This window comes from Mycolicibacterium arenosum (genome assembly GCF_024320865.1).
In the GTDB taxonomy this organism is placed as follows: Bacteria; Actinomycetota; Actinomycetes; order Mycobacteriales; family Mycobacteriaceae; genus Mycobacterium; species Mycobacterium arenosum.
The window spans coordinates 115,344-230,686 of sequence record NZ_JANDBD010000007.1 but is presented as its reverse complement, the minus strand read 5'-3'; the positions used below and the strand labels follow the sequence as shown (position 1 = coordinate 230,686).

The window sequence follows — 115,343 nt, the reverse complement described above, 5'->3', positions numbered from 1 at the left end:
GGCGTAGTACACCTGGGCGATCGCGCAGATCCGCGCGCCTTCGACCGCGGAGTCCAGGCGCACCTCGATGGGTGCTCCCACCGTCGGGTACATCGTGACGACGCCGTCGACCGCGGCCCAGTTGGCGGCACCGGAGTAGATCATCGCGAAGATCAGGATCCGCCGGAACCGTTCGGGCTGAGCGAGATTGATGCGCATGTTCTCGCCGCCGGTGTTCGAGCCCGAGCGGTCGTCGCCGTCGAGCAGGATGAACGGCGGCGAGTTCTCCGACCCGTAGCGGTTGCCGAGGGCCTGGATGACGCTCTTACTTCCGTCGGACAGCTCGTAGAGGCATCCGAGATCCAGGTCGACGCCCTGGGCGTTCGCACTCCAGTTCAGATTGACGCGCATCACGCCCTGCTGCGCACCGTCTTTGGACAGGCTGATCCGCGGGGCGTCCTTGGTCAGGCTGATCTTCGAGAGGTTCACCGGCGGGGCCTGCGGCGGGGTCGACGCGCTCGGCCTCTTCGTGTAGTCGATGGCCATGGGTGAACCGCCTTCCGAACTAACTGACAGGAGTTGACTTCTCGACTTCAGCGTCGGCCTCTGGTGCCAATCGCTTGTTGCGCACGAGGCTGGAGATGAACGCGGCGGCGATCAGCACGACGCCGATCAGGCCGGTGATGATCTCGTTGACGTGCCACTTGAGCGAGACCAGCAGGATCACCGCGAGCGCGCCGATGGCCCAGTGCGCGCCGTGCTCCAGGTACACGTAGTCGTCCAGAGTTCCCTTGCGTACCAGGAAGATCGTGATCGACCGGACGAACATCGCACCGATGAAGCCGAGACCCAGGGCGATGATGATCGGGTCGGACGTGATCGCGAACGCCCCGATGACGCCGTCGAACGAGAACGACGCGTCGAGCACCTCGAGGTAGAGGAACAGGAAGAACCCGGCCTTGCCGGTGACGACCGCCAGCTGTGACGGGCCGCCGCCACTGGACGCCGCCGCCTCGTCGATGTCGTCCTCGTCGACTTCGAACATCGACCCCAGACCGTCCACCGCGATGTAGGTGACGATGCCCAGCAGGCCCGCCAGCAGCACGGTGGAGCGGTTCGCCTCGTCGGTCAGGAACTCGGCCGCCACGATCAGCGAGATACTGGCGACGACCACGGCGAGCTGATCGAGCTTGCCCGCCCTGCCGAGGGGCCGCTCCAGCCAGGACAGCCAGGTGATCTCACGTTGCGAGAAGATGAAGTTGAGGAACAGCATCATCAGGAACATGCCGCCGAACGAGGCGATCTGCGGGTGCGCGGCGGTCAGCGCCGTCTCGTAACTCGGTGAGCCGTCGGGGAAGAACTCGCCGCCGTCGGCCGGCGGGTTGAGCGCGACGTCGAGCGCCTTGACCGGGTTCAGCCCGGCGGTGATCCACACGACCGCCAGTGGGAACACCAAGCGCATGCCGAAGACGGCGATCAGGATGCCGATCGTCAGGAACATCTTCTGCCAGAACTCGCTCATCCTTCGCAACACCGTCGCGTTGATGACGGCGTTGTCGAAGGACAGCGAGACCTCGAAGATGCCCAGGATCGCGCAGAGGATCAGCGCCTCGACGCCTCCATAGAGGTACGCCACTACCAGCGAAATCACGGTGACGACGATTGAGATACCGAAAATGCGTACGACCACGCTGGTAGGACCGTTCCCCTCGGAGTTCAGACGAAGTGTGCAAATCGCCCGGGCATTACCCGGGTAAGACTAAACGTTCACTCCGTAATCGCGCGCGATGCCCGCGAGCCCCGAGGCGTAGCCCTGGCCGATGGCACGGAACTTCCACTCGTCGCCGGCCCGGTACAGCTCGCCGAACACCATCGCGGTCTCGGTGGAGGCGTCCTCGGACAGGTCGTAGCGGGCCAGCTCGGAACCGTTGGCCTGGTCGACGACCCGGATGTAGGCGTTCTGCACCTGGCCGAAGGACTGGCCGCGCGAGTCGGCTTCGTGGATCGACACCGGGAAGAAGATGTTGGTGATGGTGGGCGGGGTCCCGGCCAGGTCGACCTTGATGACCTCGTCGTCGCCCTCGCCCTCGCCGGTCTTGTTGTCACCGGTGTGCTCGATCGAGCCCTCCGGCGAGCGCAGGTTGTTGAAGAACACGAAGTGGCTGTCGGACAGCACCTTCTTGGTCTCGCCGGTGGCCAGCGCGCTGGCGTCGAGGTCGAAGTCGGTGCCGGTGGTTGTCCGGATGTCCCAACCCAGGCCGACGAGAACCGCGGTGAGGTTCGGGGCCTGCTTCGTCAACGAAACGTTTCCACCCTTGCTCAGACTGACACCCATTCGATCGCCCTTTCCGAAGCTCGTGAAGTTGATTCCGAGGGGCTTTGCTGTGAATCCCCCGGCTTGATCAACCGTAGTCGATTCGCCCGCGTTGTCGAGGAAAGTTCTCGCGAGGCAGCCGACGACGCGCGGCTAGGATTGCCGAGTGGCCAGCAGGTGGCTGAGGTGGTCTCGCCGCCCGTCCGACGAAGCACAGGACGCGGCCGCGTTGAGCCAGCTCACCAGTACGTTCCTCGACATGGACCGGCGGCAGAGCATCGCCGAGTCCGCGGTGGACGCTGCGGCGGCCTTTTCGCCGAGGGCGGATCTGCAGCGGGAGTGGGACGCGGTCCAGAACGCCTGCTACGAAGCGTCCGCGGTGTACCTCGGTGTCGCCGGCCGGTCGTCGTCGGACCCGGAGGGCGGACCCCCGGCCACGGGTGCGGAGATCGCGCACGCGGCCGCCATGCTGGAGAGCGCTCGGGCCGGGTTGGACGCGTTCTACGACCGCCACCGCTCTGTGCTGGACTCGGCGACGAACAAAGTGCTTGCGCTGACGTCGGACGTCGATGCGGCGATCCGGTCCGCCCACGACGCGCGTCAGAGGCAGTCCGCCGCCGAGCCGCAGCTGCAGGACTACCCGTCGGTGCGGCACGCACGCGACCAGCTGGATGCGGCGACGGCGCGTCTCCAGGACGCGCGTGACCGAACCGACCTGGCGGCGACGAGGAAGGCCGTCGAGCAGCTGCGCCTCACGTCGGCCGCGCTGCTCCGGGTGCTCGATGAGGCCCCGCAGCGCGGGGAACAGGCTCGCCGCACCGTCGCGTCGGTCGGAACCCGGCTCGACGCGGTACGCACCAGAGCCGCGGGCGTACCGCCGCTCATCTCGTCGCTGCTGAGGGAGTTCAACGCCAAGAGCTCCGCCGACCTGGTCGACACCGAGAAGGTGAGTCGCGGCCACATCGAACGCGCCGAGGCGCTGTACCGGCAGGCAGTCGCCGCGCGCGACGCGCATCGCCCCGAGGACGCACTCGACTTCGCCAAGCAGGCGCGCACGGAGCTCGCGGCGGCCGAGCGGCACGTCGACGACGTCGCCGACCGGTTGGCTGAACTGCGGGCCATCCGCGCCGAGCCGGAGCAGCGGGCCCGCGACGTCCGATTCCGGTTGCGCGACGCTCAACGGTTGGCGGTCGACCGCGGTGTGGTGCCGGAATGGGGCAGCGTGCTTGACGCTCAGGCGGCCAGGATCGATCGTATCGTCGACGACATCGGCGGCACCCACCCCGACTACTGGGCGTATCAGCGCTCATTGGGTGAGGTCTCCGAGTTCATCGCGAACGTAGTCAGTCGCATTCGACAGGGGGCCGCTCGATGACTGCTGCAACGCCGCAGACCAGCACGAAGTCGATCAAACACTTCCGGCATCTCGCGCCGGACGAGGTGGATCGGCTCTTCCACCTCGAGCCCGAACAGTTGACCGAGCACTCCGATCCGCGGCTGCTCGCGCTGTCGCTGGGCGCGACGCTGTACGTGCCCGCCGATCGCGTCGACCTGGCCGCCGCCGTTGCGCGGCGTATCTCGGAGGGCGTCTGCGCGATCGTGCTCGACCTCGAGGACGCCATCGGCGATCACGCCGCGAGCGCCGCGCTGGAGAACGCGGTCGACGCCCTCGACACCCTGGCACGCACGGGCGCCGCTCGGGAGAGCCAGCTGTTCGTACGCGTGCGGACACTGGACTGCCTCGGCCGCATCTGCGAGGGCCTGACGTCCGGTGCGGAAGCCCTGTCCGGCTTCGTCTTCCCCAAGTTCACCGCACGCGTCGGCGAGACCTACCTGCGCGCCGTCGCCGAGGCGGGTGACCGCCTGGGCCGGCGGCTGTACTGCATGCCGGTTCTCGAAACGGGCGAGGTGATCCACCGGCCGGGACGCGACGTCGAACTCACTGCGCTGCAACAGCTTCTGGACCGCTACCGCAGCATCGTGCTGGCCGTGCGCGTCGGCGCCACCGACCTGTGCGGCACGTACGGAATCCGGCGCGACCGCGACCTGACCATCTACGACGTCGGCGTGGTCGCCAGTGCCATCGGCGACATCGTCAACTACCTCGGACGTGCCGACGGCAGCGGTCACGTCATCACCGGTCCGGTGTGGGAGTACTTCGCCGATCACGAGCGGCTGTTCCGATCACAGCTGCGCACAACGCCGTTCGAGGAGCAGGACGCCGTGCGCTTCCGCGAGCACCTGGTCAGCCGCGACCTCGACGGCCTGCTGCGGGAGCTCATCCTCGACCGGGCCAACGGGCTGTCCGGCAAGACCGTCATCCACCCCACGCACATCGCCGCCGTGCACGCGCTGGCCGTCGTCACCCTCGAGGAGTACCGCGACGCCACCGACGTGCTGGCGGAGACGGCGGGCGGGGTCCGCGCCTCGGAGTTCCGCAACAAGATGAACGAGGCCCGCCCGCACCGGGTGTGGGCGGAGAACGTCGTCCGGCGCGCACGGGTCTTCGGCGTCGCCGCGGAGGGCGTCACCTTCGTCGACCTCCTCACGGCGTTGGCGGCCCGGTGACCGCCGTCCGGAATGCCTGGGCCACCCAGGTTTTCGGCTTCGAGATCATCGACGTCGGAGGTTCGGAACCGGCCACCGACCTGGTGCTGCCGGGGCTGCGACGGAACCCGCGGCGAGCGCATCTGCTGGTGTCGACCGTGCTCGGCAAGCACATCGCCGTCCCACCCGCAGCCGTGGTCGACGCCGGACACCGGTTGGCCGCCTGCACGCGAGAGGTGCTGTCCGACACGGCCGCCGACGTCGACGTGCTCGGCATGGCGGAGACCGCGACGAGCCTGGGGCACTGCGTCGCCGACGGTCTCGACGCCGCCACGTACATACACACGACCCGCCGCGACGCCACCCCCGACCGCGTGTACGCGGCGTTCCAGGAGGGGCACTCCCACGCGACCGACCACACGGTGCAGCCGTCGGGCGCCGACGTCTTCGACGGTGCTCGCCCCCTCGTCATCGTCGACGACGAGATCTCCACCGGCACTACGGCACTCGCGGCCATCGCGGCGCTGCACGACGTGCTCCCGCGACCGCACTACGTGGTGTCCTCGCTGGTCGACCTGCGCACCGACGCCCATCGCGACCGGGTTCGCGATGCGGCCGCCGAACTCGGGGTGCCCATCGACTTCGTCAGCCTCGGCACCGGCCGCGTCGTGCTCCCCGAGGGCATGACCGCGGCGGTCAACGAGCTCGCGGCGCCGGCGCTCAATCCCACCGGCGCACGGCGCGGGCGCCACCGCCGGATCGCGGCGGACTGGCCGGCCACCGTGCCCGAGGGCGGCAGGCACGGCTTCCTGCGCACCGATCGCGCGCCGTTCGACGCGGCCGTCGACGAGCTCGCCGTCCGAGTCGGCGACGCGCTGACGCCGGGTCAACCCGTCCTGGTGATCGGCCACGAGGAGCTGATGTATCTGCCGCTGCGGCTTGCCGATTCGCTCACCGGACGCGGGTTCGACACGCGGTTCCAGACCAGCACCCGTTCGCCGGCGTACGTCCACGACGCCCCCGGCTACCCGCTGCGCACCGGCTTCACGTTCCACCCCTGCGAGCGCGGTGAGGACGGGTCGCGCTACATGTACAACGGCTGGCCCGGCGCGCAGGCGGTGCTCGTCGTGGACGCGGTGGCGGCCACCGACCGGGTCGAGGCCGACGGCGGAATCGTCGACGCGCTGACCGCGGCGGGCTACGACGTCCTGGTCGTCGTGGTCGGCGGCCCGGATGCCGACGCGCTGGCGCGGTCACGATGACTCCACTTGTCGGTCCGGACTTCGGCTCGTACGCCCCCGACGAGGTGCGGTGGTTGCTCACCGACCTGTCGGATGTGCCGTTGGAGGCGCCGACCGAGGAACGTGAGCGGGCGATCCAGCACGGGCGGGCGCATTACGCGGAGTCGCTGCCCATCGAGTACCAGCCGGACGCCACCTATCGGGCGCTGTTCGCGGAGGTGCTCGCGCAGACGTCGGCCCGGTTGGCGACGGCCGTCGGTGTGGTCACGGAACTCGTTCTCGCCGAACGGGGTAGCGACGTCGTGCTGGTGTCACTGGCCCGTGCCGGCACGCCGATCGGCATCCTGATGCGCCGGTGGGCGATGCACCGTCACGGTCTGACACTGCCGCACTACGCGGTGTCCATCGTGCGCGACAGGGGCATCGACTTCGCCGCGCTGGACTACCTGGCCGCGCACCACGATCCCGCGCAGGTGGTCTTCGTGGACGGCTGGACCGGAAAGGGCGCCATCACCAAGGAGTTGAGCGAGGCCCTCGTCGAGTACGAGAAGGCGTCGGGCGTCCGCTTCAACCCGGACCTTGCCGTGCTGGCCGACCCCGGATCGTGTGTCCGCACCTTCGGCACCCGCGACGACTTCCTGATCGCCTCCGCCTGCCTCAACTCGACGGTGTCGGGACTGGTGTCGCGCACCGTGCTGAACGCCCGTCTCATCGCCCCCGGTCAGTTCCACGGCGCGAAGTTCTACCGGGAGCTGGCCGACGACGACCAGTCCGCGACCTTCCTGGACGCCGTCACCCAGCAGTTCGACGCCGTCGCCGACGCGGTGCAGACCGAACTGGCGGCGTTGGCGGCGGCGGACCGGACGCCGACCTGGGCCGGGTGGGAGACCGTCGAGCGGATCCGGCAGGAGTACGGGATCGGCACCGCGAACTTCGTCAAGCCGGGCATCGGCGAGACGACGCGGGTGCTGTTGCGCCGGGTACCGTGGTTGATCGTGTTGCGCGACATGGACTCCGACGATCATCGGCACATCCGGATGCTCGCCGAGTCCCGTGGCGTGCAGGTGGTCGAGGACCCGTCGCTGGCGTACGCGTGCGTCGGGCTCATCAAGGACGTGACGGAATGAGAGCGACGACCGCGCTGCTTGCCAGCGACCTGGATCGCACGCTGATCTACTCGCGGCGGTTCGTCACCGACCCCGCGACCGCGGTGTGCGTGGAGATCTACCGGGGCGAGCCCATCTCGTTCATGACGCCCGGTGCGGTCGAGCGGCTGACCGCGCTCGCCGCCACGCATCACGTCATCCCCGCGACCACCCGCACCGTCGAGCAGTTCACCAGGATCACGCTGCCGGGGGCGCCGTTTCGGTACGCCGTGACGAGCAACGGCGGAACCATCCTCTGCGACGGGGTGGCCGATCGGGCGTGGACCGCGGCGGTGTTCCAGCGGATCAACGACACCAGCACGCCGCTGACGGACGTCGTCGCCGCGCTGCGGGCACGGGTGAGCGACGCGTGGGTGAGGAACTTCCGCATCGCCGAGGACCTGTTCTGCTATCTGGTCGTCGACGAGGAGCTGTTGCCCGCGGACTTCCTCGAGGCGTGGCGGGAGTGGTGCGCGCCGCGGGGCTGGATCGTGTCGCGTCAGGGCCGCAAGATCTACTCCGTGCCGATCTCGCTGTGCAAGTCGCACGCGGTGGCCGAGGTGCGGCGCCGGCTCGTCGACGCCGGCGCGCTCGACGCGTCGGCACCGCTGCTGGCCGCCGGCGACGGTGCGCTCGACGCCGAACTCCTCGAATCCGCCGACGCCGCCATGCGGCCGTCGCACGGCGAGCTGCACGCCCAGGGCTGGACCATCCCGACGCTGACCGTGACGGACACGGCGGGAGCGGCCGCCGCGAAGGCGATCTTGGACTGGTTCGCGCACTCGGTCGCGGAGAAGCCGGCCCGCGAGCAACGAGCACTGCAATAAGGTTGGGCCACAGACACGTCGAGAAGGGGTTTTCCGTTGACCGATCAACTGGCCAAGGGTCAGAACGCGGCGCTCACGTCGGCGGACGTGGTCATCTCGGTCCAGCTGTCGGCACCGGCGGATTTGTCGGCGCTGCTGGTGACCGACACCGGGAAGGTGCGGTCCGACGCGGACTTCGTCTTCTTCAACCAGCCGACCGGGCCGGGGGTTCGCCTGCAACCGGGTGCCGGCGGCCAGCCCGCCAGCGTCGCGGTGTCGCTGAGCGCCGTGCCCGCCGACATCGCCAAGGTGCGCGCCGTCATCACCCTCGAGAACGCGAGCAGCAACTTCGGCGCGTCGGCTCCGCCGGTGGCCAGCATCGCCGACGGCACGGGACGACCGCTCTACGAGTACCGCATCGACGGCCTGTCCTCGGAATCCGTGGTGATCGCGCTCGAGCTGTACCGCCGGGCCGACGCGTGGAAAGTCCGCGCCGTCGGGCAGGGGTACGCGGGTGGGTTCGCGGATCTGGTGAAGGACCACGGGGTGTCGGTCGACGACGCTCCCGCGCCGCCACCGCCGCCGGTCACGCCGCCGTCGGCGTACCCGCCACCCGCCACGCCTCCTCCGCCGCCACCACCCCCACCGCCGCCCCCGCCACCGACGCCTGCCGCGCCGCCACCGCCTCCTCCACCTCCACCACCGCCGCCCTCACAGCCCGGCGAGGTCAGCCTGGTGAAGGGTCGGACCGTCAGCCTCGCCAAAGGGCAGCAGGTATCGCTCAAGAAGGACGGCGGCGTCGCGCTGACGTCCGTGCGGATGGGCCTCGGCTGGGATCCGATCAAGAAGGGCGGCATGTTCGGCAACCGCACGCCCGACATCGACCTGGACGCGTCGGCGATCCTGTTCGCCGACCACCAGGTCGTCGACGTCGCCTACTACGGGCAGCTGGTGTCGAAGGACGGCTCGGTGCGCCACATGGGGGACAACCTCACCGGTGAGGGCGAGGGTGACGACGAGGTCATCGTCGTCGACCTGAATCGGATCCCGGCACACGTCACGCAGGTGATGTTCATCGTCACCTCGTACAGCGGCCACACGTTCGACATGCTGAGCAACGCCTTCTGCCGGCTGGTCGACGCCACCACCAACTCCGAGCTGGCCCGCTACACGTTGACCGGCCCGAAGATGAAGACCACCGCGATGGTGATGGCCAAGTTCTTCCGCGCCGGATCCGACTGGAAGCTGCAGGCGATCGGCGACGGTTTCCAGGCGAAGCATCCGGGCGAGGCGGCCCCGCAGCTCAGCCGCTGGGTCTGACGGGGTCTCGCCATGGGGGCACTGGTCGCGGGGCAGAACGTCGAGTGGGGTTCGCGGTCGGTCGAGTTCCGTGCGCCCGCAGGCGTCGACGGCGTCGCCGCGCTGGCGGTGAACGAGCAGGGCCGGGCCGACGCCCCGGAACGCCTGATCGTCACGGGGCGTCCCATTGGGGGCGGAATAGCCCTGCGGGACAACGTGATCCACGTTGACCTCGATGTCGTCGACGACGCGGTGCAGCGGGTGCTGTGCATCGCCTACACCGGTGGCCCGCGGCCCGGTGCGTTCGACTGCGCGATCGGTGACGTCACCTTCGCGGTGTCCGACCCGTTCCCGGCGACGGTCTGCTTCGAGGTGTACCGCCGCGGCCCGACGTGGAAGCTGCGCGCAGTGGGCCAGGGGTACGCCGGCGGACTGCCCGAACTGCTGGCGGCACACGGGCTCACGGGTAGCGCGATACCCACCGCCGCAGCGCCACCCGCCGTCGAACCCGACCAGCCACCGCAACCGTCGCCCGGTCCGACCGTCGAACCGCTGCAACGGATCTGGATGATCTACGAGGACGCGGCGCGGATCAGCGCGGCGTTCCTGTCGGCACGCGAGTACGCGACGTCACGGCTCGACGACGAGCTGTCGGCGGCCATCGCGGATCCCGCGACCAGGAACACCCCCGCGGCGACGGCGGCGTCGAACTCCGCGCACCAGCGGCACGACGAGCTGATCGCGCGGGCCAGAGCCGACTACGACAGGGATTCGACGTATCTGGTCAACGAACTGCGCGAGGTCGACGACACCCTGCCGCCGTCGATGGCGAGCTGGAAGTCCCCCGCGTGGCGCCGTCGCCCGGAAGCCGGTGACGCCGTGCGCATCGGCTCGCTGTCGAACGCCGAGCTCGGCCCGCTGAGCATCCCGTTCTGCGTGCCTGCCCCGCTGCGCCGGCCGATGTGGATCGAGACCGTCGAGTCCAGCGCCGCCGTTCCGGTGCTGACGGCCCTGGTGCTGCGCCTGCTGGCAGCGTCACCGCATCCGGCGCCGACGCTCGACGTGATCGACCTGGCGGGCGGGCTGCACGCGCTGAGCCACCCACTGGCCCACCGGATGGTCCGACCCGTCGTCAGCGACTCCGCCGACATCGCGCCACGGCTCAAAGAGCTCGTCGACGCCGCGGACCTGGCGGAGATGCGACTGGGCGTGGACGGTCAGCGGTCACCGGCGTCGGTGGTGGTGTTCGCCGACTTCGGATTCGGGCTGCCGCCCGAGGCGCTCGGCGACGTGATCGCCCTCGCGGCCAAGTCGGGTCTCGGTTCGTCACTGCTCATCGTGGGCGAGAACAACTGGGACGGAACCGATTCACGGATGCGCGAGCTGTCCGAGTACAGCCAGCACATCGTGATCACCGACGGCGTGATGCTGGACCCGTGGACGCGCAACCCCTGGACGTTCGTGCCGGACACCGCCCCCGAACCGGGCCGAACGGTGAGCGACCTGCTGGCGGGGATGTCGGCGCTGCAGCCGTTCGAGTGACGGTCAGCCGATGTTGACGCCGTAGTCGCGGGCGATCCCCGCGAGACCCGACGCGTAGCCCTGCCCGATGGCGCGGAACTTCCACTCGCCGTCGCGGCGGTACAGCTCACCGAACACCATCGCGGTCTCGGTGGACGCGTCCTCGGCGAGGTCGTAGCGGGCCAGTTCGCTGCCGGTGTTCTTGTCGACGACCCGGATGTAGGCGTTCTGGACCTGGCCGAACGTCTGGCGCCTGACGTCGGCGTCGTGGATCGACACCGGGAACACGATGCTCGCGATGTTCGGGGGCACGGCGACGAGGTCGACGTCGATGTACTCGTCGTCACCGTCGCCCTCGCCGGTCAGGTTGTCCGGCCCGCACTCGATCGATCCGTCCGGCGACCTCGGGTTGTTGTAGAAGATGAAGTGGCTGTCGGAGAGCACCTTCTTGTTCTCCCCGCAGGCGAGCGCGCTGGCGTCGAGGTCGTAATCGGCCCCGGTGGTACTGCGAACGTCCCACCCCAGGCCGACCATCACGGCGGTGAGGTTCGGCGCCGCCTTGGACAGCGAGACGTTTCCGCCCTTTTGGAGAGTGACGCTCATTGACAGCCCTTTCCCAGTGTCGCGTGGTGAGCCCGCTTGATCGCACCGGCCGGTCTCCAGCTCATCGGGCTCGACGCTTCCACCGTAGCGCGCACCGAATCCCGCCGTCGGTCGGACGGATGAAATCGTTTGCTACTACGGCGCACAACGTCGGTGGGTGATGCCAGGATGGGTGACGTCGTGGTAGACCGTCGACGCGGAGGGGGCAGCGTGGGTTCACCGTTGCATGCGCTCCGGTGGCTGGCGTGCCTCGCGTTCGCGTGCGCGGCGTGCTCGAGTGCGGCGCCGTCGGCCGAGCGGTTCTTCGTCACCGCGACGCCGCCCAGCGCGCAGCCGGTGACCACCGCGCCGAGCCCGCCGACCATCGCCCCGTCCGGTGAGATCGGGCAGTTGCTCACCCGCATCCCGGTCGTTCCGGCGCTGCCGAACGTCTCCGGCTACGACCGCAGTTGCAGTCCCGGCAGGGGATGCGTGTTCGGGCCGGCGTGGAAGGACGTCGAGCGCACCGGATGCGACACCCGCAACCGGGTGCTGGCCGACCAGCTGCGGCGGGTGGAGTTCAAGCCCGGCACGGGGGACTGCAAGGTGGTCTCGGGCCTGCTGGACGATCCGTACAGCGGGACGACGATCCCCTTCACCTCCGCGGACCCGCGGGCCGTCGAGATCGACCACGTGTTCGCGCTGGGGCGGGCGTGGGACGCCGGGGCGGCGGCCTGGCCGGTGGACAAACGCGTCCTGTTCGCCAACGACACCGAGAACCTGCTGGCGGTGTCGGGCGACCTCAACCAGTCCAAGTCGGACTCGGGCCCCGGCACCTGGCTTCCCCCGAACGCGTCGTTCGCGTGCCCGTTCGTCATGAGGTACCTGCGGGTTGCGGCCAAGTGGCAGTTGAGGATCAGTGCCGACGACCGCGCTGTGGCGATGTCCACCTGTGCCTAGTCGACGGCCTTCGCATCCTCGTGGCTACCGGTCAGCGAACCGGCGTGCGCCTTGGCGGTCGGGTCGCGCCGGGTCTTGATCAGGCTCGCCACGGTCACGATGGCGAGGATGACCACGATGACGACCAGGCTCAGGTAGGTGTTGACCTCGGGGATCCGCGGGTCGATGTCGACGTGGCCCCAGTGCAGCACCAGCTTCACGCCGATGAACGCCAGGATGATCGACAGGCCCGTCGACAGGTACACCAGCCGGTCCAGCAGACCCTTGACCAGGAAGAACAGTGCCCGCAGGCCCAGCAGCGCGAAGGCGTTGGCGGTGAACACGATGAACGGCTCCTCGGTGACGCCGAACACCGCCGGAATCGAGTCGAGCGCGAACAGCAGGTCGACGCAGCCGATGGCGATGAGGACCGCCAGCAGCGGCGTCACCATTCGGCGTCCGTTCTTGCGGGTGAACAGCTTGCCGCCGTCGTAGTCGTCGCTGACGGGCAGGAAGCGACGGGTCGCCTTGATCACGAAGTTGTTCTCGACGTCGGGGTCCTCGTCGCGGTGTCGGAACAGCTGAACAGCGGTGTAAATCAACAGGATTCCGAACAGCAGGAACATGAACGAGAACATCGAGAGCAGGGTGGCGCCGACGACGATGAAGATCCCCCGCATGATCAGCGCCAGGATGATGCCGAAGGTGAGCACCTTGTGCTGGTGTTCCTCGGGCACCGCGAAGGTGCCCATGATGATCACGAAGACGAAGAGGTTGTCGACCGACAGGCTCTTCTCGACGATGTAGCCGGCGAAGTACTGGGTTCCGTAGTCGCCGCCGTAGGCCATGGTGAACCAGACCCCGAAGCCGATCGCGACCAGGATGTAGAACACCGACCACGCGCTCGCTTCGCGGAATCCGACGCGGTGGGGGCGAAGCGCCGCCAGAGTGAGGTCGATGGCCAGGAGCGCGATGATCAAGCCGATCGTCACTACCCACGTCGTCGTGCTCAATTCGAGCATGCTGCAGTCGTCCTCGTTCTCGTCGGTTCGTCGATGATTCTCCAGACCGGGGCATCGCCGCAACGCTGCGCCCCTGGTGACAACGGTACGGTCCGGTCGGGAGACGTCCTGAGTGTTCTCTCAGCTGCGCGCGGTGAGACGCTATGGCGATGAGCCCCCTGACCCTCGGCGTGCTGGCCCGCACCCGCAAGGAGAACGAGCAGCGCCTGCCCATACACCCGCTTCACCTCGACCGGCTCGACCGGGGCGTGGCGAAGCGCGTGTTCCTCGAGACGGGGTACGGCTCCGACTTCGGGGTCTCGGACGAGGATTTGGCGCGCCACGTCGGCGGCGTGAGGTCCCGCGCGGACCTCATCGCCGAGTGCGACGTCATCCTGCTGCTGAAGCCGGATCCGGCCGACCTCGCCGAGCTGCGCGACGGCCAGGTGCTGTGGGGCTGGCCGCACTGTGTGCAGGATCGGGAGCTGACGCAGCAGGCGATCGATCGCAAGCTGACGCTGCTCGCCTTCGAGGCGATGAACCTGTGGCGCAGCGACGGCTCGTTCAAACTGCACGTCTTCCACAAGAACAACGAGCTCGCCGGCTACGCCTCGGTGCAGCACGCGCTGCAGCTGATCGGGTCGACGGGCATGTACGGCCGTCGGCTGCGCGCGGTGGTGCTCGGCTTCGGTTCGACCGGCCGCGGTGCGGTGACGGGCCTGAACGCGCTCGGTGTCAACGAGATTCAGATCCTCACCAATCGGCCGGTGAACGAGGTGTCGTCCCCGATCCACTCCGCGGAGATGCTGCAGTTCGACGGCGAGGCCGGGATGGTGCAGACCGACGACGGCACCGTGCCGCTGGCCGGGTTCCTGGCCGAGGCAGATGTCGTCGTCAACTGCGTGCTGCAGGATCCGAACGCGCCCCTGGTGTTTCTGAACGACGACGACCTCGCGGCGTTCCGGCCGGGCAGCCTCATCGTCGACGTATCGTGCGACGAGGGAATGGGTTTCAGCTGGGCGCGCCCGACCACGTTCACCGACCCGACGTTCACGGTCGGCGACAACATCACCTACTACGCGGTCGATCACAGCCCGTCGTACCTGTGGAACGCGGCGACGTGGGAGATCAGCGAGGCGCTGCTGCCGTACCTGAGTGACGCGCTGGACGGGCCCGACGCGTGGGAGAAGGACCCGACCCTCAAGCGCGCCATCGAGATTCAGGACGGACGCATTCTGAACCCCGATATCCTGGCGTTCCAGAACCGTTCTCCCGAGTATCCGCACGCATCCTCCTGAGGGACCAGTGGGGACCGGGCCGCAATGCGCGACCCGGTCCCGCAGGGTGAGCTTTAGGTCAGCTTGTCCTTGATGTTCTCGCCGACCTTCTTGACGCCCGAGACGCCCTGATCCTTCTGGCCCTCGGCCTTCAGCTCGTCGTTGTTGGTGACGTCACCGACGACCTCCTTGACCTTGCCGACGGCGTCCTCGGCGGCGTTCTTGGCCTTGTCGACGATTCCCATGGTGATTCCTCCTTGTGTGGGTATCGGCAGCCGGTCGGCTGTCGACGGGTGGGGCGGCGGCGTCGAACCGCCGCGGGATCAGGACTTCAGAGCTGAGAAGCTGGCCTTGGCGACCCTCGCCGCACGGCGGGTGCGGTCGCGGCGCTGCGCCGCCGAGCGGATGCGGAGTCCGACGTACACGGCGACACCGGCGACCGCGACGACGGCGAACACCGCGGGGGCCGGGGTCTTGTCGGCGACGGCGGTCTTCACCTGTTCGGTCTTCTCGGTCACGGTGTCGACGGCCTGGCGCGCCGTGTCCTTCACGTCCTCGGCGACGTCTTCGGCTTTGTCCGCGACGGCGTCCTTGACCTCATCGGCCTTCTCGGCCGCGGTGTCCACGGCCTGCTTCACCTGGGCCTTGGCCTGCTGGCCCGCGCCGTCGGCCTTGAGGTCGTCGTTGTCGGTCAGGTCGCCGGCGGCTTCCTTCGCCCGGCCGGCCAGTTCCTCGGCCTTGTTGGTCAACTCGCTCATGTCACTCTCCTCCTCGGCCGCCTCAGCGCGGCGCTTCGTGCTTCTGTGGAGGTGGACGGCGCGACGACGCGAAACCGAACGTCGAATGGACGTGATCTACGCGACGTTTCGACGACGAAACGCCGGCCCCGAAGGACCGGCGTTTCGGTGTCGATGTCGGGTCAGCTCACTGCGCGGTCGCCTTGTCGATCGCCGCGAACTCGGCGTCGGTGAGCTCGATGCCCGCTGCCGCGACGTTCGGTTCGAGGTGGTCGACGCGCGAGGTGCCGGGGATGGGCACGATCACCGGTGAGCGCTTGAGCAGCCAGGCCAACGCCAGCTGCGACGGGCTGGCGCCGTGGTCGGACGCCAACGAGCCGAGTGGGCCGTCGGTCTCCGCCAGCGGTCCGGCCGCCAGCGGGAACCACGGGATGAACGCGATGCCCTGCTCCTCGGTTTCCTCGAGCAGCGGCTCCGCGGTGCGGGTGGTCAGGTTGTAGAGGTTCTGCACGGACACGATGTGCGCGACCTTCTGTGCGGCCCTCAACTGGTCGGCGTCGATCTCGGACAGTCCGATGTGCCGGATCTTGCCCTCCTCCTTGAGCTTCGCGAGCTCGCCGACCTGGTCCTCCAGCGGGAAGTTCGGGTCGATGCGGTGCAGCTGGTGCAGGTCGATGGTGTCGACGCCCAGCCGACGCAGGCTCATCTCGACCTCCTGGCGCAAGTACGCGGGATTGCCCAGCGGGACCCAGACGTCCGGTCCGGTGCGCAGCAGCCCCGCCTTGGTCGCGATCACCAGGTCGTCGGCGTACGGGTGCAGGGCTTCGCGGATGAGATCCTCGGCGACGTACGGGCCGTAGGAGTCGGCGGTGTCGATGAAGTTGACGCCGAGTTCGACGGCGCGACGCAGCACCCGGATCGACTCGTCGTGATCGTCGGGCGGTCCCCAGACGCCCTTGCCCGTCAGCCGCATCGAGCCGAAGCCCAGCCGATTCACGGTCAGATCGCCGATGGTGATCGTGCCGGCAGCGGCGGCGGTCGTCGAATCCGTCATGGTGCTCCTCGAAGGTGTCGCGTGATGTGCACTTCGAGCCTGTCACGGCGGGACGACGCGTGGGGACCGGGCCGCGAGGCGCGCGGCCCGGTCCCGGTCAACGCGGCCTAGTAGTAGTGCCGGCGGCCGCCGACTGCCCGGCCGGTGCGTCCGACGAGCGCCAGCACGATGCCGACGATCAGCAGGATCACCCCGACGACGACGAGCAGGTGCGCGAAGGCGAAGGTGGGTACGAGGGCGGGCAGGATGAGCCCGAGGACGATGAGCACGATTCCGAGAATGATCACGGGGGTTCCCCTTTGGTCAGTGGTCGAGCGGCGCCCGACTCTGGTGTCAATCGTTGACCCTTTGGGGTGGTCCGACTACACCCCTAGGGCGGTAATCTCTACCCGTGCCCACGTCGCCGAGTAAGCCGATCACCGTGGCGCTCGTCGACGACTACGACGTGGTGCTGATCGGCGTGGCGAACATGTTCGACAAGTACCGCGACCGGGTGATCGTCGCGGAGATCGACTCGACGATGGGTGTGCAGGACCCCGTCGACATCGTGCTGTACGACTCGTTCGCGCAGCCGGAGTCCGACCACGAGGAGATCGGCCACCTGGTCGCCAACCCCGCCGCGCGTCGAGTCGTGGTGTACACGTGGAACTTCCATCCCGAGCTCATCGAGAGTGCGAAGGCGCACGGCGCGCACGGTTACCTGTCGAAGACGCTGCCGGCTAGTGAGTTGGTCGCCGCTCTCGAGGCGGTGCACGCCGGCGAGGTGGTGTTCAGCGATCCGCCGAGCGGCACGCGCTCGCCCGTCGGGCAGGACTGGCCGGGCCGCGGGGAGGGCCTCAGCGACCGCGAGTCGGAGATCCTGGCGCTGATCACCCAGGGCAAGAGCAACGCCGACGTGGCCCGGCTGACCTACCTCAGCCCCAACACGGTTAAGTCGTACATCCGCAGCGCCTACCGCAAGATCGGCGTCAGCAGTCGCACTCAGGCCGTGCTGTGGGGCGTCGAGCACGGGTTCACGCCGGACCACCATCGGATCGAGCACTGGAAGGGCGGGCCCTAGCGCGACGCCAGGCCGACCACGCTCCGGTGCACCACAGCGCCCAGACGACCAGCACCGGCTGGAACAGCAGCCGGATCCCGCGGGCGGTGTCGGTGTCGAGGCCGAAAGCATCGGTGTGCGTGATGAACTGGGAGATGTTGCCGGGGAAGACGGCGACGAAGAACGCGGCCAGCACCCACCCGACCGCGACGCGGCGCCGGGTCCACAGCAGCAGTGCCGCCCCCAGGGCCAGCTCCACCACCCCCGAGGCGATGACGACGAAGTCGGCGTTGAGCGGCAGCCACGGCGGCACCTGGGCGTAGAAGGTGGTGCGCGAGAAGAAGTGCGCGGCGCCGGCGAAGAGCATGAACGCGGCGAGGATGACGCGGGCGACGGTGGCGATCATCCGAGTCGCTCCGCCAGCGCCGTTCCGAGCCGATGCCCCGACAGGTACGCCGACTCGACCCGCGGCGCGCCGGACGGACACCAGGTGTCCCCGCACGCACCGAGCGGCCGGCCCTGGTGCGTAACCAGGCCGAACTCGGAATCCCCGTGCGTGTTCACGGGTTTGGCGAAGGTCCAGCGGTGGACGTGGGTCCACTCCGGTTCGGCGTCGACGCCCAGCACGCGGCCGACGGCGGCCAGCACGGGTGCGATCGCACCGTCCGGCGCGTCGAGGTGGGCGCGGGCCAGGTCGGCGGTGGTGTGGGCGACCAGCACGGCGGCGCCGTCCCCGCGGCGCGAGCCGTCGTCGGCGATCAGCGTCAGGTCGGGGTCGTCGTTGACGAACGCGGCGTCGGCGACCGGCCAGCGGCGCTGCGACCAGCCCGCGGCGACGGCGATCACCGGTTCGTACTCGACCCAGTCGAACGCGTCGGGAGCCAGCCGCGCCGCCTGGGGATCGGGCATCGCGAGCACGACGGCGTCGTGGTCCAGTTCGGCGAGCGCGCCGATCTCGTTCTGGGAGCGGACGTCGGTCGGCAGCGAGCCGGTGACGAGGCTGCGCAGGCCGTCGGGAGCGGCGTAGCGGATCGGTCCCGTCGAGCGGCTGTGGCCGTCGGGGGAGTAGACGTCGAGCGTGTCGGTCCACTCCCGCACCGCGCCGAGCTCGTTCCAGTGCTTCACCGCCGCAACGAAATCGGGCTCCTTGGCGGTGAAGTACGCCGCACCGATGTCGACCCGGCGGTCGTGCACCCGCGGGGAGGCCAGCCGTCCGCCGGGGGCGCGCCCGCGGTCGATCAGTTCCACCTCGACCCCGCGGTCGAGCAGGGCGCGCGCGCAAGTGACTCCCGAGATCCCGGCTCCGACGATGGCGACTCTCACGAGTCCACGTTAGAGGTACGGCCGTGGGTTCGTCGAGGCGTCTACCAGCAGTGATGCAATATCGCATGTTATAGTGCACTTATGCCTAAGACCGTGCAAATTCGCGACATCGACGACGATGTATATGCGGGCCTGCTGAGGCGGGCCGGCGAGGAGGGGATTACCGTTCCCGAGCTGCTGCGCCGCGAAGCGACGCGAATCGCCGCGCGGCCATCCATCGCAGAATGGTTGCGCCGTACTGACCGCCGTCCGTCGAGGATCGCTACGACCGATGTACTGGCGAATCTCGACGAGTGGCGTGGTGAGTGGCCCGATGCTGGTCGTTGACGCGTCGTGCTTGTTCGAGGTTGTAGCGGACACCCCTCGGTCCGCTGAGATCGCGGCGCGACTAGCTGTTGAGCCGGATCAGGCTGCCCCTGAAGTCGTCGATGTCGAGGTGCTCGGCGTGATTCGCGCGCAGTACATGCGCGGCGCTCTCGACGGAACGGCAGCTGGACAGGCGGTGGCCGACCTACGCGACTGGCCCGGTGAGCGGCACTCCCATCGGTGGATGCTGGAGCGGGTGTGGCAGTTGCGGGACTCGGTCCGTGGGTGGGACGCGTTTTACGTGACGCTGGCCGAGGCACTCGACGCCACGTTGGTGACGTTAGATGGCAGGCTAGCGCGTGCGCACGGGCCGAAGTGCCGTATCGAAGTGCTTGGTAGTCAGGGCTAGTCGCACAGTGACGGTGCGGGGCGCTAACCTCGCACCCGGCATGAAAGGGAGGTTCATGTGGCCGCGCTTCCGATAAAGCACAACCTGGGTTTCGGCAATGGCAAGATCCTTGAGTTTCCGGACGGTACCGCCGCGTATGTGAAGTCGATGGAGTTTACCCAAGCATTCCGCGTGCACATCTCGGACGTCACCGGCTTCTCAGTGACGAAGGAAGGCAAGATGCTGGAGCGCCGACTCCACATTCTCGGCAACGGGTCGACGCTGGCCTTCGTCGATGTCGCCCATGGCACCTCGGAACTCATCGAGAACTGGTTTCGGGCACACAAGCTGTTCCACGGCAACGTCGTTCGGTCCGCGCCAACCCCGACGGGTCCGCCCGCGACAGCCAGCCCCGGGTCGCCGTTGATCGCCGACGAACTGCGTAAGCTTGCGGAACTCCGAAACGAGGGCATCCTGTCGGACGCGGAGTTCCAGTCCCAGAAGGCCAAGTTGTTGGCACGTTAGCGCCCGGCCCCTACCCGCCGAGCAGCTTGTCGCACGTGATCGGCAGGTCGCGCACCCGCACCCCGGTCGCGTGGAACACGGCGTTGGCGATGGCCGCCGCCGAGCCGACGATGCCGATCTCACCGGCGCCGCGCGAGCCCATCGGGTTCGCGTGCTCGTCGAAATCGTCGAGGGCGACCGCCTCCATGTCGGGGATGTCGGCGTGGCAGCTGATGTGGTAGCTCGCGAAGTCCTGCGTGACGATGTGGCCGAACCGGTGATCGCGCACGCTTTCCTCGTGCAGCGCCATCGACAGGCCCATCGTCATGCCGCCGAGCAGTTGCGAGCGCAGCGTCGCCGGGTTGATGACCGTGCCGACGGAGAAGACGCCGAGCATCCGGGACACCCGGACCTCACCGGTGAACCGGTTGACGCGGGCCTCGGCGAAGTGCGCGCCGAACGAGTACATGCCGAAGTTCTCGGCGTCGGAGTTCTCGGGCTGCTCGGCGGTGGTCGACGCGCCGGGTATGGGGCTGTCGCTGTGCTCGTCGCGGAACGCCTGTGCCGCAGCGTGAATGGTGGCACCCCAGGAGCTGATGCCCGACGAGCCGCCCTCCACCGACGCCGACGGCAGATCGGTGTCGCCGATCTGCAGGTCGATCTCGTCGGCGGGGCAGTCCAGCGCGTCCGCGGCGATCTGCGTCAGCGTGGTCCACGTACCCGTGCCGATGTCGACGGCGCCGATCTGCACGACGTAGCGGGCGTCGGCGGTGTACTCGATGCGGACGGAGTTGCCCGACATCGTCATCGCCGGGTAGACCGCGGAGGCGACGCCGGTGCCGACGAGCCACTCGCCGTCGGTGCGGCCGCGCGGCTCGGGGTCGCGATCGGCCCACCCGAAGCGCTCCGCCCCGGTACGCAGGCACTCGACGAGCCGACGGTTGGACCAGGGGTTGCCGGTCGCGGGTTCGACGGCTGGCTCGTTGCGGACGCGCAGCTCGATCGGGTCCAGGCCGCACGCGACCGCCAACTCGTCCATCGCGCTCTCGAGTGCGAACATGCCGGGGCACTCGCCGGGGGCGCGCATCCAGAACGGCACGGCCACATCGAGTGTCGCCAACCGGTGGCTGGTTTCGCGGGTCTCGCTCGCGTACATCATCCGCGCCGACACGGCGGTCTGCTCGGCGTACTCCTTGACGCTGGCGGTCTGCTCGACGACGGCGTGGCTGAGCGCGGTGAGCCTGCCGTCGCGGTCCGCGCCGAGGCGCAGGTGCTGGATGGTGGGCGTGCGGTAGCCGACGATCGCGAACATCTGCTGGCGGGTCAGCGCCAACTTGACGGGCCGACCGGCGACGCGCTGGGCGGCCATCACGGCGAGCACGTTGTGCGAGTGCGGCGCACCCTTGGACCCGAAGCCGCCGCCGACGTTCTTCGCGATGACGCGGATCCGCTCCTCGTCGATGCCGAACAGCGTGGCGATCTGCTGGCGCACGACGTGGACGCCCTGGGTGGAGTCGTAGAGCGTCAGCCGCGGGCCGTCGTGATCCCAGATCGCGATGGTGGCGTGGGGTTCCATCGGGCTGTTGTGCTCGTGCGGTGTCGTGTAGGTCTCGTCGACGAGCACCGCGGCGTTCTCCAGCGCGGCCTCGACGTCGCCGTCCGAGGTGTCGGTGTCGTAGTCCGGGTTGACGGTCTCGGGCCTGTAGAGGCCGGGGTGATCGGCGCGGATCTCGGTGTCGTGCCCGGACTCGTCGTACTCGACGACGACGAGACCGGCTGCCTGGCGGGCGATTTCAGCGCTGTCGGCGATGACGCCGCCGATCAGCTGGCCGCGGTAGTGCACCAGTTCGTCCTGCAGGACGGTGAGGTCGCCGTCGGAGGTGTCGGCCAGCGTGGGGGCGTCGAACGGGGTGATGACCGAGTGCACGCCGTCGAGCGCCTCGGCCGCCGAGGTGTCCATCGTGGACACCCAGCCGCGTGCGACGGTGGCCTGCAGCGGGTGCAGGTAGAGCGCGTCGCCGATCGGGTACTCGAACGCGTACCACGCCGTCCCCCTGACCTTGGCCGGGCCGTCGAGACGGGTGAGCGGTGTGCCGACGGCGGTCATCGGGTGGTGCCTTCCTCGAGTGACGTCAGGGTGGCGACGATCGCGCGGCGGGTCAGGTCGACCTTGAACTCGTTGCCGGGCAACGGTTCCGCGATCTCCATCTCGACGTCGGCGGCGCGCCGGAAGACGTCGCCGGTGGCCCACTCGCCGACGAGGACGGACTCGGCGCGGTAGGCGCGCCAGGGTTTGTGCGCGACCCCGCCGAGCGCGATGCGGGCCGACGTGATGCGGCCGCCGTCGGTGGCGAGCTCGGCGGCGACCGAGGTCAGCGCGAACGCGTAGGAGGCGCGGTCGCGGACCTTGCGGTAGGTGGACCGGGCGCCCTCGGGTGCGGGCGGGATCTCGACGGCGGTGATCAGGGCGCCGCGGGGGAGGTTGGTGTCGCGGTCCGGCTCGTCGTCGGGCAGCCGGTGCACGTCGGTGAGCGGTAGGCGGTGCTCCCCGTCGGCGTCCACGTAGATCACGACGGCGTCCAGCGCGGCCATCGCGACGGCCATGTCGGAGGGGTGCACGGCGACACAGTGTCGGGAGGCCCCGAAGATGGCGTGGTAGCGGGTGTAGCCGCCGATCGCCGAGCAGCCGGAGCCGGGCGTGCGCTTGTTGCACGGCGTGGTGACGTCCTGGAAGTAGACGCAGCGGGTGCGCTGCAGCAGGTTGCCCGCGGTGGTGGCGAGGTTGCGCAGCTGGCCGGAGGCGCCCGACAGCAGCGCGCGGGCCAGGACGGGGAAGCGGCTGCGGACGATCGGGTCCGCGGCGAGGTCGCTGTTGCGGACGTCGGCGCCGATGCGCAGGGTGCCGTCGTGGAGCAGCGTCAGCTCGGTGAGGGGCAGCAGATGGCCGACGTCGACCAGGAGCGAGGGTTCGGCGACGCCGAGCTTCATGTGGTCGACGAGGTTGGTGCCGCCGGCGAGGTAGGCCGCGTCGGGGCGGTCGGCGAGCGTGGCGACGGCGTCCTGCACCGAGGTGGCGCGGTGGTAGTCGAAGGGGATCATCGGGCGGCCTCGTTGATCGCGGCCAGGATGTTGGGGTAGGCGGCGCAGCGACAGAGGTTGCCGCTCATGCGTTCTCGGATCTCGGCGTCGGTGAGGTCGATGTCGCCCTCGAGGTCGTCGGTGACGTGGCTCGGGGCGCCCCGCTTGTGTTCGTCGAGCATGCCGACGGCCGAGCAGATCTGGCCGGGAGTGCAGTAGCCGCACTGGAATCCGTCGTGCGCGAGGAACGCCTCGGCGACCGGGTGCAGGTTGTCCGACTCGCCCATCCCGGCGGCGGTCTGGATGTCGGCGCCGTCGTGCGCGACGGCGAACGCGAGGCAGGTGGTGGCCCGGCGGCCGTCGAGCAGCACCGTGCAGGAGCCGCACTGGCCGTGGTCGCAGCCCTTCTTCGGCGCGGTGACGCCGAGGTGCTCGCGCAGCAGGTCGAGCAGCGTGACGCGGTTGTCGATACATCGCTGGTGCTCGATGCCGTCGACGCGCACGGTGATGTCGGTGAAGCGGGCTGACTCCATGGTCGGGCGGTACCCGCCGGTGGGGTGGCGAAACGCGGGCCGGGTTCAGCGCCGCCGGAACGGGTAGGGCGGTGTCATGCAACCCGATGGGCTGGAGGAGGCGTTCGACGTACTGGTGGTGGGTGGCGGCAACGCGGGGCTGAGCGTCGCGGCCCGGCTGCTGCGGCGAGGCGTGTCGCGGGTGGCGGTCATCGAACCGCTGGCGGTGCACACCTACCGGCCGCTGCTGTCGTACGTCGGCGCTGGGCAGGTGGCGCAGAGCAGCGCGGAGCGCACGCAGGAGTCGGTTACCCCGCGCGGCTGCATCTGGCTGCAGGACGCGGCGGTCTCGGTGCACACCGACACGAGGACGGTGCAGGGTCGGTCGGGTCGCGCGTACCGGTACAACGCGCTGGTGCTCGCGACGGGACTGGTACCCGACGAGGAGGCCCTGCCGGGGATCGACGAGGCGATCAACTCACCGGCGGTGGCGAGCAACTACCTCGATCACGCGGAGAAGACGTGGGAGCTGGTGCGGTCGCTGTCGGACGGCGGGCGTGCGGTGTTCACGGTGCCGCGGCCGCCGGTGAGTTGCACGGGTACGACGTACAAGCCGCTGTTCCTGGCGGCCGCGCACTGGTGGACCCGGATGGTCGACGTCGACATCACGCTCGTCGTGGACCGGCCGAGCCTGCTCGGCGTGCCCGAGATCGACGACCGACTGCAGGAGCACCTCGACGGGATCGGAGTCCACGTGCTGTACGACGCGACGGTGACGGCCGTGAAGCCGGACGGTGTCGAGGTGTTGCGCGACAACGCATCTCAGACGGTGCCGTTCGACTTCCTGCATCTGGTGCCGCCGTTCCGCGGGCCGCGCTGGCTCGAGGAGTGCGGGCTGACGGCAGCGGACTCGCCCGGTCTGGTCGACGTCGACTCGCGCACGTTCCGCCACCGCAGGTACCGCGACGTGTGGGCGGTCGGGGACGCCGCGACCGTCGACACCGACCCGTCCGGCGGTGCGCTGCGCAAGCAGACCGCGATCCTGGTGGACAACATGGAGGCAGCCCGCGACGGTGGCCCGATGACGGAGTACGACGGCTACACCGTGGCGCCGATCGCGACCGACGCGCACCGCCTGATGTTCGGCGAGTTCGATCGGTCGGGCGTGACGGGGTCACTACCGCTCGGGATCGATCCGCTGACACCGCGGCGGGCGGCGTGGGCGTTCGACCGCTACGCGCTGCCGCAGATGTACTGGAACCTGATCCTGAAGGGTCTGATCTGAGGCGCTCAGTCCACCGAGACCAAGCCCTCTTTCACCAGCCAGTCCCTCGCGACCAGCGCCGGATCCTCGCCGTCGTTGTCGACCCTGGCGTTGAGTGCGAGCATCACGTCGTTGGTGATCTTCGGATTGAGCTGGCCGAAGATCTCGGTGAGTTCGGGGTGGGCGTCGAGCAGTTCGGTGGCCACGACCTCGGTGAGGTTGTAGAGCGGGAAGAACTGCCTGTCGTCCTCCAGCACGCGGAGGTCGAGCGCCGGGATGCGGCCGTCGGTGGTGAAGACCTCACCGAAGTTGCACTCGCCGTCCGCTGTTGCGGTGTAGATGACGCCGGTGTCGAGGTTGGTCACCTGGCCGAGCTGAGGGCGCGAGAGGCCGTACGTCTTCAGCATCGGTTCGAAACCGTCGTTGCGGCTGGCGAATTCGCTCTCGACGCAGAACGTCAACTCGGACCGGTCCAGCCTGGCCAGATCGGAGAGCTTGGTGACGCCGAGGCGTTCGCCCTCGGACTCGCGGATCGCGAAGGCGTAGGTGTTGTTCATCGGCGACGGCTCGAGCCAGGTCAGGCCGTTGGCACGGTCCTGCTCGTCGACCGCCTTCCACTGACCGATGGGGTCCTTGATCGGATCCTCGTGACCCATGTAGTTGATCCACCCGGTGCCGGTGTACTCGGGTGAGACGTTGGCGGTGCCCGACAGCATGGCCTGCCGGACGCCGAAACTGCCGGGCGTGTTGCTCATGTTGGTGACGTCGGCGCCGGCCACCTCGAGGATGATCGACAGCATGTTCCCGAGGATCAACTGCTCGGTGAAGTCCTTGGCGGCCACGGTGATCGGCACGCCGGCGAGCGAGTCGTAGCGCTCGATGGACCCGGGCTGCGCCTTGAGCACGGTGCCGCTGGCCGGCTCCAGACCGCAACTCGACACGACCAGCGCGGTGACGAGGGCGATGACGGCGGTGCGCATCACATCCCCTTCGGCGAGGCGAGCATCTCGACGACACGCGCCAGCCAGTCGATGAACAGCGCGAGTGCGGCGACCAGCACGGCGCCGACGACGAGCGTGACGGTCTGCTGCAGCTTGATGCCGGTGGTGATCAGCTGACCCAGGCCGCCCGCGCCGGTGAAGGACGCCAGCGCGGCGGTACCCACGATCAGCACCAGGGCGGTGCGGACGCCCGCGATGATCACGGGCAGAGCCAGGGGTAGCTCCACCTTGAGAAGTGTTGCCCTGCTGGACATTCCCATCCCGCGGCCGGCTTCCACCAGCCGGGCGTCGACGCCGTCGAGACCGGTGACGGTGTTCGCGACGATCGGCAGCGCGCCGTACACGGTCAGGGCGACGATGGCGCCGACCTGGCCGATGCCGAAGAGCACCGCGCCGAGGGCGATCAAGCCGATCGCGGGCGCCGCTTGACCGAATCCGGCGACCGTGATGATCGGTTTCGAGAAGCGTCGCATGGGTCCCCGCGTCAGGGCGATACCGAGCGGAATGCCGACGGCGCACGTCAACACGGTGGCCGCGAGGCTCACGACCATGTGCTGACGCAGCAGGTCCAGCAGGCTCTGCACGCCGAGTGATCGCTGCTCGGACTCGGAGACGTCGGCGATCTGCACGTACGCCAGGCAGGCCGCCACCGCCGCCACACACGCCAACGGCTGGAGGACCCAGCGCGCGAGACTCATTCGGCGGGAACGGCCGTCGAAGCTCGCGTCGGCGACGACCGGGTCGATGACGACGGCCGTCACGGTGCGGGCTCCGCGGCGGGCGTTGTCGAGCGGATGCCGGACATGGCGTCCATGATGGTCTCTACCCGGACCACGCCCTGGTAGGTGTTGCGCCTGCCGGTGACCACCACGACGCCGTGTGACGACGTCAGCATCTCGTCGAGCGCGTCGTTGAGCGTCGATGCGAGGTTCACGCACTCGAGTTCCTCGTCGCGCGTGACGTCGTCGAGCGAGTGCGGGTCGGCGAGTTCGTCCAGGGAGAGCCAGCGCTGCGGCCGCTCCTGCGCGTCCAGGACGATCACGTGCTCGCGATTGATGGCGCGTGCGGCCCGAACGGCGGCCGCGGGATCGTCGCCGACGTGCGCGACGGCCGCCTCGTGCAGGTCGACGTCGCGAACCCGGTTGAGGCTGAGCTGTTTCAGGGCGGCCCCGGCGCCGACGAAGTCCCTGACGAAGTCGTCGGCCGGGTTGTTCAGGATCTGCTCGGGGGTGTCGTACTGGACGATCTCGGACCCGACCTGCAGGATCGCGATCCGATCGCCGAGCTTGACGGCCTCGTCGAAGTCGTGGGTGACGAACACGATGGTCTTGCGGAGTTCCTCCTGCAGGCGCAGCAGCTCGTCCTGCAGGCGCTGCCGGGTGATGGGGTCGACGGCGCCGAACGGCTCGTCCATGAGAAGCACGGGCGGGTCGGCGGCGAGCGCGCGGGCGACGCCGACGCGCTGCTGTTGGCCGCCGGAGAGCTCGCGCGGATAGCGGTCGCGGTACTGCGCGGGGTCGAGACTCACCAGGTCCAGCAGTTCGTCGACACGGGCGGCGATGCGGTCCTTGTCCCACTTGAGCAGTTTCGGCACGATCGCGATGTTGTCGCCGACGGTGTAGTGCGGGAACAGGCCCGCACCCTGGATGACGTAGCCGATGTGGCGGCGCAGTTCGTCCGGGTTCCTGCGTGTGACGTCGTCGTCGCCGATGAGGATGCGCCCGCTGGTCGGCTCGATCAGCCGGTTGATCATCTTCATCGTGGTGGTCTTGCCGCAGCCCGATGGGCCGACCAGCATGACGATCTCGCCCGCGGGAATCTCCATCGTGATGTTGTCGACGGCGGGCTTCGACGAGTTGCCGTATCTCTTGGTGACACCGTCGAGCAGGATGCGCGCCCCGCCGGTTCTCCGCTCGGGCTGGTCGGCGCCGGCCGAGTCGATGGTGGCCGATTCAGACACGGATCCCCCTAGGGGTGGTGAGGCGGGTGACGACGTTCAACACGGTGTCGAGGACGACGGCGAGGATGAGGATGCCGATGGTGGCGGCGAGGATCGAGTTCGTCGCGTTGGCGCCGCCCATCCGGGAGATGCCGGAGAAGATGTAGCCGCCGAGGCCGGGACCCAGCGCATAGGCGGCGATGGCCGCGATGCCCATCAGCATCTGCGCGGACACCCGGACACCGGTCATGATCACCGGCCAGGCCAGCGGCAGTTCGAGCCGCCACAGCGTGGTGAGCCGGCTCATGCCCATACCGCGCGCCGACTCGACGAGCGTCTTGTCGACGCCGCGAAGCCCGACCACGACGTTGCGCAGGATCGGGAACACGCCGAAGAAAGCGAGCATGATCACCGACGGCAGCACACCGAGGCCGACGACGCCGACGAGCACTCCGAGCAGTGCGTAGGAGGGGATCGTCAAGCCGACGGCGGCTACCGTGTTGCCGAGCGCCGAGCCCCAGTTGGAGCGGTAGATGAGCACGCCGACCAGCAGGGCGAGCACCGTGGACACAGCAAGGGTCTGCACAACCAGACTCATGTGCTGGTAGGCGAGGAACGACAGGACAGACCAGCGGTCCACGACGAACTCTGTGAAATTCATGGCGGGTCTGCGTTACCCATTTTGACGCGCGGCAAACACCGGACCCGGTTCGTCGGTATCCCGCCTTCGGGATTTGCTAGCCGGTCATCGGGGCGGATGCGGTGCGGCTGACGGCGTACTGAGCTGCCTCACCGGTCATCCCGTTGAAGCCGTACGAGATGTGCGCGAAGCCGGGCTGACCGTTGGGGGTGCCGTCGCAGATGGCGTCGCCCTGCGCGCAGAGCTTGAGGGTCTTGGCGGCGTAGTTCGGTCCGATGGTCAGCTGAGGCGCGTCGTAGCTCGCCAGGAACTCGGGTGACGGGGTGCCGAACAGCGTGACCGCCGCGACCTTGTCGGCGACGCTCGCGGGGAGTGGCGCGGGCGCCGCGGACGCGGGCACCCCGAGCGGAGCCTCGTTGGCGGTGACGTAGCCGGCGACGATCGCGCCCTGCGAGTAGCCGCCGAGCACGATCTTGGTGTCCGGGCAGTTGGTCGCGGTGGCCTGCACGTGTGCCCCGGCGTCCCGGACGCCGTCGATGACCGTTTGGGCGAACGCGTCGCGGTTGTTGAAGTCGTCGCTGGCGGCGTAGTTCACCGGGTAGACGTTGAGGGTCTTCGCGCCCAGCTGTGCGCGCAGAGCGTCGGCGTAGGACTGGCCGATGCCGCCGACGCCGGGGGCCTCGCCGGTGCCGCGGGCGAAGACGAGTTCCGCGTCGGGGCAGGGTGCGGCTACTGCGGGGGCGGCGGTGGTGACGCTGAGGATCGCTCCGGCGGAGACGACGGCTGCGCCCAGGAGTCGTGGCAGGTGAGTCATGCAAGCGTGGTACCCGAGGGGTGGTGTGGCAAACCACGGGCGTGCGTCGGCCCAGCAGCCGGACGGTTGCCGAGGTCCGTATTCACGGACCGGGGCGATTTCGAATTCGCATCACTTACTCGTTTGCGCGTGAATTCTGATCGCTGTCGATACTGTCCTGTGAATGCCGCGTCGTTCACACCGAGGATTGCGCATGGTGTCGGCCCTCGTGTTGGCTTTCCTGACCGCCGGGACTTTCACCCCGCAAACTGCACTCGCTGAGCCCGCTGAAAGCGGCGTGCCTGCCGAGTCGCCCATCCTCGGGTTGCGGGATCTGGGGGCGAATTCGACCATCGCCTTTTACGGAGCGCAGGGTACCGAGACGTTGACGATTCCGGTTCCGCAGGGTCTGGTGCCCGCCGAACTGACTGCCATCGTGGAGATTCCGATCAACCTGCAGGCGGGGATGCTGACCGCGACGCAGGGCGAGCGGACTATTTCGCGGGTGCCACTACCCCTGGGCGATCGGGTGCCCGTGGTGATTCCCCTGGATGGCGTTTCCGTTGTCGACAATGCGGTGACACTGATCCTCCGCAGCTATCTCGTTCCGTTGGAGGGTTATTGCCTTGACCCCACGAATCCGCTACGGCTCACCGATTCCGCTATTCGATACGACGGAGCGGAAATACCGCCGGCGACTGTGGCGGATTTCCTTCCGCCGATACTTCGCAAGCTGACCATCTTCATTCCGGCGCAACCGCTGTACGTCGAATCCGAAGCCGCAGGCCGACTGGCGACGGCGGTGGTGGCGCGCTACGGCAAGCAGAACACCGAGATCGTGGTGTCGCCGCTGGCCGATGGGCAAGCCGGCCCAGCTGAGCCGTCGGCACCCATGGAACGACAGATCGTCATCCGCGAGGGTCCCGAGGTCGCGGTGGCACTGCGCGCCGCCGACGGCGTCCCCTCGCTACTGATCAGCGGGCCGCCCGATCAGCTGATCAACCAGGCGCGGCTGCTGTCCAGCGACGTGTCCCGGTTGGCCGTGAGTTCACGAGCCGTGGTCGGTCCGCTGAAGACCGTGCCTCAGCTACCCGCTGATATGACGACCATCCGGCAACTCGGCCAACCCGGCGTGAACGCCACGGCGCTGAATCCGCAGGTATCGATCGGACTGGATCAGACCCGGTTGGGCCGATCCGTGCAGAACGTGCGGGTGCATCTGCGCGGTACCTACACCCCGCTGCCGACCACCATCGGCGGCAGTGTGGTGGTCGCGATCAACGGCGAGACGATCGACCAGTGGCCCGTCGACAGCGCGGGCGTGATCGATCGCTGGGTGGACATTCCGGATGGGCTGATGCAGCGGTACACCAACCTCGGGGTGGCGATCAACATCTCCGGAAACACCGGAAGGTGCGGTGAGTTTCAGCCGATCACGCTGACGATCGACGGGGACAGCCCGGTACAGACCAGCCGTGCCGACCCGCCCCTGACGGCGGGCTTCCAATCGATGCCCCAGGCGCTGATGCCCCGCATCGAGGTCGGCCTCGGCGAGGACGCGTTCGCCGACACCCGACGTGCGGTGTCGATTCTCGTGGGCCTGCAGCGGATGAGTGCGCTGCCGATCGACATCGCGGTCATGCCGCTGCAGCAGGCCATCGACTCACCCAACCCCGCCCTGCTCATCTCGTCCGGTGGCTGGTCGGATCAGCGGATCGAGTTACCGGTCAGTGCAGACGATTCCGGAGAGCTCACGGTTGCGGACGCCGACGGCGGCACCGACGCGACCACCCTGACGCTGGATCCGGAGCAGCGATTCGGCTCCCTTCAGACGGTGTTCGACGGCCGCCGAACGTTGTTGATCGCGACCTCGAACGGAGCGCCCGAGCAATTGGATGCGTTGTTGGGTTGGTTGGACGCGGACCCGGTGCGCTGGACCCGGTTGACCGGAACCGCGGTTCTTGCGCCGACCGGGCGCGATCCGGTGACCTTCGGTGCGGTCGTTCCCCAGCAGTCCGACACGCCCGGCGCGGGCGGTGATGGCCTGCCCTACTGGTGGTTCGGCGCAGGCATCGTCGCATTGGTTGCTGCCGGGGCCGGGCTGATCTGGCGGCGGACGAGGCGGAAAGGCGCCGAGCGGTCGACATGACGGCATCCACCGACGTCGGGTCTCGCCGGGCCGGGCAGAAGCTGGCTGACTGGTATCACGGCCTGCATCCGGGCTATCGCCTACCGCTGCGCTGGGGCCTCATCGGGACGATGACGGTGATCGCCTTCTTCGACAGCATCGCCAGTCTGGTGCAGACCACTCGCAGTGGCGGACTGGGCGGCTTCGTGTGGACCGTCCTGGTGGTCGGGACGTTGGTGGCGATTGGCGTGTCCCGTTGGCACCGAACCGAATTGCCCATTCACGATCGCCAGACCGACGTGATCGTCGGGACGATGGCCCTGGTGCTCGCGTTGTTGATCAACGGGGTTCTGTTGGGGCGCTACGCGCTGTACTTCCATCTGCTGCGGCTCGATCTGGTGGCGATGTGGCTCTACGCGTTGAGTGCGAGCATCGTGCTGTTCGGGCTGCGACCCGTCATGCGCTTCGCGTGGGTATGGGGCATGGTGCTGCTGCTGACGTTCCCGCTGCCCTACTACCTCACGGTCGTCGCCCTGGGGGGCGGGAAAGTGGCGGCGGGTGCGGCGACGCTGCTCGTCTCGGGGGTGGGCACGGGGATTGCGCTGGGCCGAACGTTTCGGCGGGGATTGATCGGGTCCCTGGTGTCGTGGGCCTTCGGCGGTCTGATCCTGCTGGTGATGGCGCTCCTCTTCGACGATGCGCCGCTGCTGGCCTTTCAGCTGATTCCGGCGGTGAGCACGATGTGCGTGGTGGGCGGCGGGTTCTTTCTGTACGCGCGTCGCGGAGCACCCAAGCGCATTCTGGACCGCAAGGTGGAGCCGCTCGCCGCTCGCCAGGTGTGGGCGGGCGTGCCGGTCGTGGTCGCGGTCGGGATCGCGCTCGCGTTCGTGCGCCTCCCGCCGACGGTCAGCGTCGTCCCCGTCATCCCCCTGGCCCCCGGTGCTCTGCGTCAGGGCCAGCCGGTGGCGGTGCCCCCCGGCTGGCACCTCACCTCGATGCGCACCTACGACTGGGTGCATCGCATCTACGGCAGCGGTGCCGACCTGATCCGCCAGCAGGTCACGGCCGACGACGTCAACCCGGATTGGGACACGCTGGGGCGGCCACGGACCGTGATGATCGACAGCGTGACGAGTGAGCGGCCGTTCTCGTTCAACGTCTTTCCTGCCAGGGTCCTCTACGACGTGGCCGGAGCCCGGCTCAGCGCACCGCGCTTAGTCGACCTCGGTTCGGGCGTCGAAGGCCAGTTGGTCTCGGTGGTCGACGACACCCTTCTGGTCACGTGGAATGCGCTGCAGATCACCTGGGGTGACAGCGAAATCGCTCAGCGTGTGCTCCTGTTGGCGGTCGACAACCACGACCCGGAGGCCCCGTTTCCCGAGCCCTCCGGTGGTGTGGTGCCGACCTTGGGCACGTTGATCACGATCCTGCTCCGCGGCAACGCCGCCGACACGGACCGCGCGCCGGCGTTTAAGGACGCCGGGATGCTCACCCAGCTGGGTCGCGAAATCGTTACGGCGCAGCGCATTCCGGTGGGCGGCGCCCGGTGAGCGCCGGGGTCGACCGGCCGGCGCCCGACACCTGTTCCGAGGCGGACCGCGAACTGGCGCTGTACCGGGCCATCAACGGCCTACGCGAGGACGATCCGCTGAACTCCGCGTCGACCCCGCTGGTGGGCTGGCAGCGGCCCGTCCTGTGGGCGCTGCTGCTCATCCTCGTGGGCTGCGTGATCGCGGCGCCGATGGCGACCGCCGTGGCGTTGATCGGCATCTGCACCCTCGGTTACGTGGTGACCATGCTCGATCGGGTGATGATCTTCCGCCAGGGTCTCGCGTCCAGGGCGATCGTGATCAGCGACGAGGAAGCACTGGCGATCCGTGACGAGGACCTGCCCCGCTACACCATCCTGGTGCCCGCCTACAACGAGCCGGAAGTGGTCGGCGACCTGATCGGTGCGATGGCCCGGCTGAGGTATCCGCCGGAGAAGTTACAGGTCCTGCTGTTGCTGGAGGCCGACGACGACGTGACCATCGCGGCCGCGCGTGCCAGCGGCGAATCCGACATCATCACGATCGTCCTCGTGCCGCCCGCCGAGCCGCGAACCAAGCCGAAGGCCTGCAACTACGGTCTCCACTTCACCACGGGCGACATCGTCACGATCTACGATGCCGAGGACCTACCCGAGCCGCTGCAGTTGCGCCGCGTGGTGGCCACCTTCGCGCAGTTGCCCGACGACGTCGTATGCGTGCAGGCCAAGCTGAAATACCACAACGGGCACCAGAACCTGCTGACCGGCTGGTTCACCGCCGAGTACGGTCTGTGGTTCGGCTACCTGCTGCCGGGCATGATGCGCACGACGGCCCCAATCCCGTTGGGCGGCACGTCCAACCACCTCTTGAGGTCCGTGCTGGACGAAATCGGCGCCTGGGATCCGTTCAACGTCACCGAGGACGCCGACCTCGGTCTGCGCATCGCCGCCTCGGGCTATCGCACAGCGGTCGTCGACTCCGAGACCCTCGAGGAAGCCAACAGCGACCCGATCAACTGGATCCGACAGCGCTCGCGCTGGTACAAGGGATACCTGCAGACCTGGTTGGTGCACATTCGGCGACCTCGACAACTGTTGCGCACCATCGGTCTTCGCAGCTTCGTCAGGTTCAACCTGGTGCTGGCGGGAACGCCGATCATCGCGGTGCTCAACCTCGTGTTCTGGTTCATCACCATGACCTGGTTCCTCGGGCAGCCGGCGCTCGTCGGCGCCGTGTTTCCGCCGTACATCTACTTTCCCGCACTGGTCGCGCTGATCCTCGGCAACGGCGCCACCCTCTACATGAACCTGATCGCACTACGCGAGGACGATCGGTCCGACCTGTTGGTGGCGGGCCTGACGGTGCCGCTGTTCTGGGTGATGATGAGTGTGGCCGCGGCCAAGGGCTGCTACCAGCTGGTCCGCAGTCCGTCATACTGGGAGAAGACCTTTCACGGCTTGTCACAGCGGCCCGTGCTCGAGGACGAGCCGGCTGCCCCGTGACCGAGAAGCTCCGGGTGTCCGACCGCCGATTGAAGTTCGCCGTCTTCCTGGTGGCGCTGGCGGTGTACCTGGCGGTCGGATACTGGCTGCAGGTACGTCACGGATTCATCCTCGGGGATGCGCTGTCCAGGGTGTCGGCAGCGCAGAGCGCACTGTTCAGCCGCGATCCGCACCTGGCCGCCATCGGGTTCATCTTCACCCCGCTGACCGCGATGGTGCAGATCCCCGCGGTCCTGCTGAGCCCGCTGTGGCCGGAGATGACCGAACGGGCCTTCTCGGGAACCATCATGTCCGCCGTGTTCATGGCGGGCGGCGTGGTCCAGATCCTCGGCATGGGTACCGATCGTGGGTTGCCCCGCGGCTACGTCCTCGCCATCACGGCGCTGTTCGCCTTCAATCCGATGATCGTCTTCTACGGTTCCAACGGCATGAGTGAGGCACCGTTCATCTTCTTCATGTCGTGGGCGGTGCGGCGCCTCATCATGTGGATGGTGGACGACGACGTCCATCATCTGGTCGCCGCGGGCGGCATCGCGATGGGGTTGGCCTACCTGACCCGGTACGACGCGGTGGCGTGCGTGGCCGCCGCGGGACTGCTGGTGGGAGCAACCACCTATCTGCGGGCCAAGCCGGAACCGCGATTCCGGCGCGCCTTGCTGGACACTCTCCTGGTGAGTGGGCCCGGCTTCGCCGCGTTCGTGGGCTGGGCGGCAGCCAGCTGGTTGATCACCGGAGAAGCGTTCGCGCAGTTCACCTCTCAGTACGGCAACGCCGCGATCCTCGCCCAGTCCGGTCAGCCGACGGAGACCTTCACCGCGGGTATGACGTTCGCGCTGGTCTGCATCACCTTCCTGGCGCCGACCCTGGCCCCGCTTGCACTGTGCTGCGGAATCCGGCGGTACGGTCGCCCGAACTGGTCGGTGCTGCTAGTGCCGCTGTTCGTCTACGGCGCGGCGCTGGCCTTCCAGACGTTCAGCTACGCCACCGGATCGACGTTCCCGTTCCTGCGGTTCTACATCGTGGCCATCCCGCTGTCGGCGTGCCTGGCGATGTTGGCGGTCCCGGACGGCGTGTTGATCCCTGCTACGCGGCGCGGCAGATACGCTCCGCCACAGCCCGATCCAGGGCAGGAGCCCCGCCGCCGGTCCGTGGTCTATCCGCTGGTTGCCGCCCTTTTCGCCGTGGCGGTACCGGTCACCGCATGGGCGATGGGGCAGCCGAGGTACGCCCCGCAGGAATACGCCCTCGGTGCCGTGCTGGCGCCGGATCCGGATGACGTCAGCGTCCGCAAGGCGACCGAACACAGCATCGCCGCGTCCTTCGGCACCGAACGCCAGATCGCGAGGTATCTGGAGGGACTCAACCTGCCGGAGAGCTCGGTGATCACCGACACCGTCTACGGATTCGCGGTCACCGCCGCGTCGAGTCAACCCGAGACGTTCGTGGTGCCCTCGGATTCGGACTTCGTCGCCCTGCTCAACGACCCGGAGAACAACGGCGTCGAATACCTGCTGGCCGTTCCGCCGACCGGCCGAGGCATCTCCGACGCGCTCAACGTGCGGTATCCGACGCTCTACGAGACCGGTGCCGACATCGCCACGCTGGAGTTGGAGATCCCCAATGACGGCGACAGCCAGCCGACCTGGCGGCTCTACCGGGTGAACGAACCCATGGCGCCACGTTAGCGACGAGCTTGGGATGCGTTGAGCGCTGGGATACGCGCTACGGGACAACGTGTTTGCAGGTGGTCGTAATTCGCATCTCAGCCGTCATTAGTGACCTGATCAACGCGGGCGGTGAGCAGTTCGCGCAGCTCTTCGGCGTAGGCGAGGTGCTTGGTGAGCGTCTTCGGAGGGCACGGTATTCCGTTCGCTTGCGAAGGACTGAGGCAGTCGCGTCGTCGCGAAGCGGGCGGGCGCGAGTTCCCAGGGAGTTCCCAGGGTGGCACCCCGATAAAGCGGCTATACGGAACCAATGTCTGAACGACGTCGATCGAGCGTGCGCGCATGACCGCAACGATCACCGGACCGCCGCAACCCCCGGCTCCGCCGGCTGAGGTCGAGGTGGCGGCGCCGAAGCGGAACCTCATCTTCTCGGCCGTGCTGCTCGGGATGCTGCTGGCCGCGCTGGACCAGACGATCGTGGCGACGGCGCTGCCGACGGTGGTGGCCGATCTGGGTGGCGCCGGGCACCAGGCGTGGGTGGTGACGAGCTACCTGCTGGCGTCGACGGTGGCGACGGCGATCGTCGGCAAGTTGGGCGACCTGTTCGGCCGCAAGCCGGTGTTCATCGTGGCGGTGCTGTTCTTCATGGGCGGCTCGGTGCTGTGCGGGCTAGCGGGATCGCTACCGATGCTGGTCGCCGCGCGGGCGCTGCAGGGCATCGGTGGCGGCGCGATCATGGTGACCGCGACCGCCGTCATCGGCGAGGTGATCCCGCTGCGCGAACGGGGCAAGTACCAGGGCGCGCTCGGCGCAGTCTTCGGGGTGACGACGGTGATCGGCCCACTGCTCGGCGGATTCTTCACCGACCACTTGAGTTGGCGCTGGGCGTTCTGGATCAACGTGCCGATCGCCGTCGTGGTGATCATCGTCGCGATCGTCGCGATCCCGAACCTGGGCAGAACGGCGCGTCCGGTCATCGACTACGCGGGCATCGTGCTGGTCGGCTTGGGCGCCTCGGGGCTGACGCTGGCAACCAGCTGGGGCGGCACCACCTACGCGTGGGGCTCCGCGATGATCATCGGGTTGTTCCTCGGTTCCATTGCCGCGCTGTGCGCGTTCGTGGCGGTGGAACTGCGCACGCCGGAACCGATCTTGCCGATGCGGTTGTTCAAGCAGCCGGTGTTCGCCGTCAGTTGCGCGCTGTCGTTCGTCGTCGGTTTCGCAATGCTCGGTGCGCTGACGTTCCTGCCGACGTTCATGCAGTTCGTCGACGGGGTCTCGGCGACCGAGTCCGGGCTGCACACGCTACCGATGGTGGCCGGGCTGTTGACGATGTCGATGAGCAGCGGCGTGATCGTCGGTCGGACGGGCAAGTACAAGATCTTCCCCGTCGTCGGAACCGCCACCATGGCAGTGGGTTTCGTGCTGCTGTCGACGATGGGTCCGGATACGTCGACGCTGCTGCAGTCGCTATACCTGGTGGTGCTGGGCGCCGGAATCGGCATGTGCATGCAGGTGCTGGTGCTGATCGTGCAGAACACCGTCGACTTCGCCGACCTGGGCGTCGCGACGTCGGGTGTGACGTTCTTCCGAACCATCGGAAGTTCTTTCGGTGCAGCAGTTTTCGGCTCGCTGTTCGGCAACTTCCTGAAGGAGCCGCTGGCCTCCGCGGTGGTGTCGAGTGGCGCGCCGCCCGAGGCGGCGCAGTCACCGGATGCGCTGCACGCGTTGGCGCCGGAGGTGGCGGCCCCGATCGCCGCGGCGTACGCCGACGCGTTGGATCAGGTGTTCCTGTACGCAGCGCCGGTGGCGATCGTCGGCTTCGTGTTGGCGCTGATGCTCAAGCAGGTCCCGCTGCGCAGCAACGACGTGAGCATCGCCGCCGACCTCGGGGAGGGGTTCGCGATGCCGACGACCTCGTCACCGGATCAGTTGCTGGAGAACGCGGTTGGCCGACTGATCAAGCAGGGCTCCGGCATGCAGTTGCGCACGCTCGCCGAGCGGCCGGACAGCAAGCTGGACATCAGCCGGTTGTGGGCGCTGTTGCAGGTGTACCGGTTCGGGCAGGCCAACGGTGAGGCCCGATTGGCTGACGTCGCCGAACACGTGCGGGTGCCGAGCGAGATCCTGGAACCGCCATTCGACCGTCTGTGTGCCACGGGCTACGCGCTGCGGCGCGGCGACGTGTTCTGGCTTACGCCGGCGGGCGCGCATCAGATCGATCTGTTCCGCACGGAGACGGTGGAGTGGCTGACGCGGCGGCTGGTGCAGACGTCGGGGATGGAGGCCCCACCGGATCGCGGTGCGGTACACGAGGCGTTGGAGCGGATCTCGCAGAACGTTCTGGTGCAACGGGATTGGAGCGAGGACGCGACGAAGGCGATGCGGTTGCGTCCGCCGCGACGGGCGGTGGTGTCAGCGCCGGCGGCGCCGATTCCGCCACGCCGGCCCCCGGCGCCGCCGCGGGGTGGTCAGCCCCCGCGAGCGCGGGGTGGTGAGCCGCCGACGACACGGCTGCGGCCGCCGGGTCCGCCAGTGGGTCCGCCGGTGGGTCCGCCGCCGCGAGGGCCGAGGCCGCCGCAGAGGTGAGGGCGCCCGTCAGTCGGTAGAGACCCGCTTCTGGAACGCGGCACGGGTCGCGGCAGCCGTCGACGTGTAATAGTCCGGTGGCTCGATGAATCCCCACTCGTCGAACGTCACGCCGTCGTTGATCGCACGTCGGTAGCCGAAGCAGACGAGATAGAGCGTCCGGATGTACATCACGTCGGCGAGCCGGTCGAGTTCTTCGTCGGTCGGCTCGATGTGCCGACGGTAGGCGGACACCGCGGCGTCGATGCACTGCTCGTCGGGGCGACGGGGGCTCCACGCGCCGGTACCCCAGATCAAATAGGCGAAGTCGGCGAGGCGCGGTCCGCGACCGGCCGCCTTCCAGTTGATCGCGACGGGACCCTCTGCGCTCAGCACCGCGTGCTCGGGGGCGTGGAGGAGATTTCCGTGCAGTAGCGCTTCCGGGAGGCCGGCTCCGTCGTCGGCGGAGCGGACTTGGCCTCTGAGCCGCTCGAATTGTTGTCGCTCCGCCGCAGGCACTTTCGTGTCGACGGCGTCGAGTAACGCCAGCGCGGCCAGCAGGTCCTGCCGCGGTGCGCCTTCGTGGCGTGGGTCCTCGCCGCTCGCTCCGCCGGGTCGACTGACGGAATGGTCGGCCGGCAGCGCATGGAGGCGACCGAGCAGGTCGCCCATCATGGCGAACTTCGCGGCGCCGTCCGGAAGTGGCCCGCCGTCGACGAATCGGGTGACGAGCACCGCGCTTCCGTCGAGATCCGAGACGTCGGCCGCCAGGCGCTCGGCGGGATACCCGTGCCGTTCCAGAAACCGCAGGATCGCGGCGTCACCCTCGACGCGGGTGCGGGGTCGCGCGGGAGGGAACGCCCGAGCGATCCACGGGCTGCCGTCATTTCGGTCGATCCGGAAGACGTAGGTCTTGTGCACACTGAGCTTCGTCGCGGTGGTTGCGTCGATGCCGAAGCGATCGCGGAGGTGGACAAGCAGCCGATCGCCTTCGGGCTGGTGCTCCATCCGAGAACCCATCCCCTCGAGCTCACCCAGCGATGCGGTGTAGCGCTGACCGGTCTCCTCGGCGTGGCGGCGGACGACCTTCTTGAAGTTCGCGTCCTTGGTCATGGACAAGCCTCCTCACAACACCCTCGTCCTCCAGCGACGCGGTGTCTGAAGACGGCCTGCGGCAGTCACGACCGAGGGGGCGGATCCCCTTCGCCACTGGAACTCCGGCTGGAGCGGAGGTTCCGAGGCTCGGCGACCGGTCGGCGCCGTAGCCCATCCTCCCGAGAGGGACGACGCGTCGTCAAGATGCGGTCGCGTCAGAGTCCCCGTCCGACGAGCCAACCGTCGATGTGCTCGGCGACGTCCCGCCAACCGGGCTCCAACATCACGTCGTGGCCCATCGGAAACATGACGGCCTCGGTCCCGTACGCGGCGGCCGTCACGTGGACCTCGTCGGTGGAGAAGCAGCCGTCGTACTCAGCACCGACGACCAGCAGCGACGCCTTTATCAGTGCGGGCTTCGGCAGGTTGAGTCCTAGCGAGTCGACGCTGATGCGTGCGCTCTCCTCGCAGAGTCGGCTGGCGTACCGCACTACGTCCGCCTCGGGGGTGGTCGGCGAGAAGAAGAAGGTGCGCACGGTATCGAGCGAGTCGAAGTACTGCAGAGACTTTCCCGTCGTCAACGCCCGGACGGCCCGCCCCGCACGCCGTTGGAACATCCGTGGGATGAATCGGCGCGCTCCGTGGGGAGGCATCGACGCGACCAGGATGCCTGCGGGGGCGTCGTGCGACTCCAGGTACGTCTGGACGATGAATCCGCCCATCGAATGCCCGATGACCACCGGTCGGGTGGGCAGGCCCGAGGCGATGGACTCCACGTCGTCGACGTAGTCGTTGATCGAGGCGAAGCGCACCGCCTTCGCGTCGGGGGTGGATCCGTGGCCGCGAAGGCTGAGGGCTACGGCGCGATATCCCCTGTCCGCGAAGAAGTCCAGGAAGTGCTCGTCCCAGCACCAGGCGCCGTGCCACGCGCCGTGGATGAACAGCAGTGGCGTGGGATGGGCGTCGCTTGCCGCCCCCTTGTCGATGACTTCGAGCATGCGATCCCCCGATCACGGTCTTCTGGTCGAGCGTCGCACAGTTCACTAAGCTGCACAATCGTGCGGACGACGCGGCTCGACACCGCTCGGATCCACGAGGCGCGCGGGCTCATCGACCCCCTCTTCCTCGACACCCCGCTCTACCCCTGCGAGGCAATGGATCTCGGCTGCAGTGTGAGCATCAAACTCGAAACGGCGAACCCGGTGCGCAGTTTCAAGGGGCGCGGCACCGAGGTGGTGGTGAGCCGACTCGATGGCGGCGCCGCCGTGTGCGCCAGCGCCGGCAATCTGGGCCAGGCGCTCGCGTGGTCCGGTACTGCAATGCTGTTCTCTCATCATCTTGCAGCACGTCGTCCATCCGAAAGCCAGGGCGATCTGGAGTTCTGGTGGTCGATGCAGCGAGGTCAACTGTTAGTGCAAGAGATCAGGGCACGGTCGGACCACCGAGTGGCAGCCAGTTCGCTGATGAGAATTGCGGCTTTTCGGATTGCGACAAAATCCTAACACCGGACCATAGGGTGTCGATCATGGGGGATTCAGTCAACGATCTTCACGAAGAGTGGGTCAATCGCGTAGTCGAGCAGCACGGACCAGTAATTCGCGCGCGTTATAACCCAGCCAATCAGCAGCGCATGAGACCGAACGTAGGAGCTTGGCTGCGTTGGAACCCAGGCGATGGCGATGTCCGGTGGGCACTCGACCACTATCGCGAGGGAGTAAATCGCAACGACCTTAAGGGGCTTTCCAGTGATCTAGGCACAAACTCAACGCGACGTCGCGCCTTTGTGGTCACCCTGCTGTGGGGCGTCGGCCCGACAAACCGCTACTACGGTCGCCACGCCGAGGCCCTTGCCCATGGCGATCTAGACGCGATGTTGAAAAAGTCCGCGATCGCAGCCCAGCGCGGTGACCTAGCAGGCGGGTGGTCGGCGATTTACGGTCTGCCAGGCCTGGGTTTTCGATTTTTCACGAAGTGGCTTTGGGTCGCAGGCATGAACGCTGAACTCGCGACGCCACCGCTTGTCTTCGACCAACGAGTCATAGATTCACTTCGCAGGACGCGGTGGCCATTCCAGCTGGGTGAGATGAATTTTAAACAGCGATGGCTGAACTACTGCGCAGACGCGGCCGCAGTTGGCAATGAATTGGGCGTCACCGGGGAGTGGGTAGAGCACTGGCTATTCAATCGCGCGCCGATTGCTTGACCTCATCGCCCTACCCGGCCTATCCCCCAACCACTCACCGCCCGAACGTAAGCCGATCAATCACGTCAACGTCCCACCCGGTCTTCAGCCTAGGCCCCGACGTCGCGTGCACATGCCCGTCGGACCCGGTTCGCGGCACGTCGACGACCCGTGCTCGATCGGCTCCACCCGCACCGCCTGCTCGAAGAATGTGGTCCGCCGAACGTCAACGTCGTCTGAAGATCCACCGCCTGAATGACTTTGTGCCCGTCGTGATCAGCTCCACCTTCAAGCCCGCGTCAGCGGCAACCGAGAACAACCGCGTCGCCGGTGTCGGCCCACGCACGAACGGCACGTCGAACCACACCGCGCTGAACGGTTCGAAGTTCAGCACGTGCGCCAACAGCTCCGACTGCCACAGCGCTACCCGCGGGAAGGATTGACAGCGAACTGAACTCGTCGCGCAGACGCCGACCGCAGCGCGTACAGCAGCGACGCGTCCCGCCCCGGTGCAACCCCACGTATGCAACTTCACTGCGCTGTAATCACTCTCGACGAACCCGGCCAACGCGTCGCGGTACGCGGTCTCGTCATCCAGTAGCGGCGCCGAGGCGGCGTGCCCTGGCAACGACGACGGACACGACCCGCCCAACAACTCTCGCAATGGAACCCGGGACCACGGCCCTCAGCGCTGCCCGGTGTGCGGGCAGGGTGACCTCGGCGCGGACTGGGCGGTGGCGGCGCGCGCGGCATTGGAGCAGGACCAGCTGGCGGTGCAGGCGCTGACCGCGGCCCGCGCGGCGACGGCCCAGGCGAGAAGTGCTGTCATGACCGTGGTTCGTGAGGTCGAGGCGCCGCCGCTCACCGACGAGGATCTGACAACGCTGCCCGCGGCGCGGGCGGCGTTCGAGGCGTTCACGAAACTGCCCGCTGACGGGCACCGGGCGCTGGCAGATCATGTGGAGGAGACGCTGCCGGTGCTGCGCGCCGCGTACGAATCACTTCGCGAGGAGGCCACGACGCTGATTCAGCAGCGTGAGGATGTCTGGGCGCCGGTAGCCCTGCCGGTGGCGGAGTGGATCACGCGGACGGAGGGTGCGCTGGCGGCCGAGCCGAAGTGAGTGGTGGCGAGCGAGGCGCTGAAGTGGTTGCATGACAACGCAAGCGAGTTGCGGAACGAGCGCATCGCGCCGCTGGCGGATCGAGCGCGGAAGATCTGGTCGACGCTGCGGCAGGAGAGCAACGTCGATCTGGGGGCCATCCGGCTGATGGGCCAGAAGACGACGCGGCGGGTGGTGCTCGAGGCCGATGTGGACGGCACCGACACCGAGGCGCTGGGGGTGATGAGTCAGGGTGAGCTGCAGGCGCTCGCGCTGGCGATCTTCATCCCGCGGGCGACGGCGGAGCAGAGCCCGTTCCGTTTCCTCGTGCTCGACGATCCGATCCAGGCGATGGACCCCAGCAAGATCGACGGCTTCCTCGACGTGCTGACGACGATCGCGCAGCACCGGCAGGTTATCGTGTTAACCCACGACGACCGGCTGCCCGCAGCGATTCGGAGATCGCGTGCGCCGGCGCGGATCGTCGAGGTGGCGCGGGGCGCGAACTCCGTTGTGACGGTGACGGAGTCGAGTAGGCCGGCCAAGCGGCTGCTCGACGATGCCTTCGCTATCGGCGCGGACGAGGCGGTACCGGCGGCGGTGAAACGCGCCCGCTGTGCCGATGCTGTGCCGGATGGCGTTAGAGGCGACGGCGTGGGAGGTGTTCAGCGCCAGGCGCTGACGAACGGGGATGCGCCGCACGACGTCGACGCGGAGTGGGAGAAGGCGACGACTACGCGGACGCGCCTCGGCCTGGCGGTGGATCGCGCGGATCCCGACGCCCTGGGGAAGTGGCTGGCGGGAGGGGCGCGTGCTCACGCGCTGAAGGTTGCGGCCAAGGGCGGTCATTCCGACATCACGGACTTCAAGGCAGCGGTGAACTCGACACGGCTAGCAGTCGGCGACCTCGCGAAGCTGGCCTCGTGACTGAGCGGCGTGAACTGCTCGACTACGCGAGCAAGGTGTTAGACGGCGACTACGGGTTGGGCGTGCGCGCGACGCGGACGGCAGCGCTGTTAGCGCGCCGGGCATTCGAGGACTGGCTGGACGAGAAGTGCGCGGACTGGTCCACGGATGTGAATTCCGATCGGCCGCCTGCGACGACCTCCAAGCTCGTCGCGCTGGGCGCTCTCCACGGTGAGGAGTTGGGGGAGCGGGCGAAAGTGGTGTGGCATGGGCTGAGTCGCGCGGTGCATCTCCATGCGTACGAGTTGGCGCCGTCGGTGGCGGAGGTGCGACTACTCGTGTCGCGGGTTGAACAGTTGGCGGGCTGAGCCGCAGACACTTCCCAAAGCAGGGCTGAACCGTCCTATTCGACTTGCGCAACAGGGCACCCGATGGATGGGTGTAGCCGTATCGCCGGACGATTCTCGAGGTGATTCACTCACCGCGCGGATGGAGTTTGCAGCAGGCGCAGGAGATGTACTTTCTGGCGGCGCGGGAGTCGCAGGTGGAGGTCGCGATTCCCGACGGTGCTCGATCGGTCGCTGGCGCCTGAGAGTAAGCATGTCGCGATGACCGACCTGAACTCGCAACGGTTCCATTTGCGTGGGGAAGTCGTGGGACGAGACGGACGTGGGCTGACGAGACGATTGTGCACCTGGAGAGTCACTTCCCGGTGTTAAGGCCGGACCGAGCATCGACAGGTGTTGGGCAGACATGGCGAGACCGAGAAATTGGCGGATGGGTGTGCGGTGGCAGGGCGAAAAGTCCTCGTATCGGACGCCTTTCAATGTGGCCGGTGTGGGAACGGGCGAGGGCGAGTCGCGGACTCGGAACCTCGCCTGTGCGGTGTCGGCACGCATCCGGATGTTGAGGGTGCGAACGGGCGGAATACTGCGCCGGAAGTGTGGCAGAAGGCGCGAGGTATCCGATTAGGGGTCGGGCAGGCGGTTACGTGGGGTCACGATGTCATCTGCTGCGGGAGGGTGTCAGATAGTTTGTGTGAGGCGCGGTCGCTGACAGCAGGCCTTGTTTCTGTCTTGGAACGCAACGGCCTCAGGACTTCCATCAGGTGGTTACGAACACGATCGGAGACTCGCGAAGCGAGTGGAACTCGCGATTGGACGCACTGGCGCCCGACCTTGGCGTCCCGTCGAGCAACCGGGTCGGCGTAGCAGGACCCGACTGCCGCTAGCCTGAACTAGGGGAGCGACGTTTCGGTTGCCCCGGCAGGATCAATGCATTCGAACGAAAGGACTCTAGGCATGCGCGAGTACCTGTTGGCAAACCTTTCCGACGAGGAGAGGGCGTATGCTGCCTCCCTTCGGGAGGGTCAGACTGTTACACAGGACCAGTTCACTCGCCAGGTGTTCAGTAATCTCAAAGACCCCCTCCTATCTGCTTCGGACCTTGCCGAACTCTGGGGACCCGGTGCAAGCGAACAGGGCTTCGTTGATGCGCTTGTGACTTTGGTAGACGAAGGCGTATTGGATACGTCGAATAAGACGCAACGACCCTTTGATGAGCAGGGGGTCAAATTATTTAGGCGCGCGTCTGGCGAATTCGAATATCTAATTCTGAACGCCATCGAATCGCAATCACCCGACGGTGTTAGTCGCTACCAGTTCTCGATAGAAGGTCGGTTAATTCGCCATTTTGCGCGAATTGATAGGCTTGACGCTCTTGCGGGCTCCGGTAACCAACGGGCGGAGATAAAAGCGCACGTTTTGCGAATAAGGGATTCTGTTCTGAGTGGTTCGCATATTCCAAACTCAGTGCTACTCGTGCTGGCAAGCTCTGCGACACAATTCGTTGACCCAGGAGATGAGATTCCGCCAGATCTCCCCGCTTCCTTCGTTGTGGTTCGAGCCCTTGAAGACTTTCAAGAGGTAGCCCTCGGTCAGGGCGACCTGGTGCAACGCGCGAGGGTAGTCGAACTTCGCATCCCTTGGCGCGGAGCTTCGTTCGATGAGGAAAAGAGCATTCTGCTGGTAGACGGTCAACAACGAACTGCAGCAGTCAGTTTGATATCACCGGATGAGATTCCGTTTATTGACATCGGGGTGTCTGCACTAGTAAGTACCGAAGAAGAGGCCAAACGTGTATTTCAAGTTGCAAATGAGACCGTCAAGATATCGACCGACTTCTCAAAGGCCCTCCTCGCTTCGATGTCTGATGCTCCTGGCTATTTGAAAGATGAGCAAGTTACTGCGGAAATCGTGCGGCGACTCTCTTTGGAAGATAAGGAGTCGCCGTTATATCAGTTGGTAAAATATCCAAACACAAAAGTGGATTCGCCAATAATTGCGTATAACAGTATGTTTGGTGTAGCGAAAATATTCAGATCGTCGTTGCCGGAAGACATAGCTAATGATCCTGCACAGCTAACTCCCGTAATTGCGCGGGCATTCGTGACCGTAAGAGATGTGTGGCCTACTGCATGGGGCAAGAAACCCAAGGACTCTCGGCTCATGCACGGCGCGGGATTGCGTGCCATAACTCAAGTCGTGATCGATAAACTGCAAAACTACTTGTCAGACGGGTACGAACTGTCCGGTGATGAGGTTTGGTCGAAATTAGAGATCAGTCTTCGTCGACTGGCCGAGAAAGTAATTTGGGCACAGGAAGAGTTCACCCAGGGTACCTCGACCCAGAAGACTATCTATATCGACGAGATCTCCAAGCGTCAAAATACAAGCCAAGATATCTCAGCTTTAACAGCGTTCTTGACAAGGACGAGCGTCGATCTTGATATGAAGGCTGCTCGTAAAAAATGACCGACGCAGATGATGGCGTCCAAGCAATGGAGTCCGTGGCGGCTGAAATTGGAATGTCGGCGTTAGACGCCGTGTCGGAAAAATTGGATGAGTTGCGAGCAAGAAATTTCTTGCGCTTGTTTCCGAGTGGCATACTTTCCTTGCGGCAACGGCGTGACTACCTAGAACTTGTGTTAGGCAGGGAACCGACCGACTCAGAACTAGAGGGGACGCTCCGTTCTTACCGGGAACTGAAGTTGGATGAGGCGGAACGCTTAGAACTCGAGGATCGTCAAAACTCGCGATGCGCTCTGTGCGGGGCACTGTTGACAACTCTGACCAATCCGCACGTCGACCATGTTGTCCCGATCGCCCTCGGAGGTTCGGATACCATGTCGAATCTGCAACTCCTTTGCCAGGCGTGCAATCTAGGGAAGGGTAAACTGCCAAGCTGGCACCTCGGCGTTCCATATTTCGAACACAGGCTTACTCCAAAGTTGAGATATTGCGTGCTCGCGCGAGCGAAGGGCAGATGTTACGCCCGCCTCTGCGATTCGACTGCTCGCTACGGCGAATTGGTCGTGATGCAATCAATACCAAGCCGGTTCGGCGGAGGTTGGCAGTTCGACAATCTGATCGCTGTGTGCTTGGCGCACGCTCAGGAATTGCAGGCTCTTCGCGAGCCGAAGTCCTTTGGGGTCGTACGCCAACGTCACATGATTGTTCGTCGATGATCAACTGTATAGCGTGACGTGTAGCCCAATCTTATTTAAGAGCGACGCATGTTAGTAGGTTAGTCAAAAGCTTGATGTCGTTAGGCGTATTTTGAAGCGTGTTCCAACGACGGTGATCATCTGGCGCCAGCTCCCACGTGCCACTTGTCCATGAAGTAACTTCGCATAGCGCAGATAACCGACGATCAATCCCAATATCTGGCAAGGTATCTGTACTATAGCCTTCGGTAATCGCGTCCATGACGTAGCCCAAGGACTGGATCCCTACGCCGTGTGTCAACCGCGATTTCCTTGGAATGAGTTTCCACTCGATCGGCCAAGTGGCCTCGACGAGGTTCCAAAAGATCTTCAGGTGCAACACCATTTCTTCGATGTCGCCTGACCCGTCCTCTGGGTCCCGGTACTGGTACAGCGCACCGTCGTACAGGCTGTTCTCGATCATCTTGAGGACACTGTTGTCCTTAATGTACCCGTCCGGCGAAGTTGGCGTGGCTATTGCTCCGCGGAACGGACTGTCCGTGTCCAAGTTCAGTCTTACCATCACCTGGGCCGGCAGTTGGCGCCGCGCGTACTTTGGTGGCAGGTGCCCTGTGGCATCGGGCAGCAGTTCGTGGATGAGCCCTTTGGGCAGGGGTTTGGTGTTGTTCACCAGGATGAACTGTGAGCGCTGCTCCTCAGACCCGGATGCGATGAAAGCGACTGCTGCAACTGGGAATTCGGCGACATCGGCATCCCGAATCGCGGCCGTACGCTGCTGGCCGTCTACCAGAAGCGCTGGCTTTTCGGACTCGGGAAGCGACTCGTCCACGGGGATCACGAGCTCGCCCATTACCGAGTAGTCAACGGGACTCTTTCGCCGCGCTGGCACAAAGCGCACGCGCGGATCGAACGCCAAGACGACGGCGTTCGGCAGCATCGCCTCGGGCGACTCGATGTATCGCCGGATAGCCCGAATGTGGCTCATGACCTCTGGGCGCTGATAGCCATCGAGACTGCCCTCGTCGGTTCGCTTTACACGCGAAACGGCTGTGAAGTCGAGCAGACGCTTCCCGTCGACCGCGAAGCAATAAATGCGTCGCTCGCCCTGCCGCACCTCGAGAGCGGGAACCTTGATCTCGTATCTATCAGCCACTGACTGTCCTTTCGAGAACCGGAATCGTCGCCGGCTTGAGCTTCTTCATCTTCTTCGCCAGTACCGACAAGTTGTGGAAGCCTCGCCGCTTGTTGCGTTCGCTCGCACGAAAAATGACCATCTCCACACCGTGCTTCTCACAGAGTCCGCACTCGCACTTGCGCCAAGGGGCGGCCCGCAATGTCTCGAGATATAGATCGCGGTATGACCTCTTCACACCGACGACATCTTCGTAAGCGATCACTGCGTTCAAGGTTTCGTCGAGGGTGCACTCTCCGCGATCGAACGAGCGGAGCGCCTGAAGGCTGTCACGCTCCGCGAGCACTGCTTCACGTTGAGACACTTTCCCCGACAGAATCGCTCGTTTGAGCGACACGTTGCCATCGACCTGGGGCACTTTGATCGCCGCGTAGTGCTTCTCTAACGTGTGATAGTTATCGCGGTCGTCCATGAACGACTGACGGAAGGCCGATGTGCTGTCGAAGCTTGCAACGCCGAGTGTTTCGAACTCGGCCATCGCCTCGATGCGAGTGATTCCTAAGAGGTGTAAGCGGGTCTCGGGGTGGCGAACTCGGTCAATCGCGAACAGGCAGGCCAGGATGTCGGTTGTCTTCAACGAGACCATGCCGCCGAGTGCGATGTGGTCGTAGCCCATGTCTTGCAACTGGCGCACGCTGTCGGCGTAGCTTGCCGGATCCCAACCCTGCGCAGCTCCGTAGGGGACGAGATTGGTGCCCCGATCGTCCGCCGCGGCTTTGAACTTCTCTGCGTAGGTCAGCGATATCGACCGACGCTCCTTCCACTCATCCGGCGCCTCACTGAGGTCCCTTCGGAATCCCAAGATGATGTGGTCGACGCTCACGCCCGCGTCGAAACCACACTGCTCGTAGAAGTCGAGGACTTCATGGACGGTGTAGGGAGGTTCGGGTTCGTTGACGTAGTTGAACGCACCGCAGTCACCCAGTGTGGCAACACCGTCCGGAAGCCGAAGGAATCCACGAACCCCCAGTCGGTACATCCGTTGTCGTTGGGGCATCGAGTACTTGCCAACCCCTTTGATCGATCCGTCGACAATCGCCTTAGACACCAGCACGCCGTTGTAAGCCTGGGCAGTAAGCACTTCGTGGGCGTAACGGTCGTCGCGCTGGCGGACACGCAGTGGTGAGTGCTCGTCGTGGATGAAGTCGTACGTCGGACTGACTTGATCTTGGCTGTCCGGAAAGTAGAACCTCACTTGCGCTCCTTGCGAGCGCCGACGTAGACGCGTGCGAGGTAGTTCGAGATCGCGGCGATGTGCTTCGGGACATTCTGGACTTCATCCCACGGCAAGCCAAGTTCCTCCCACACGCCACTCGTCCAGCAGCAGTGGTCGGCGATGAGCATGATCTCTTGTCTCGCAGCTTTTTCCGCACCTGCATCGGAGAGGTCCACGTGCACCATGACGCGGTCCATCAGGCGACTCATGGCACGAATGCCTACACCACCCATGAGACGGGATTCGGTCGCGGGTCGACCCCATGCATCGGGGAAGGTTGCTCGGACGGCCTTCCAGTAGACGAGCAGTATGCGTCTAATTCCGTCAGTGTCAGTAGATCCGGTGGCGATGTTGCGGAAGGGGAACAAGACGCCCGACGGCGACTCGAGCGACTCCTTGATCGCTTCCACAAGACTGTTGTCCGTTACGACCGCAACGCGTCGTTCATCTGGGTCGGTGGATGCCCTCTTGATCAGTCCGAAGAAGGGGGACTCGGGGTCGCGGTTCAGCACGTCGACGAGAGCCGACGGCATTTTGCGCTGTGACAGCCGCGGCGACGGCGCCGATACAACCTCCGGCAGTAGTTCTGTGACGAGGTTGCTTGGAAGCGGAGCGACGGTGTTCACGCGGAGGAACTGGTCGCGTTGAAGTTCCAATGACGATGCGACGAAGCCGGCCACCGGAACCGCAAGTTTGGAGTTACTTGTCCGTGCTAACGCGAGACTCCGCTGCTGACCATCGACGATCCACGCCGGGCGCGGGTCGGAATCGTTGGTGGGAAGCGGGATCTCGAGAGTGCCGGCTGTGGCGAGGCCGTCGGTGGTCGCCGGTCCGCGACTGGACCGGAATCGCACTGTGTCGGGAAGCGCAAGGATGAGACCATTCGGGAACACCACCTCGCCCGAGTTGAGGTAGTCCAGGATCTGCTTGACATGGTTCCTGCGTTCTCCGCGTTGGTAGCCGATCAACTTGCCCGCTTCGTCTCGCGAAATCCGCGCGACGTCCGCGACGAGACCGACCTCGTCTGCTGCAAGCGCGAAGAGATACAACGGAGTGTGGCTGTTCTGCTCGATTCGCAGTGCTCGCCGTTCGAGCATCGGTTCGTGTGGGTCGGTCACTCGACGCTAGCCAATCCTCGGAACAGGCCACCGAATCTCTTTTGCTCGCAAGCCATTCCGCGATCTCTGACCATGCGAAGTGCACGCGTAGCCGAGAGATTCGGATCGTCGCGCAGTAGGCCTCCAATCAACTCGATGAGTTCATCGTCGGTCAATGGAGCGCGCTGATACTGCTCTGATCGGCGAACGCGTCGAGCCCATCTCATCCACCGGCGTTCATCCTGTTCCGAGCACAGCGCTGTGCCAGTCCGACTCGCCATCCACTTGCGCGCCATCCGCAGGCTGAGGCTCGATACCGTACCGCCCAGGGCGTGGCGAAGATCGCGGTCGGCGCGCAACCGCGGCAGACCCTCGATCGACCGCCATCCACCAACTAGGAGGTAGTCGCCTCCGCGTTGCGACAGTTCAACGAGGTCGGTGTCCATGGCCCGTGCGTAACTCTCGGACATGACGAGGAGTATCGGCCCGTCACCCACTTGCGAAAGGGACGTCGTGTTCGGCATCCCACTGAGTCGACTCCACCACTCCGAGGTGCGCTTGACGTCGTCGGAGACGGAGTCTGCATGGCCACTCGAGAACGTCGCCGCATACGACGGGGCGCGTTCTGCCACATCTTTGAGTCCGAGGCCCGCTGATGCGACGAGCATCCGAACGTTCGCACCGCTAGACCGGGCATCTTGTGCGAGTCCTTTGGCCTGAAGCCACGCCTCGCCCTGATAGAGGTCCAGCAAGTCGACGCTCGCGGTGGCCCTCTCAACCCGCGAACGCCACGCACCGAAGCGCTGATCTGCGTCTCCGGGTGGCAGTGACCGAACTCGCAGGTCGGAACCGGGTACCACCGATTTCCTGTCAGTGCAGTTCACTACGATCGTGAGTTTCTGCATGGCACCTCCCTCCGACTCGCCCAAAACTACACTCTAAATGTGTCGGCTCGCCGGTGTAGTTTTGGCTACTATAACCGCACAGCCCGACAAATCAGTGGAGGTTTCTATGGGAACGCCAGCCGTAGTTTTGCTCAGTGGAGGTCTGGACTCCACGACCGTTCTGGCGATCGCGAAGGACCGGGGGTTCGACCCGTACGCACTCTCCTTTCGGTACGGTCAACGGCACGTCGTCGAACTCGAAGCTGCCCGGCGTGTGGCCGACACGCAGGGCGTGAAACGCCACGTGGTCGCCGACATCGACTTGAGAGTCTTCGGAGGTTCGTCGCTCACTGCCGACATCGACGTACCTAAGCACGACAGCGCGGCCGAGCTAACGGACCACGACATCCCCAGCACCTATGTGCCAGCTCGCAATACGATCTTTCTGTCGTTTGCGCTCGCCTATGCTGAAACCGTTGGCGCACAGGACATCTTCATCGGTGTGAACGCCCTCGACTACTCGGGCTACCCCGACTGCCGGCCAGAGTACATCGCCGCGTTCGAGACGATGGCCAACTTGGCGACGAAGGCCGGGGTGGGAGGCTCAAGCCTGAAGATCCACACGCCGCTGATCGAGATGACCAAGGCGCAGATCGTGCGAGCCGGGACCGCTCTCGGAGTGGACTACGGTTTGACTTCGTCCTGCTACGACCCGAGCGCCTCCGGTGAACCGTGTGGACGCTGCGACTCCTGCCTACTCCGCCTGAAGGGCTTTGAAGAAGCAGGCCTCAACGACCCCCTTGCCTATCAGGCGGCCTAATGCCCTACAACGTCAAGGAGATCTTCTACACCTTGCAAGGCGAGGGTTTCCACACTGGTCGCCCTGCAGTTTTCTGCAGATTCACCAGTTGCAACCTGTGGACCGGACGAGAACGTGATCGGGCGCGGGCGATCTGCAAGTTCTGTGACACCGACTTCGTCGGCACGGACGGTGTCGGCGGAGGCCGGTTCACCAACGCACGGGACCTCGCGGCCGCGGTGGCGAGAACCTGGCCCGAAGCGGGGCACGCGGACCGCATGGTTGTCTGCACGGGTGGCGAGCCCTTGTTGCAACTCGATGCGGAACTGGTCAACGCCCTCCACGCTGAAGGTTTCTACGTAGCCATCGAGACCAACGGCACGCAGACGGCACCGCCGGGGCTCGACTGGATCTGTGTCAGTCCGAAGATCGGCGCGCCACTGGCGCTTACGTCAGGTGACGAATTGAAGTTGGTGTATCCGCAGGAAGGTGGTGACCCCGCTCAATTTGAAGACCTCGACTTCGGGTCCTTCCGTCTGTCGCCGATGGACGGCCCCGCCCTGCGCGAGAACACGGCCGCCGCCGTCGAGTACTGCTTGAAGCGTCCGAAGTGGCGCCTGAACCTGCAAACCCACAAGTTCCTAGGAATCCCATGACCGACACTATGGAAATCTTCTACGAGTTCAAATTCGAAGCGGCGCATCGTCTTCCGAACGTCCCGAGCGATCATAAGTGTTCGCGCCTGCATGGGCACTCGTACCAGGTGCAGGTCCACGTCAAGGGCCCGATAGGCGAGCAGTCGGGGTGGGTGGTCGACTTCGGGAACATCAAGGGTGCGTGCAAGCCGGTGATCGATCGGCTCGATCACTACTACCTCAACGAGATCGATGGCCTGGAGAATCCGACGAGCGAGCGTCTCGCGGCGTGGATCTGGAATGAGCTCGCGTCGTCGTTGCCGATGATGTCGGCGGTGCAAGTCCGAGAAACTTGCACCTCGGGGTGCGTGTATCGAGGTCCGAGCGCAGAATGACAAACGGCCTGCCTGACGTACAGAGCGCGCCCGACATACGCGATATCCCGATCGACGAGGTTGGAGTATGCGGCCTGCGCTACCCCGTGACGTTCGATGACGGAGTCATCGAGCAGTCGGGCATCGCCGAAGTCGAGATGACCGTCGGACTGCCGGCGGATCGCCGGGGCACCCATATGAGTCGAATGGTCCAAGCCGTTGAGGTGCACTTTGGCACAGTCAATCCGTACGAACTTCATACGGCCTTCAAGGCCGTAGCACTTCTTCTTGACACCACTGATCTGCGGATTTCAATGGCGATGCCGGTGGCTACGCGAGTCGATTCACCGGCCACTCAGAACTCGGGGTACCAGGTCCACGATCTCGCGTTGCGCGGTCGTTTGATCAACGACGAGTTCTACCTGACGAGCGCCGTGACCACCGATGTCACCACGCTGTGCCCGTGCAGCAAAGCGATCAGCGACTATGGCGCGCACAACCAGCGCAGCAGGGTGTCGCTATCTACCCACGGCTCGAACGATTCGCCGTATCCGGTTCCGGTGGTCGATCTTGTCCGCCTCATCCGCGCCGCGTCGTCGTGCCCCGTGTACCCGGTGGTGAAGCGTCCAGATGAACGCGCAATCACCATGGCCGCGTACGACAATCCGAAGTTCGTCGAAGATCTGATCCGTGACTTGACGATTAGCTGCCGTGAGCTTCGAGTGCCCCATGACATCGTGGCGCGCAATATTGAGAGCATTCACAGTCACGACGCGGTCGCGAGATTGTGCTGGAGTACGGTCGACTAGGCGTCCGGCGTACCGCGGCCGAGCGATTGCCAGAATGTAGCCACGCATTGTCCGACTCTGCCGTTAGTGTGGGGTACATGGGGAGATACATCGGGGCGCCTCTCAACGTCGGGTCCGTCGAACGAACCCGTCGATCGGAGGGGGCGTCGGTCGGTGTCGTCTAAGGTAGTGAGGCCGACCTCGTACTACGCCGGTAGGTGGTTGCGGGCCAAACCGTTTCTCGAACTCGGGTTCGGCTTCTGCAAGGGTGACCGAAGTGGCAAACTTGTGCTGTCCTACGTTGACGTGCCGAACGTTGTCGAACAAGAAATACTGGTCACGCGCGACGAGATTGTCGATAGACCGATGCCAAAGGGCACCCGCGTGTGGGTTCCGGCGAAACCGTATGGGTGGCATGCCGGAGTAATCGATCGCCATCTGAGCGGAAATCGATATCGTGTCGCACTGGTCGGTAGGGGGGCGCCAGTTCAGCTTTCGGAGAGCCAGTTCAAAGTCCGGTGGGAGCGTGCACTCGAGAATCCGGCCGTCGCAGTTGGCCACGGTTTGGTCGAAGCTCCGACCTACTACGACGCCCGTTCCGCTTTGCTTGACGAACTCAACCAACAGAGGCGTGTGTCCCGAGGGCTAACTGCAGCGATCTCGGCGCCGATCGAACTATTCCAGCATCAGATCGATACTGCGGTAAGGATCTTGGGAGATCCGGTGATGAGGTATCTGCTGGCGGACGAGGTTGGTCTCGGAAAGACAATCGAGGCCGGAATCGTCATCCGGCAATTGCTGATTGATGATCCAGCGGCCAACATCCTGGTGCTTTGCCCGGAGAGCCTTCAGGGACAGTGGACGTCTGAACTTCGTAACCGCTTGCACCTCGGTCAGTCGTTGAAAGATCGCGCCCTTCGGGTGGAGTCGCATTCGCGCTTAAATGGGTGTGCTGCGGAATTCACTGATGGACTACATCATTTCGACTTGATCGTGGTCGATGAGGCCCACAACCTCCTCGAGTACATCGCACCAGGTTCAGAGACGGAGCATCAACTTGGACAGGTCGATGGTCTCCTGGCGTTGTCAGCGACACCCATGCGCGGCGCGCTCGACACCTACCGTCGTCTGCTGGCTCTTGTCGACCCTGTCGCATTCCGCGACTCGACCCTAGAAGACTTTCAAACGCGCGTCGATGAGCGTGAGCGAAGCGCGGTCGACGTTCAGGTGCTCTCATCTCGCCGGGCGAGCATCAGACAGAAGACTGATGTGTTGAGAAGCATCGAGGCGGACTTCTCAAGCGACAGGACTGTTTCTGCGTTGGTTGCGTCCTGCCGCGCTTCCGACGATCCGCTTGCAACTGCTTGGACGGATCTCGCTAACTATGTGCGCGAGATATACCGACTCAGTCGTCGCATGATTCGTCATCGCCGCTCTGGCCAACTCACAGAGACCTACTCTGTTGCCGGGCGTGCGCCGTACTACATTGACATCGCTGATCCCGCGCGTGTCGCGATCGATGATTTCCTTGAGACCTATCGGCACCGGCTAGCGCATCGACGCGACGCCGCAGCGGACTATGCGAGCGCTGTTTTGCACGCAATTGCTGGACCCACCGCCATGATGGACTATCTCGCACACCCGTCGTCGGACGACGATCGTGTCATGTTTGAGATGGCTTCTGCACGTGTGGAAATGGCGGGCACGCTGCATCGACTACAAGCCGCCGCCGATTTAGTCGCTGACAGGGTTGCGAAACGCCACCGGGTAGTGGTGGCGTCAACGTTCCCGCCGGTCCTCGAGCAGTTCGAATCGATCATCAGCGGGATGGTCGAGAAGCACACAGTCCACCGTCATCTGTACTCAATGACTGCCGAGCAACGAGATCGCGAAGTCGAACTGTTTGTCGGCGCATATCGAGGGAGCATCCTTGTCTCAGATTCGTCGGTCGACGAGGGTCGGAACCTCCAAGCTGCCGAAGTGCTGGTCAATCTCGATCTACCGCTCGACATAAACCAATTGGAACAGCGAATCGGGCGACTTGACCGCTATGCGGTCAGGCCTGAACGCGCCGAGGTTGTGGTGTTCACGGAATCGGCCAGTGACTGGGTGAGTGCTCACATCGGCCTGCTGCGCGACGGTATCGGTGTCTTCGACGCATCCGTGTCGACGGTTCAGCGACTGCTTGCTGCAATCCTCGGTGATATTGAGGCCAACCTTGTCAAAAGAGGTGTGGAAGCACTCAAGCTTGATGTATCTGAGCTACGCGAGCGTGTAGAAGCCGAACAGGATGACATCGACCTCCTCGAGGAATTGGAGTCGGTCGAGTCGGCCACGGTGTTTACCGACGAAGCGTTAGACGATCTGCTCGACTACGAATCGAAGACCGACGAACTTCGGACTTCAGTTCGTCGCCTGACAATCGGTGTGGGTGCACTAGCGCTGAAACCAGATGAGGATCATCTCGGAATCGTCCGGTTCGGTAACGCGCGGGGAATCGGCCTCCCTGATGATGAGGCCAACGCGTTAGAAGTGTTACTCACGCCGAAGGCGTTCGATCGGGCCGTAACTCTTGAAAACGCGGGTGTGGCGCCGTTCCGTGTGGGTGATCCGCTGGTCGAGTGGCTTCACCAACACTTGGTGATTGATGAACGTGGTAGGGCGTCGGCAATCGCGCGCCCTAAACGTATTACAGCGCCGGCACTTTGGCTGCACTGTGAGTTTCTGATCGAGTTTGACGCGCAACAGGATGGTCTCCTTGACGGGCCGCAGGCACGGCGGTTGGCGCGTCGTGGCGAAGCACACCTGCAACCGATTCGGCTGGATACCTGGACCGATCCGTCGGGGCCTGCCCCTAGCGACCTGGTTATTGAGGACCTCGACCGAACGTTTGACAAAGATCGAGATGCAATCCTCCGGGGAGGAAGTTGGGGGCTGATTCTCGAGGAGATGCCGGCGTGGGCAACCCTCTGCGAACGGAGCGCCGCCACAGCTTGGGCAGAGGTCAGGACTTCTCAGTCCGTTGCGTCATCGCTGGAGACTGCCTTGGTGAGCGCTGAACGGGACAGCGCGCGGCGGATTGCGATCCTAGAAGCTCGAGCGCTGCGACTGCGAACCGAGCAGGAGCGAGATTCGGCCGAGCAAGAATTAGGCCTGGAGCGGGCTGCTGCTCTCGCGCTGAGTGCCGGCATCCGCGAACCGAAGATTCGCATGGTGGCGTGTGGGGCATGCGTACTCTGCCCTGAGGAGTACTTCGCATGAACGAAGAGCAAGAAGAGGCACAAGTACTTTCACTTCTTGGCACCGGGAGCACCGAGTTTTTGTTCTCAGACGACTTGCATCGCCGACTGTCAAGCGCATTCGCAGGTCGGGCCGCTAGTGATGTGGACAAAGGAGTGCTTGTACGCCAACTGCTTCGGCGATGGTCTCTTCGCGACGGGCGCGATGTGCCGATTGAAGTGGACGGTGTGATCTCGCATGCCCTGCGCAGGGTTTCCGACCGCGTCGGACTGCGAGAACGCTCTGACGGGATGTGGATAGCCGACTCTTGGCGTCCAGACTGGTTGGCGCTCGACGGAGTTCCAGATATAGCGGCCCTTGCGGGGACCTCTGATGGAGAGCGGTTTCACTCGGCACCATTGTCCGCGGACCCCTTCTTCGTCAGCAGCACAGGTTTTGACACCTACCGAACCCCAGGACAGCGCGCCGCTTGCCGCGCAGTGATGTCGGCGCCGGAGGCCTCCACTTTAATCGCGATGCTGCCCACCGGGTCTGGCAAGACGGAGATTGCGCTATGCCTTGCCGATAAGTCCAAGCGAGGCCTCACCGCAATCGTGGTTCCGACAGTTGCTCTCGCCTACGATTTCGAACGACGCTTTCGCGAGCACTTCGTACGACGAAATCCGAAGCTCAATCCGGCCAAACTCCCCATCGCATGGACTGCCGGTACCAGTGATGCGGTGCGAGACGAGTTGAAGTTGGCGATCAGTAACGGGCAGCAACCACTTCTCGTCACGTCGCCAGAGTCGATGACGCGTGCTCTACGTCAGACGCTTCTCGATGCTGCGTCAATCGGGCGTTTGAAGGGGTTTGTTATCGATGAAGCACATTTGGTCACTCAGTGGGGTCGAAGTTTCCGGCCGGAGTTCAGGACGTTAGCCGACTTTCGGCGCGAACTTCTCAATGCCGCCGAGACAAGTGGGCATCCCCGGCCTGTCACGCTGCTTCTGAGCGCCACGCTAGGCGAAGCCGAAATAAGCGATCTCGTAACCTACTTCGGAAAGCCCGGTCCCTGCAGTCCGATCGTCGCCAATGCGTTACGCAGCGAACCTGAAATCTGGGTCGCACATGCGCTTGACACTACTGAGCGCGATGCGCGGGTGCGCGACACGATCGATCACTGCGCGCGTCCTGCGATCCTCTATGTCACTAGCCCAACGAAAGCCGAAGAGTGGCTTAACGATCTTCGAGGTTCGGGTTACTCCAGGATCGCGATGGTAACCGGGAATAGCACAGCAACCGAGCGTGCCGAGGTGCTTGAGGGTATTCGGGCCTCGTCCGACGAAGGAGCGTCGATTGATCTTGTTGTCGCAACGTCTGCCTTCGGACTCGGAATTGACTACCAGCACATCAGAACCGTAGTCCACTCATGTCTTCCAGAGACTGTCGATCGTTGGTATCAGGAGATGGGGCGTGGAGGACGTGACGGAGACGTCTGTGGGGCATTTCTCGTGACCGCAGCAGGTGACGAAAAGGAAGCCGCCAGCCTGGGCGTCACGGTCCTGACTCCCGAGGTGGCCGAAAAGCGGTGGCGAGATCTTTGGGGACACCGCACCACAGTGAACGAGCGAATCTTCATAGACCTTGAAGGTTCCCGAGGTGTGGGACGAGGCGATTACAACCGCCGGTGGAACGCGCAATTGATTCAGGGCTTGGTCGAGCTAGGCGAGTTGAAGAGGGATCAGTTCGTTGTAGACGACCTCCGCGAGCTTCTACGCGACGATGCGGTCGAGATGTCCGACTGGACGTCGATCATCCGGCATGGTGCTGGGCTTGGTATGGATATCTTCTGGAACGACGTGTGGGCGCCCTGGCAGCAGGAGGAGACGAAACGTTCCCGCAACTCGCTGAATCGCATGCGTGCCGTTTCATGCATGGACCTGGGCGCGTGTACTGGAATCGCCGAAGCCTATGCGCCAACTTCGGAGTTGTTGGACCAGTGGGGTACTCGACTCGAGCACATGGAGCCTGTCGGACGCTGTGGCCGGTGCCCCGATTGCCGTCGATTGCGAATACCCATGAACGAGGATCCCGCTCCAGATCCTGCCCAGGTGTGGGCTGTCGCGGCTCAGGAGGACTTAGACTTGGAAGCGTTTGTCACTGCTGCACGAGGCGAGAACGGCCTTGCGATACTGACTTACCGTCAAGAGAACGAGCGACTCGTCCTGAGGATCGCCGAAGGCTTGGTTCGACTCGGGGTGCGGCACTTGGGCGGCCTCATCAATGCATGCCCGAAGGCTCCGCCGGGCGAGGTTCTCTTCACTGACACATTGCCGCTCACCCCCAACAGCGTGACCCCGCTGTCCACTTTGTCGTATTTTTCTCCTAAACAACAGGTTTCGCGCTTTTGGAATGCCCGTCGGCAACGCGCGAGGCTCAACCTTGCAGGTTTCGCAGTGTTCGATGTCCTGCTTGTACCTGCAGGCGTAAACGTCGGGCTTAAGGAGGTTGGCAGGGACATACCAGCTATGCCATTCGAGACTGCCGCCGAACTTCTACAAGGGAGTTGGTCGTGAACTACTTGCGCGGAAACGCAACCGCCAGTGCCGTCGGCTTGTATGTCATATGCCGCTACCTGAGCAACTTCGCTGACGGATTGTCCATTGCCGAGTTGCAGAAAGCGCTTGAGATGCTTCGTTCGTTGGATTCGGCCAAGACCGCGAAAAGCGCTGTGCTGACAGCGAGCCTCAATGTCGGCGAGGGCCTGGATCTTCTCGTCCAGGATAAACAATCCTCGATTTGGACCGTCGATGCAAGGATCGCCGCGGAGATGCGTACCGACGCGGATCAGTGGCTGTGGTTTCGGGGAGAGTTGGCCCACCGAATGATGCAACACGCGTTGAGCAACAGTGAGGGCACGGTGCCAGACCTCGTCCTCGGGCTAACGTGGTTCCTTCAGACCAACCCTCTGTCTCCCCTCCAGACAGCATGGCGTCCGACCGAAAAGGTAGTACGGGATCTCGGACTCGAGGCGGTGGCGAGGAGTGAACAGTGGTTGCCATTCCAGAGATGGGCGTTAGCTCTCGGATTCGCTCGACGCTCCGATCAACCCAGCGCGCGGGTATTGATTCCTGACGTAAGCACTGCAATCAGTGACCAACTCAGGCATCTTCCTCAATCGAGTTCTGCGCGCGAGTGGGTTGACGCTATGCAGAAACGACTTCCCGTTACTGGGGTTACCGCACTTACGGACAATCTCCCTCAGGGAGGTGATGGATGGTCTCCCCTCCCGCAAAGCGTCATGTTGGGATTGCTGAAACTGGAAACTGCCGGTGCGCTCACACTCGATCCTTCCGATGACGCACGCGATGTGGTCGCAATCGGTCTCGGCGCAACGTCGAAACAGGTAGGCCGGATCTCAGTGCGGAGAGTCGCGTGACCACAGATTCGATGAAAGAGTTCCGTTGTTGGAGTGCCTCCAATGTCGCACAGACCGTCTTCTCAGACATCGGTGCTCTTACCGGAGACGCGGATTCGGTTTTCCTCGCGGCCCATACGCCGACAGCCCTCGACCATCGCACTGGAGCGGAACTGGGCGGAGGTAGGTCAGGTGAGCAGAAGGTACTCGAGGCACTCACTGGTCGGATTGGCGACCTCGAACGCAACACACTCGTCGCTGTAACTGGAAGTTCGGGAAGCGGCAAGAGCCACGTAGTGCGCTGGGTGCACGCGCATCTGCCCGAAGATCCCAGGTACAGGGTGCTTTACGTGCCACGGGCTGTGCAGACGCTTCGTGAACTGCTGCGCAAGGTCATCGAGGGACTGCCTGGGGTCCAGAGCGGTGATCTTATTAAGCGCGTCGATGCGGCGTTCGCGGGGGTCAAGCCCGGTGAGTTGCAGGAACGTCTTGTCTCCGAGATGAAGATTGCGCTCAATTGGACACTCGATGATCGCGCGTCGTTTGACGGTGAGACCGCCGACCAAGCCGCCAAGCGCGAAGACCGCAACAATATGCTGGGAGTTCGAGACGCCGAACGCGGTCGACGCGACGGATTAGCCGAACTAATTGATCTTGCCGCGTTCAAAGAGTCCCTGCTGCGACCCGAGGGCGCATTGGGCCAACTCGTTCAGTCGTACTACACGAAGACGTCCAGGAGAGATGACAACGAAGAGATCTTCTCGGCCGACGACCTGCCACTTCGGGCGCGCGGGATACGTACTGAAATTCGCTCGCGCACGGAACTCTACGAGCTATGGCAGATCATCGTCCGCAATCCCGAGGATGCCACGAAGTTGCTCGCGGAAGCACTCCGCGTCGCACTGCCTAAGGCAGTCGGACTAAGACTCCCGGGCGGGGAGACACTCGACTCGCTGTTCCGCGCATCGCGAAAAGCGCTGCGGGATCAAGAGCAAGAGTTGATCTTGATCTTCGAGGATCTTGCGCAGTTCGGCCTTGTCGATGGTGAACTTTACGATCAGTTTGTCACGCAACCGGGGGATGAGTTGGCGCCGCTTCGGGTCATCTTCGCGATCACAGACGGCCCCTATGGCGACCTCGAAAGGACGGTGCTGACCCGAATTGAGCATGAGTTTCACGTAGGCGGCTATGCACTCGCTCGACCTGCGGAGTTCGTGGCCAGGTATTTGAACCTCACGCGCATCGGCCGCGATGAGACGCACCGTCTTTGGACCACTGATGGGCGCGAATCCGAGTCGAATTGGATGGCAAACGCATGCGACACGAGAGAGAACGGTTTGCCGTGCCGGCACCGTGACACCTGTCACACTGCGTTCGGTGCTGTCACCGTCGAAGGACTCGGCCAAGTGGGCCTGTACCCCTACAACGAGGAAGCCCTTAAGAGAGCGTTGAAGCGAGTTGGCAGAACCCCCACCCCGCGCAAGGTTCTCGATCACTGCGTTTCTGAGATCCTCACGGAGGCTGATGTTCATATCGGCAATCGGAGCTATCCGCATGAACGCACTTGGAATCAGTTCGATCACAGTGTGCAGATGCAGCGAGATGTACTGCTGGCAGAGTTCCCTTCAACGGATCCCGAGCGCAATTATCGAGCATTAGTGCTTTGGGGTAACGAATCGCCCTTGGCGGTAGGAGTTCTCGATGCTTTCGCGCTAGAGAGTGCTATCCCGCGAAAGTCGGGGGAACGGGACCGGCAATCGACGAGACAGTCCAGTGGAGAAGAAGCCCGAGGCGGTTTCGAGACATCTCTCGAGAACAAGCTTTATCCGGTTTATCAGTGGCAGAACGGCGAGGAGCTTCCCGAAGACGACGTGAATGCCATTCGGACAGCGCTGTACGCATTGACACTCGATCGACTGAACCTCGATCAATGGCGCATCCACACCTACGACGGTCGTGGGCGAGAGTTTCTCAACAAACTGTTTAACATCACGTCGTTTGATATCGAGGGGGCGCGGGGTGCAACGGCTGGTAGCGACTCCATAAGGTTCACCGTCACACGCGGACCTGAAGATGTTCGTGTCCTGGTCGCTGCGCGGTGGTTCCGCGATCACGGGCATTTCGATCCCAATCAGGCGAAATGGCAATGGCCGCAAGGTAGCGATCCCGGTGAGTTGATGGTCGAGTTGGAAGCCCGACTCGACGAGTGGGCGAACATTGTTCGCACGCAATTCCTACAGCGTTCGGGCGGGAGTCGACTCGCGCAGGACGCCGTCGGAATACGTGCCGTCGCACTGGCAGCTTCGGGGCGACGCATCGACACGATCGCCGGAGCAGCACCTGTTCTCGCGAAACCCGCAGAAGCGCCTAAGCTGCCGAGCGCGCACTGGGCAGAAGCGCATACGACCGCGGAGCGCATCATCCACTCGCTCTCTGTACGGAATTACGTAGGTGAGTTTGCTGCTGTGCGTCAAGGTGAAGATGGCGACCCACAGTTGGTCGACCCCCGTGAATTGGATGGCGCTGTACAACGATTCCTGGCGAATCCCGTGTCATCGCTTGAGGAAGTTGGTCGGTCGAACAGTGATGAAGTACTGATGCGAGACGCACTTCAGTTGCTGCAAGCGTGTACCGCGGCAGCACCGTCCGAAGCGGAGGCATCCGCAATCGCGGTTGCTGCTATCGACTCACTTCTGGAGGGCCAGAGACCGGCGGATGTCGGACGTTATGCGGAAGCGGTAGGAGAGGCGGCGAGTATCGCTGGCTTCTTCCGTCCGCGAGACCAACTAGGAACATTCCGGCGACATGTCGCGGAAGTCTCGGCCACTGACGAGGTAGCGCTACTGACTCTTCCGGAGGGGGACGTTGGCGCAGTGGTCCGCTCACAGTTCGCCGTGCGGGAGATCGCCACACTCGCTCACTCGCTCGAGTTAGTACGAAGATCGATGGATCTGACCATCGAAGAATGCAGACGATCGGGTGGAGGTGCTGGGGACTTGCAGGCCCTTAGCCTCGAGGTGAGATCGAAAGTGCAACGTTTGGAGGCGGTCGTGAGAAGTCTTGAGCCACAAGGAGGGGCATGAACCTGAGTGCCGGAAGAGTGTCCTGGATCGCTGACACTGAGGATGCTCTCAATCTCGCCAATAACGCGAGTGAGGCCCAGAGAGAGTTCTCGAATCTCCAGGACCTCGACGCGAGCTTTGCCGCGCTTCTCGACGATTTCAACGAACTCGAGGCTGGCGCAGATGTCGTCAGGCCGTTGGGTTGGAACGGTCGGTACCCCCCACCTGAACTGAAAGCCGATCTCAGCCAGGCCGCCAGTGGCCTTGGCTCACGACCGCTTACCCGTTCAGTCCGTTCCCTCGAGCGCTGGGGTGCCGAAGTCAAGGCGAATCTGACTGATTTCTGGCGTGAGTACGCCGCGGAACGCATGGGTGACCTTGCGGAACTTCAAGTCTTAGCTGCCACGCTTCGCGCGGTGTCTGGCATCGCCGAATCATCCGTGCGCCTAGAGGAGGCGCTTGGCGAGTTGGCTCGCAACCAAAGCAACTTCCCCAGTGAGCAATCGGCTGAGCTTCTCCAGAAGGCAGAGTTAGCACTCCGACAAGTTGAGGATTCTCTGCAACCCGAGTCAGTGCGTCGTTTCCTGTCAGCCGCTACTCGTGGTGGTGCCTCGCTGGCGATGATGACTGACGATGTCCTCGATTGGCTGCGGGCGCAGGGTGCTCTGCGCAGTTTCAAGGTGATCGCCGGCGCGCCGATCGACGATGCGGATGTCTGATGAGCTTCAACAAGCGCTGACGGCCATCGAACTTCGGGAGGCTGAACTCCTCGCCTGGGGCGCCGTCGGCGCAGAATGGCGTCGAGACGAACTTATTCGGCTGCTCAGCGCTCACGGTGACGCAGAAGATCTCCTCCGTGAGATGCTCGATCTGGCTCTCGTTGTCCAGACGCCAAACGGCGGCTACCGATCGAGAAGCGCTGAGACTGTTCGACTTCTAGCCACCATGCGGCAGGCGTTTCGAAATGAAGCCATTGGCGAGGGGCGACGACTCGTCCTTGATTATCGGTATCTCCAACGCCCCCGCCGCCGCCCATGCCGTGACGTCTCCGCAGTCGAATTAGAACTGTCGGTTGGTGGTGGTCTCGGGCAACGGGGACTCGGCGCACTCCGCGTCTTGGCACCACCGATGGTATCGGCGTTTCAAGTGAGAGCGACTGGCCGGATCCTCGCTGCTCTTGGAGACAAGAATGCTGGCGGCGTTGTGGTGACCGCCGGAACCGGCAGCGGAAAGACATTGGCGTTCTATATGCCGATGCTGGCGTGGATCTGTGATCACGCGGATCAGGGCCAAGGCGTGCGGGCCCTTGCCCTGTACCCGCGGAACGAGTTGCTCAAGGACCAACTCCGCACGTTAGTGTCTTACGCATTGCGGCTGAAAGACTCTGTTGGAGTTGTGAATCCGATCTCACTCGGCACCTGGTTCGGCCCGACTCCGCACGCTGCGCGTTGGGTGCGCGATGAGATGCTGGAAGCGTGGCGCAAGGTAACGAGCGGATTTGTCTGTCCGTTTTTGCGATGCCCCGAAGCCGACTGCGATGGTGATCTCATATGGCCAAATCAGGCGCTCAAAGCGGGTACCGAACTCCTCCGATGCGAAAGTTGCGGTCTGGAGATTCCTGGGAGTGTGCTTCGTCTGACGCGCGAATCCGCTCGTGCTGACCCTCCATCAGTAATGTTGAGTACGACGGAGTCCTTGAATCGACAGTTGTCGTCGCCTGGAAATCTGCGGGCGTTCGGTGTTGTGAATCCTGGTCTCAGGGCAGTACTTCTCGACGAGGTGCATATATACGAGGGCACGACCGGTGCTCAGAACGCATACCTCCTGCGTCGCCTTCGCAAGGCACTTGGGTATGAACCGCTGTGGACCGGCCTCTCGGCAACCCTTACCAACGCCGGCGAGTTCTTCGGCCGGCTTGTCGGTCTCGACGCGGGGTGTATCACGAACGTCGAACCTGACTTAACCGAATTGGAAGAGTCCGGGGCGGAGTACCTGTTGGCACTCCGGCACAATCCTCACGGCAACACGGGAACCCTATCGACGACCATTCAGGCTGCAATGACACTCTCCCGTTCGCTAGATGTGTTGAACGGGAACATGTTCGACCCTCCAGTCGATTCCGGCAACGTGGTCGGCAGTCGCTTGTTCGCGTTCACGGATAAGCTGGACAGCACAAATCGTCTGTATTGGGACCTTCTGGATGCAGAGGGCTGGGCTTGGCCGGGAACTCTCAAGCGCGGGGCAGATCCGCTAACCCTTGCGCATCTGAGGTCTCGTGACCAGGCGCGACTGTCGGAGGGGAAGCGAGAGGATCCACCGCTGCGTGATGCTGACGGCCAATACTGGTGGTTGGCAGAAGAATTGGGTCACGAAGTGGATGGGGACGTTCAGAAGAGAGTTGGCCGTACCAGCTCGCAGGATACGGGTGTGTCAGCTGATGCCGACATCATCGTCGCCACCGCAAGTCTAGAGGTCGGTTTCGACGACGACCGGGTCGGTGCTGTTTTGCAGCACAAGGCGCCTCACGATGCCGCTCAGTTCCTGCAGCGGAAGGGACGTGCGGGTCGCGACATGCGAACGCGTCCATGGACTGTCGTGATTCTCAGCGACTGGGGGCGTGACCGCGATGCATGGATGGCCTACGACGCACTGTTCAGCCCCATGGTGCCTGAGAGGTCGTTGCCTCTGGCGAACCTGTACGTCCTGAGGATTCAGGCGGTGTATAGCCTGCTCGATTGGCTTTCTCGCGAATTGAGCTACGGTACCGACTCCTCATGGGCGGACGCCTCAGGGCCCGCGGAACGACTCACCAAGGATCCCAAATGGGTGGGAAACTACCGGTCCCGGCAGTCGAGAATGGCGGATCTCCTAACTTCACTATTACGAGACGGCGCCGAGCGTGGTTCGTTGGTCCGACATCTACGAAAGAGTTTGGCCCTCGGCGACGGGGCAGCCTCGGACGTCGTGGTGAATAAGCTGCTTTGGGAAGCACCTAGACCACTCCTCGGTGCCGTGGTCCCGACGCTTCGCCGGCGCCTTCGGGACCAATGGGGTGGAGAGATGCCCGCCGAAGACGACAGCGGGGTCCGCACGCGTACTCCGCTTCGAGACTTTGTTCCTGGCAACCTCTTCGACGATCTGTTGGTACCCGACGTTGAGATGCGCGTTCCTTGGACGCGTGGCGAAGTGCGAGTCGAGCACCTCCCGGCGCTCAGGTCGATTCGTGAGTTCCTGCCCGGCAATGTCTCACGACACTTCGGAGTAATGGCAGCAAGCAAGCGTCATTGGTTGGCACCACCTATTCAGACCGACACTGACGGGACTTACCTGCTCGACGTTGCGGACGTTCGTGGGGTCGCGATCGATGATGTAAGCACATCGCAGGGCATGGTCCGCGTGTTCTCACCGACCGTTGTCAGCTTGGACAGCGTCCCCAACGAGGTGAGCGATGCCTCTTCAATGCGCGCCGACTGGGTTTTCAGCGCTACTCCACTCGGTGTTGGAGCGCCGTTGCCCACTCAGGGCGCGACGGCGAGATTCTTCGACGGACTGACCGTGCACCTACACAGTCAAGGTGGCGGAGTCCGGGTCGTCCGCTACGCAAAGACAGCACAAGGTCTCCTGTGGATGAACGGTCAGGCGACCCCGAAGAAGGTTCGATTCCAGACCCGAGACGTTGACATGATTCGAGAAGCGGCACTCGGTGTAGAGGTCCATGCTGACGCGATTCAGGGGCGCGTCACATTGCCAGCGTTCGATGCTCCGCCTACTCCGAGCGAACGGTCTGACAGGCTGCGCGAACTCGTCCTGACTGACCCGGGCCTGCCCGAAGCGATGTCGGTGTTCGACCGAAATTCGATGGCCGACACGGTTGAGGCGTTTGCCGCGATGTGGGACTGGTCTACCGAGGGCCCAAACGATCGGCAGTTCGCCGACGGAATGCAGAGCGCGGCGGCCCGCTTAGACGTCTTCGACCCGACCAACCCCGGTTCGTTCTCGAACTGGATCGGAGACCCCGAAGTCCTCGACGCAGTCCGGGAGCACCTCGCCGCCGCGCGCGCGTCGGAGCGAACTACCGACTGGCTCGAATCGCTGCGGCGAAGGTTCACGTTGTCTGCTGCTGAGACACTCCTCGCGGCACTCTCCGATGTAGACGCGGATGACCTTGCGGTCGACCTGGATCTCGATCAGACCGGGACGTTCTACATCTCCGAGCAGTCTCCAGGAGGTACGGGACATATTGAAGCGCTCGTCATGGACTTGCTCGAACAACCAGAACGCCTTCCTGTCGCTATTGCCGATGTGTTGGTTCCGGGCGACCTGGAGTTGCTCGACGTGCAACTCCGGTCGGTGATCGACTCCGGAAACAACCTGGTACGAACGGCGATCGAAACTCTGGTTCGTAGTTGGCCGAACGGGCATCAGGCGGTAGAAGATGCGACCAACGCACTCGACACCGCGCTTGAGGCTGCGGGAATCGCCCTCAGCCATGCGTCGCGAACAGCGCTGACCACCCGCCTAGCTGGACCCGGCGCCTCGGAGACATTCTTCGATGAAGTGCGCAGTTGGCTGGTCGCGCGCGACGATGCGGAACGATCATGCGGTATGAATGTGGGCCCAAGGGCGCTCGCTGCGCTCCTCGCTGACAGGGCGGAGGTCGACCCATTCCTTCACTTAGATCACGACGTGACGGAGCGAAGGCGGTCACGAGCGGTATCAAACGTGCTGTGGCCATGGGGGACTGATGTGCAGTCGAGCGGGTATTTCAATCCGTATGTGGACCGCGCCGGACGGTCGATCGAAGCATTAAGACGACACTGGCAAGCGTCGACACCGACACACAACATCTCGGAGTGGAGCGACGACGCCAGGCGTGAAGTGCACGACAACCTGCGGGCTAACGGCGAACTCGTTCTGCGGGTGCCGATCGCATCGCGTCGAGAGCTGCGGACGGCACTGCTCGATCTGAGTGCGTCCCCGGTCGAGGTTGGTCCGCTCTGGTGCTATCCCGAGGTTCTCGGTGTGCATGAACGTGGGCAGTGTCTTGATGCGAGAGTGGTACTGCGGGAGGTGTGGTGAACCGCGTCATTCGGAAGTCGAAGAGTGCAAGCGCAACCGAGGCCGCCGACTTGCTGGCGGGTATCTTCACCGCGGAACTGGTTCATCCGAGCAAATGCTTGTGGCTGGTATCGCCGTGGATATCTGATGTAGAAGTCGTCGACAACAGTGCCGGAGGCTTCGACGCTTTGAGCCGATTCGGCAAACGGCGAATCCGACTCGTCGAAATACTGGTCTCCCTCGCATCACACGGCAGTCGCATTGTCGTGGGGACCACGACCGACCCTCACAACACCCGCTTTCTGCAACGACTTCAGACGACCGCAGAGGATCTTCGACTAGGCGACCGGTTCACGCTATCTGTCGATCCCTCCGAGAATCTCCACACCAAGGCACTAACCGGCGACGATTACGCACTCGCCGGCAGTATGAACATCACGTTCAACGGCATCCAAATAAGGGAGGAACTCATCGATCTGAGGATCGATGATGCGTTTGTCGCTCAGGCCCGCATGGACGCGTACGACAGGTTCGGTGGTGTCCTGTGACGATCGAAGCGGCGGTGACTGACATAGTCGGCGATCTGTCTCGATTCGAGACCAGGTCTGACCGTGTGGAAGGTTTGATCGAGTCGCAAGCGTCTCGGTACAGTCCGCACTCCAGTGAATGGATTGTTCTCCCTTGGCGTGACGGCTTCTACCTCTTCAGTGAGGACAGCGAGGGGCAACGGCGCGGTCGAGAGACCCTCGTCGCGTTTCTTGGGCCTAGCGTGGTGTCGGTCGAAACAGTGTCCACGACGCGAATGCAACGGGAGATTCCTGACGCCGCGAAGTCAGCTGGGTTGAATCACGCGTCCTATCTCCGACGCGTGATGCCAGGTGCAGTCGGTGCAGACGAGATGTTGGTACGCCTGGAAGACATGGTGGCCACACTGTCCGGTCGGGTCTGGCGCCCGCTCGAGTTGAAGCCAACGCATACAGACTTGCTTCGGGACTTTCGACTGGCCTTACTCGCGATGGACAGCGATTCTGCGAGTCGACTTCTCGAAAGTCTCCTGCTGAACGGTCATCTCAGTGCGGAGAACCATCGCTTCCTGCGAATCGAGTACCTCGCTACCTTCGGCCGGTGGACTGACCTGCGGGCGTTGCCGCACATCGAGGCACTGCTTAAATCCCGTAAAACGCAAGCGATTTCAGAGATCCTCCTCCAGATGGTCTGGTGGACCGAACTCGCCGGAACAGCCGACCAAAGGATGGCGACCGAGTTCGATGAACGGGGTGTTCTGCAGACATTCGCGTCATTGCTCCGTGGTGTGCGTGTGCCCGCTACGTGGGAAGGGCGACTCGTTGCCCTGCTGACGGCACTCGCTGACGGCGACCTTGTTAGGCAACAGGCAATATGCGCGAGTGCAGACGGTGCAGTCGAGGAGGGGCGTCTTCAGGAGTTGATCTCGCAGCACGGTCCGCCGGCGCGGGAGAATACCAGCGTCGACTCAGCGGAGGATGCGATTGTCACCGCCTTCGAGGACCGACGCTTCGATGAAGTCGTAAACCGGTTCGTTCAGGAACCGTCGGCCGAGGCCGCGGCAATTGCTGTCCAGGCCGTCCTCGAAACAAGTCTCACTGCCGAAGCGTCGCGAGTCCTTGCCCTGGTCCGTGAGTTTGATGCGACCGGCACCCTGAACTTCAGTCGACGAGACCGACGCGACCTCGAAGAACTGGAGCAGTTGGCGGGTAACGTCTGCGATGGATGGGTGAGTTGGTCGAAACGTATTGCCGGGCAGGCGCGATGGGCAGACGCTGGCGCTACACTGCGAGACCGTCGCGGTTCGTGGACGAAGATGAGCGATCTCAGTGCAGATGAGACCGCCGCAGTGAGCGACTGGCTCATTGAAGCGGTCAGCGGTACGAATGACGATCAGCTTCGGGCTAGCCTCGACGTACTTTGCAGCGAGGCCGCGACCCTACTCGTGCGCGGGTCGGTGAACGACTTCTGCCAGACGGTGCTCCTCCTGCTTTCTGAGCAGGACAATTTCAGCGAGATGGTGCGAGTCGCCTACCTCGAACTCCTAACTGCGTGGCTCGATGTGGGACCGAGCAGTGGGGAGTACCGCAAAGTCTTGGAGCAGACAAGCGACATCTGGATCGCGATCGCCTCGCCTATTGCTGTGTCCTGGGCGGTCGGAGTCCTTGAGGCGACGGCAGATTCGCCATGCCCCGACGACGCCGCGCGAACAGCCTTTGCGGCGACCATGATTCACCGGGTTCGACAACTCTATGGGCGGGCTAGTCTGCGGGAGCGTGTTGAGATCGAATCGCTAGCGGACGATCTGCGATTGCCTTCCTTCGACGTCGATGTCCCGGATGTCGAACGAGATGTTTGGTCGAGGCTCGATGGGAAGACTCTCGGTCTTTATTCACTACTTCCACGCGCCGCGTCGCTTCTAGGCAGTCGTCTGGCGCGACTGTGTGCCGTTCAAGTAAGAGGCAACGATGACAAGGTCGCGACTCCTGGCCTCCGCACATTGGCTGAGCGGGCTGACTACTTCATCGTGGACACATGGCACGCCGCACATCAAGCCACCGCGGCGATCGACGCAGTACGTCCGAGACACCAGCAGATTCTGCCTCAGCAGCGAGGCGTTACAGGCTTTATGAGAGCAGTGGAGTCGTGCCTTGCTGGCTAGCTGCGAGGAAGGTGGCTTAGAGGAATGAACATCATCTACGTCGCGTCGTTACTAACTTACGACGGAATCGAGCACGTTGGTCGGTCACTCGCGCGCCATCTGGCAGGTGAGCACAATCTGCAGGTTTGCGGCGCTATAGTCCCGCCGGGTTCGGACCTGCTTGAGTCGCGTGTCGGCAACTGGGTAGTCAGCGCCGACCAACTAAGTGAGGTTGACGTCGTCTACATGGAGGGCGGCTGGACCGACGGAAGTGGCGGAGCGACGGAGCGATTTCCACCGGCGTTGGCCGAGTCGTTCGCGTTCGAGGGCGGCCAGTTGGTTGTCGCCGACGTCGACCGAAACTCAGCGCGCAAGCACCAAGCGACGTTGGATGACGCCGCTCAGATGTTTGGCGCCAGGGTCAGCTTTCCTAATCGGCAAGGGAAGGGCCGAACGCGTTACTTATACGATGCGGGCGCCCAGGAGAGGTACGGTACGAGATACTTTGCCAGCCAGATGGTCGTGGGTGAGCGAATGATTCCGGCTTTGGAGGGAATCGATTCGTTACTCGTTGAAGGCGCTGTCCACCTCAGCGTGTCGAACAGTGAAATTGCTGCAACCGGCAATCAAGCCTCGACACAGACTCTGGAAGATGACCTCTACGTAGACGCCGGAGGCTTGTCGCCCTGGGCGACCGTGAACGACTTCGGAAGAGGGCACGCTGCCCTGATTGCGGGTTGGTTATCCCACGATCTCAACGTCGACGAGTGTCCGGACAACGCGCGATGGGTCAGCAACCTCATCTCGCTAATGGTCGACAGAAGCCACGAATCTGCGGCCTGGCAAGTGCGGCGGCAACGCAACTCCAGCCTGAGCGAGATTGCGACTCTGCTCGATAAACATGAGAATCAAAGGCTGGAACGCAAATCTTCGTTCCTTGTCCCAGTCGGGGAAGTTAAGACGATACCCACTGAGCAAATGCAACTTCAGGTTGGCAAATCGATTGCAGCCCTTGCTAATACTGACGGTGGCCATGTCATCATTGGGCAGGACGACGAACGGATCTTGCTTGGGTTGGGGCGCGACTTCGCCAGCCTCAAAAGCGGTGACCGAGATGGATTCGAACAAAAAATAGCTGAGTACACCGACAATTATTTGTTTCCCAGATGGGAGACGTTGGGCCTACGCGTGCACTGGATCACGAAGGATGGTGTTGAGGTCGCGATCATCGAGGTGCCCGCGCAACCGGCGGGTACGGTGGTCACCCTGAAACAGAAGGGCGGCCAAGAAGCGTTCTACGTCAGACGTGGCACGCGCACAGATGCGCTTACGGGCCAGGCGCTTGTCTTGTGGTTAGCGGCACGCCAGCGCCGATAGACTCGCACTCACGCGCTTTCCGTTGGCAACGAGACCTGAGTACCAGGGTGTGCTGGAGACACGGTCTTCCAGTCGCATGCAACGCATGTGGAGTTGTCGGAAGAATTTGTCGGCCACTCCGTCAGGATGTGTGGCGACTGCCGTTCCCGTGCGTGAGCGATCTCGATGTCCCGAACCACTCCGTCGAACTTCCGGGCGGCGACGCGTTGCGACTCGGGACTGATTGGCACAACGCGGAGCGCTCTGGCGAGTCGGTAGTCGAATGAGAGGTCGGGAGCTACGCCTTGTTGGTCGTTCGCAAGGAACTGGGCGTCGTTGCTTCTTTTCGCGGGACGAACATCCGTCGTTCCCGCGCGGAGTTCCCGCTTGAGGGTATCGATGTCACCCTTCGACGGCCGAAGTTCGTTGAGGTAGATGAGGATTCCCGCAACGACCGGGCGAGCGTCCGCTTGGACGGACCGAAGCTGAGCGTACGTCTGGAGTTGCCATTCGTAGATGTTCCAATAGTCGGGTGCGTTGGTGCGGTCCTTCATCGGCGGCCTGCGCATCCCCTTGTAGTCGACGATGACTTCGAATCGGCTCGGTAGCGATGCCGGCAGAGCCTTCGATACAGCGGCCACGATCTTGTTGTCCTGAAGAGACGGATCGTCGAGTGTCACGTCGGTGATGACGTCGACGATGCCTGCCATCTCGTACCGATCGGACTCTCGTCGCGGAAGCGACTTCGGCCAGTCTTTCTGAAGCATGGGGCGAGTACCGTTCAAGGGGACCTCGGCCTCGCTGATGATCGGAAACAACTCCGGGCCGAGTTTGTGGACAGCGACGCGAGCGCGATCTCGCCCAATTGTCTCTAGGTCTCGATTTCGTGGTCTCAATCCGTTGGCAGCCAGGCGACGCGTGATGAGGTCCATGACCTCCTCGAGTTCCGGCCTTGCGATGATCGTGCCGTCCGCCGACGCTCCGTATCGCCTAAACGCCTCTTCGAGGACTCCGTGGATGAACTGACCGAACCACATTTGAACGGGTCGCGTCGATGGCAGGTGACCGATGCCGTTGTATCTGTACTGCAGGCCACACCGCATGAAGCTGAGCAGGTCTCCGGTCAAACTGTAGGAGGGGATCAAGTACGGCGGCTTTCGAACGCTCAGTTCCATCGCTTTACCTCAGATCTCTACGTATGGCGGATCGGCTGCCCAGGTTGAGGTTCCGTCCCGGCACCAACCCATCGCTACATTGGCGATCGCACCGTCAGGGCGTGCCGCGTTGAGTGCCACGAGAAGGAGGACGTCTCTAGCGCGACTGAACGCGACGAAATATTGGCGATAGAGGTCGTCGAATGCCCGATCGACACCGGAGCGTTGAGGTGCGCCGAGTGGGGTGTACGGGCGGAAGTGGTCCTCCATGGCCTGAGCCGATGTGGGACTGATTGGGAAGCGTTTGAACCGGTGGCCCTGGTGGTTGCTCTTGAACGAGGAACCGACGTCGACGATCGTCAGCGGAAACTCGAGTCCTTTCGCTTGATGAATAGACAAGACGGGCAGGCGGTTCCGTGGAAAGTCCTCGATGAGGTCTTCGTTGACGTCGACCGCGCCCGCGGCGATCGGTCCCAGAAAATGTTGGAGGAGATCGCGGACGCTGTGGTCCGCCATACTCAAACCCTTCGCGTCCGTGTTGCCGTCGGATGATGTCAGGACACGACCGCCGAAGTTACTCACTTGCTCGCAGGCGGATAGCTGTCTCGCAAACGCCTCTAGGTATACCTGGCCCTCCGGGTCATCGCGAAGGTCGGGAAGAAATGCCGAAAGTGAGTACAGCAATTCTAGGGCGGACACGCGCTCCGGCCATTTCCTTGAGCGGTCTCTTGCCTCCCATCCCTTGATGATTTGCCCTGCGTTCTTCTGAAATGTCTTGGCTTCTCGTGTCGCCTGTCGCCAGCACTGGAACGTGGAACGCGTTGGATTAGTAAGGAATACAGCGGTTTCGATCCGCTGATCTGGGTCGAGGCAGGTTAGTAATGCTCCGCCGAGGATCGCCACCACGTCGACATCATGGAGTGCCTGACCGCGCGGGTTGAAGGTCTTGATCCGGTGATCTCGGCTTAACGATGTTCGGAGCAGTCCAGGCAGCGCCGGAGTGCCATTGCGAGTCTCGCGCGGGCTCGAACAGAGCAGGGCGGCATCGCCCACGCTTCCCGCATTTCGGTCGCGCCGAATACGGCCAAATCCGGGGATCGACAACCCCTCGCCGTCAAACACCTCGTTAATGACCCCGGCGAGGTCTTCTGCTAGTTCTTCCGTTGTATCTCGGAACATCGCGAGTACTGGTGGACCCGCGCCCGCTGACATCGGAGTCTTCAACGGCGGCTTACTCTTTGCGCGGACAGTCTGATATTGAGCATCCATTCGCGCATATCGGTCGACGAAGCGAACCACCCGTTCAGAAGACCGGTAATTTGTCTGGAGGAAGATCGGCTTCGCTATCCAGCCTTCGCCGCTGGTGCGTTCCCCGAACCTGCTAAATAGTTCGACGGTCGCGCCACGGAACCGGTAGAGGCTCTGGTCGTCGTCACCGACGACGGTCAACGCGCCGCCGCAGGCCTTCGCAAGTTGGAAGTAGATCTGTTCTTGAACGAGGTTGGTGTCCTGATACTCGTCAACTAAGACGGCGCGAACCCTTTTTAGGAACGTTGAAAGACCACCGGCTTCCAGCCTGGTGAGTGCTTCCTGCTCTACGCGCGGGTAATCCAGCATCATACGTTCACCTAGGTTCGTGGCATACGACCTGACAGCGGACAGCAGCTTGTCGCGCTTGTATTTCTCGTCGATCGAGCGCACACCTGAGTACTTCTTCGTGTCCACGCGGTCATGGATGATGCGGTCTGCAGCGGCGGAAAGAATGTCAGCCTTGGTGCCGACGTTCCAACCGAACCTGGTCGCCCGAGCACCGAGTCTCATCAGCAGTTCGTCGAATCGGTTGCTCTTGTATCGACCGTCTTCGAACAGACCGTTGCGCAGCAGCAGTGTTTTAGCGACGAACTCATCGACGACTACGGGTGGTTGGTTTCCAGGATCCCGGTAGCGCAACAGCATGTCCTGGCAGAGGCTGTCGATCGTGCCAGTCACTACCTGGTTGATGTCAAGCGATGATGCTGCAGCGCGTTTGGCCTTGCTTAACCGCTTGTCGTCGGCCAGTTGACCGGTCATCCGGAACCCCCAGTCCAAGACTCGGGACCTCAACTCGGCGGCAGCCTTGGTGGTGAACGTGGTCGCGACGATCCCGTCGGGCGGCACATCGTCGACGAGCATGAGTTTCAAGATGCGCGCGGCAAGGCATGCAGTTTTTCCGGTGCCCGGGCCTGCGACCACATACAAGGTCGCGTCGGCGGACGCCGCAATCGCGCCGTGCTTTTCCTTGTCGGGAGCGAAACCAAGTGCCTCCTGATGACAACGAAAAAACTCCGTGCGCGTGATCACTTGCGCCGGGCTTCACAGCAACTGATCGGGTTCGACCCAGTGGCGTCAATCTTGCAGGTTGTGATGACATTGCGTTGAGCGTCAGACGGCACCTGGCGGGTCCCCCTTGTAGTACCGGAGTGCGGTCATGTCAAACATTAGAACCTTTGCGGAACAGCGGAGCGTGGTTCGGCAATCCAGACATAATCGAAGTGTGTCCACCTCACCACTGCTCCACGTTGACCGACCCGGAAGTCGCCAGCGCTTGCGCCGTCTTCAGGCATACGTGGAGCGGAACCTCCTAGGAGAAGGGAATTTTCGATGTACCGACCTGCGGGCGTGCCGAGCTTCTCGCGACCGTAGGGCAGGCCACGTTTTCCTTGAGGGGACGATGAGCCACGTGGGGCGGAGTTTCGATCTGACGCGCGGAGACAAACCCTTCCGGATCGTGGTTATCGGCCAGGAAGCGGACGGCCAGAGGGTCACTATGGCGGATCGATACCGCCACGTGCACGATGGATCGGGAATCGACTGCCGATATTATGCCGACGCCACGCACAAAGCGCGAAACCCTCACATGCGCGGTACTACATCGGCGCTGCGGTTACTGTTCGGCCACGGGTTGGGATCGGACTACGAGGGTGAGTGGGTCTACCCTGCGAACGGCAAACCGTTCCATATCTTTGACGGTTTTGCGCTGGTAAATCGCCTGCTATGTTTTGCCGGCCCCGCCAACAGTCGTCAAGGGCGTGCGACGCAGACCATGGTAGGGAACTGCAGTCGACATTTAGCCGCAACGTTGGAGATTCTCGAACCGACAATTCTTGTCATGCAGGGTAAGAGCGTACGCGCCTGGACCGAGTCGGTCATGACGCCTGGTCGCGTCTACTCACCGAATTTGAGCGAAGGCTTTCTAGGAGACCGTCGAGTGCTGGTGTGTTCGTTCTCGCATCCGTCTGCGCGGGGCGAACTTCGGTGGGGAGCCAGTCTTAATGCTTCATATCTAACTGACATCGTCCGACCGACACTGCGATCCGCACTGCGACGAGCTTGATGATCATAATCGGCCTGTCGCGTGCAGATATGTCGGCATCCGGATTAGGGCCACAGGGGATCAACAGCAGCGATGTAGATGGGGAGAGTTTTGAAGCTAACCAAGATTGAAGTAAAGATCTTCCGATCGTTCTTCGATCCAGCGGCCATCTCTATCTCCGAGGGCATGAATGCACTGGTCGGGCCCAACAATAGTGGCAAATCCAATCTGATCAGGGCTCTACGTATGGCGTTGGATCCGAATTACGAGTTCAACCCGTTCGAGGACGTACCCAATCAGCGCCTGTTTGCATATCCTCGGACGACACTGACATTCCAGTGCTCCGGCGATACGGCTAAGGAGCGTACGTTATTAAAATATTTAGATGAGTATGAAAAGTCCGTGTTGGCCGGTAACAGCAATACTTCTGCATCCAAGGGGATTGTGCGGTTAGTGGTGACTTATCGGGGCAACCAGCAGACGATCACCAGGCAGGAATACTTCGCTGCGCGCGGGGGTGGTGATCGACGTGAGACCCGGAATTGAATATCAAAGCGCTTACGCAATTTCGCAAGATTGTCAAGTTTGTTGCAATTGAAAGTGGTCAAAGTCAACAAGAATTGTTGGCAGGCAAGTTTCGAGAGATATTGTCTCAAGTGCTCCAGGAGGAGCTGCGTAGTAAGTTCAGCGACTCTGAGTAAGCAAGACATGCCTATATAGAGACCCTCAAGACTGATCTGCTCGGTCCGATGAGGTCTCGAGTTTTGCAAATAACCGGCAGGCTGTTTCCCGAACTCCGCGATGTCGTACTGGTCCCTGCTGTAGCCGATTTGGGTGAGGCGCTGTCGAACGTGTCGATTTTTGTAAAAGACTCAGTGGAAACCGCTCTCTAAAGAATAAAGGAACTGGTGTTGCGGGAGGAGTTTTGGTAGCCCTTTTGCGCTACTTAACGGACACCACCAAGGAGTCACTTGTGTTCGCACTCGAGGAACCCGAGTCTTTCTTGCATCCCGCGGCGCAAGAACACCTACGCGGAGATTTGGAGGAGTTGACACAGCGAAAAGGGGTCAATCTCTTGGTGACTACTCACTCGCCGTAGATCATCTCACGATCGCCTCGGGCGCAGGTGGTGGCGGTCAAGAAGGATACGGATGGGTTCTCCCACGTAGCCGATACGGCGGCAGGTAACGAGAACCACGCCAAAGCGATTAGTGGATTGTTTAGGGATAACGTGATACCCCATCTATTGGATCGGTACAGCACAATTCCTAGTTCAGCAGGCGCGCTTCTTTTGGTTGAAGGTGAATCAGATGAAAGATTTCTGGAACTTGCGATGGCAGGGTTGGGCTACGACGAGAAACTGAGAGACCTACACGTCATTCACAGCACAGGTGTTGATTCGCTTGTGGCTCAAGCCGTCTTGTTAGGCGTGGAAGCCAGTCAACCTGTGTGGGCCCTTTTTGATTCGGACGAGAACGGCCGCAAGGGGCGCGATGTGTTGAAAAGATTCAACTTCGAGAATGACGATATACTGGAGTACGGAAAGTTTGTTTCTGGCTCGTACACGCAGGATGCTGAGGCTGAGTGGTTGTTTGCGTCATCATTGATGCAACGCTTTGTAGATGACCTCGGTGAGGAGATAGTGCTTAAGTCGAAGGCGTTCAAGTTCAAGGACTGGCGCTACGATTTCACGCCGATCGGAAAAGAGCATTTTCCGCTGTGGTTGGAAAAGCATGCGAAAGCAAAGGACTACGCCGGTTGGACGCCTGTGTTGGAGGCCCTATCCAACAAACTGTCTACGGCGTAGTCGGTCAGACTGGAATGATTCAGATTTGATAATGAGAGCGTCTCCCGTCCCGAAATTGCCGCTCACTCTTTGAATTTGACTCCCAGCCTCGACTCGAGTTCGCCCGACAGCGGCGTCATCAGCCGAAACGTCACCAGCATCGGGCGAGAGCCCTTGTGGCTGAGCGGCGCTACTCTGCCGAGGTAGGAGAACGGATGCGTGCTCTTCTGGCGCATCCACAGCTCGATCGGCTTACCCGTCTCCAATGACTCCAGGATCTCCCGGCCCTTCTTGCCGTCGGCAGCCGTGGACGCCTGCGAACTCCATTCGAAGACATCGCGAGCCTCGAACCGCCCGAGGTACTGGCTCCGGTCGGCTCTCGGCTCCAGCGTGACCAGCAGGACGGCGTACTCGTCGAGCGACACGTGACCCTGCTGCCAATTGCCAGGGTTGTGCACTAGCCCGTACAGCGGTGGGACTTGAGTCGACTTGCACTGCTCGCCGATCCGATCCTGCAGCGGATTGACTTCGGCCTGGTCGAGCTTCGCCATGAGCCGTGCGATCGGCTGCACGCCGGAAAGGGCAACCGCGCTCCGATCCATCACCTTCAGAAACCCCGCGCCGGGATCGTCCGCGCCGCCAACGAGCACGGTCTCACCGATCAGTTCCGGCGTCGCGTCGCCGCTGAGCCACTCGAAAAGCAGCGGATCGCCGCGACGAATCCGTTGACCCGATTCGTCGGTTGAGTCGTGAGTCGCGAAACACACGAAGTGCTTCGCAGGACTTAAGTCTCGGCCCGATGATCGACGAATCGGGATCTCCGTCGAAGCGTGCCCATGCCACGACTGCTGTGCCCCTGGACGGAATGCCACGTCGTAGTTCGAGAACAGCGGCACCTGATCAACCGCGCCGTCTCCCGATTCCGAGTCGGCAGCCGGGCGAAGGAGCAGTGTGCCGTCGACACGCTCGAACTCGACTGCGTCATGCGTGTGCGAATGGCCCGCGGTGCGTCCGAACCAGTCGCGAAGGAGTTCGGGCAGCGCGTTGTCGGTCGAACCCTCGCGGCTACCGAACGCAACGACGCCCCTGTCGAAGGACAACTCGTAACCGATGCCATCGGCGACAACGTCCACACGGCCGGTCGGCAAGTCCGTGTGTACGCGCCTGTCCAGTCGGACCACCGGCTCGCCATCGGCATGGGCCAATCGACACCGCCACAACTGCGTGGTCGACTTCTCCTTGTTCAGAACGTAATTCGCGAGCCGGTAGTCGATGATCTCGGCGACCATCGATTCGAACACCTCGGCTGATTCGTCATCAACATCGAACGTCGGCTCGATTCGATCGCCGCTGATCCGAAATAGCGCGTTCGGTCGGGGCGCGCTGTCGCCGGTACCGGTTAGGTGGGAGATCGGCCACTTCCGCCAGTACGTCGCCCACTTGTTGGCCGGTGCGTCGGCAAGGTGAGGGAACTCCTTGACGGGAACGTCACGTGCCAGACGAGGATCGGCCAAGAGGAACTCGCGCGAGGTTTCGGCGTTGCGGGTGATGTCCACCCCTGTTCGCAACGCATCGTCGTGAATCAACGATCGGACCGTGACCAGCTTGTAGCTCTTGGTGACGCTCTCCGTCTGGAAGCCGCGGAGAACCTCGCCGTAACGGTCGAATGCGGCTGCCTCGCGTCGGCCGAGCAGATCGACTGCCCTGAGGAATCCGAACCAGCTTCCGTACTTCGCCGTAACCGCCGATGGGTCGTGCCCGGCGCGGAACGCCTGCGCCGCGGTTGGGCGGAGGCCTTCATCTTCGAAATGCGACCGGCAGTACTCCTCGATCGCATCCCGTGCGGTGCTTCTCGTCAACTCTCGAAGCATGTCGACGACGCCGAGTTCGTAGTCGATGGAACACCCTGGCGGTAGGTCGAACTCCTTATTGGTCATCGCTGTGAAAACCTGGAGCATCGTTGGCGTCTCCCCGCGGGCCAAGCTCAGCAATGTGCGGGGCTTCATGAGGAACGAGCGGTGATTGCCGATGAAGTCGATGACCGTCAGCCCGTCCTTACCCTCGCGGGTCCGCAGGCCACGACCCAGCTGCTGAAGGAAGATGATCGACGACTCGGTGGGCCGCAACATCAAGACGGTGTCGATGTCCGGGACGTCGAGTCCCTCGTTGAACAGGTCGACGGTGAAGATCACGTCCAGATCGCCCGCGCGCAACTCGTCGAGAGATTCATGGCGTGGCGCGCTACTCGGTCCGCTATGCACGGATACGGCTCGCACGCCGCGCTCACGAAAGAACTCGGCGGTGAAGTCGGCGTGATGCATCGACGCGCAGAACGCCAACGTCCTCGATCCTCGGCGTGACAACCATTCGTCGTAGGAAGCCTGGGCGCGTTCCTGCGTTGCAACGGCGGCTTCCAAGGCTGCCGGATCGAATCTGCCACCGCGCCAGGGGATCGGCTCGAAGTCGACCGGATCGGCAACGCCCCAGTAGTGGAACGGCACCAACTCCTGCCGCCGGATGCCCTCGACGAGGTCGCACTGGTACACGAGGTTGTCGGCGCACAGCGCGAGCAGGTCGGCGCCGTCCATGCGGTCGGGTGTGGCGGTGAGACCGAGCAGGAAGCGTGGCGTGAAGTGGTCCAGCACCTTGCGGTAGGACGTGGCGGCCGCGTGATGGAATTCGTCGACGACGATGTAGTCGAAGGCGTCGGGCGCGAAGACGCCGAGGTGGCGCGACAACGTCTGGACCGACGCGAAGACGATGTCGGCATCGGGACGCTTCTCCTCGCCGTAGTACAGCCCCAGTGTCGCCGTCGGCATGACCAGGCGGAACACGTCGCGGCTCTGCTTCAAGATCTCCTCGCGGTGGGCGACGAACAGCACGCGGTGGAACTCGGGTCGCGCGACGTCGAAGGCAGCGAGCCAGGTCTTGCCCAATCCGGTTGCCATGGTGACCATTCCGGCGCGGAAGTCATCGTTCCTCGTCTGAACGAGTGCATCGAGCGCCTCGCGCTGGATCGGTCGTGGCTCCGGCGGCAGCGCGGGTTGCTCGATGACCTCGACCACTGCGGGGACGTGCGGCGGTGCGGGTTGGTAGGCGGCGATGAGAGCATCGGTCAGCGGCAGGCTGCGTCGGTCGAGCCAGAGCACGAGGAAGCGGTCCTTCACCTCGCCGATCGAGCCGACGAGCAGGTTCCACTCGATCCCGCCGGCGAGTCCCGATCCGCTGAGGTTGCTGCTACCGACGAACGCCGCCTCTGCCCCGCCACGCGAGGAGTAGAACAGGTAGGCCTTCGGGTGGAAGCTGACTTCCGGGTCGTGGAACACCCGGACACCCAGCTTGTCGGGGTAGTCGGCCTCGAGGTCGTGCAGACGCGCGAGCGCTGCCGGTTCGGTCAAGCCGAGGTAGTCGGTGGTGAGTATCCGCACCTGAGCGCCGCGTTCGAGCGCGTCCAGCAGTGCCCCGTCGATCTGGGTGAGGCCGCTTTGCTTGATGAAGCTGACTACGATGTCGATGTGGTCGAACTCGACTGTGCGGAGGTGCTGCACCAACTCGGGGAGCAGCATTCGCACTTGGCCGTCGACGAGAATTGGTGCGCTCGAGGCGATATCCGTTCCCGCCGATGGCGCGAGGTAGTTACCCCGCTCGGGGATCACGTGCCGGACGCCGCCACGCGGTTCGGTCACGTCGCCGATGTAGCGAGGTATGACGTGAATGTGTAGATGGTCGATGGTCTGCCCGGCGGCTTGTCCGGCGTTGAAGCCGACGTTGAAGCCACCGGGTTGATGCACGCCGAGGATCGCGGTACGGACGTCGTCGACGAGTGCGAGCAGGTCGGCTCGTTCGTCGGGTGTTGCCTCCCACCAGTCGCTGATCTGTCGGCGAGTGATCACCAGCGCGTGGCCTGGGCTGACGGGGTAGGCGTCCCAGATCGCGAAAGCCGATCGGTTGGCCGCGATCCATTCGCTGCGCGGCACGTCGAAGAACGGCGATTCGGGTGGGAGCATTCAGGACCTTTCGTTGCGCGGTTTGCCTAGCCGCCCGCCGACATGAGGAGATTTGGTCGAGGCTGGCTCGCTCGATCAGGCTTCAACGGCCTTCTTCTCTCCGTCGGTGATCTCCTTGGGCGACAGACCCTTCTCAATCATGAAGCGCAGCAATGCCGCGACCGCTACCTGAGCAGCGGTGAGGTGGACAATCTTGGCCGACTTCGGATCATCGAAGGCCTTGAGTCGGTTGATCACCGCTGAGATCTGGCCCTCGAAGTCTGTCAGCTGATACCACAGCGAGGGATCGAACGGCAGGTCCAACTTCTTGCGCGCGTACTCGGTCGAGACGCGGATGATCAACTTCTGCAGGTTCGGAACAGCCCCGGCTTCACCGCCTCCTCCGGCCACAGCGGCGGCAGTCGTCGCCGCGCCCGCACCCGCGAGTCCGCCCAGCATGGCCAACCCGCCGACCATCCCGCCCGGACCGAATGCGGCCAAGCCCCCGGTGATCGCGGCGGCACCGAATGCGCCAGCCGGCGCCGCTACTGCAAGGCCCACCGGACCTGCCGCGAGCAACGCGAGTCCGGCTGCGGCGGTGAGCACTTGACCCCACGGTACGCCACCCCCACCTTTTAACCGACCACTGACTTCCCTGATCGCCTCCACGACTGCGACGCCCCTGCTTCGGGTGAAGCCCATAGACACCGCGATATCACCCACCGCCAGCATCTGAGCCTCGGCCGCGTCGATCTCATAGGGCGCAACACAATTGGTCATCGCCAACACGACGAGCTCACCGACGGCTTCGTGAATCTCCCATCGGTGGGGAAGTTCAGGCACCTTGCCGTTCATCATGTCGTGCATCTCAGGCGACAACAGCTGGCCCGACGCAGCCGACTGACGGAGTTCGTCGGCGAGTTCGTCGCGCTGTATTCGCAGCGCTGCGCGGAACCGGCCGGCCTTGTCGGCATCCTTGATGTTGCGTGCGACGGCGCGAGCGAAGTGCTGCAGCAGCAGCATGGAGGCTTCTGGATCGCTCATCCTCACGGCGACTCCAGCGCCAGCCGGGACGAGGTCCTTAGGGGGATATAGCGAGTGCGCTATCAACGAGGCGACTGCGGGATCACCCAGGTACAGGTCGGCATCGTGACCTGCCACGCTGGTGAGCTCGAAATCCTGGGCGCCGGGGAAGGTGCGGGACAGCCCGCGTCCCCCAGTGACGATGTCGCGGACGCTGATGAAGTTGGACCAGTCGTCGACTCGCCCGTACGGGAACTTCTTGAGGAGTCGCTCACTGCCGTCGTGCAGCGCCCGGATGTTCGCCGGACTGCCGATCGTGATGAATCTGCGAATGTGGAGATCGGTCGACAGGTGGTCGAGCAGATCGATTGCCACTACCGAGCCGAGGCTGTGGCCGATCAACATAATCTCGCCGTGGTTGGGCAGGTGGTCGAGGATGTCGGTCATTACGGCCGCGCGTACCTTCTCCTCACGGACGTACCGTCGCACCTGGTCAAGATCCATTAGCGATAGGCGGTTGTAGACCTGTTGTGGCACGGTCGCCCAGATCAATTCCGGGATCATGTTGAATCCATATGCCCGCACCCCGTCTTTCAGGCGCAGTCGCCTGTAGACGCGAGCCTGCCTGCGCTCGAATTCTCGCCGGGAAACGTGCTCGTCCTTCGGACGGTAGGTGATCGGTGGCAGCTTCGCACCGTCATGCTCGTCGGACTTCAGGATTCTGCTGTACTTCGGCGCGATGACCTGGTCGCGCTCGATGATCGGGTGTCCCGCCTGCTCCAGTCCGCGGTTCAGCCCGTCGAGCCATGTGTAGTCGGGGTCGCCGTCGCCGATACCGTGCAGAAAAACGACCTTCACCACTGCCCCCTAATTTCATGCCTCGGTAGTACCAGCACGTGAGTATGACCGCCGGTTCCGACATGTAGCGCCTCATACCTATCAAAGCGACTTGGTTGCTGTGACCAGAATCGTGATGTCCTTCGTCCGGTTTCGGATGGCCAGTCGGTGCCAGCGTCTAGCCGCCCAACCGTCGCGCCATTGCATTCACCGATGTGTCGATGGGTAGCGGTCAATTCGTCTGACATGTCGACAATTGACACCTCGGCGAGGGGGTGGTGCCGACTTGAGGACCTTCGTAATCGTCCCGACGTTGTGCGGAGGTCGCTGTCGTCGTCCCCGAAGGCGTGCCGAAGCCTTCAGCGCTGGGGGATTTTGCTCCTGGCTCAATCCGCCGTTATCACCGACTACTGCGTCTTGAGGATCTTGATCGTTTCCAGATCGCGCCTAGCGCCGTAGAACTTGCGCAGGACCGCGACGAAATCCTTCTTGTCGTCGGCGACTGCGGCGAACAGTTTCACTGACAACTTCAGCTTCTCTGTATCCACGTCGCCCTTCAATGTGGGCTCGCTTAGGGGTGACTGTTACTCCAGATCCGATAGCTGTCACCCATATTCGCCGCCGCCTGCTTCTCCGACCGCCGTCGTTCCGTCTCGCCGGACGCCGCCGCCGACCAGAACGTGATCTCGTCACTTCCCGTCGTTAAGTCCCAACCCTGACCGGGCATGGCTGCAACCGGATCCAACCCCACCGCCGTCAACTCAGCACGCAGTCCCTCGCGCGCGGCACGCCACTCAGCTGCGCCTGCCGCGTCGGCCGCGCCCCGCACATACGCCACCGCGGCGACCTCACCCCCGTTCGCGGTGGTGACTGCCACCGCCGCTTCAGCGGCCGCCACCTCACCCGGCGTCGGCGCTCCCGCACCGTCAAGGCTGGTGAAGAGGTCTGCACTCACCTTCAACCGATCACCGCTGCCGTCCACGGCGTACTTATCGAAGGCCGACGGGTTCCCGTCGACGACGTCGATCGTGCTGACGAGCACATAGTCCTTATCGGATCGGTTGTCGCACAGCACGATCCCCCGCTTGAGCGACGACCCGAGATCGTGGTCGATAGCCTCGGCCAGCGCCGACACCAGTGGGTGCCCCGGCGCCAGCAACTCCGGCGGGTCGGCGCTGAAGATCCGGCTCTCCGCATGCTCGAAGGCCGCTCTGTCGTAGCGGGCCATCAGCGACGAGCCGAATAAGTCGCGAAGCCTCGTCGGCACGTATGAAACCCGCCAGGTGTCAACCCATTCCGCGATCTCGACATGGAGGAGCGGCGCCGCGCGCAACACGAACTCGCGGGACACATCCGGCTGAAAGCTCATCGCCTTCGCGATCTCCATCTCACGACGTAGCACAGCGAGTTCCTCGGGGGTGAGCGTGCTCACCGATGCCGCGCGTTTCTCGACCGCGGACTTCAGGCGAGAAGTCACCGTGTCGAGCTCGGATTCGATGTCGCCGGAGGCTACCTCCCCGTTGACGGCCCGAGTCAGGAGCTGGCTGAGGCTCATGTCCGTCAGCACTTCACCGAGGACGTCGAACACCTGATCACCGAGAGCCTCACGCTGCACCTCGAGTTTCTCGAGCAGCGTGCGGAACACATCACCTTCCCGCGTGTCGGACGCCACCAGATTCCAGAGGTGGCAGACGTGCCGCTGGCCGATCCGGTGGATACGACCGAACCGCTGCTCGAGCCGATTGGGGTTCCATGGAACGTCGTAATTGACCATCAGATGCGCCACCTGAAGATTGACACCCTCACCAGCCGCATCCGTCGCGATCAGCACGGAGCTGCTCGGCTCGTCGATAAACCGTACCTGCGACTCGCGGCGGTCCGGCCACGACATGGCGCCGTGGATCACCCGGACGTCGACGGACTTCGGAAGGAGTTCGGCGAGACGGTCCTCCAGGTAGTCGAGTGTGTCGCGATTCTCCGAGAAGATGATGATCTTGCGGCGTTGTCCCTCGTCGTCGTACATGGCGTCGGTGGTGAGCAACTCGGCGAGCGCCTCCCACTTCGCATCGACGCTGGCGGCGTGGACCGCATCGGCCTTCTTGACGAGACGGTCGAGTACCAGGATCTCCGTCTCGAGTTCCGCCAGCGTCCGCGCGTTGGTGGCGACGTTGACGACCTCGTCCTGATAGGTCTCCGCCCGCGTGCTGGTCATGTCATCGGGATCTTCTGAGGCGATCCCGAGCGTGGCTGCCAGCTTGGCGGCGAGGTCGTCCTCAGCTCCCTGCGCCTGGTCGGCCTGCGCGCGTAGCCGGTCGCGCCGACGGGTGAGTGACCGCAGAATCGCCCGCGGGGAGGACGCCAATCGTCGCTGCAGAACGACCAGCGCGAAGCCCACGCTGCGTTTGGTGTCGTCGTCGGCGACCTTGTTCATCTCCTCGCGGACATACTCGCTGACGTCCTCGTAGAGGTCGTGCTCCTTCGGGCTGAGCTTGTACGGCACCGTGCTCGCGCGGCGCTCCGGGAACAGCGGCGAGCCGTCCAGGTGGACGAGCTGTTCCTTGACGAGTCGGCGCATCAGTCCGTCGTTCGCCGGGTCGTCGACGGCGGGCTGATCGGCCGATCGCAGGAGGGTGAGGAACGCCCGGTAGTCGGCGTCCTTGCCGTTGTGCGGAGTGGCCGTCATGAGCAATGTGCTGGGGACGGCGTCCCGGATCGCTTCGGCGAGGAGGAATCGCTTGGTCTTTTTGTCGCCCCACGCGTTCACCGAGAGTTTATGGGCTTCGTCGAAGATCGCGAGGTCGTAGTCGCCGTCGACCGCCAGCGCGGTGAGGTCCTTACTCCGGCTGAACTGGTCGAGGCGGGCGATCAGGAAGGGGAACTCGACCAGCGACTGAGCCGGCGGATCACCCAGGAGCGCTCTGTCGAAGATCTCGAAATGGAGCGCGAACTTCTCCTTCAACTCGTTCTGCCACTGCTCGACGAGACTGCCGGGTACCACGATCAGACACCGTCGGGCCCATCCCCGCGCGAGTGCCTCCTTGATGAAAAGGCCTGCCATGATGGTCTTTCCGGCGCCGGGGTCGTCGGCGAGAAGAAATCGCTTTGGGTGTCCGGTGAGCATGCAGTCGTAGACGGCCTGCACCTGGTGCGGCAGCGCCTCGACATTGGACGACGATACGGCGAGCAGCGGGTTGATCAGTGCGGCGTTCCGCAGGCGAAGCGCTTCGATGGCGAGCCAGAACTGATCGGGGTTGGCGTCGAGCGTGGGGCCGCCACCGCTGACCGCTTGGGCATCGTTCAACGCCTCAGTGGAGAACAGGCGCTGTTCGTCGATGCCGTACTCGTCGCGGAACTTCACGAATGCGCCGGAGCCGGTCTGCGTGATCTCGATGATCTCCACGACCGTATCGGCGACCAATCCCTCGACCTTGGCTCCCGCCGTGAGGTGAGCGAAACCGTCCGTCATCGCGGTCTCCAATCTTCCGAGATGGCTCTCCGCATGATAGACAGCAAACGGGAGGGTTTTCGGGCCGTGGACGTCATGATTGTGCGAGGAGTGCGCCTCGATCACGCGTGGACCGACCTCGGCGCCTCGTTCGGTACCGCGTTGCGCACGTGGTCCCGGCAGGCCCTGGCACTCGTCGTCCAGCAGGCTAACGACCGAGGCGTGCGCGTCCTGCTGATTGCCGGCGATCTCTTCGATCGCTCGTACGCGTCGCGCGCCACGGTCGACTACGCGTCGCAGATCCTCGGAACGTTCAGCGGCGACGTCGTCATCGTCCCCGGCCGGTCCGACTGGATCGACGACACCAGCCTTTACAACACCCATGCCTGGGCGGCGAACACGTCCATCTGCGCGTCCCCGGAATACGAACCGTGTAGAGCCGCGGCGTCGGTGTGGGCGAGTGCGTGGACGTCGCCGGGCGGGGCCGCTCCGCGGGTCCCGGCCGCGGGGGAGCCTCGGGTCCTCATTCGCGCGGGAACGGACGACGGTGCACTCGGCGTGCCCGATCTGGTTCACGACCCCCGCGAACCAGGTGGGTGCGTCGTGCTGATCGACAGCGCGGAACCGCAGAAGCCTGCCGAACGCATCGACCTGCCCGATCAACCCGGATCGCTGGTGGACGTCGACGTCACGGATGCGGCGACCACCGAAGAACTCGACGCTGCACTCGAGGCCGGACTGACGGGTGGCCCTTTGCTGTTACGCCTGCGCGGCACCTTGGCACCCGCCGTGCTGTTGCCGGGTTTCGGAGGGCCGGATCGCAATCTCCCGTCGGAGGTGGTGCTTGACCTCGACGGCCTCAGCTTCGCGATGCCGACTGTCGACCCAACGGATCGCAGTGCCCGCGCGGAGTTTCTCCACGCGATGGCGTACGCCAACACGCCCGAGCTGCAACGTCATCAGACCATCGCGCTCGGGCTTGCCGCACTCGACGCCTCCGCTCAGGGGGCCTGAGACGTGCGCATCACCAGGGTGGTCGGGGCCGCGTTCGGGCCCCTGCGCGCCGAGAGTCTGGACTTCGCAGAGGGACTCAACGTCGTCCATGGAATCAACGAGGCGGGCAAGTCCAGTTGGTTCAATGCCACCTACGCAGCTCTCGCAGGCCGCCGGAAGTACAAGGGCAAGGGCTCTTCTGCCGAGACCGAGTACAAGAACCGGCACAAGCCGTGGTCTGGCTCCAAATGGGCCGTCGACCTCGCCATTACGCTCGACGACGGCCGCGTGCTGGCGATTGAACAGGATTTGGCCAAGAGTGAATGGCGGATCGTCGATGCGTCGACAGGTCAGGCGGTGTCCGATGCAGACTTGCTCACGGATAACAGCCTCGACGCCACTCGACTACTGGGCCTGAACCGTCACTCGGCGCGAGCGACCATCTTCACCGGGCAGGCCGACATCCTCCGTGTGCTCGAGGACGCGTACGCGCTGCAAGACCTGCTGGCGAAAGCGGCTGCGACTGGAACGGCCGATGCCACCGCCGACGCGGCGGTGAATCGGCTCGACGACTGGCGCAAGGAATGGGTGGGCGTTCCACATGGGGTCAAGCCGCTCGGGACCGCACTGAAGGCTTTGGATACCTCGGAAAGGTTCGCGGGGACGCGACGGGACGCTTTCGGAGACCTTCTCGAAGCGATCGGTAACCGTAAGAGGCTCGCCGCCGCTCTGGTCGATGCACGTGCGAAAGTCGCGCTGGCCGAACGCTTCACCAAATGGAAGAGCGTGCACGACTTGCGCGGCCGGGTGGATAAGGCCGCCGAGCTATCGGCAGCGCTCGCTGAGACCAACGAGTCGGACCTGACGGTCGACGGAGAGAAGCTGTCGGCCGCGACCAACGTTCTCGCCGTGTACGACGGTGGAACCGATGTGGCACCGCTCGCTGATGGACCGACGGCGGCCGACCTGCAGGCCGAGATCGATGCGCTGCCCTCGGCTCCCGACGGGGACCTGATACCGCGCGTGGAGGTCGTGGAGGCGCATAGCGAGCTCGTTAAAGCGCAGACCGCTCTGGACACCCACATGCAGACGGCGCCGTCCGCGGTCGCACCGCCGTCGACCACCCTGGCCGCAGACGAGTTGCGCACTCTCGCCGATGTTCTTGCGTCGACGCCTCCCGAGGTGGACGCTGTCGCCGTCGCGGAGTTCGAGCAGGCACGCGACGTACGGGTGGCGCGAATCGCGACGCTGCATGACGAGGTCGAGCAGAAGGACATCGCCTACCGGGAGGCCAAAGCCGCGTACGACGCGGCCGCGCTCGGCGGAGCGCAGGCGTCCGAACTCGCGGTGCTCCACAGCGCTGAGCGGTCGGCCGCTGACGAGCTCATTGCTGTCACCCTCGAGCAGTCCGATTTCCTCCTCGCAGCGCTCGGGGCGCAGGAGGCGCAAGCTGACGTCATGGCGCAAGAGGTTGCGCTACGCCGACATCGAGAACTGGTCGATGCTGCCCGGCAGAGGGTGCTCGCCGAAGCCCTCGACCCGAACCCGGACGCTCTTAAAGGGGTCGCCCGCGAGATCGATGACGCCCGTGCCGCCCAGACGCAGATGGCGCAGCACATGGAGCGCGCCGCCGAGTTCCGTCTTTCGCGCGAGAACCATGCCAGAGTCCTCGGCCGTCTGCTCGGCCACGCCGCTCATGCAGAGGTCACGGACGATCATGTGGTGGCGACACTTCGAGGCTTTGCCGACTACGTCGAGGCCTGCACCGAGCGCACTGAGATCGCACAGCAGGCCGCCCGCCGCCCAGATCTGATGGCCGCCCACACGCAGCGGCAGCAGCTCGAAGCGAGCCACCGCGAGGCACTCGCTGCGCGAGAGGGCCAGAGGCGCGGTGTTATTGAAGTCGCAGCAGCTCTCGGTCTCAACGTCGAGCCGGATGTGGTTACCGACGAGCTGCGCCAGTGGGTGGTGGAACAGGAATCGAAGCTGGAGGCGTCGGCCGCGCGGAAGACCGACGTCGCCCTGCTCGCGCAGTTGCTCGGCGGGCGGGAATTCGCCGATCTGACGGCCGAGCTCCAGGCGCTTACGGCGAGCGCCGGACCTGAGCCGACTGAACCGATGCCGCCCGATCTCAACGCGTTTGCCGAGCAAGCGAAGGTTCGGCTGGATAAGTTGAAAGACGGGGACGGGCAGCTCAAAGGCCAGATCTCGACACTCGAGAACGACCTCGGGTCGGTCGCAGAGGCTGTGGAAGCCGAGGCCGATGCAACGCAAGAGGTTGCCAGGGTGAAGCTGCTGGCTTCTTGTCTAGACGCGGCGACCGCCGAGCTCGAGGCCGCGAAGGAGCGGGCCAACGCCTCTATCGCGCCGGCACTGGCGGCGCGGATGAAGCCCTGGCTTCCGCGGGTGACCAACGGTCGCTATCGCGAGGCGGTAGTGGATCCCAGTGATCTCAAGATCGAGGTGACCGAGGCTACCGGCCAAGTGCGCCAGGCGCATCGGCTCTCGTTGGGCACCACGGAGCAGATCTACCTACTGCTGCGGGTCACACTTTCGCAAGTGCTCTCCGGCGGCGACGAGACCGCTCCGCTAATCTTCGACGACGTCACCACCCAGTCCGACGGCGCGCGCACGGTCGCTATCTTGGAATTACTCCACGAGCTCAGCACTGAACACCAGGTCATCCTCTTCACTCAGGAGGATGAGGTTGTCGAGTGGGCGCAGGAGAACGTAGATCCGGACCGAGACAAGATCATCGCGCTGGCAGCGCCTTCAACAGGTAGGTAGTTTCCGGCGCCGCCCTCGATCCGCGAATCAGCGGCCTAGCAGTCGGTCGAACGCGTCGCGGGATGCTTGCCTACCCGGCGGCCAGTCCCGCTGCCACGTGGTGAGCGGGATGTCGGCGAGCGGGTCGTACCTGCTCGCCAGCCGTCGATACTCGCGAACTCGCCAGGCGCGGATGTCGCTGTCGCCCTTCCTGAACTCGTCGAGATGCTCGAGTGCTGCGACCCGTTGCTCGGGGCCCAACCCGCCGCGCACCCCGATGCCGTTCATAACACTGTGTCGACCCAATTCGAACGGCTTGAAACCCCAGCGCTTTCCGATGTCATCGTTAATGGCGCGGCAGTCGGTGCACGCCGTCCACGCCCAGCGTGACGGCCCGCCGGCGTTGCCGCGAAGGCAGATGGTGCAGAGGTCAACCATGCGGGAGACGTCCGCGCCCTCCCACTTCACTGGCAGTTCCTCGTCGCGGCAGGACTGCCATCGGATCGGCAGGTTCGGGTACGCGCGGCTCGGCTGCTGAATCGGTCCACGGATGCCCCCACAGGCGATGTGCACCGAGAGTTCGGTGATGCGTTCTCGCACTGCGGTATCGAGTGAGCTCGGGTCATCGTCGGTCATAGTGCAGCCTTCTGGCGGCGCCGCGATCGGACGCCCACCTCTTGCACGCGAGGCGTGCCCGCTCTTCCCCTGGGGCACCGTGCGGTGGTGGCGCGGTTGCCGGGACGGCGGGCCAGGTAACCGAACTGCCGTCCGCTCGAGAGCTGCCGTCAGCGTAGGCACGCATACCGACACGGGAATGAAGTCGGCGCGCCCGCCGTTGATCCAATCGCTTCACGAGTTGCCATCGACAAGCTCCGACTTGATGGCACGCCAACCCCACGCTCGAGGGTGGCTCGGATGACGAAGCGGCCGACATCGACCGGTGTCGGCAAGAGCGCCTCCGGGGGTGGAGGCCGGCCGTGATGGGGGCGGGCGATGACGCAGAACAAATGGCAGATGCTGAAGCCGGGTGACTACGCGATGACGACGTGGGACGGTGACGCGCGACTGACCTACCGTGCGAAACACGCCGAGTCGGGATGGGTACTTTCCCGGAAGGTGGCAGGTGCCCGCGAGACGCTCGAGCTGGCTGTCCGGCCGACCTTGCAGGAACTGATCGACATCGCGAGAATCGATGCAGCACAGGGGTTGTAGGTGGTGGCTTCTAAGTTGTGGACAGAACGATTGGTCCTAGGGCACGGTGTAGAGATGGACGATCCGTTCGACCTCGAGCGCTTCGTCGTCGCGCAGGATCGCGACGGTGTCTACGACCAGGCAGTCAAGGAACTGCGCGCTGGACGGAAGCGGACGCACTGGATGTGGTACGTGTTTCCGCAGTTGCAGGGGCTGGGTTATACCGACACTGCTCGGTTCTTCGGTATTGGATCCGCAGAGGAAGCAAAGGCGTGTCTGGAGCATGAGGTGCTCGGTCCTCGTCTGCGCCGGTGTGCGCAACTGGTCGCGAGGTCGAGTGCGGCGACGCCGATCTTGATGGGACGGGACGTGGTGAAACTCAAGTCGTCAATGACACTTTTTGCCGCCGTCACCGAAGACAACGAGGACTTTCTCGCAGTGCTGCGCAACCATTTTCATGGCGGCAAGGATCTGAAGACGCTTCAGATCCTGAAAGCAGAGCGGGCAAAGTCGAAGGCTGAGGATGTGGTTCCGAAGCCGGCCCGTCGACAATGGGTCCGTTGGCGGCGACAGTAGACCGCTGGTGTATGCCGCCTGAGCGTAGGCTCAACGACCGTATGGCATTATTCCCGCTCATGACCAGACAGTTTCAAGTCGAAGACGTAGCGCGAGGACGGGTTGTCGCCACCGGTGTGATCGATTCGACGACGTTGTCACCTGGACTGGAACCGAGCCCAGCGTGAGCGAGGAAGCCGCCGACCTGGCTCGGGAGATTCAGCAGCACATCGCCGCCGGCTACAGCGGTGGTCAGTTGCGACGCCCCCCTTGAGTGGTTCGAGCTCTAGACCTCGCTGTCATGCGGGCGCTTGCTGCCCGACGGATGCGAGGGCCGACTGCCGGGATGCCTGCCACTGGTCGCGGATCTCGGCGTGATCGTCATACCGCGGAAGTATCGATCGCGCATGTCACGGCCCGCTGCGAACGATCTCGGAGAAGTGCACCCGGTTTCCGTCGGGGTCCTGAGTCGTCAGGCGTCGCGGGCCGGGGGTCTCGAAGTCGGCGCCGATCTCCGTGAGTGCGCTTACTAGGATGCCGATGTCGGTGACGCGGAATCCCAACTGCACACTGCTGACCGGTTTCACCACTGCGGGATACAGCTGCAGCGCGGTCACGCCGATACCGCCGTCGACGTGGAAGCGCATACCGTCTTCGCGGTCGAACAGCGGAATCCCTGCAGCCCGATAGAATGCGGCCGAGCGTCTGACGTCGGCGACGTAGAGCGTCACCTCCAAGAAGGATTCAGTCGACATCGCGCTCGATCCTCCTGAAGTCTTTGATGTCTGGATCCCATTTTACAATCGGAGCGCGAGACGGATCGAAGTGCGGCTGTAGGTCGCCCCACGGGTCGAGTCCGCAAGCGCCGTAGAACCATTCGTAGCAGAAGGTCGGGTCATCCCGCTTTACGTGGTCGGCTACCTTGCGAGCGATGGCGGCGATCCGCTCGCGGCTCGCTGCGCCGCATTCGGCGTCATTCAGACGAGCGTGAATGATCGCAGCGATCTCGCTGTGGAATCCGATATCTCGCGCACCGCAGCTCGCCACGTCGGCGATCGTGGCACAGGGGTCCGACACCCGCGGCTCTGAGCCCCCATGATCGCGGCATCTGCCATCGCTGACGTCGTTGATGACTCGGATCGTGTTCAGATCGTTGTGCATCTTGTTCGCGGAGGTGCGGCGGAGTGCAGCCGCTCGCCAGATCACCCCGGTTTGTCGGGTGATGCGGCTAATGTCAAGTCATGGGTAGGGGCGAGAGCCGGGGATCGGCCGACAGGCGATTGACCACGCAGTACTGCGTGGGCTGCAAGTCGCGAAAGTCGATGAGGAGCTTCGATATCGGGCGAGGACTGTGTGCGGAGTGCAAAGCCGCACACAGTCAAGTATCCCCGGCGGCTGTGAAAGAAACGCCGCCGCGGCCGAACGGGCCGACGTCGTGGAAGTGCCCGAACTGTCTGCGACGAGTCGAAGTCGACAGGGCTCGCGTCGCGCTCGTCCGCCACCAGAACAGCCGGGGTGAACGCTGCGTCGGCTCCGGGTTCCAGGTTCCCCAGCGGAGTTCTGATGCGCTGGACTATCGAGTGGGAGGAAGCTTCGAAGGGGGCCGCCGTTAGCGGTGAGTGCGGCATCGGCGGTAACGTCGCTTCCGTCGCCGAAGCCCTCGCAAATTCCTGATCGAATCCGGTCTAATTGGAGTCTTCGGTTTCGTCTGCCTGTGCCTGGCGCCGCACCTTGCTCTTCTCACGCGCCCGTCCGAAGTAGCCGCTGATCTTGTCGATGCCTTCGCTCGCAGCGCCGAGAGCGAGTGTTGCAGGCCGCGCCGCCTGCGGCCTCCCAGCCCTTCGCGGCCGTCTCCCCGACGAGTTCGATTGCGGCACTCGCCCCTTCGAGGGCTGTCGGCGCCTTGAAATCAGACCATCCGTGCAGCTGTGCCCGTCGCGACTTCGCGAACCGATCAAGATCCTCGCGTAGCGCCGGCAGGCTGCGGTCCAGATCGCTTACCGACCAGAACCGCAAGCCGTCGATGGCCTCGGTCTTCGCGACTGACTCGAAGATCTCTCAAGCGCGTTGAATCATCGCGTCGTCTTCGGCAAGCTGTCGTGCAAGCAATTCACGGGCGTCATCGAGCACCTGCTGGAGGTGGTCGGGCTGTGTAGCTTCGACACGCGCAATGCGAATTCGCTGCCAGTTGAACAAAGACTCCTGCGCGATCACAGGAGGCTGAGTGTCTCGCCGAGCTGGTTGCTCTCGACCACGTTGACGATGCCTAACGGTCGTCGATGGTTCCGACGGAGTCGTCGCAGAAGTGACTAGCCTTATGCGCCCCGACGTCGCCCAGATCAACCACCACCGGTACGTGGTCGGACAGTGGCGGTGTCTCATCCACAGCCTTTCGGGGCGCCGGCCCGCGTGGTCGGGGCGCCGTCGACGACGCGGGGATAGTCGATCGCGAGGGCGGGCGGGCTACACGGCGATAGGAACGTATGATCGAGCCTGAATCCGTTGCCCGTCATGGGTTCCCACCATGAGGACGGTGGTCGAACGTTCGGATGGAGGGCGTGCCACACGTCCATCCATCCGGCTTCCCGAAGCGCCATCATGTGCTCTGAGCATCTCAGCGTCGCGCCGGTTTCGTCGATACGGTGCAGTCCGGTGTTGAGGTCGCCGATGAGCAGCGTCGGCCGTCGAGCAGCCAGCGGAGCGAACTCCGAGACGACGAAATCCCAGAACTGCTCCTTCCGATGCGGGTGGTCGCGGTTGTGTCCCGGAATGAGCGCGCCCGCCACGGCCCAGCCCGAATCGGCCACTTCCACATGAGCCCAACGCGGCGAACACTGCGCATCGGGATACTGAGGATCGAGGTTTCGAAGCGCACGGCGTGATGCGATCAGGACGGCGGCGTATCCACCAGACGGGTCGGCCAAGCCGATCTGATGGATCCACCCGCGCTCGTTGAGCGCGCTCGCCAGCGGGCCCGTTGCGCGGTGCTCGGACAGCACGAGCACGTCGGGGTTGAGCGCTACCAACGCGGCGATGATCCGCGCGACGCGTGAGCCCCCGCCATGCTGCACGTTCCACGCGACTACCCGCACGGGGTGCAATGTAGGACACCTGTCGGTGGCGAGTGGTACTTATCAGGCCAGTCCATCGATCGGGAGGCATTTGTGACGAGCACGGCGCACGTAGAAATCGTCGGGGACCGTTTGATCCTGGGCTCGGTGAGCGTCGACTTTCAGCGGACGCTGCGAATCCCCGAGACCGGTTTGCATCCGCTGCCACCAGGCCTTGGCCGGTTTCCGCTGCGTCGAGTGGCCGACTATCCCGACACCGCGCCTGCCGAGTGGCTGAATCGCGGCGGCGTGATGCTGCCGATCTATCAACGCGAGGCGATGTGGCTGTCGTTCCACTCGGCCGAACCGGCCGCGTTGCAGGTCGGCGTGGGCAAGGTGTGCGCTGTCAGCGGCCTGCCCTGGATCGATCACCTCGTCGGAGATCCGCAGAACTACGTCGCGCTGCCGGATCAGCCGTGGCTTGACGGCATCAACGCCGGCGATGGGTTCATCCGTCAGTTCGTTGCCGTGCCAATGGGTTCCGGAGCCACGGTCGAAGGCCAGGTCACCGGGCAGGAGACTCACGGCGGAGTCCAGCTTCGCGCCGTCGGCCTTAACGAGGAAGCGCTGGCGGCGTGGCGCGCCGTCGAAGAGGTGCCGGAGGTGTGCGAAGAAGGCATGGTCGCTTGCATGGCAGCCCCCGCTGGAGCTGACATGGGCCTGGGTGCCGGCGGGCGGATGCGGCAGGAGGTCTACGCCGATGATCGCCCACTGACCGACTACGACCAGAGCTGTGCGCTCCGCGTGTTCGTTCATCTGTGCTCGGCCGCCCAGTGGACTGCCATCACAGGGGAGGTGCCGCCGCCGTCACCGGTCGATCGGGACGCCTACGTGGAAGCCGGCCTGCCCTGGTTCGACTACTACGACGCCGACGCCAGTGATCTGGCTCCCTCCGATGTCCTGTCGAAGGTCAAGAGCGTCGGCCACATGCTCGGTGTCCATGAGAAGCCCTTCGTGCCGGTCGATTCGAAGACGGTGATCGCGCTCGGTGGTGTCGGCGCCGACTCGGTGACCGACGGCGCCTGGTAGCAGATTGTCGTCGAGACCTTCGGCCTGGCAGCGGCTTCTAGTCGGCCTCCTGGCTTTTCGCGCTCCACACAGCAAGCCTTCCTCCAGGGGTACTGACGACAAGTGCCCCGTCGGGACCGGAGACGTTCCACGCCTCGTACGCCGGGTCCGGTTCGACTCTCAGTCGTGCGCCGCCATCGAACGCCACGCACAGCGCCCCGCCCTCAGTGGCGGAGGACTCTGTGACGTTTTGACCCACCAAATCCCTTACAGATGAGAGGCGCTCGTCCGAATCGTCCTCGGGCGACAGCGCAACGGTCTCGCCTCGCAGTTCGACGGTGAACGGTGACTCGATCACGACGAAGTACGCGCCGGAGAACTCCATCCTCAACGCGTACTCGATCAGCACCGATCGCAGTCGCTTCCCGTTCAGCCCTAGATCCATCACGGCCAGCCTTTCGGGACGGGGTACGGACGGGTGTGCTTCACCGGGCCTCACCGTAGAGGCGGTCATAGGCCGCTTGCGCCCGCTCTCGCAGTTCCTCGCCGCTTATACCGCCCGTGTCCTGCCTGATGACCGGATCGTCAACGTACTCGTCGATGTCGGCGAACAATCGATCGAGGACGTCGAACTCGTCGCCGACAATCTGATTCGGATCGCTCTTGAAGTGCTTCATGTAGTCGCGTTCGAACACATCTGCCGAAATCTCGCCGCTGATGAAGCGTTCGATCAGATCTCGATAGCCCTGGAGCATCAGCGCCACATGCTCGCGGTGTTCAGCCATCAGTCCCCTCCGAGCTCGCCGACTTCCAGTACAGGGTGCTCCGCCGTGTGAGGCAAAGCAATCCGTGGAGACGGCGAGAACTCACGGCCACTCTTCTAGAACGCCAACATTGAATTGTGCGAGAACGTCGTTCACTTGCAAGCCGTACGGTGTCGGTTCCCACTCGTCGTCGAGATTGTCTGTGAACTCGGCGCCAAGGATGGACATGATCTCGTCGGCATCGAATCGGGACAGCGACTTCGCGTGCTGGACTCGCTCAAGTAAGGACGGGTCGCGGCGCAGGAGAATCTGGCGGAGTAATTCGGCTTGCGCGGTCGTCAGGAAAGAGAAGTGGCTATCCACTCGCGCCGCCGAGCGCCCCGCCGCTGTTCGTCGCCCAGCCGGTAACAACCCTGACCTGTTCGTTCGTCATTACAGTTACATCCTCGCCGGGTTCAATACGGGGGAAACACAGCACCGCAAGTCAGACTCCGACCGCGAACTGCGGTGGATCACTGACTACTCGAACCTTCCCCCAGTCACCTTCAACGACGAAGACCTGCCCGTCGACCGCGAGGACGTCCACGTTGCCGAGGTCCTGCTCGCCGGACGCGTCCGTGAAGCGGTGCTCGGACCGCGTGACCCACTCGATGCTGACGACATTCGGGAAGATCAGCTGACCGTTGGCGTAGCAGTACTGCTCCCCAGGTCGTGGCGCCTGGTAGGCCGGACTTTCCGGCGTCAGCACCGCGTCGAGTTCGAACGTGAGTTGACCCGCCGCCTCGGATATCGACAACACGTAGCTGTCCTCGAGATAGACGCCGGCCAGGCCGGGGAACTGAACGTAGTCGATCATCACCAGTCCCATTCGATCGGCGTGTGATTGCCTTCGCTGCGCCTCGTCACCGGATTCCCATTCGGGTCGATCCGCTGCCCCGTGCCGTCCCGGAGTTCGACATGAGGGCCCTCGCTACCAGGCGTCCGAGGGCTGCCCTCTTTGGTAGTCATGCGCACGATACCGTTCTCATCGACGTACTTCGGCGGTCCTCCAGGTGTTTGGGTCTTAGTCCACCCTTGCGACCCGGCGTACTCCTCCAGCTCGCTTGCCTTTGGCACGCGATCCCTGAACAGATCGTCGAGCTTTCGCACAGGCGGCGGAATGTCCTCCGGCTTCCCTTTCCGCCCTAGATTCTCCAGCCGCTCCAGCTTCTGACGCGCGCTCGCGATATCCCGCGCCCGTCTAACGCCTTTACTGACGTTCTTCGAGATCTTCCACGCGGCAACGGCTTCGGCGATGATCCGCGCGAACTTGGTAATCGACTGCGCAGCCTTGGCCGTGCCCGCGACGGCACCGGCACCGAACGAGATGAACGATGCTGCGACGGCCACCGCCGCCGTGACCGCGAGTTCGATCGCCAGGTCCTGCAGGATGACCTCGAGCTGGTTGCGAAGGTCGTCGAGTGCCGAGCGGTACTCCCGGCAGGACTCGGCCAATTCGGCGCACCCGTCCAACACCGCAGCCGTTGCGTCGCGAAGCTCTTCAAGGTCCCGAACGAGATACTCGACCTCGGGTGAAAGAGTGTCTCGGAACGCGCGAGCGTCGACCTCGAGACCGTCTGCGATCGTCGTCGTCTGATACACCGTCGCCAGTCGGTCCCACGCGTCGGCGGCTGTCGACACCTTGTCGGTGTCGCCGTCGGGCACGGGAACGCCGACCTGCTGCATCAGACCGATCGCGTCGATCAGGCCTCTGCCGGGTCCGCCTGCCGAAGGCGGCGCGGTCAGGACGCCTGCCGCGCTGGCGGGCTCGGGTGGCTTCGTCGGCGGGGTGCCCCGGTCGCCCTGGGTGGCGTTGTATTCGGCAACCGCGTGGTTGTAGCCGGCCTGGATGATCACGCCGCCGTAGTTCTCCATGGCCCGCGTCAGATCGTTGACCGCACCCAACACCTCGGCGGCCCGCTCGTCATACGACGTCGCCCACGCCGTTCCGGCGTCGTCTGTGCCCGACATCGCGGCGGTGTCGCCGAGGACGCGCACATTGACGGCGAACGCGTCGTAGAGCTTGGCCGCCTTCTCGAACAAGCCCCCGCCGATGGCGTAGTACGTGGCGGGATCGACGTCCTGAACAGTCAACTCAACATGTCCACGTTGTGTTGCGCGGCCTCGGTGTAGTTGCGGTTCGCGTTATCCGCGGCCTCGCGGAGTTCCGCCAGCGCGTCGCGCATCTCAACCGCACCCGCCATCCACCTGTCGTGCTGGGCACGATGTGCCTCGGCGGCGTCACCGGACCAGGCCGTATGCAAGCAAGCGACTTGTCCGTCGATACGGGACGCGAGGGCTTCGGCCCGGAGTACGAACGACTGAAGCTGATCGATGAACGACACCAGTTCCCCGAGTTCCACCCGGTAGCGCATCAGAGCCTCGTCCCGATTGCAGTCGAATCGAGGTGTGCTGCTGAATCCGTGTCGGTCTCGCCGTACCCGACGGCGGCGGCACCGAGATCGTGCGACGAATCGGCGAGTGCGTTGACCAGAGCGGTGGCACCCTCGAGCCATTCGACCCAGATCTTCGAGTACGCCGACGACGCAGCGCCCAACCACTCGCGCGACAGGTTATCCCAATCACGTTGCAGTCCAACGAGTTCATCCCGAAGTTCCTCCGCATCGTTGCCGATGGCATGCGAGGTGGCGTAGACCTCGTCCACATCTACTTGAAGCCGATTCACCGCTGTGCCCTCCTCGTGTGAAGCCTAAGGGCGCTGGACGAGGCGTCTCGACACCAGTTTTATTCCCCGACGAAGCGGCCCTAGGCTACGACGATCGTGGGCTGCCGTCCTGAGGGTGATAGACACCTCGGCCCCCGTCGCCATGCTGACTGACGAAGCCGATGCAGGGCTCACCGGGTCGTCGACGTCGCGTCGGCTACCCCGACGCTGCGGCGACCTGGAACTGGTTCGCGAGGATACGCAAAGCGTCGGCATCGCGGGGTCGCAGCCGTTCCAGGGCGCCGAAGGCGAGATGGTCGGCGATCATCATGCGGCGGACGTGACACTCGCCGAGTTCGCCGGTCAGCGGTTCTGACGGCAGGGTTTCGACGAGCGCGAACGTCACATCGACGACGAGTGAGCCCACTGCTGGCGGCCTCGAGCGCGGATCGCCGAGGGCGAGGATTCCGCCCGCGGCCGATCGGGCCGCAGTGCTACCTGTTACCGAGTGGTGCGGCGACGCATCCAACAGCCTGTGCATCGCTGCATCGGCCGACCAGCTCACTCGCTTGAGCATCGCGGTCCACCGAGCACTGGAGACGGAGGCCAGCACCGCCGCCGCGAGTCGCCGCGGTCGCCGGTGGGGTTCGGGTGCCCCGACGGCCGCGCACAAGGTCGCGGCGGTCGTGATGGTCATGTAGGCGATCGCCACCCTGGCGCCGAGACTGCGGATGCACGGGCCGAGCCGGGCCAGCAGGACGATGCCGCCCAGCGCGGGGACCAACACGCGTTGCATCGCCGCCAGGGTCACCTCATCACGGTCGCCGGTGCCGTCGAGCACACGCTCGCCGTCCCGCACCTCGTCGGCCAACTGAGCAATCACGCCGACGCATCCGGCCAGCTCGCTCAAATCCGTCTCGGCGCAAGCATCTTCGGCGACCAGCGAGCACGCGTACAGCACCACCGGCCCGAGGGTGCCCTCGCCGTAGGCGGTCCGCGGCAGCGGGCAATCCAGGTTGAGCGCCATCACCCGGCCGACATCGGCCAACACACGGCCGACCCGTTGCCGGCCCTCCGAGGGCAGTTCCGACAGCAGCTCCCGCACGTCACGGATGCGCTCGGCCAGCACCAGGTCGACGGCTTCGCCGTCGCAGACGGCGATCGCGGGCAGCGGCGGTGGCAGTGCGTCGGCTTCGCCGTTCAGGTAGGCCACGGCGGTGCCGACCGAGTCGGCCGCCAGCGGGCGGGCGCTGAGCCGTTCGTAGGCCTTGAGCACCCGGCAGGCCAGCAGGGCGGCGGTGGCCTCGGACCGCAGGTTCGCCGGCAGGAAACCATTTGCGATGCCGAGGTTTCGGGCTGCCGGGATTAGTGCCAGTCGGGCCAACTCGGCCGGCGACCGGGCCGCCCGCATGGCAGCGGAGTCCGGAGTACGGTGCCGGTGCCACAGGCCGATGACCAGGGCGCCGAGTCGCCCCGCGCTCATCGGGGCACCACCCGAACCGCGAGTTCGCGCAACTGATCACGCGCGGGGGAGGGCGCGAACGCGTCGGTCGCCCGGCACGCCGCCTCGACGGCTCGCACGGCGACGGCACGGGCAGCCCGGTTGGCCCCGCTGCGTACCAGGTCGTCCTGCAGGTCGGCCGTGGATGTCATTCGGGAGAGCCACATTCCACGGGACCCGGGCCGCGTGGCCAGCCATTCGATCACCGGCCAGGTCGGCACCCGTCGGTCGAGATCGCCTGCGGCCTCCTTGCCCAGCGCGGGACCGCCCTCGACGTCGCGGACGTCGTCCATGATCTGAAAGGCCAGCGCGATGTGATCCGCGTATCGCATCAGATCGCACAGCTGACCGTAGTCCAGGCCGCCGGCCGTGCCGCCGTACGAGCAGGCCAGCCTGAACAGCGTGCCGGTCTTCGCCCTGGCCACGAGTTCGTAGTGCCTGCGCATGGCGGCGTCGTCGACCGGCGGTGGCAGGCTCTCGACGAGCTGCCCGAACGACAAGTCCGAGATGCGGTCGAGGTAGGTGACGTCGGAGGCCTCATCGAGCCGCGCGAACGCCACCGGGTTGTCGGCCAACACCTGTGCGAGTACCTCCAAGGCCTTGCCGACCAGGTGAAATCCCGCTCGTGCGGCGGTGCGGACGCCGAACGCGGCCGCTACCGACGGCGCATCGCGCCGCAGGAGCGATCCGTCGCAGATGTCGTCGTGAATGAGCGACGCCTCGTGGATCATCTCGATCGCGCAGCCCACGTCGACGGCGTCGCTCGGCGGCACCGCGGCAGCCGACGGCAGCAGACGGGCGCAGGCCAGCACCATCGCGGACCGGATCCGCTTACCCGGAACCTGAAGGATGTGTCGATAGATCGCATCGAAATCGCCACCATTGACGAGGATTTCGCGCAGACGTCCGGCGACCAGGGGTGACTGGTCGGCTGGGCCGGGCAGCGAAGGATGTCGGCTTCGGTCGCCGGATACGACCAGTGCGCTGTCCCCAACCATCGTCATCACAAGGGGAATCGTCGCTCCCGTTCGGTGCGGTGACCGCAGTAGTGCACCACTGAAATATCCGCCGACGCGAGCGTCGATTGCCGTAGGGCACTACTGAGGGCCACCTCCTGGATCCGGGTGACGATTCCCAATGCAGCGGATCGACGGCGGCGCACACGGCGGAGGAGGCGACGATGCAGGTACTTGCACCGAGTGCGACGCGGGTGATCCGCGGACGCACGATCGACACGCTGGACCCTGGGCCCACCGGAGGTGTTCATCGCGGGTTCATCCGCGTGGATCCTCACGACCCCGTGTTCTTCGACCATCCGCTGGATCACGTGCCCGGAATGCTGCAGGTGGTGGCCGGCCTGGAACTGGCTGAGCACGCCGCCTTGCTACGGCCGGCCAATGTGAGTTTCCGTCTCACGTTCACCAGGTTCTGCGAGCTCGACGCCCCGGTTGAGGTGAGTGCGACCCGCGAAACCGGCGGGAACGCCTTCGAATTCATCCAATCGGGCCGCAGCATAGCGACGGGACTGCTGGGTCGGCGCGAGACCGCGCTGCCTGCGGAGCTCGCCGTGGCGCCGGCACTCGGGAACGGTTCGATGCCGGGTGAACTGGTGCACAGGGCCGACCCCGACAATGTCGCAGTCGGCCCGCTCACAGTCAACGCCGGACGTGTCTGGGTCCGCGTGCACGAGCGGGCCGCCATCGGCGGAGTACCGTCGCGGGTCAGCGCGGTCGCCTCCGCCATCGAGGCCGCCCGCCAGTTCGTCATCGCGATTCTTCACCTGTGGGGTCGGCATCCGATGGGGACGAAGATGATATTCGTCGGGCTCACCGCAGACGTGCCCACACAGGTGCCGCCGGCCGAGATGACGCGGGCGTTGTCGTGGCAGCCCACTCCACCCGAACAGACGCGCAAACTCCACATCGACGTGCACGCCGTGGGCGACCGAGCGACCACAGTCGGCTCGATCGTCATCGCGAGCCGGTGCGTCGACGACGTCGAGTACGCCCAACTGCGCGCGGGCTAGGCGCTGATCGGACGGAGGCTGGGATGACTGATCGACTCGCCGTGTACGTTCTTCGTATTCTGTTGGCACTCAGTGCCGTCGGTCTCGGCATCGGGATCGCGGCACACCTCGCCGACGGGCAGCCGTATGCAGCGGCCTTCGTCGCCGCCTACCTGGTGTGGATGCTGTCCGAAGCGCGCATCACCGTCGGGACACCGACACAGTCGGCCGCGGAGACTCGCACCCTCGTTCCCTATGCGGTGGCGCGGGTCGCGACGGCACTCACGGCCGCGTACTCCGCGCCCGCGGCGCCCGGCACGTTCGGTGCCGTGCTGGCGGGGGTCTTCGGTGCTGGGGTGATACTGCGCGCGTGGGCGATTCGCGAACTCGGCGTCCACTATTCGCACCGAGTGGTACGGATCGCGGAGGATGGCCTCGTGTCCTCCGGGCCGTACAGGTTGCTGCGCCATCCCGCGTATGCGGGGATGGTGCTCGCGAACATCGGATTCGTCGGCTACTTCGCCAGTCCGGCGAGCATCGCGGCACTGACCCCCCTCGTCGCCGCGATTCTCTGGCGCATCAGGATCGAGGAGAACGTCCTCGCTGAATCAGCCCGATATCGCGTGTTCGCCGCCACGCGATGCCGGATCGTGCCGGGGGTGTGGTGATGATCAAAATCATCGACGCACCCGCAGAACTGGCGGACGCCAGCGTGGTTGGGCACAAGTTCGCGCGTCAGCAACGGTTGCGCGATGCCGGAGTCTCCGTCCCACCGTTCTTCTGCATCGTCCGGGAAACTCCGTGGACGGCCATCGCCGATGTGGTCGGCCCCTTTCCGGGCGTCGGCGCCGGTGTGCACGACCTGACCGCCTGGGCCGAATCGGCTCGCAACGCCGCCGAACACATGCGTCTCCTGCCGGAGACGGAAGCCGAGATCCGGGACAGATACGCCGCCCTCGGCTCACCCGACGTCGCCGTCCGAGCATGCGTGGTCGGCCGCGACGCGCAGCCGGGCGAAGATGACGCCGCCGACCCGTTCGCGGGCCTCACGGACAGTCATCTGTACGTCGGTGCCGACGCGCTGTTCGATGCCGTTTCCTCCTGTCTCGCCTCGCTTTTCAGTGTCCGATCGGTCCTGTATCGCGCGCGGCGGGGAATCGACCCCCGCGGCTTGAGCATCTGCGTGGGAATTCAGCAGATGGTGGATGGCGAGCGGTCGTTTGTCGCGTTCACCCACGATCCCGCCACCGGAGCCCGAGAAACCGTGGTGGCCGGGGTCTACGGCATCGGCGAAGGTGTGGTGGCCGAACGTGCCGACATCGACCACTTCTTCGTACGCCGGGGCGGTATCGCGCGGCTCGTCTCGCACAAGCGGAGAATGCTCCGCCGAGCACCGGGCGGCGGCGTCGCCGAACATCGGGTGCCCGATGGACTCGCCGATGTGCCGGTCTTCTCCGATGCGCAGATCAGTCAGATCGCCGCCCTGGCGGAGACCGCCGAGCAGCTGCTGTCCGGGCCCCAGGACATCGAGGGCGTCGTCACGGCCGACTCGAAGATTCACCTGGTGCAGGCACGGCCCGCCACGTCGCCCCAGACGCCGGCGACCACGATCGAATGGACCAATCACAATCTCACCGAGAGCTTTCCCGGTGTCACCACCGCGATGACGTACTCGCACGCGCGAGTCTTCTACCGCATGAGCTTCCGCAACTTCTATCGCATCGTCGGCGTCCCCGAGAGCCAACTGCGGAGTAGCGAGCATCACCTACGTCGCATGATCGGATACCTCGACGGCCGGGCCTACTACCGCCTGGACGCGTGGTACGCACTGCACAGCCGGCTCCCCGGATGGGACGCGCTTCGTCCGATGTGGGAGCGGTCGCTCGGACTCACAGAACGACATGCCAACCCGGGCCGACCGCCCGACCGCCACGCCATCACACGCATCGTCGCGCGTTCACCGCGACTGATATGGGCCGCTGTGAGTTTTCCCCGTAACGTGCGGAGATTCCTGGCCTGGTGGGATGTGCAGCACATCCTCGGGACAGACGTGTCGCAGAGGCCGGTCGAAGAAGTAATCGAAATGTACCGCCGAGTGTGGTCGGAAGCTGAGTCACGCTGGGGGATAACGATTCTAGCCAGCTATCTCTCTCTGGTCGGATATGTGGCGGCGGGCGCCCTGGTGCAGCGGTGGATCGACTCCCCTGAGGTGGACCTCACTGTGCTGTTGCCCGGCGGTCCGCCGAACCGAACGTTGCAGTCGGTGCACTCCACGGTGGCGCTCGCTGAGCAGATCAACGCGAACCCCGCGTTGGCGGAGCGAGTGCTGACTGGCGACGCACGCGACACCTGGGACCGGATTGCACGAGGCGCCTACGGCGGCAAGCTGGAGTCCGATGCCCTCACGCACCTGAGGGAATTCGGCGATCGCGCCATGCACGATCTCAAGATCGAGGAGCTGACGCCGCGACAGCGACCAGAGATGATCATCGACGCCGTTCGGCCGTTCGTCGCGGCCGGAGCGACGATTCGGCAGACGCGGGTTCAGGAATCCACCGCGGCCACCGCCGCAGTCGATGAACTGCGACGGATCTGCCCGTCACGATGGCGACGCGCCGTTCTTCGCGCCGCGTTGCGGGCGGGTGGGTTCCTGGTCAAAGCACGCGAGGACACCAGGTTCTGCCGCACCCAGTTGTACGGATTCTCGCGGGAGGTCATGCGCCGACTGGGATCCGACCTCGCCGCGGCAGGGTGTCTGGACTCACCCGAGGACTATGTGCATCTGGAGGCGGAGGAGGTGTTGGGAGCGTTCGACGGCACCTGCACACACGCCGACCTACGGCTGCTGGCACGAACCCGAAAACACGCATATCAACGATCGTGCGGTCGGCCCGCCCTGGCAGCCGATCTCACAACCGCCCCGCCGCCGATCACCACCGCGGACCTTCGTCGCAGTGTCGCGTCTTCGGCGACCGCGGGTTCCAGCACCGAACTATCCGGTCTTCCATCCTGCGCCGGGATCGCCCGTGGTCGCGCGAAATTGGTTCTACAACCGGATGTTCCGCCGAGTGACTGCGCTGGGCGGATCCTGATCGCCCGCGAAACCGATCCCGGTTGGCTACCGCTGATGCTCAGCGCAACGGGACTCGTCGCCGAACGCGGCAGCATGGTCTCCCACACCGCGATAACGGGACGGATGCTCGGTATCCCGACAGTGGTGGCGGTTGCCGGCGCGACGTCCAAGATCGCCGACGGCGACGAAGTCGAGATCGACGGTAGGTCGGGCAGCATCCGCATCGTCCGCCCCCACTCGCAGAGGCCACGGTGACAGCATGCAATTGCCGCTAGCGAACTGTCCGGGTACGTCGCTCCCGCAACATCACGTCGATCTCTTCCGCAGCAGACCGACCCTTGACATCACGTTGGCTGACGGCACGGCGGCGATCGCCGTAACCCGGCAGCGCGACGTCCGAACCGTGTTGAGTGACAACCGCTTCAGTCGGGAACGATTCCACATGCCCATCGTCGGCGCGGGCGGCGAAGTGCCTCTGGCACTGGTCACCTCCGATCCGCCAACCCACACACGTCGGCGCCAGGCCGTCCGAGGATGGTTTACGAAGCGACGGGCTGAGAACGCTCGGCCGCTCATCGGCCGCCTCGCCGAGCAACTCGTCGACGACCTGATCGCGGCGGGACCACCGGCCGACATCTTGACGCGGTTCTGCCAGCCGTTTCCGAACCTCGTGCACATGGCCCTCCTCGGTCTGGACTCCGCCGATCTGCCTTATCTGCTGCCGCGACTGACAGTCGCATGGTCGGTTGGCCACCACCCACTCGACGAGGTCACGAAAGCAAACCGCGACCTACACGACTACCTCGAAAGTCGAGTCGATCGAGCGCGTAGCCGGACGACAGCGGGCGGGCTGATCGATGCCCTGGTTCAGGACGAATCCTCGAACGGATTGACCCACGCGGAGATCGTCATGCTCGCCAAGGGGCTGCTCTTGTCGGGCGCGGAGACGACCGCGAGTCACCTCGCACTGAGTCTCATCGAACTACTTCAGCACCCCGGACTGGTGGATTCGCTTCGCCGATCTCCCGAGCAGATTCCCTGCGCGGTAGAAGAACTGCTGCGCTGGGTGTGGTTCGGCGGCACGATCGCTGGTACGACGGGGTGCCCGCACGTCGCGACAGCTGACGTGACGCTGCGGGACCGTCTGATTGCACAGGGCGAGATCGTCGTGCCCGTAATCGATGTCGCCAACCGCGATCGCGATGTGTTCGCGGACGCTGACGGGTTCTATCCTCGGCGAAGTCCGAACCCGCACCTGACATTCGGCTACGGCCGGCACCAGTGCGTCGGAATGGCCTTCGCTCGCCTGGAACTGCAGGTCGGCCTGCACACCGTGCTGACCCGCCTGGGCGGACTGACTCTCATGACCGCGTCCGAGATCGATTGGTGCACCCAGATGTTCACCAGGGGGGTGTCGAGCCTGCCGGTGACGTGGCGAGGAGGCGGACAATGACTGCGGCGGTCGGTATCTCGAACTTCGTTCGCACCAGGTATCCACCCGTTCTGTCAGGCGTGTATGCCCTGGCCTTGGGCGCCGGAGGAATCGGTCTGTTCGCGGCGCTGGCTGGAGACCGCGTCACGACCAGTGCGATTCCTCTGTTGGGGACAGTCGTTGTCACCCTGTGGGCCGACTTGCTGATCATGCGGGTGATCGACGACATCCGAGACCAGGATTACGACCGGGTCGCGGACCCACAGCGCCCGGTGGCGTCCGGAGCGATTCAGCTCCGGGAACTCTCCACACTCACCGCCGCGTGCGTGACGGTCATCGTCGCCGCCAACCTGTTCTTCCACGCCGGAATGGTCGTCATCGTCGGTCAGCTTCTCTACGCCGCCGCGGTGTTGGCGGTCGGACGACGATGTCCCGCCACGCGAGGTGACAACCTGATCGTGAACCTGCTCATCGGCGTCCCGGTTCAGCTGCTGCTGTTCGTGTACCTGTTCGCGGCGTTCACCCAGATCCAGCACGAGGCGCCGGACCCGTACGTCGGCGCTCTGGGAATCGTGATCCTGACACTGTGCGCCGGCCAGCTCGAATTCGGGAAGAAGCTGGCCCGCAGGCCCGCAATCGGGGAACGCAGCTATACCAATTCCCTGGGCTACCCGACGACCTCGTTGCTCACCATCGGCTCCGGACCGCTCGCCGCGGTTCTGTTCGTCGTCGCCGCGCCTGCTTCACCGCTCGCCAAGGCTTTCGTCGCGTTGCCGGCGATCGGTGTCACCGCATTCGGCATCAAGTACCTCCGCCAGAAGGGCAACCGATGGCCGGCGGCGGTATCGGCACTCGGCCTACTGGGCACGCTGGTCGCCTTCGCCGTCGTCGGAGCGGTCGGCTAGAGAGGGCAGGCACGCTGGGTGCAGAGCCAGGTGATCGCCCACCTCTGCTCCTGCCGTTCAAGCTGCCAGACCAGCGCGCCGGAGTATCGTGCGCCTGAGTATGGTGCTTTGTTTTCGGTGGCCAACGCCATGACGTCGGCAGTAGCCGTGTGCGGCGCGTGCCGGACTGAACTGCGGGCGACAGCCAAGTTCTGTGATGAGTGCGGTGCCCCGACCGCCGTCCCGATCGACAGTGCCCAGTACAAGCAGGTGACGGTGCTGTTCGCCGACGTGGTGCGGTCGTCCGACATCGCGGCCGCTGTGGATGTGGAGCGGCTGCGCGAGATCATGACCGAGCTCCTTGAGCGAGCGGCCGCCGTAGTCCGTCGTTACGGCGGGACCGTGGACCACACCGGCGACGGCGTGATGGCGCTGTTCGGTGCGCCAATCGCGTTGGAGGATCACGCCTTTCGAGCGTGCATTTCGGCCCTCACGATCCAGGACGAGGCGAATAAGCTGGCGGTCGAGGTGCAGAGCCGCGACGGCGTGGCCTTGCGATTACGGGTCGGTCTGAACTCGGGTCGGGTGATTGCGGGCGACATCGGTTCGGGATCGCTCGGCTATGCCGCGACGGGCGCTGCGGTGGGTTTCGCCCAGCGGATGGAATCGGCTGCTCCTCCGGGAGGCGTGATGCTCTCGGAGTCGACGGCGCAGCTCGTCGAGCACGTCGCGATGCTGGCCGAACCGGAGTGGGTGCGGATCAAGGGCGCCGACGAACCGGTGCCCGCGCGACGGCTGCTGGCAATCCACCCGCCCGAGGGCACGGTTAGACGCGCCGAGGCGGCCCTGGTCGGGCGTCGCTGGGAAGTGCAGGCCCTCGAGGCGACGATCGGACGCGCTGTCGACGGCCGCGGCGCGGTGGTGAATGTGGTGGGACCGCCGGGCATCGGCAAGAGCCGGGTAGCCAGGGAGGCCGCCACGGTGGCAGCCGCCCGCGGGGTCGAGGTGTTCTGGGCCTACTGCGAATCCCACACCAGCGACGTCCCTTTCGGCGTGGTGACGCGGCTCCTGCGGGCGGGCAGCGGGGTGGCGGAACTCCACGGTGACGCGGCGCGAGCGCAGGTCCGCGAATACGTCGCGGGGGCCGACCCGCAGGACCTTCTGCTGCTCGACGATCTGCTCGGTATCGCCGACCCCGACGTGGCGCTGCCTCAGATCGACCCGGATGCGCGACGGCGCAGGCTCACCGCCTTGATCAACACCGCGACGTTGGCCCGCACCGAACCCGCGCTGTTCATCGTCGAGGACGCGCACTGGATCGACGCGGTCAGTGAATCGATGCTGGCCGACTTCCTCACCGTCGTTCCCCGCACCCCGACGATGGTACTGGTCACATCGCGCCCCGAATACGCGGGAGCTCTGACGCGAGTACCGGGTAACCAGACGATAGTGCTGGCCCCCCTTGATGATTCGGACACCGCGGCACTGATCCGCGACTTCGTGGGTGATGATCCCTCGGTGGGCGAGCTGACGGCGATCATCACCGATCGAGCCGCGGGAAATCCGTTCTTCGCAGAGGAGATGGTGCGCGGATTCGAGCAGCGCGGGGTGCTGCGCGGTGAGTACGGCAGCTATGTCTGTCGGGTGGATGTGGCTGAGGTGAGCGTGCCCGCCACCGTGGAGGCCGCCATCGAGGCGCGCATCGACCGGCTGACCATGCCGGCCAAGCAGACGCTGAACGCGGCGGCGGTGACCGGCGCCCGCTTCGGGGCCGACGTGATCGCCGCGCTTGGCATCGACGCGGTATTCGACGAGCTGCTGACCGCCGAGCTGATCGACCAGATGCGGTTCGCCCCCAGCGCCGAATACGCCTTCAGGCACCCGCTGATCCGCGCGGTGGCCTACGAATCACAGCTGAAATCCGACCGTGCCGTCCTGCATCGGCGCGTCGCCGCCGCCATCGAATCACGTGACCCGGCAGCGGCCGACGAGAATGCCGCCCTGATTGCCGAACACCTGGAGGCGGCCGGTGATCGGCACGCCGCGTACCAATGGCACATGCGCGCCGCCACGTGGGCGACCTACCGCGACATCGCCGCGACCCAAAGGAGTTGGCAGCGCGCCGAAGCGATCGCCGACGCAATGGCTGACGACGACCCCGACCGGGCGACGATGCGGATCGCACCCAAGACGATGCTGTGCGGAATCGCCTGGCGGGTGGGTATCAACGTGGCGGGTCGCTTCGAGGAGTTACGGCAGTTGTGCACGGCTGCAGGAGATAAGGCGTCGCTGGCCATCGCCATGGCCGGATTGGTGATCGATCACGGATTTCGGGGCCGGCTCCGCGAGGCGTCGCGGCTGGCGTCCGAAGCCTGGGCCCTCGTCGAGTCGATCGGCGATCCGACGCTGACGGTGGGGCTGTCCTTCCCCGTGATCTACGCCAAAGCTCACAGCGGCGAGTGGTCTGACACTCTGCAATGGTCAGAACGGACGATCGACCTAGCCGACGGTGATCCGGCTAAAGGCAACTTCATGATCGGCTCTCCGTTGGCGCTGGCGTTGACGACGCGGGCTATGGGCAGGTACTGCCTGGGTCGTCCCGGATGGTCGGAAGACTTGCGGCAGGGCCTGGCCATGGTCCGCAGCGCCGACCCGTTGTCGTATGCCATCGTCGTCGCCTATGTCTATCTCCCTGCAATACCGTTGGGCGCGCTGGCCGCCGATGATTCGGCCGTGCGCGAGATCGAGGATGCGAAGCGGATCGCCGAACGATCCAGCGATGACATGGCGGTGGTTTTCGCCGGTGCCATACCGGGTCTCGCACTGGTACACCGCCATACGGATGCGGAGCGTGATCGTGGGCGGAGGCTCTTGGAGGAGGTCGGCGACCTGATTGAGCGTCGCGGACATAACCTGAGCGAGTTACGCCTCATCAACGCTTATGTGGCCAAGGAGATTGCGCGCTGCGGCGGGCGCGACGAGGCGATACCGCTCATCCGCGCCGTCGTCGAGGAACTGGATCGCGAGGGACAGCTGCCCTGCTGGGGCATGCCTGCTATCGGTGTGCTGGTGGAGACACTGCTCGACCGTGACGCTGACGGCGATGTCGCTGAAGCCGAGGCCGCGATCGAGCGGTTGGCCGCTGCGCCGGCGGATGACGGGCTGATTGTGCGCGACACGTGGATCCTGCGGCTACGCGCGCTGCTGGCTCGCGCCCGCGGCGACGATGTCGGCTTCCGGGGCTATCAGAAACGTTATCGAGCGATGGCGGAATCGTATGGCTTCGAGGGACACATCGCCTGGGCCGAGGCGATGATCGCCCCCTAGGCCCCCGCGTCACCGGAGTTGAAACTGCGGATAGTGGGAAATGGTCTCGTCGATGAGGGCGCTCAGATCCGTGACGCACTGCGGGTCACCACCGAGCGACGCGAGCGCCTCGCGGGTGGCACGGACGATGGGCTGGATCGAGTCCGCGTAACCGGACACGACATCCGCGGCCAGCATCGCCCGCCTCAGTTCCGTCCGCGCGTCCTCCGACGTGCCCGCGTGCCGGTGAAGGTCGATCAATTCCGCGCGTCGCGCAGTCGACACGGAGCCGAGGAGATGAACCAGCAGGTAGGTCGCGGTGCCGTTGCGCAGATCCTCGTCACGTTCGGTGACCAGGTCGCGCTGATCGTTGACCAGTTGACGAAGCACTCCTAGCGCTCTACCGAACGAGCGCCAGGCCTCGACCCGGTCGGCATCGCGATCCGCGAGGTGCGCGGCGAGCGCGGCGGACATCCCGTACGGTGCGCCCGTCTTGCTCTCGTAGTTGCGCAGGACGTCGTCGGGAGTTGCGGTCTCCGCGTTGAGAGCCAGGTCGGTCAGCTGCCCGCTCAGTGCGGCGATACACCCGTTGCCGTACTCGGTGATCAGACGAACTCGAACGGCGTCGGATACGGTCAGATCGCCGAAAACCCTGAGCGGCAGGTAATTACCCACCGCAATTGCGGTCATAACTCCCCGGTTGAAGTCCGCGGGATCAGACCGGGCGAGTTGCGGATCGTCGATCATGTCGTCCAGATATCGCGCCGCCGCCCACCACAGCGTGTGGATGAGCGCTACGGGTGTCGCGCCCATCGGCGCAGCGGTTTCGGCGCCGAACACGAGCACGGGAAGCATGACGATGCCGTTGATGCTGGCCGCGGAGCCGTCCAGGGGAATCATGGTGAAGAACGTGTCGACGAACGTCCCCATCGCGCGATCGCCGGTCGAATCGCTGGCAAGCAGCCGTTCGGTCAACGCCGAGGATCGTGTTGCGATATCGGCCAGAACCCGTTGCTGCGCAGTCGTTTCCGACGCATCGCCTGATCGGGATCGCATGTCAGTTCACCGCCGATTGCGCTGTCAACTGGCGAACGGTCAGTTGCTGCGGACTACGGGCCCCGCTCACGAGAAGATGCGCGGGAGGCCGCTGGAGGCCTAGCCAATGAGGCGCCCACCAATTCGCGCGACCCATGAGCCGCATCGCGGCGGGCATGAGTACGGCGCGAATGAGCGTCGCGTCGAACAGGATCGCCAGCGTCAACCCGACCCCCAGCAACTTGACGAACGACACCGACGA

The 115,343-nt window shown here is 64.4% G+C and carries 99 protein-coding genes, 2 pseudogenes and 2 riboswitches (2 of these 103 cut by a window edge); of the genes and pseudogenes, 54 read left to right on the top strand and 47 right to left on the bottom strand.

All coding sequences use genetic code 11. The features are described from left to right. The 3 genes from NM203_RS18200 to NM203_RS18190 all read right to left on the bottom strand — a co-directional run. Positions 1-525: the 5' portion of a TerD family protein gene (locus tag NM203_RS18200; RefSeq protein ID WP_255061461.1), read on the bottom strand. It extends 111 nt beyond the left edge of the window; only the first 525 of its 636 coding nucleotides appear in the window; its start codon is at positions 523-525; its stop codon lies beyond the left edge, outside the window. A 19-nt stretch (positions 526-544) separates the two neighbouring features. Beyond that, positions 545-1,669: a DUF475 domain-containing protein gene (locus tag NM203_RS18195; protein ID WP_255061460.1), complete on the bottom strand. Its 1,125-nt coding sequence runs from the start codon at positions 1,667-1,669 to the stop codon at positions 545-547. 69 nt (positions 1,670-1,738) lie between these two features. Then, a complete protein-coding gene (locus NM203_RS18190) occupies positions 1,739-2,314 on the bottom strand; it encodes a TerD family protein (RefSeq protein WP_255061459.1) in 576 nt (191 codons plus the stop codon). Positions 2,315-2,459: 145 nt separating this feature from the next. On the opposite strand from NM203_RS18190, the gene NM203_RS18185 reads away from it, so the two are divergent. Genes NM203_RS18185 through NM203_RS18155 form a run of 7 tightly spaced genes read left to right on the top strand, consistent with a single transcriptional unit; the run spans position 2,460 to position 10,873 of the window. Beyond that, positions 2,460-3,668 (top strand): coiled-coil domain-containing protein, encoded by a 1,209-nt coding sequence (locus NM203_RS18185; RefSeq protein WP_255061458.1) that lies wholly within the window; start codon positions 2,460-2,462, stop codon positions 3,666-3,668. Then, positions 3,665-4,861, top strand: a complete 1,197-nt coding sequence (locus NM203_RS18180) for an HpcH/HpaI aldolase/citrate lyase family protein (protein ID WP_255061457.1) — start codon at positions 3,665-3,667, stop codon at positions 4,859-4,861. Before NM203_RS18185 ends, NM203_RS18180 begins: the two co-directional genes overlap by 4 nt. Beyond that, positions 4,858-6,102 (top strand): phosphoribosyltransferase family protein, encoded by a 1,245-nt coding sequence (locus NM203_RS18175; RefSeq protein ID WP_255061456.1) that lies wholly within the window; start codon positions 4,858-4,860, stop codon positions 6,100-6,102. The genes NM203_RS18180 and NM203_RS18175 overlap by 4 nt, the downstream gene beginning before the upstream one ends. Then, positions 6,099-7,208 carry a cysteine protease StiP family protein gene (locus NM203_RS18170; protein WP_255061455.1) on the top strand — a complete coding sequence of 370 codons (1,110 nt, stop codon included), beginning with the start codon at positions 6,099-6,101 and terminating at the stop codon, positions 7,206-7,208. Before NM203_RS18175 ends, NM203_RS18170 begins: the two co-directional genes overlap by 4 nt. Next, positions 7,205-8,053 (top strand): HAD family hydrolase, encoded by an 849-nt coding sequence (locus NM203_RS18165; protein ID WP_255061454.1) that lies wholly within the window; start codon positions 7,205-7,207, stop codon positions 8,051-8,053. The genes NM203_RS18170 and NM203_RS18165 overlap by 4 nt, the downstream gene beginning before the upstream one ends. 36 nt (positions 8,054-8,089) lie before the next feature. Continuing rightward, positions 8,090-9,352 carry a TerD family protein gene (locus tag NM203_RS18160; protein ID WP_255061453.1) on the top strand — a complete coding sequence of 421 codons (1,263 nt, stop codon included), beginning with the start codon at positions 8,090-8,092 and terminating at the stop codon, positions 9,350-9,352. A 12-nt stretch (positions 9,353-9,364) separates the two neighbouring features. Next, positions 9,365-10,873 (top strand): TerD family protein, encoded by a 1,509-nt coding sequence (locus NM203_RS18155; RefSeq protein WP_255061452.1) that lies wholly within the window; start codon positions 9,365-9,367, stop codon positions 10,871-10,873. Positions 10,874-10,876: 3 nt separating this feature from the next. On the opposite strand, the gene NM203_RS18150 is transcribed toward NM203_RS18155, so the two are convergent. Continuing rightward, complete coding sequence (locus NM203_RS18150) at positions 10,877-11,455, bottom strand: TerD family protein (protein WP_255061451.1); 579 nt, start codon at positions 11,453-11,455, stop codon at positions 10,877-10,879. A 210-nt stretch (positions 11,456-11,665) separates the two neighbouring features. Here NM203_RS18150 and NM203_RS18145 point away from each other — a divergent pair, with 210 nt between their 5' ends. Continuing rightward, positions 11,666-12,394: an HNH endonuclease family protein gene (locus NM203_RS18145; protein ID WP_255061450.1), complete on the top strand. Its 729-nt coding sequence runs from the start codon at positions 11,666-11,668 to the stop codon at positions 12,392-12,394. Here NM203_RS18145 and NM203_RS18140 read toward each other — a convergent pair. Continuing rightward, positions 12,391-13,395: a TerC family protein gene (locus NM203_RS18140; protein WP_255061449.1), complete on the bottom strand. Its 1,005-nt coding sequence runs from the start codon at positions 13,393-13,395 to the stop codon at positions 12,391-12,393. The genes NM203_RS18145 and NM203_RS18140 overlap by 4 nt on opposite strands. A gap of 149 nt (positions 13,396-13,544) precedes the next feature. Here NM203_RS18140 and NM203_RS18135 point away from each other — a divergent pair, with 149 nt between their 5' ends. After that, the gene (locus NM203_RS18135; RefSeq protein WP_255061448.1) at positions 13,545-14,672 is read left to right on the top strand and encodes a N(5)-(carboxyethyl)ornithine synthase; all 1,128 of its coding nucleotides are present in this window, start codon (positions 13,545-13,547) and stop codon (positions 14,670-14,672) included. 53 nt (positions 14,673-14,725) lie between these two features. Here NM203_RS18135 and NM203_RS18130 read toward each other — a convergent pair whose 3' ends face one another. The 4 genes from NM203_RS18130 to NM203_RS18115 form a co-directional block, all read right to left on the bottom strand. Continuing rightward, positions 14,726-14,896 (bottom strand): CsbD family protein, encoded by a 171-nt coding sequence (locus NM203_RS18130; RefSeq protein WP_255061447.1) that lies wholly within the window; start codon positions 14,894-14,896, stop codon positions 14,726-14,728. A gap of 78 nt (positions 14,897-14,974) precedes the next feature. Continuing rightward, positions 14,975-15,409: a CsbD family protein gene (locus NM203_RS33545; protein ID WP_408633372.1), complete on the bottom strand. Its 435-nt coding sequence runs from the start codon at positions 15,407-15,409 to the stop codon at positions 14,975-14,977. Between the two features lie 166 nt (positions 15,410-15,575). Continuing rightward, the gene (locus NM203_RS18120; RefSeq protein ID WP_255061446.1) at positions 15,576-16,442 is read right to left on the bottom strand and encodes an aldo/keto reductase; all 867 of its coding nucleotides are present in this window, start codon (positions 16,440-16,442) and stop codon (positions 15,576-15,578) included. Positions 16,443-16,549: 107 nt separating this feature from the next. After that, on the bottom strand, positions 16,550-16,729 hold the full coding sequence (locus NM203_RS18115; protein ID WP_255061445.1) for a DUF6131 family protein: 180 nt from the start codon (positions 16,727-16,729) through the stop codon (positions 16,550-16,552). 104 nt (positions 16,730-16,833) lie between these two features. Between NM203_RS18115 and NM203_RS18110 the strand changes: the two genes are divergently transcribed. After that, on the top strand, positions 16,834-17,502 hold the full coding sequence (locus tag NM203_RS18110; RefSeq protein WP_255061444.1) for a response regulator transcription factor: 669 nt from the start codon (positions 16,834-16,836) through the stop codon (positions 17,500-17,502). Here NM203_RS18110 and NM203_RS18105 read toward each other — a convergent pair. Together NM203_RS18105 and NM203_RS33350 are read right to left on the bottom strand one after the other, a co-directional pair. Then, positions 17,456-17,887: a DoxX family protein gene (locus NM203_RS18105; protein WP_255061443.1), complete on the bottom strand. Its 432-nt coding sequence runs from the start codon at positions 17,885-17,887 to the stop codon at positions 17,456-17,458. The genes NM203_RS18110 and NM203_RS18105 overlap by 47 nt on opposite strands. Next, positions 17,884-18,804, bottom strand: coding sequence for an NAD(P)/FAD-dependent oxidoreductase (locus tag NM203_RS33350; RefSeq protein ID WP_255061442.1), 921 nt, complete (start codon positions 18,802-18,804; stop codon positions 17,884-17,886). The genes NM203_RS18105 and NM203_RS33350 overlap by 4 nt, the downstream gene beginning before the upstream one ends. Positions 18,805-18,885: 81 nt before the next feature. On the opposite strand from NM203_RS33350, the gene NM203_RS18095 reads away from it, so the two are divergent. From NM203_RS18095 to NM203_RS33345, 3 genes are read left to right on the top strand one after another with little or no spacing between them, the layout of a single operon-like run. After that, a complete protein-coding gene (locus NM203_RS18095) occupies positions 18,886-19,131 on the top strand; it encodes an antitoxin (protein WP_255061441.1) in 246 nt (81 codons plus the stop codon). Continuing rightward, positions 19,076-19,519 (top strand): type II toxin-antitoxin system VapC family toxin, encoded by a 444-nt coding sequence (locus NM203_RS33440; protein WP_332843501.1) that lies wholly within the window; start codon positions 19,076-19,078, stop codon positions 19,517-19,519. The genes NM203_RS18095 and NM203_RS33440 overlap by 56 nt, the downstream gene beginning before the upstream one ends. 57 nt (positions 19,520-19,576) lie before the next feature. Then, positions 19,577-20,023, top strand: coding sequence for an SHOCT domain-containing protein (locus NM203_RS33345; RefSeq protein ID WP_255061439.1), 447 nt, complete (start codon positions 19,577-19,579; stop codon positions 20,021-20,023). Between the two features lie 10 nt (positions 20,024-20,033). Here the strand turns inward: NM203_RS33345 and NM203_RS18080 are convergent, their stop codons facing one another. The 3 genes from NM203_RS18080 to NM203_RS18070 are packed head-to-tail and all read right to left on the bottom strand — an operon-like array spanning position 20,034 to position 23,613. Further along, positions 20,034-22,109, bottom strand: coding sequence for a xanthine dehydrogenase family protein molybdopterin-binding subunit (locus tag NM203_RS18080; RefSeq protein WP_255061437.1), 2,076 nt, complete (start codon positions 22,107-22,109; stop codon positions 20,034-20,036). Then, positions 22,106-23,101 (bottom strand): FAD binding domain-containing protein, encoded by a 996-nt coding sequence (locus NM203_RS18075; protein ID WP_255061436.1) that lies wholly within the window; start codon positions 23,099-23,101, stop codon positions 22,106-22,108. The genes NM203_RS18080 and NM203_RS18075 overlap by 4 nt, the downstream gene beginning before the upstream one ends. Further along, positions 23,098-23,613: a 2Fe-2S iron-sulfur cluster-binding protein gene (locus tag NM203_RS18070; protein ID WP_255061435.1), complete on the bottom strand. Its 516-nt coding sequence runs from the start codon at positions 23,611-23,613 to the stop codon at positions 23,098-23,100. The genes NM203_RS18075 and NM203_RS18070 overlap by 4 nt, the downstream gene beginning before the upstream one ends. A gap of 76 nt (positions 23,614-23,689) precedes the next feature. Between NM203_RS18070 and NM203_RS18065 the strand changes: the two genes are divergently transcribed. Further along, positions 23,690-24,877, top strand: a complete 1,188-nt coding sequence (locus NM203_RS18065; protein WP_255061434.1) for an NAD(P)/FAD-dependent oxidoreductase — start codon at positions 23,690-23,692, stop codon at positions 24,875-24,877. A gap of 5 nt (positions 24,878-24,882) precedes the next feature. Here the strand turns inward: NM203_RS18065 and NM203_RS18060 are convergent, their stop codons facing one another. The 5 genes from NM203_RS18060 to NM203_RS18040 all read right to left on the bottom strand — a co-directional run bounded on the left by NM203_RS18060 (position 24,883) and on the right by NM203_RS18040 (position 29,250). After that, a complete protein-coding gene (locus NM203_RS18060; protein WP_255061433.1) occupies positions 24,883-25,836 on the bottom strand; it encodes a glycine betaine ABC transporter substrate-binding protein in 954 nt (317 codons plus the stop codon). After that, entirely contained in the window at positions 25,836-26,555 is a 720-nt protein-coding gene (locus tag NM203_RS18055) for an ABC transporter permease (protein ID WP_255061729.1), read from the bottom strand. The genes NM203_RS18060 and NM203_RS18055 overlap by 1 nt, the downstream gene beginning before the upstream one ends. Positions 26,556-26,614: 59 nt before the next feature. After that, positions 26,615-27,817 (bottom strand): ABC transporter ATP-binding protein, encoded by a 1,203-nt coding sequence (locus tag NM203_RS18050; protein WP_408633371.1) that lies wholly within the window; start codon positions 27,815-27,817, stop codon positions 26,615-26,617. Then, a complete protein-coding gene (locus NM203_RS18045; protein WP_255061432.1) occupies positions 27,810-28,457 on the bottom strand; it encodes an ABC transporter permease in 648 nt (215 codons plus the stop codon). Before NM203_RS18045 ends, NM203_RS18050 begins: the two co-directional genes overlap by 8 nt. A gap of 76 nt (positions 28,458-28,533) precedes the next feature. Beyond that, entirely contained in the window at positions 28,534-29,250 is a 717-nt protein-coding gene (locus NM203_RS18040) for a cutinase family protein (RefSeq protein WP_255061431.1), read from the bottom strand. Positions 29,251-29,413: 163 nt separating this feature from the next. Between NM203_RS18040 and NM203_RS18035 the strand changes: the two genes are divergently transcribed. The 5 genes from NM203_RS18035 (at position 29,414) to NM203_RS18015 (ending at position 38,641) form a co-directional block, all read left to right on the top strand. After that, positions 29,414-31,378: a cellulose biosynthesis cyclic di-GMP-binding regulatory protein BcsB gene (locus NM203_RS18035; protein WP_408633370.1), complete on the top strand. Its 1,965-nt coding sequence runs from the start codon at positions 29,414-29,416 to the stop codon at positions 31,376-31,378. Beyond that, positions 31,375-32,907 carry a hypothetical protein gene (locus tag NM203_RS18030; RefSeq protein WP_255061429.1) on the top strand — a complete coding sequence of 511 codons (1,533 nt, stop codon included), beginning with the start codon at positions 31,375-31,377 and terminating at the stop codon, positions 32,905-32,907. Before NM203_RS18035 ends, NM203_RS18030 begins: the two co-directional genes overlap by 4 nt. Beyond that, on the top strand, positions 32,904-34,388 hold the full coding sequence (locus NM203_RS18025) for a glycosyltransferase (protein ID WP_255061428.1): 1,485 nt from the start codon (positions 32,904-32,906) through the stop codon (positions 34,386-34,388). The genes NM203_RS18030 and NM203_RS18025 overlap by 4 nt, the downstream gene beginning before the upstream one ends. After that, a complete protein-coding gene (locus NM203_RS18020; RefSeq protein WP_255061427.1) occupies positions 34,385-36,073 on the top strand; it encodes an ArnT family glycosyltransferase in 1,689 nt (562 codons plus the stop codon). Before NM203_RS18025 ends, NM203_RS18020 begins: the two co-directional genes overlap by 4 nt. A 321-nt stretch (positions 36,074-36,394) precedes the next feature. Continuing rightward, positions 36,395-38,641, top strand: a complete 2,247-nt coding sequence (locus NM203_RS18015; protein WP_303624815.1) for an MDR family MFS transporter — start codon at positions 36,395-36,397, stop codon at positions 38,639-38,641. Between the two features lie 9 nt (positions 38,642-38,650). Here the strand turns inward: NM203_RS18015 and NM203_RS18010 are convergent, their stop codons facing one another. After that, complete coding sequence (locus NM203_RS18010; protein WP_255061426.1) at positions 38,651-39,733, bottom strand: phosphotransferase enzyme family protein; 1,083 nt, start codon at positions 39,731-39,733, stop codon at positions 38,651-38,653. A gap of 197 nt (positions 39,734-39,930) precedes the next feature. After that, positions 39,931-40,713 (bottom strand): alpha/beta hydrolase, encoded by a 783-nt coding sequence (locus NM203_RS18005; protein ID WP_255061425.1) that lies wholly within the window; start codon positions 40,711-40,713, stop codon positions 39,931-39,933. Positions 40,714-40,773: 60 nt separating this feature from the next. On the opposite strand from NM203_RS18005, the gene NM203_RS18000 reads away from it, so the two are divergent. The 8 genes from NM203_RS18000 (at position 40,774) to NM203_RS33540 (ending at position 47,429) form a co-directional block, all read left to right on the top strand. Continuing rightward, positions 40,774-41,217 (top strand): pyridoxal-phosphate dependent enzyme, encoded by a 444-nt coding sequence (locus tag NM203_RS18000; RefSeq protein ID WP_255061424.1) that lies wholly within the window; start codon positions 40,774-40,776, stop codon positions 41,215-41,217. A gap of 23 nt (positions 41,218-41,240) precedes the next feature. Next, positions 41,241-41,918, top strand: coding sequence for an 8-oxoguanine DNA glycosylase OGG fold protein (locus tag NM203_RS17995; RefSeq protein WP_255061423.1), 678 nt, complete (start codon positions 41,241-41,243; stop codon positions 41,916-41,918). A gap of 188 nt (positions 41,919-42,106) precedes the next feature. Next, positions 42,107-42,340 carry a hypothetical protein gene (locus tag NM203_RS17990; RefSeq protein WP_255061422.1) on the top strand — a complete coding sequence of 78 codons (234 nt, stop codon included), beginning with the start codon at positions 42,107-42,109 and terminating at the stop codon, positions 42,338-42,340. Between the two features lie 255 nt (positions 42,341-42,595). Beyond that, entirely contained in the window at positions 42,596-43,018 is a 423-nt protein-coding gene (locus tag NM203_RS17985; RefSeq protein ID WP_255061421.1) for a hypothetical protein, read from the top strand. Between the two features lie 27 nt (positions 43,019-43,045). Next, on the top strand, positions 43,046-43,924 hold the full coding sequence (locus NM203_RS17980) for a hypothetical protein (RefSeq protein ID WP_255061420.1): 879 nt from the start codon (positions 43,046-43,048) through the stop codon (positions 43,922-43,924). After that, entirely contained in the window at positions 43,921-44,271 is a 351-nt protein-coding gene (locus tag NM203_RS17975; RefSeq protein ID WP_255061419.1) for a hypothetical protein, read from the top strand. The genes NM203_RS17980 and NM203_RS17975 overlap by 4 nt, the downstream gene beginning before the upstream one ends. A gap of 933 nt (positions 44,272-45,204) precedes the next feature. Beyond that, on the top strand, positions 45,205-46,716 hold the full coding sequence (locus tag NM203_RS17970; protein ID WP_255061418.1) for a DGQHR domain-containing protein: 1,512 nt from the start codon (positions 45,205-45,207) through the stop codon (positions 46,714-46,716). Beyond that, positions 46,713-47,429, top strand: a complete 717-nt coding sequence (locus NM203_RS33540; RefSeq protein ID WP_408633369.1) for an HNH endonuclease — start codon at positions 46,713-46,715, stop codon at positions 47,427-47,429. The genes NM203_RS17970 and NM203_RS33540 overlap by 4 nt, the downstream gene beginning before the upstream one ends. A gap of 31 nt (positions 47,430-47,460) precedes the next feature. Here the strand turns inward: NM203_RS33540 and dbpB (NM203_RS17965) are convergent, their stop codons facing one another. From dbpB (NM203_RS17965) to NM203_RS17950, 4 genes are read right to left on the bottom strand one after another with little or no spacing between them, the layout of a single operon-like run. Then, the gene (gene dbpB, locus NM203_RS17965) at positions 47,461-48,561 is read right to left on the bottom strand and encodes a DGQHR domain-containing protein DpdB (protein ID WP_255061417.1); all 1,101 of its coding nucleotides are present in this window, start codon (positions 48,559-48,561) and stop codon (positions 47,461-47,463) included. Then, entirely contained in the window at positions 48,554-49,795 is a 1,242-nt protein-coding gene (gene dpdA / locus NM203_RS17960) for a tRNA-guanine transglycosylase DpdA (protein ID WP_255061416.1), read from the bottom strand. Before dpdA ends, dbpB (NM203_RS17965) begins: the two co-directional genes overlap by 8 nt. Beyond that, entirely contained in the window at positions 49,792-50,934 is a 1,143-nt protein-coding gene (dbpB, locus tag NM203_RS17955; RefSeq protein WP_255061415.1) for a DGQHR domain-containing protein DpdB, read from the bottom strand. The genes dpdA and dbpB (NM203_RS17955) overlap by 4 nt, the downstream gene beginning before the upstream one ends. Further along, complete coding sequence (locus tag NM203_RS17950; RefSeq protein WP_255061414.1) at positions 50,931-51,818, bottom strand: hypothetical protein; 888 nt, start codon at positions 51,816-51,818, stop codon at positions 50,931-50,933. Before NM203_RS17950 ends, dbpB (NM203_RS17955) begins: the two co-directional genes overlap by 4 nt. 106 nt (positions 51,819-51,924) lie before the next feature. On the opposite strand from NM203_RS17950, the gene queC reads away from it, so the two are divergent. The 13 genes from queC (at position 51,925) to NM203_RS17885 (ending at position 73,192) form a co-directional block, all read left to right on the top strand. Further along, entirely contained in the window at positions 51,925-52,617 is a 693-nt protein-coding gene (gene queC, locus NM203_RS17945; RefSeq protein WP_255061413.1) for a 7-cyano-7-deazaguanine synthase QueC, read from the top strand. Continuing rightward, positions 52,617-53,252 carry a 7-carboxy-7-deazaguanine synthase gene (gene queE, locus NM203_RS17940; RefSeq protein WP_255061411.1) on the top strand — a complete coding sequence of 212 codons (636 nt, stop codon included), beginning with the start codon at positions 52,617-52,619 and terminating at the stop codon, positions 53,250-53,252. Before queC ends, queE begins: the two co-directional genes overlap by 1 nt. Further along, complete coding sequence (queD, locus tag NM203_RS17935) at positions 53,249-53,626, top strand: 6-carboxytetrahydropterin synthase QueD (RefSeq protein WP_255061410.1); 378 nt, start codon at positions 53,249-53,251, stop codon at positions 53,624-53,626. The genes queE and queD overlap by 4 nt, the downstream gene beginning before the upstream one ends. Further along, complete coding sequence (locus NM203_RS17930) at positions 53,623-54,414, top strand: GTP cyclohydrolase I FolE2 (RefSeq protein ID WP_255061409.1); 792 nt, start codon at positions 53,623-53,625, stop codon at positions 54,412-54,414. Before queD ends, NM203_RS17930 begins: the two co-directional genes overlap by 4 nt. A gap of 168 nt (positions 54,415-54,582) precedes the next feature. Continuing rightward, positions 54,583-57,654: a protein DpdE gene (gene dpdE, locus NM203_RS17925; protein WP_255061408.1), complete on the top strand. Its 3,072-nt coding sequence runs from the start codon at positions 54,583-54,585 to the stop codon at positions 57,652-57,654. Further along, on the top strand, positions 57,651-60,188 hold the full coding sequence (gene dpdF, locus NM203_RS17920) for a protein DpdF (RefSeq protein ID WP_255061407.1): 2,538 nt from the start codon (positions 57,651-57,653) through the stop codon (positions 60,186-60,188). Before dpdE ends, dpdF begins: the two co-directional genes overlap by 4 nt. Continuing rightward, the gene (locus NM203_RS17915; protein WP_255061406.1) at positions 60,185-61,051 is read left to right on the top strand and encodes a hypothetical protein; all 867 of its coding nucleotides are present in this window, start codon (positions 60,185-60,187) and stop codon (positions 61,049-61,051) included. The genes dpdF and NM203_RS17915 overlap by 4 nt, the downstream gene beginning before the upstream one ends. Continuing rightward, positions 61,048-64,113: an ATP-binding protein gene (locus NM203_RS17910; RefSeq protein ID WP_255061405.1), complete on the top strand. Its 3,066-nt coding sequence runs from the start codon at positions 61,048-61,050 to the stop codon at positions 64,111-64,113. Before NM203_RS17915 ends, NM203_RS17910 begins: the two co-directional genes overlap by 4 nt. Beyond that, complete coding sequence (locus tag NM203_RS17905) at positions 64,110-64,811, top strand: hypothetical protein (RefSeq protein WP_255061404.1); 702 nt, start codon at positions 64,110-64,112, stop codon at positions 64,809-64,811. The genes NM203_RS17910 and NM203_RS17905 overlap by 4 nt, the downstream gene beginning before the upstream one ends. Beyond that, positions 64,804-69,171, top strand: coding sequence for a protein DpdJ (gene dpdJ / locus NM203_RS17900; protein WP_255061403.1), 4,368 nt, complete (start codon positions 64,804-64,806; stop codon positions 69,169-69,171). Before NM203_RS17905 ends, dpdJ begins: the two co-directional genes overlap by 8 nt. Next, positions 69,168-69,698: a phospholipase D-like domain-containing protein DpdK gene (gene dpdK / locus NM203_RS17895; protein ID WP_255061402.1), complete on the top strand. Its 531-nt coding sequence runs from the start codon at positions 69,168-69,170 to the stop codon at positions 69,696-69,698. Before dpdJ ends, dpdK begins: the two co-directional genes overlap by 4 nt. Continuing rightward, positions 69,695-71,836, top strand: coding sequence for a protein DpdD (dpdD, locus tag NM203_RS17890; RefSeq protein ID WP_255061401.1), 2,142 nt, complete (start codon positions 69,695-69,697; stop codon positions 71,834-71,836). The genes dpdK and dpdD overlap by 4 nt, the downstream gene beginning before the upstream one ends. Positions 71,837-71,860: 24 nt before the next feature. After that, the gene (locus NM203_RS17885) at positions 71,861-73,192 is read left to right on the top strand and encodes an AlbA family DNA-binding domain-containing protein (protein WP_255061400.1); all 1,332 of its coding nucleotides are present in this window, start codon (positions 71,861-71,863) and stop codon (positions 73,190-73,192) included. A gap of 8 nt (positions 73,193-73,200) precedes the next feature. On the opposite strand, the gene NM203_RS17880 is transcribed toward NM203_RS17885, so the two are convergent. Both NM203_RS17880 and NM203_RS17875 read right to left on the bottom strand, forming a co-directional pair. Beyond that, complete coding sequence (locus tag NM203_RS17880; RefSeq protein WP_255061399.1) at positions 73,201-74,346, bottom strand: PD-(D/E)XK nuclease family protein; 1,146 nt, start codon at positions 74,344-74,346, stop codon at positions 73,201-73,203. 9 nt (positions 74,347-74,355) lie between these two features. After that, positions 74,356-76,665 carry a UvrD-helicase domain-containing protein gene (locus NM203_RS17875; protein WP_255061398.1) on the bottom strand — a complete coding sequence of 770 codons (2,310 nt, stop codon included), beginning with the start codon at positions 76,663-76,665 and terminating at the stop codon, positions 74,356-74,358. Between the two features lie 1,123 nt (positions 76,666-77,788). Between NM203_RS17875 and NM203_RS17870 the strand changes: the two genes are divergently transcribed. The 3 genes and pseudogenes from NM203_RS17870 to NM203_RS17865 all read left to right on the top strand — a co-directional run bounded on the left by NM203_RS17870 (position 77,789) and on the right by NM203_RS17865 (position 79,484). Continuing rightward, positions 77,789-78,223 carry an AAA family ATPase gene (locus NM203_RS17870; protein WP_255061397.1) on the top strand — a complete coding sequence of 145 codons (435 nt, stop codon included), beginning with the start codon at positions 77,789-77,791 and terminating at the stop codon, positions 78,221-78,223. Positions 78,224-78,575: 352 nt separating this feature from the next. Continuing rightward, positions 78,576-78,776, top strand: a pseudogene (locus NM203_RS33535) (AAA family ATPase); the annotation flags it as partial. Positions 78,777-78,806: 30 nt separating this feature from the next. Next, entirely contained in the window at positions 78,807-79,484 is a 678-nt protein-coding gene (locus NM203_RS17865) for an OLD family protein (protein WP_255061396.1), read from the top strand. 62 nt (positions 79,485-79,546) lie between these two features. Here the strand turns inward: NM203_RS17865 and NM203_RS17860 are convergent, their stop codons facing one another. From NM203_RS17860 to NM203_RS17845, 4 genes are all read right to left on the bottom strand, one after another. Continuing rightward, the gene (locus NM203_RS17860) at positions 79,547-83,470 is read right to left on the bottom strand and encodes a DUF3427 domain-containing protein (RefSeq protein WP_255061395.1); all 3,924 of its coding nucleotides are present in this window, start codon (positions 83,468-83,470) and stop codon (positions 79,547-79,549) included. Positions 83,471-83,545: 75 nt separating this feature from the next. Continuing rightward, complete coding sequence (locus tag NM203_RS17855) at positions 83,546-85,330, bottom strand: lipase family protein (RefSeq protein WP_255061394.1); 1,785 nt, start codon at positions 85,328-85,330, stop codon at positions 83,546-83,548. Between the two features lie 386 nt (positions 85,331-85,716). Continuing rightward, entirely contained in the window at positions 85,717-85,857 is a 141-nt protein-coding gene (locus NM203_RS17850) for a DUF1810 family protein (RefSeq protein WP_255061393.1), read from the bottom strand. A 23-nt stretch (positions 85,858-85,880) separates the two neighbouring features. Beyond that, entirely contained in the window at positions 85,881-88,775 is a 2,895-nt protein-coding gene (locus NM203_RS17845) for a DEAD/DEAH box helicase (RefSeq protein ID WP_255061392.1), read from the bottom strand. A gap of 75 nt (positions 88,776-88,850) precedes the next feature. On the opposite strand from NM203_RS17845, the gene NM203_RS17840 reads away from it, so the two are divergent. Continuing rightward, positions 88,851-89,768 (top strand): metallophosphoesterase family protein, encoded by a 918-nt coding sequence (locus NM203_RS17840; protein ID WP_255061718.1) that lies wholly within the window; start codon positions 88,851-88,853, stop codon positions 89,766-89,768. Positions 89,769-89,771: 3 nt separating this feature from the next. Next, positions 89,772-92,534: an AAA family ATPase gene (locus NM203_RS17835; protein ID WP_255061391.1), complete on the top strand. Its 2,763-nt coding sequence runs from the start codon at positions 89,772-89,774 to the stop codon at positions 92,532-92,534. A 27-nt stretch (positions 92,535-92,561) separates the two neighbouring features. Here NM203_RS17835 and NM203_RS17830 read toward each other — a convergent pair whose 3' ends face one another. Next, positions 92,562-93,149, bottom strand: a complete 588-nt coding sequence (locus NM203_RS17830) for a hypothetical protein (protein WP_255061390.1) — start codon at positions 93,147-93,149, stop codon at positions 92,562-92,564. 32 nt (positions 93,150-93,181) lie between these two features. Then, positions 93,182-93,293, bottom strand: a riboswitch (SAM riboswitch). Positions 93,294-93,360: 67 nt separating this feature from the next. Further along, positions 93,361-93,472, top strand: a riboswitch (SAM riboswitch). A 34-nt stretch (positions 93,473-93,506) separates the two neighbouring features. Here NM203_RS17830 and NM203_RS17825 point away from each other — a divergent pair. Together NM203_RS17825 and NM203_RS17820 are read left to right on the top strand one after the other, a co-directional pair. Then, complete coding sequence (locus tag NM203_RS17825; RefSeq protein ID WP_255061389.1) at positions 93,507-93,725, top strand: hypothetical protein; 219 nt, start codon at positions 93,507-93,509, stop codon at positions 93,723-93,725. Positions 93,726-93,779: 54 nt separating this feature from the next. Further along, positions 93,780-94,187, top strand: a pseudogene (locus tag NM203_RS17820) (DUF1810 domain-containing protein); the annotation flags it as partial. 482 nt (positions 94,188-94,669) lie between these two features. Here NM203_RS17820 and NM203_RS17815 read toward each other — a convergent pair. The 4 genes from NM203_RS17815 to NM203_RS17800 all read right to left on the bottom strand — a co-directional run bounded on the left by NM203_RS17815 (position 94,670) and on the right by NM203_RS17800 (position 97,351). After that, positions 94,670-95,014 carry a VOC family protein gene (locus NM203_RS17815; protein WP_255061387.1) on the bottom strand — a complete coding sequence of 115 codons (345 nt, stop codon included), beginning with the start codon at positions 95,012-95,014 and terminating at the stop codon, positions 94,670-94,672. After that, positions 95,004-95,420 carry a hypothetical protein gene (locus NM203_RS17810; RefSeq protein WP_255061386.1) on the bottom strand — a complete coding sequence of 139 codons (417 nt, stop codon included), beginning with the start codon at positions 95,418-95,420 and terminating at the stop codon, positions 95,004-95,006. Before NM203_RS17810 ends, NM203_RS17815 begins: the two co-directional genes overlap by 11 nt. 897 nt (positions 95,421-96,317) lie before the next feature. Continuing rightward, on the bottom strand, positions 96,318-96,473 hold the full coding sequence (locus tag NM203_RS17805; RefSeq protein WP_255061385.1) for a hypothetical protein: 156 nt from the start codon (positions 96,471-96,473) through the stop codon (positions 96,318-96,320). 164 nt (positions 96,474-96,637) lie between these two features. After that, positions 96,638-97,351 carry an endonuclease/exonuclease/phosphatase family protein gene (locus NM203_RS17800; RefSeq protein WP_255061384.1) on the bottom strand — a complete coding sequence of 238 codons (714 nt, stop codon included), beginning with the start codon at positions 97,349-97,351 and terminating at the stop codon, positions 96,638-96,640. 72 nt (positions 97,352-97,423) lie between these two features. Between NM203_RS17800 and NM203_RS17795 the strand changes: the two genes are divergently transcribed. Next, the gene (locus NM203_RS17795) at positions 97,424-98,398 is read left to right on the top strand and encodes a hypothetical protein (RefSeq protein ID WP_255061383.1); all 975 of its coding nucleotides are present in this window, start codon (positions 97,424-97,426) and stop codon (positions 98,396-98,398) included. 37 nt (positions 98,399-98,435) lie between these two features. On the opposite strand, the gene NM203_RS17790 is transcribed toward NM203_RS17795, so the two are convergent. From NM203_RS17790 to NM203_RS17750, 9 genes are all read right to left on the bottom strand, one after another. Continuing rightward, positions 98,436-98,822, bottom strand: a complete 387-nt coding sequence (locus NM203_RS17790) for a DUF6188 family protein (RefSeq protein ID WP_255061381.1) — start codon at positions 98,820-98,822, stop codon at positions 98,436-98,438. 40 nt (positions 98,823-98,862) lie between these two features. Beyond that, on the bottom strand, positions 98,863-99,162 hold the full coding sequence (locus NM203_RS17785; protein WP_255061380.1) for a colicin immunity domain-containing protein: 300 nt from the start codon (positions 99,160-99,162) through the stop codon (positions 98,863-98,865). Between the two features lie 81 nt (positions 99,163-99,243). After that, positions 99,244-99,504, bottom strand: a complete 261-nt coding sequence (locus tag NM203_RS17780) for a hypothetical protein (RefSeq protein WP_255061379.1) — start codon at positions 99,502-99,504, stop codon at positions 99,244-99,246. 121 nt (positions 99,505-99,625) lie between these two features. After that, positions 99,626-99,997, bottom strand: coding sequence for a hypothetical protein (locus NM203_RS17775; RefSeq protein ID WP_255061377.1), 372 nt, complete (start codon positions 99,995-99,997; stop codon positions 99,626-99,628). Beyond that, the gene (locus tag NM203_RS17770; RefSeq protein WP_255061376.1) at positions 99,997-101,274 is read right to left on the bottom strand and encodes a WXG100-like domain-containing protein; all 1,278 of its coding nucleotides are present in this window, start codon (positions 101,272-101,274) and stop codon (positions 99,997-99,999) included. The genes NM203_RS17775 and NM203_RS17770 overlap by 1 nt, the downstream gene beginning before the upstream one ends. Further along, the gene (locus NM203_RS17765; RefSeq protein ID WP_255061375.1) at positions 101,271-101,555 is read right to left on the bottom strand and encodes a WXG100 family type VII secretion target; all 285 of its coding nucleotides are present in this window, start codon (positions 101,553-101,555) and stop codon (positions 101,271-101,273) included. Before NM203_RS17765 ends, NM203_RS17770 begins: the two co-directional genes overlap by 4 nt. Continuing rightward, positions 101,555-101,866, bottom strand: coding sequence for a WXG100 family type VII secretion target (locus NM203_RS17760; protein WP_255061373.1), 312 nt, complete (start codon positions 101,864-101,866; stop codon positions 101,555-101,557). Before NM203_RS17760 ends, NM203_RS17765 begins: the two co-directional genes overlap by 1 nt. Positions 101,867-102,062: 196 nt before the next feature. Then, on the bottom strand, positions 102,063-103,328 hold the full coding sequence (locus NM203_RS17755; protein WP_255061372.1) for a hypothetical protein: 1,266 nt from the start codon (positions 103,326-103,328) through the stop codon (positions 102,063-102,065). Continuing rightward, entirely contained in the window at positions 103,325-104,350 is a 1,026-nt protein-coding gene (locus tag NM203_RS17750) for a polyprenyl synthetase family protein (RefSeq protein WP_255061371.1), read from the bottom strand. Before NM203_RS17750 ends, NM203_RS17755 begins: the two co-directional genes overlap by 4 nt. A gap of 176 nt (positions 104,351-104,526) precedes the next feature. Here NM203_RS17750 and NM203_RS17745 point away from each other — a divergent pair, with 176 nt between their 5' ends. The 6 genes from NM203_RS17745 to NM203_RS17720 all read left to right on the top strand — a co-directional run bounded on the left by NM203_RS17745 (position 104,527) and on the right by NM203_RS17720 (position 114,067). Then, complete coding sequence (locus tag NM203_RS17745; protein ID WP_255061370.1) at positions 104,527-105,372, top strand: hotdog family protein; 846 nt, start codon at positions 104,527-104,529, stop codon at positions 105,370-105,372. Positions 105,373-105,395: 23 nt separating this feature from the next. Further along, positions 105,396-106,019 (top strand): methyltransferase family protein, encoded by a 624-nt coding sequence (locus NM203_RS17740; RefSeq protein ID WP_255061367.1) that lies wholly within the window; start codon positions 105,396-105,398, stop codon positions 106,017-106,019. Continuing rightward, positions 106,019-108,679 carry a PEP/pyruvate-binding domain-containing protein gene (locus tag NM203_RS17735; RefSeq protein WP_255061366.1) on the top strand — a complete coding sequence of 887 codons (2,661 nt, stop codon included), beginning with the start codon at positions 106,019-106,021 and terminating at the stop codon, positions 108,677-108,679. The genes NM203_RS17740 and NM203_RS17735 overlap by 1 nt, the downstream gene beginning before the upstream one ends. Positions 108,680-108,683: 4 nt before the next feature. Beyond that, positions 108,684-109,877 (top strand): cytochrome P450, encoded by a 1,194-nt coding sequence (locus NM203_RS17730; RefSeq protein ID WP_255061365.1) that lies wholly within the window; start codon positions 108,684-108,686, stop codon positions 109,875-109,877. 146 nt (positions 109,878-110,023) lie between these two features. Next, entirely contained in the window at positions 110,024-110,761 is a 738-nt protein-coding gene (locus tag NM203_RS17725) for a UbiA prenyltransferase family protein (protein WP_255061364.1), read from the top strand. A gap of 129 nt (positions 110,762-110,890) precedes the next feature. Next, positions 110,891-114,067: an ATP-binding protein gene (locus NM203_RS17720; protein WP_255061717.1), complete on the top strand. Its 3,177-nt coding sequence runs from the start codon at positions 110,891-110,893 to the stop codon at positions 114,065-114,067. A gap of 9 nt (positions 114,068-114,076) precedes the next feature. Here NM203_RS17720 and NM203_RS17715 read toward each other — a convergent pair whose 3' ends face one another. Further along, positions 114,077-115,021: a polyprenyl synthetase family protein gene (locus NM203_RS17715; protein WP_255061363.1), complete on the bottom strand. Its 945-nt coding sequence runs from the start codon at positions 115,019-115,021 to the stop codon at positions 114,077-114,079. Between the two features lie 82 nt (positions 115,022-115,103). Continuing rightward, a protein-coding gene (locus NM203_RS17710; RefSeq protein ID WP_255061362.1) for an MMPL family transporter crosses the window boundary here: on the bottom strand, positions 115,104-115,343 show its 3' end. 2,013 nt of this gene lie beyond the right edge of the window; the window shows 240 of its 2,253 coding nt (coding positions 2,014-2,253); the start codon falls outside the window, past its right edge; it ends in the stop codon at positions 115,104-115,106.

Coding starts and splice junctions, on each gene's coding strand:
- NM203_RS18180 (WP_255061457.1), top strand. CDS start 3,665: ATGACTGCTGCAACGCCGCAGACCAGCACGAAGTCGATCAAACACTTC.
- NM203_RS18165 (WP_255061454.1), top strand. CDS start 7,205: ATGAGAGCGACGACCGCGCTGCTTGCCAGCGACCTGGATCGCACGCTG.
- NM203_RS33540 (WP_408633369.1), top strand. CDS start 46,713: ATGACCGACGCAGATGATGGCGTCCAAGCAATGGAGTCCGTGGCGGCT.
- NM203_RS17885 (WP_255061400.1), top strand. CDS start 71,861: ATGAACATCATCTACGTCGCGTCGTTACTAACTTACGACGGAATCGAG.
- NM203_RS17785 (WP_255061380.1), bottom strand. CDS start 99,162: ATGGCTGAACACCGCGAGCATGTGGCGCTGATGCTCCAGGGCTATCGA.
- NM203_RS17950 (WP_255061414.1), bottom strand. CDS start 51,818: ATGCAGAAACTCACGATCGTAGTGAACTGCACTGACAGGAAATCGGTG.
- NM203_RS17750 (WP_255061371.1), bottom strand. CDS start 104,350: ATGACGATGGTTGGGGACAGCGCACTGGTCGTATCCGGCGACCGAAGC.
- NM203_RS33440 (WP_332843501.1), top strand. CDS start 19,076: ATGTACTGGCGAATCTCGACGAGTGGCGTGGTGAGTGGCCCGATGCTG.
- NM203_RS33545 (WP_408633372.1), bottom strand. CDS start 15,409: ATGAGCGAGTTGACCAACAAGGCCGAGGAACTGGCCGGCCGGGCGAAG.
- NM203_RS18130 (WP_255061447.1), bottom strand. CDS start 14,896: ATGGGAATCGTCGACAAGGCCAAGAACGCCGCCGAGGACGCCGTCGGC.
- NM203_RS18015 (WP_303624815.1), top strand. CDS start 36,395: ATGACCGCAACGATCACCGGACCGCCGCAACCCCCGGCTCCGCCGGCT.
- NM203_RS18035 (WP_408633370.1), top strand. CDS start 29,414: ATGCCGCGTCGTTCACACCGAGGATTGCGCATGGTGTCGGCCCTCGTG.
- NM203_RS18155 (WP_255061452.1), top strand. CDS start 9,365: ATGGGGGCACTGGTCGCGGGGCAGAACGTCGAGTGGGGTTCGCGGTCG.
- NM203_RS18040 (WP_255061431.1), bottom strand. CDS start 29,250: ATGACTCACCTGCCACGACTCCTGGGCGCAGCCGTCGTCTCCGCCGGA.
- NM203_RS17740 (WP_255061367.1), top strand. CDS start 105,396: ATGACTGATCGACTCGCCGTGTACGTTCTTCGTATTCTGTTGGCACTC.
- NM203_RS18045 (WP_255061432.1), bottom strand. CDS start 28,457: ATGAATTTCACAGAGTTCGTCGTGGACCGCTGGTCTGTCCTGTCGTTC.
- queD (WP_255061410.1), top strand. CDS start 53,249: ATGACCGACACTATGGAAATCTTCTACGAGTTCAAATTCGAAGCGGCG.
- NM203_RS17995 (WP_255061423.1), top strand. CDS start 41,241: ATGGGGGATTCAGTCAACGATCTTCACGAAGAGTGGGTCAATCGCGTA.
- NM203_RS18030 (WP_255061429.1), top strand. CDS start 31,375: ATGACGGCATCCACCGACGTCGGGTCTCGCCGGGCCGGGCAGAAGCTG.
- NM203_RS17745 (WP_255061370.1), top strand. CDS start 104,527: ATGCAGGTACTTGCACCGAGTGCGACGCGGGTGATCCGCGGACGCACG.
- NM203_RS18105 (WP_255061443.1), bottom strand. CDS start 17,887: ATGATCGCCACCGTCGCCCGCGTCATCCTCGCCGCGTTCATGCTCTTC.
- NM203_RS18070 (WP_255061435.1), bottom strand. CDS start 23,613: ATGGAGTCAGCCCGCTTCACCGACATCACCGTGCGCGTCGACGGCATC.
- NM203_RS18190 (WP_255061459.1), bottom strand. CDS start 2,314: ATGGGTGTCAGTCTGAGCAAGGGTGGAAACGTTTCGTTGACGAAGCAG.
- dpdF (WP_255061407.1), top strand. CDS start 57,651: ATGAACGAAGAGCAAGAAGAGGCACAAGTACTTTCACTTCTTGGCACC.
- NM203_RS18140 (WP_255061449.1), bottom strand. CDS start 13,395: ATGCTCGAATTGAGCACGACGACGTGGGTAGTGACGATCGGCTTGATC.
- NM203_RS18010 (WP_255061426.1), bottom strand. CDS start 39,733: ATGACCAAGGACGCGAACTTCAAGAAGGTCGTCCGCCGCCACGCCGAG.
- NM203_RS17990 (WP_255061422.1), top strand. CDS start 42,107: ATGTGGTCCGCCGAACGTCAACGTCGTCTGAAGATCCACCGCCTGAAT.
- NM203_RS18080 (WP_255061437.1), bottom strand. CDS start 22,109: ATGACCGCCGTCGGCACACCGCTCACCCGTCTCGACGGCCCGGCCAAG.
- NM203_RS18170 (WP_255061455.1), top strand. CDS start 6,099: ATGACTCCACTTGTCGGTCCGGACTTCGGCTCGTACGCCCCCGACGAG.
- NM203_RS17880 (WP_255061399.1), bottom strand. CDS start 74,346: ATGGAACTGAGCGTTCGAAAGCCGCCGTACTTGATCCCCTCCTACAGT.
- NM203_RS17905 (WP_255061404.1), top strand. CDS start 64,110: ATGAACCTGAGTGCCGGAAGAGTGTCCTGGATCGCTGACACTGAGGAT.
- NM203_RS18055 (WP_255061729.1), bottom strand. CDS start 26,555: ATGAGTCTCGCGCGCTGGGTCCTCCAGCCGTTGGCGTGTGTGGCGGCG.
- NM203_RS17825 (WP_255061389.1), top strand. CDS start 93,507: ATGACGCAGAACAAATGGCAGATGCTGAAGCCGGGTGACTACGCGATG.
- NM203_RS17720 (WP_255061717.1), top strand. CDS start 110,891: ATGACGTCGGCAGTAGCCGTGTGCGGCGCGTGCCGGACTGAACTGCGG.
- NM203_RS18005 (WP_255061425.1), bottom strand. CDS start 40,713: ATGCTCGAAGTCATCGACAAGGGGGCGGCAAGCGACGCCCATCCCACG.
- NM203_RS17860 (WP_255061395.1), bottom strand. CDS start 83,470: ATGCTCCCACCCGAATCGCCGTTCTTCGACGTGCCGCGCAGCGAATGG.
- NM203_RS18135 (WP_255061448.1), top strand. CDS start 13,545: ATGAGCCCCCTGACCCTCGGCGTGCTGGCCCGCACCCGCAAGGAGAAC.
- NM203_RS17830 (WP_255061390.1), bottom strand. CDS start 93,149: ATGACCGACGATGACCCGAGCTCACTCGATACCGCAGTGCGAGAACGC.
- NM203_RS17765 (WP_255061375.1), bottom strand. CDS start 101,555: ATGCGCTACCGGGTGGAACTCGGGGAACTGGTGTCGTTCATCGATCAG.
- NM203_RS17755 (WP_255061372.1), bottom strand. CDS start 103,328: ATGAGCGCGGGGCGACTCGGCGCCCTGGTCATCGGCCTGTGGCACCGG.
- NM203_RS17840 (WP_255061718.1), top strand. CDS start 88,851: ATGATTGTGCGAGGAGTGCGCCTCGATCACGCGTGGACCGACCTCGGC.
- dpdJ (WP_255061403.1), top strand. CDS start 64,804: ATGTCTGATGAGCTTCAACAAGCGCTGACGGCCATCGAACTTCGGGAG.
- NM203_RS17775 (WP_255061377.1), bottom strand. CDS start 99,997: ATGATCGACTACGTTCAGTTCCCCGGCCTGGCCGGCGTCTATCTCGAG.
- NM203_RS17790 (WP_255061381.1), bottom strand. CDS start 98,822: ATGGATCTAGGGCTGAACGGGAAGCGACTGCGATCGGTGCTGATCGAG.
- queE (WP_255061411.1), top strand. CDS start 52,617: ATGCCCTACAACGTCAAGGAGATCTTCTACACCTTGCAAGGCGAGGGT.
- NM203_RS18150 (WP_255061451.1), bottom strand. CDS start 11,455: ATGAGCGTCACTCTCCAAAAGGGCGGAAACGTCTCGCTGTCCAAGGCG.
- NM203_RS17845 (WP_255061392.1), bottom strand. CDS start 88,775: ATGACGGACGGTTTCGCTCACCTCACGGCGGGAGCCAAGGTCGAGGGA.
- NM203_RS18095 (WP_255061441.1), top strand. CDS start 18,886: ATGCCTAAGACCGTGCAAATTCGCGACATCGACGACGATGTATATGCG.
- NM203_RS18120 (WP_255061446.1), bottom strand. CDS start 16,442: ATGACGGATTCGACGACCGCCGCCGCTGCCGGCACGATCACCATCGGC.
- NM203_RS18060 (WP_255061433.1), bottom strand. CDS start 25,836: ATGCGCACCGCCGTCATCGCCCTCGTCACCGCGCTGGTCGTGTCGAGT.
- NM203_RS17735 (WP_255061366.1), top strand. CDS start 106,019: ATGATCAAAATCATCGACGCACCCGCAGAACTGGCGGACGCCAGCGTG.
- NM203_RS17970 (WP_255061418.1), top strand. CDS start 45,205: ATGCGCGAGTACCTGTTGGCAAACCTTTCCGACGAGGAGAGGGCGTAT.
- queC (WP_255061413.1), top strand. CDS start 51,925: ATGGGAACGCCAGCCGTAGTTTTGCTCAGTGGAGGTCTGGACTCCACG.
- NM203_RS18075 (WP_255061436.1), bottom strand. CDS start 23,101: ATGATCCCCTTCGACTACCACCGCGCCACCTCGGTGCAGGACGCCGTC.
- NM203_RS17810 (WP_255061386.1), bottom strand. CDS start 95,420: ATGCACAACGATCTGAACACGATCCGAGTCATCAACGACGTCAGCGAT.
- NM203_RS18065 (WP_255061434.1), top strand. CDS start 23,690: ATGCAACCCGATGGGCTGGAGGAGGCGTTCGACGTACTGGTGGTGGGT.
- NM203_RS17815 (WP_255061387.1), bottom strand. CDS start 95,014: ATGTCGACTGAATCCTTCTTGGAGGTGACGCTCTACGTCGCCGACGTC.
- NM203_RS17930 (WP_255061409.1), top strand. CDS start 53,623: ATGACAAACGGCCTGCCTGACGTACAGAGCGCGCCCGACATACGCGAT.
- NM203_RS17730 (WP_255061365.1), top strand. CDS start 108,684: ATGCAATTGCCGCTAGCGAACTGTCCGGGTACGTCGCTCCCGCAACAT.